The following is a 112488-nucleotide window of genomic DNA, read 5'->3' as shown; positions in this document are numbered from 1 at the left end:
GCCACATCCACTTCCACGGTGTTACCCGGGACGATGGAGTAGTGGATCACGGCCGGGGTGTTGTCCTTGGTGTTTTTACGCGCACCGGCCGGGTCGGCCAGGATGGAGGCGCGCAGGACGTTTTCCGGCAGGTTGTAGGCGCGACGCACGCCCTCGTTGATCATGTCGTCCAGGCCCATGGTGGCACCGTCCCAACGCACGTCCATGCCCACGCGCACGAACACGGTGACGATACCGGTGTCCTGGCAGATCGGGCGATGGCCGGTGGCGCACATGCGCGAGTTGATCAGGATCTGGGCGATGGAGTCACGGGCCGCCGGCGATTCTTCACGCAGGTAGGCTTCGTGCATGGCCTGGATGAAATCCACGGGATGGTAGTAGGAAATGAATTGCAGGGCGTCGGCAACGCTCTGAATCAGGTCGTCTTGCTTGATCACGGTCATGAGTCGCGCTCCTCTATAAGACGGGAACATTCAATAAAGGTGGCTTCAGTGGGGTGTATCGGTCGGCTGAGGCCACCTTTCCAAGGCACGCCAAGTGGTGCAGGCGCGACGCTAAAAAGGCGCGGCAGTATAACCCGGCGCGGTGGCCGATACACCCGACTATGGTCAAACTGTGCCGGGCGTGATTCCCTGTCTGCGCCTTTTGAGTCGAGATGTTCCATGCCTGAACTGCACGTCGGCGAACGCCACTGGTCGGTACCCACCGGCAGCAATTTGTTGGATGCCTTGAATCAGGCCGGTGTGACCGTGCCCTACAGCTGCAGGGCGGGCAGTTGCCATGCATGCCTGGTGCGTTGCCACGGCGAGGTTGACGATCAGCAGCCCGATGCCCTCAGCCCGGTGCAACGCCAGGATGGCTGGCGCCTGGCTTGCCAGTGCCGGTTGCGCGGGGACGTGCGGGTCGAGACGTTCGATCCGCTGCGCGATGGCTCGCCTGCCCAGGTGGTGGGAGCCGATTGGCTGACGTCGGCGGTGCTGCGTTTGCGCCTGCAACCCCAGCGCACTCTGCGTTATCGCGCCGGGCAGCACCTGGTGCTGTGGGCCGGGGAGGTGGCACGTCCGTATTCCCTGGCGAGCCTGCCGCAGGAGGACGCGTTCCTGGAGTTTCATCTCGATTGCCGCCAGCCCGGTCAATTCAGCGATATCGCCCGGCGGTTGCAGGTCGGGGATCGCCTGTGCCTCGGCGAATTGCGCGGTGGCGCGTTGCACTATGATCCTGACTGGCAAACCCGACCGCTGTGGCTGCTGGCCTCGGGCACCGGTCTAGGCCCCTTATGGGGCGTGATGCGCGAGGCGCTGCGTCAGGATCACCACGGCGCCATACGCCTGATTCATCTGGCCCATGACGCTGAAGGCCATTATCTGGCTGAACCGCTGGCGGTGCTGGCCGCCCATCACCCGCAGCTGACCGTGGAGCTGTGGACTGCGGCTGAGTTGACCCAGGCATTGGCGCAACTGCGGCTTGTTTCCCGGCAAACCCTGGCCTTACTCTGCGGGCATCCGGCCAGTGTCGAGGCATTCTCCAAGCGCCTGTTCCTGGCCGGACTGCCGCGCAATCAACTGCTGGCGGATGTGTTTGTGCCCCATGGTTGAGCGCTGAACACCACAGCCGCGAGAATCGCCATGACCGACGCCATCCTCCAGCACCGCGAAGCCGGGGTGCTGACCCTGCAACTCAATCGCCCGGACAAGAAGAACGCGTTGACGCGCGCCATGTACAGCCACTTGGCCCAGGCGTTGGAGCAGGCCGATGCGGACCCAAACATTCATGCGGTGCTGATCCAGGGCAGCAGCGAGTGTTTTACCGCCGGCAACGACATCGGCGACTTTCTCCAACAGCCACCCAGTGACCTCGACAGTCCGCCGTTTCACTTTATGAAAAGCCTGCTCAACTGCCGCAAACCGGTGATCGCCGCCGTGGCCGGCGTGGCAGTGGGCATCGGTACAACCCTGCTGTTGCACTGCGATCTGGTGTACGTCAGTCGTGATGCGCGACTGCGCATGCCATTTGTCAATCTTGGGTTGTGCCCGGAGTTCGGCTCCAGCCTGATCCTGCCACGTTTGCTGGGGCACGCCAAAGCCGCCGAATTACTGCTGTTGGGCGAAGGGTTTACCGGCGAACAGGCGGCTGCATGGGGCATCGCTACTGAAGCGTTGGGCAGTGGTGAGGCGACGTTGGCCAAAGCCAGGCAAGTCGCTGAGCGTTTTGACGCGTTGGCGCCGGGTGCGGTGCAGGTCACCAAGCAACTGATGAAGAGCGTGGATCGCGAGCAGTTGCGCCAGGTAATAGAGGAGGAGGGCGCGCTGTTTACCCAGCGGCTGAGGTCGCCGGAGGCAATCGCCGCATTGTCGGCGTTCATTGCTCGGCGCTGAAAGCGAGCAAGGCCCATTCCCCCACGGAAAGCAAAAAGCCCTGTCACTTGCATGACAGGGCTTTTGTTTCAGCAATCGATCACTCAGACCATTGGGTCGCCAACGTGCAGGATCTTCATGCCGTTGGTGCCACCGATGGTGTGGTAGCTGTCGCCCTTGGTCAGGATGACCCAGTCGCCTTTCTCCACGACGCCGCGCTTGAGCAGTTCGTCGATGGCCGCCTGGCTGACCTCATGGGGCGGCAACGACGCCGGGTCGAACGGTACGGTGTAGACGCCACGGAACATGGCGGCGCGAGCCTGGGTTTCGCGGTGCGGGGAGAACGCGTAGATCGGCACCGACGAACGGATACGCGACATGATCAACGGCGTGTAGCCACTTTCGGTCAGGGCGATGATCGCTTTCACGCCCGGGAAGTGGTTGGCGGTGTACATCGCGGCCAGGGCGATGCTCTGGTCGCAGCTTTCGAACACTTTGCCGATGCGGTGACTGGAGGTCTTGCTGGTCGGGTGCTTTTCGGCACCGACACAGATACGCGCCATGGCCTGTACGGCTTCCAGCGGGTAAGGGCCGGCGGCGCTTTCAGCCGACAGCATTACGGCGTCGGTGTAGTCCAATACGGCGTTGGCCACGTCGGACACTTCGGCGCGGGTCGGCATCGGGTTCTGAATCATCGACTCCATCATCTGGGTTGCGACGATCACGGCTTTGTTGTGGCGGCGCGCGTGCAGGATGATTTTCTTCTGGATGCCGATCAGTTCGGCATCGCCGATTTCAACGCCCAGGTCGCCACGGGCAACCATGACCGCATCGGAAGCCTTGATCAGGCCATCGAGGGTTTCGTCGTCGGCCACGGCCTCGGCGCGCTCGATCTTCGCCACCAGCCAGGCGGTGCCGCCGGCCTCGTCGCGCAGCTTACGGGCGTATTCCATATCGGCGGCGTCGCGCGGGAAGGACACCGCGAGGTAGTCCACTTCCATTTCGGCGGCGAGCTTGATGTCAGCCTTGTCTTTTTCAGTCAGGGCCGGTGCTGTCAGGCCACCGCCACGGCGGTTGATGCCTTTGTGGTCGGACAGCGGGCCGCCGATGGTCACGGTGCAGATCAGCTCGGTGTCGGTGGCGGTGTCGACGCGCATGACCACGCGGCCGTCGTCCAGTAGCAGTTCATCGCCGACGCCGCAGTCCTTGACCAGGTCCGGGTAGTCGATACCTACCACTTGCTGGTTGCCTTCAGTCAGCGGGTGGCTGGTGGAGAACGTAAACGTGTCGCCGATTTTCAGCTCGATCCGCTTGTTGGCGAATTTGGCGATGCGGATTTTCGGGCCTTGCAGGTCACCCAGCAATGCCACGAAGCGACCGTGCTTGGCAGCCAGGTCACGCACCAGCTTGGCGCGAGCCTTGTGCTCGTCGGGGGTGCCGTGGGAGAAGTTCAGACGGGCGACGTCCAAACCAGCCAGAATCAGCTGTTCGAGGACTTCCGGCGAATTGCTGGCCGGGCCAAGGGTGGCGACGATTTTGGTACGACGGACGGACATGCACAGACTCCTGAGTTCAAGCGCTGAGGAAGGCTACTATGCTCTTTCGTTGTAGTCATTGTTCGTTTGCACTACTTATCGACGATTCAGTTGTTTTGGCCGCAGCCGAAAAGACGAACAGCCTTGAAGATTTTCGACGAGGGGTCGATACACTGCACAAGACAGGAGAACCCTCATGCGAATTTTGCTCGTTGCCGCCCTGGCCGTCAGTGTTGTCGGCTGCACCCGCTGGTCGATGGACCACCATTTGAACAACGCCTACCGCGCCTACGGCGTGGGTGATTGCCAGCGCGTTACCCTGGAGTTGTCCCAAGTGGACCGCGAGAGCCGCAGCCGTCGCTATGTGCAACCCGAGGTCTCTATGCTGCGCGGGCAGTGCCTGGAACGGCAGAAACTGTTTGTCGACGCGGTGCAAACCTATCAGTTCATCATTACCCAATACCCGTCGAGCGAATACGCCTACCGTGCCCGCGCGCGCCTGGACACGCTGCAGCAACTGGGTCACTACCGCGACGCCGCTGCCCAGCCGCGTCCCGCGTCACTGTGAAAATATTTGCCATTTCATAACTGGCCCGTTGCCAGTCTTGGGCTATTCTTTGAATGTTCGTTTGTATAAGTTTCTATTCAATCGAATGCGAGGCCCGGGCTCGGCGGCGGTCTAGTGACATTCCAGGAGGTTGTCATTCCGAGGCCCAGGGAGAGCGAGCGCTATTGCTCGTTCCGAATCACTGGCACGGCCTGAGTCATGGCCACTGGATGGCGATTTCACCATGTTTACTGACCGGCGGATCGAGCGGCATCAATTACCAAGTTTCCTGCAAGTGTTTAACCGTCTGACCGATAAACCCATCGGGTTTTTGGGCAATGCTTCGGAAGACGGACTGATGTTAATCAGCCTGTTGCCAATGATGGTTGACGCGAATTTCGAGTTGCGCGTAAAGATCCCCAGCGCTGATGGGGATTTTCATGCCATTGACCTGACGGCGACTTGTCTGTGGAGTCATGAAGACATCAACCCGCAGCATTACGATTCCGGGTTCCGAGTGATTTCAGCGTCGGAGGAATATGCGCAGTTGATCAGCGTTTTGGTGCATTACTTCAGCTTTGATCCCCTGCAGGCATCGGTCTAAGCCTGCAGGTCACCCCACGGCAGGAGTATTGTCGCGCCTGCCGTGTTTGTTTCTGGCGCTTAAAAGACGCCGGCTTTTTTCCACCCCAGATAGCGTGTCACCAACGCCGCGCCCATTTGCGAAGGCAGGGTATCCAATACTGACAGACCATGAGCGTTCAGGCGGTCATGCAATTCGTCGCGGGTATTGAGGTAATCAACCGTGCCACTGTAGGCCAGGGCTTCCTGCAGGGTTTGCACGGGAGATTGGCGCAGTTGATCCAGTACCTCCTCGCGCAGGCTGGCCACCAGTACCCTGTGCTGGCGGTTGATACGCTTGACCGCAGCCAACAGCGCCTCGTCGTCTTCGTCACGCAGGTTGGTCACTACAATCACCAATGCCCGACGTTTTTGCCGCGCCAGCAATTGGCTGGCCGCGGCCTGGTAGTCGGCGGTTCGTCGAGTTGTGTCCAGGTCGTACACAGTGTTGAGCAACACATTCAACTGGCTGCTGCCCTTGACAGGCGCCAGGTAGCGCGGTTGCTCACCAGCGAAGGTGCACAACCCCACCGCATCACCCTGGCGCAATGCCACATAGCTGAGCAGCAGGCAGGCGTTGAGCGCGTGGTCGAAATGAGACAATTCATCATCCTGGCTGCGCATGCGTCGGCCGCAATCGAGCATGAACACGATCTGCTGGTCGCGCTCGTCCTGGTACTCCCGGGCGATAGGCGTGCGTTGCCGTGCAGTGGCTTTCCAGTCGATCTGCCGCAGGCTGTCGCCGTCGCGAAATTCACGCAACTGATGAAACTCCAGCCCCAAGCCTCGTCGCTGACGTTGGCGAACCCCCAGTTGGCTCAGCCAGTTATCCACACCCAGCAACTGAGCCCCGTACAGACGAGCGAAGTCCGGATAGACGCGGGTGGCATCTCGCGGTTCGACAAAACGCCTTGCCGACCACAGTCCCAACGGGCTGGGCAGGTGAATTTCGCAGCGGCTGAAATCGAAATGCCCGCGGCGCAATGGGCGCAGGCGATACCCCAGCTCACTGCGCGCCCCGGGGCGCAGCTCGACGGTCTGAGGCATATTGTCCGCGCTCAGGCCATCGGGAACGTGATCGAATACCTGCACCGTCAACGGTTGTGGAAAATCGTGCTCCAGGGTGAGGCGTACTTCGCCCCAGCGTCCCAGCGCCAGGCTGCCGGGCATCTGCCGCTGCACGCGGGGCGTAGGGCGGCGGCGCAGGCGCAGGGCGTCCAGCAGCGCCAGCAGCATCAGTGCCAGGAGCAGGCCCCAGGCCACTGACTGTACGGCGTCGGGCACCTTGAACCGCAACGCCGTGGCGGCGCCCAGCAGAATGCCGAGCCCCAGCAATACGCCCAGCCAAGTTAACAGCAGACGGGTCGGTTTCATGGGCGATTCATTGCCGCGGAGCCGAGATCTGGTCGAGCATCTGCTTGAGTACCTGGTCGACCTCCAGCCCATCGATGTCCAGCTCTGGGGCGATTCGTACACGGTGGCGAAGGACCGCCAGGGCACACCCCTTGATGTCATCCGGGGTGACGAACGCACCTGCGCGCAACAAGGCGCGGGCGCGGGCGCCCCGTACCAGTGCGATGGACGCGCGTGGGCCGGCACCGATGGCCAATCCTGGCCAGCTGCGAGTGGCACGCGCCAGGCGCACGGCGTAGTCGAGCACTTGCTCGTCCAGGGGCAGTTCGCTGGCGATCTGTTGCAGTTGCAGCACATCCTCGGCCTGCAGCACGGTGCGCAGTGGTTGCACATCCAGCATGTCGGCGCGTGACGAGCGAGTGACTTCGCGCACCATTTCCAGTTCCTGCCGGGCGTCGGGGTAGTCCATGCGCACCTTGAGCATGAAGCGGTCCAGTTCGGCTTCCGGCAGCGGGTAGGTGCCTTCCTGTTCGATAGGGTTCTGGGTGGCCAGTACCATGAACGGCTGGCCGATGGGCAGCGCTTCGCCTTCAAGTGTCACTTGTCGCTCCTGCATGGCTTCGAGCAGGGCCGCCTGGGTCTTGGCCGGGGCGCGGTTGATTTCGTCAGCCAGTAACAGATGGGTGAAGACCGGGCCCTTGCGCAGCTTGAACTGTTCGGTATGCAGGTCATACACGGCGTGACCGGTGACGTCGCTGGGCATCAGATCCGGGGTGAACTGGATGCGTGCGAAATCGCCGTCGAAGCAGCGCGCCAATGCCCGCACCAGCAAGGTCTTGCCCAGGCCGGGCACGCCTTCGAGCAAGACGTGGCCACCGGCGATCAGGGCGGTGAGGACATCATCAATGACCTGATCCTGCCCAATGACGGCCTTGCGCAGTTCAGCGCGCAAGGCTTGGGCCTGCTGGCTGGCGCGTTGCAGGGTTTCGCCGGTCAGGGCAGTGGCGCTTTGAAATTCGCTCATAGTGCATTCCTGAGGGTTTGCAGGCATGCCACCTGCCGGCTGAAGTCGGCGCTGGATAGCCGTTTCTGCGGGAGTGGGCCGAGGGCCTGGCTGATGACGTGAGAGGGTTGATGCGTCAGATGCTCGAGCACCTGCCATTGTTCTGCTGTGTCGAGGTGTTCGAAGCCGGGATGGCGACGCCTGGCGGCGCGCAGGATATCGCGCTGCAGCGCGTGCAGCAGCGTGCCCTGGCCGCTGTGGCGCAGCAGGAAGTCGGCGCTGGCTTTCAAGTGTTCCTGCAGTTGCCGTCGAGCCTTGGGCGCAGGTGCCTGGATCGGGCCCTGGCGCATGCCGGCGTGCCATAGTGCCAGCGCGATCAGGGCGATAAGCGCGACTATCGCCTGGGGAAAATAGCGCAACAGCAGGCTGAACAGATCATCCACGTCACTGCTGAACAACAGCGTCACGCCGGTACCCTGGGTCAGGTACCACAGCAGCCAGGCATTGTCGTGCTTGCCGATATCGCGGTTCTTCCACAGCTCGCTGTCGGTTATCACCGTCACTCGGCCTTGCCCGAGGTTGAGTTGCATCAGGTGACTTGACCTGGCGCTGTTGGCCGAGAATTGCGCCAGGTGCTGCGGGTCGGTGAGGTTGAAGTCGGTGTCGAAGCTGAAATAGGCCGGAGCGGTTTCATTGTCGACATACAGCCTGGTCAGGTCCGGTGTTTTCTTCTTGCGGGCGGGCGCGGGCTCTGCGGATTCGTCGCTCAACGCTTGGTGGATTGCCAGGCGGTCGAGTAACAGGTCGCCACTTTTACCGGCCTCTTCATCCCATAGCGCCTCCGCCACCACCAGCAGATGGCCGCCGGACTTGGCCCAGTCCAGCAGTTGCGCCACCTGGCGTGGCGACATGTTGCTACGTTCATTGAACAGCAGCAGGCTAGTGCCCTGGGGTGGCAACGTGGCCACGCGGTCGAGGCTGAAGGCGTGCTCCACCGCCAGGCCTTGCAGGCGCAGAAACTGCTCGGCCGCCAGATAAGGGTTGGCCTGGGCCTCGGGGGAGGGCCCATGGTCTACCACTTCTTCGTAAGGGATTGCTTTGCTCCAGACGAAGAATCCACACGCTGTGAGCAAAGACACCAGTAATAGCCCAGCCCATGCCAAGGGTCGGTTCATGGGGCGCTCCCTGAGCTGAACAGGGCACGCCAGTCGCCACATAATTTCTGCTGGGCCGAGGCTGGCGGAAGGGTGTGGCCGTAGGCAAGGTTTTGCCAATGCCGGGTCAGTTCATCACTGAAGGCCAGCAGTTGCGGTTGCGCCAGTTGATGAACGCGTTCAAGAACCTGACCTTCGGTATCGGCGCTTTTAAGCGGCAGATTGAAGTCATGCAGCAACCGGCTCAGCAGCCCTCGGTACAGCAGGCCAAGAGCTTCCCGGGGCTGGGTGGCCCAGAGCTGTTCGGCGGTGCTGGCAATATCTGCCGGCAAGGTCTGCGTGCCCAATTCCAGCCCGAACAATTGCGTGGGCGCCGGTTGGATGGCCTTGGGGCGAGCGGGGGGACGCCGGCTGACAAAGGTGCGCAGCCAGTCCCGATAGCGCCATGCAAGCAGGGCCAGCCCGCCGATCAAAAGCCCCCATAACAGGACTTCCAGGCCTTGGGCGATGTGCCTGAAGGTATTGCTGTTGAGGTTGTCCAACAGCGCCTGCAGCCACGCCGGCAGCTTGCTGTCGCCGCGAGCCTTGCTCTTTACAGCGGGTTTTTCCTCGCCGAATCGATAACGGGTAACGGTCTCCGGGTTTTTGAACGGAGGCTTGTCCAGCAGCGCTTTGATCGATTGGCTTGCGCCCTGCGTACTCAGCGGCTTGGGCTGATCGGCCATGGCGGGCCGATTGACGGGCAGCACAGTCAGCCCCACAACCAGTATCAACAGCGTCGCCACCGTACTCAGGCGTTGGCGCAGGCGGCGGAATACCAGTTCCAGGTCCCAGGCCTCCAGCACGGTACGACGATTGAGGTAAAGGCTGAAACCACAGGCCACGTAGATGGGCTCCCAGAACACCAGGATCAGGGCATAAAACGCATTGCTCAGGTGCTCCAGCCACAGCCCTTCGGACTGGCTCGCCAGTACCAGGCGCTGCCAGTCCCACCCTTGCTCGACGTTCTGCGGAATAAAGAGATAGAACAGCGCCATGCAACCGAACCACAGCCCGATTTCCAGGTGTACTCCGACGGTCGTCAACCAGCGTGCGGCGCCCGCGTCGCGTTGTTGCAGCACGCCCAGGCGCTTTTGCCGCGCCTGCCCATCCAGGCCTTCCAACTGGCTCACCGGCATGACGAAGCTGCGGCTGAGGCTGAGCCGGCGCCAGGTCAGGCTTGCCAGCAGTTGACCCTTGAGCAGGCGCGGCCACTGGCGTACGGCTTGCTTGAGGCTGGGCACCTCCCCGAACAGTGCCTTGGACAAGATATACAAAGGCAATCGATCAAAGGCAGGCTTTAACCACCAGAACACGCATACGGCAACGGACGGATACTTCCACAGCGCGGCACTGAGCAGGATGAACACCGGCAGCGTGACCAGTGCCCAACTGAGGGTCAGCAGTCGGCGGTGTTCCCTGGCCATGAGTACGCCAAGGTCCATGGCTTCCCAGGCCGTACGGGGGCGGATTGCCACGCTGGCATCACTCAGGCGCATGGGGTGTCCTTCCGGCAAACGTCAGGTATGCCGCCACCAGCAGCCAGAGTACTGCGCCCACCAGGTATTTGACCCATGCAGCGATGACCGTGGTGGAAGACCAGTAGGCTTCGATAAACGCTGCGATCAGCAGGAAAACCATCACACCGCACAAAAGTTGCACACTTTTATGCGCCGCACGCCTCAGGGACTCGCCACGCGTCAACTGCCCCGGGGAGATCAACGCCCAGCCCAGTTGCAAGCCGGCGGCACCGGCAAGGGCAATGGCTGTCAGCTCGAACGCTCCGTGGCCGATGACGAATGACCAGAAAGTTTGCCCGTAGCCGATTTCGGTCAGGTGCCCGGATACCGCACCGATGATCAACCCGTTGAAAATCAGGAAGAACACGCTGCCCAGGCCGAACAGCAAACCGGCGGCGAATGTCTGGAAGGCGATGCCGATGTTATGCATCACGTAATAGCCGAACATCATCCAGTCTTCACTCGATGCGCGTTCGGCGGCGCGTCCCAGGCGGCTGGCGTCGGGGTCGTACATGGCCTGCATCTCGGCCACCTGCTGGGGGCTTACGATGCTGTAGATCAGTTCGGGAAAAAGGTAGACCAGCAACGCAATGCCCAACAGGCTGCCGAAGAACAGCAGGCTGGCGACCGCTGCGAACCGCCATTGCTCCCGCACCAGGCGTGGAAAACCGGCCAGGATGAAACCCAATACGTTCGCCGCCAGTTGGCTGCGATGGCGATAAAGTTGCTGGTGGCCGCGCAGGGCCAGTTGTTGCAATGGGTCTACCAGGTAACTGCTGTAGCCGCGTTCCTGTGCCAGCGCCAGATGCTGGCAAAGACGCCGGTATTGATGGGGGAAGTCAGCAACATCATCGGCCTTGGCCGTGCCTTGTTCCAGCTGCCTGAGCTGTTCGGCGAAGGCTTGCCATTCGGGCTGGTGACGGCTTTCGAACTGGCTCTGCTTCATGTTGGCCCCAGCAGGCCGCGGGCCAGACCGTTGAGTTGTTGAGCCGCGCGGGCAGGGGAGACTTGCAAGGGAGCCGCCAGGATTGCCGCCAGTTCATGCACGCGCTCCGTGGACAATTCGCCCTGGCGTTCCGCGAAACCCAGGATGGCGCGCTGTTCGCTCAGGTCCAGTGCAAAAGGCAAGCGCAGGGCCGCCGCCTGAGGAACCTGGGGGCGTGCGAGGGGGCGTTCGCGGTAGACCACGAGCGTACCGGCGGCAAGGTCGCCCAGGCGTTTGAAATGGGGATGCTGCAGGCAACTGATGGCACCGAGAAAGTAGCCGAAAGGGAGCATATCGACAAAGCGCAGCAGGTTGCGGATCAGTGAGGACGACCAGCCGATCGGCGTGCCGTCGTCCTGCACCACGCGCAACCCCATGACCTGTTTGCCCGGTGAGCAGCCTTGGTTGAGTACTTCGAACAACACCATGTACCACCAACTGACCAGGAACAGCAGCAGCGCGCCAAGGCCTAGACCAACGTTGCCCAGCAGCGCCAGCGGTGCCATGAGCACGCCCATGATGATGGCGCGGGCCAACAGGTCGAACGCGAAGGCCAGTACCCGTGGCACCAGGCCAGCGGGACGCAGCGGCAGGTCAATGCCCTCAGGAGTTTCGATCTGATAGCGGGTATCCAATGGGGCTGATGGCATCGCGATCCTTGGCAGTGCGGAACGGCTGGAAGACACGGATGCTAGCAGTGTCGGCGCTGGAAGCAACCATTGAAGATTTTGCTGGATATTTGTACAGGTGATTTGGCGCTGGCCCCGGATGCCGTTCCGCGCCTAGACTTTGCCGATCTTCAGCACAGGAACAGCTCGTGACCTCCATTTTCTGGTACGACTATGAAACGACCGGCATCAACCCGCGCAGCGATCGCCCTCTTCAGGTAGCTGGCATTCGTACCGATCTCGAACTCAACGAAATCGGCACCCCGGTCAACCTCTACTGCCAGCCTGCCGACGATATCCTGCCTCACCCCGCCGCCTGTGCGATTACCGGCATCACCCCGGCGACCCTGGCCGAAAAAGGCCTGGCCGAAGCCGATTTCATGACGCGCGTGCATGCCGAGCTGGCGGCCCCTGGCACGTGCGGCGCCGGCTACAACACGCTGCGATTCGATGACGAAATGACGCGTTACAGTTTGTATCGCAATTTTTTTGACCCGTACGCCCGAGAGTGGCAAGGCGGCAACAGCCGTTGGGACCTGATTGATGTGGTACGCACCGCTTACGCGCTGCGCCCGCAGGGTATCCAGTGGCCGCAGCAGGACGGGCGCGTCACGCTCAAGCTGGAACGCCTGACAGCGGCCAATGGTATCGACCATGGCCAGGCCCACGATGCATTGTCCGATGTGCGCGCGACGATTGCCCTGGCCCGGTTGGTTCGCGAGAAACAGCCCAAGCTCTACGAGTGGCTGTTTCAACTGCGCAGCAAACAGCGGGTAATGGACCAGGTGCGCCTGCTGCAACCCATGGTGCATATCTCCGGGCGTTTTTCCGCCGAACGCCATTACCTGGGCGTTGTACTGCCGCTGGCCTGGCACCCGCGCAACCGCAATGCGCTGATTGTCTGCGACCTTGGGCTGGACCCGCAGGGCTTGCTTGACACAGATGCCGAGACCTTGCGCCGGCGCCTCTATACACGCCGCGATGACTTGGCTGACGGGGAGCTGGCGGTGCCGCTCAAGCTGGTGCATATCAACCGCTGCCCGGTGGTTGCGCCCTTGAACGTGCTGAGGCCCGAAGACCGTGAGCGCCTGCATTTGGACATGGCGCTGTTGCAGGCGCGGGCGCTGCGGCTAACTGACGCACAGCAAGTGTGGCGCGATAAGTTGGCCATCATTTATGCCGAGGAAGATTTTGCAGCGAGTGCGGACCCCGAACAGCAGCTCTATGACGGCTTTATCGGCGACCGTGATAGACGCTTGTGCGAACAAGTCCGCCTGGCGGAACCTGCGCAATTAGCACGTCAGCAATGGCCTTTTGATGATGAACGTTTACCTGAACTATTGTTTCGCTACCGTGCACGTAACTTCCCCGATACGTTGAACAGCGAGGAGCTACAACGCTGGAAACTTTTCTGTCAGCAACGTTTGTCGGACCCTGAATGGGGTGCACCGAATACCTTTGAATCATTTAAGCAGGCCCGGCAGGAATTAACGCTTAGTGCGACACCGTTTCAGCTGCAGGTACTGGCACACTGGCAGGACTATGTTGACGCTTTAGCGACGCGTATGACCCTGTAATCGAATATTCAGAATAGAGCGAGCAATAAAAAACGCCAGCAAGCTGGCGTTTTTAATGTGTCGCGTATCAGGCGCGGGCCTGGTCAAGCTCAGCCCAGCAAGGTCGACCAGCTTTCAACCACATCGCCGCCCCACTTGGCTTTCCACTCTTTCAGGGTTTTGTGATTGCCACCTTTGGTTTCAATCACTTCGCCGTTGTGCGGGTTCTTGTACTGCTTGACCTTGCGAGCACGCTTGGTGCCGGTAGTTTTCACAGCGCCGCGAGGTGCTTTAACTTTCGACTCTGGATCCAGCAGCGCGATGATGTCACGCAGGGACTTGGAGTACTCACCCATCAGGGTGCGCAATTTGCCTTCGAATTCCAGCTCGGTTTTCAGCTTGTCGTCTTGCGACAGATTCTTCAAACGGGCTTGCAGCTCTTTGATAGCTTCTTCGGTGGCACGGTATTCGTTGATCAGGGACATGTGGACTACCTTATGTAGAGCGCTGATTGACAGGGATAGTGGCCCAATAATAGTCAGGCGGTTTGCCCAAGTAAACATTTAAGAATGCAATTATGTGAATTACGTTGAATGTTTTTAGAAAAGCGCTGCAAACGAGTTAATTACAATGACGTAGCGCGAAACATCATCTGCGTGAATTTTATCGAGACGCCTGCGATAAAAACCGCTGATTGATATAAGCAGGTAAAACCTTAGGCTCCTAGGGGGCAAGGCCGGGGCCGGCGAGCGGAATAAGCGTTAACGAATACTGCAGTTTTGCTGCGCAATCGCTAGAATGGCGGCCTTTGCGAAGTTCTGGAGTTCCCCCCTAATGCGCACTTTTCGGCTGGTGATTGCTTGCCCGGACCGGGTCGGCATCGTTGCCAAAGTCAGTAACTTTCTGGCCTCCCACAATGGTTGGATCACCGAGGCGAGCCATCACTCGGACAACCTCAGCGGTTGGTTCTTCATGCGTCACGAAATCCGTGCCGATACGCTGCCCTTTGGTCTTGAGGCGTTCCGCGAGGCGTTTGCGCCGATCGCTGAAGAGTTCTCCATGACCTGGCAGATCACCGATACCGAGCAGAAAAAACGCGTGGTATTGATGGCCAGCCGCGAGTCCCACTGCCTGGCGGACCTGCTGCACCGCTGGCACAGCGATGAACTGGACTGCGAAATTGCCTGTGTGATTTCCAACCATGACGACCTGCGCAGCATGGTCGAGTGGCATGGCATTCCTTACTATCATGTGCCGGTCAATCCGCAGGACAAGGAGCCGGCATTCGCCGAGGTGTCGCGCCTGGTCAAGCACCATGAGGCCGACGTGGTCGTCCTGGCGCGCTACATGCAGATCCTGCCACCGGAGCTGTGCCGCGAGTACGCCGGCAAAGTCATTAATATTCACCACAGCTTCCTGCCGTCGTTCGTCGGTGCCAAGCCTTACCACCAGGCTTCCCTGCGTGGCGTGAAGCTGATCGGCGCGACGTGTCACTACGTCACCGAGGAATTGGACGCCGGTCCGATCATCGAGCAGGACGTGGTTCGCGTCAGCCATAGCGACAGCATTGAAGACATGGTGCGTTTCGGCCGTGATGTGGAAAAGATGGTGCTGGCGCGTGGCCTGCGTTACCACCTGGAAGACCGCGTCCTGGTGCACGGCAACAAAACGGTTGTGTTCTGATCCAAGCCCGAGGGCCCGTGGTGGTAATCGCCATGGGCCCTTTCTCACCTGTCTGCCATGGAGCATCGAGCATGAGCGACCCACTGGAAAAAGCCACGTCCAAGGCGCCCGCTACTGTGGGCGAGGGGTGTCTGAGTCGCTATGACCCGGATGCGCTGGACGCCGAGGATGGTACTGACTTTCCGGGCGCGGCCCGGTTGTGGGAACAGTTGCAGGCACCGGACGCGCCGCCGGCGCCTTCTGAAAAAGACGCTTGAGCAGCGGCTTGCCGACCATGAGCAAAAACACCGGCCCACCGGCCACCAGATAGAAGTAATAGGTCACCGCGCGCCAGATCAGAATCGCCGCTGCAGCGGTAGATTTGCCCACCATTGGCGCCAGCAATGCCGCTGACGTCAGTTCCGCGGCGCCCGCCCCGCCCGGCAACAGGCTGAATTGCCCCGCCGTGAGCGAGAGCATCTGGATCAAAAAACTCCAGGCCCAACGCACATCCCCACCCAACCCGCGCAATGCCAGGTAGAGCACGCTGTAGCGTAGGAGCCAATGCAGACTTGTCAGCGCAAACACGCCGATCAGAGTCAGCCAGGGCAATTTCAGCGTGTCGGAAAATGCCGCGATAAAATGCAGCAATCGGCGCGCCCAACGTCGGCGAGTGCTGGCACTGACGCGCAGGTACTTGAGCAATCGTCCCGTCAGGCGTATCACCCGGCGGTGCGAACGCACCAGCAACAGGCCGCTGCATAACCCGCCCAGCATCGTCGCCGCGCTCAACCCCAACAGCCATTCCAGGCGCGGATTGAGCGTGTGAAACACAGCCCACACGGCGATCCCCGTCAGGGCGCACAGAAAGAACAACAGGTCACTCAACTGATCCATGGCAAATACCGCACTGCCATGAGCCGGACGTATACCGTTGCGTGCCAGCAGGGCCATCAGGGTAAGCGGGCCGCCGCTGCCGGCAGGCGTGGCGCACAGCGCAAACTCGGTGGACATCACCACGCTGAGACTGCCCAGACGACTGAGCCGGCTCCTGTGCTCGCCCAGCAACAGGCGCAGACGCAGGCTGTTGATGATCCAGCATGCAATGATCATGGCAAGCATCAGCCACAAGAGCAGGGGTGGGAATTGCAGCAGGCGTGTGGCGGTCTCGCTGCCGCCGAGCCATACCGGAATCGCCAGGGCGACCAGCAATGCCAGCAGCATCCAGAGCAGGCGGCTCATGCCTGCGACGCCAGCCAGGCCATTTTAGTCATTGGCGTACGGCCGGCCTCCAACAGGCGCCGCAGGGTTTGCAGCCAATAGTGGCGGGAGAATTCATGGCGCATATCCACCGGGTGCAGCCCCAGGCGAATGACCGGGGCGGTTCGCCACTGCCGTTCGCGCCGATCGCTGAGGACTTTGGACACGCCGCGACGCCAGGGGCTGCGGGCGCTCCAGACCAGGCCCGGGGCATCCACAGCGGTGAAGTCGGGAAGCCGGTAAAGATGCTGCGGGTCGCTGGTGTAGGAGAGCGGCAGTTGGCGCAAGGCATCCCGGGTGCCTTGGCTCATCAGCCAGGCCGGGGCGACAAAACCGTGCAACGGCCAGTCATTGCGCCGGAATACCTCGACACCCTGGTGCAAGCGTTGCAGTGCCTGGTCCTGGGACAGTTGGTAGAACTCGCCCTCATGGGTGTAGAGGCGGCGCATAAACCAATCTTTGGGCGTGCGCGGCGCGGGTTGGTCATCGCTGTGGTAGTAGCCGTGCAGTACCAGTTCATCGCCACATGTCACGCGGATGTCGAGCAAACGACGAAACTCAGCGTGATCGCCGAGAGCGCCGCCATGATGGAAGTCCGGCACTACCAGCCATGTGATGGGGACGCCGCCCAAGGCGTCCACCGCTTCGACAAAAGGGCGGTAGTCGACCCAGGTTTGTGGGGCCACATCGTGCAATACCAGCACTACCGAGCGCTCAGCCATGGGCAAGCATCGGGCTGTGGGTGCCGAGCACCGCGTGGTAATGCCCGAGCAGGCTGTCGACCACTGTGTCCCAGGCGTAATGCTGTTCAACATGGCGCCGGGCCTGTGCGCCAAGGCGAACAGGGTTACGGTCGAACAACGTACGCACCGCTTCGGCCATCGCCCTCGGATCGTTGGGCGTGCACAGCTGGCCGCATTGCTCGTGCACTATTTCCGTGAAGGCACCGGCGGCCACGGCAACGACCGGTATGGCGCAGGCCATGGCTTCAAGGATGACCAGCCCGAAGGTCTCCTGGTCGCCGCCATGCAGCAGGGCATCGGCACTGGCCATCAGGCGCGCCACCTGCGCGGCGGGCTGGAAACCATCGACCACGGTGACGTTGTCCGGCACGTTGGCGGGCATGCCGGAGCCCACCAGCAGCAGGTGATAGCGCTCGCCGAGGCGCTTCATGCATTTAAGCAGCACCGGCAGGTTTTTTTCCTTGGAGCCGCGGCCGGCGAAGATCAGCAGCCGCGTGTCTTGGTCGATCCCCAGTTCAGCGCGAAGCCCCGGGTCGCGTGCATCCGGGTTGAACGTGTGCAAATCCACGCCCAGCGGCTGGACGAAGACGTTCTTTACCCCAAGCCCGGTAAGCTTATCGGCCATCACCTGGCTGGGTGCCAGGACCCGATCAAAATTCCCATAGAGTTTGCTGACATAGGCTTCAACGTTCGGCGTAAACCACGGGCCCATGCGGTTGCTCACCAACAGCGGTAGGTCGGAATGATAAAAGCCGATGACGGGCACATCCAGCGAGCGCCTGGCATCCAGCGCGGCCCAGGCGGTCAGGTAAGGGTCACCTACCTCGATCAGATCAGGCTGTAAATCGTGCAGGACATTTCGCCATGGTGCCAGCCGCAGTGGGAACCGATAACCCTTGCCAAAGGGCAGGGCGGGTGCAGGCACCTTGTACACCCCGTCCTGCTCGCTCAAGTGCGCGCCGGGAATCAACAGGCTGTGGCGAATGCCGGGCTTGAGCGCCAGGCGCCGGTGTTTCGCATCCAGGTAAGTGCGTACGCCGCCACTGGCCGGGGCGTAGAACATGGTTATGTCAGCGATATGCACGATGAACATTCCTCCTTCCAAGCTCTCCTTTACGTGGACCTTAGGCAAGGATAGATGTTCGGTCGGGATGCGAGTGCGCTGTGCGAGTGGAGGGGCGCGGGCCGGCCCGCCCCCCTACGCGCTGTGTTCTGTCAGATGCGGAAGCTGCCCACCAGTTGCTTCAGGCGTGCGGCCTGTTGCTCCAGGTCGGCGCAGGCGCGCAGTGTCGACTGCAGGTTCTCTACGCCTTCCTGGTTGAGGGTGTTGATCTCGGTGATGTCCATGTTGATCGACTCCACCACCGAGGTCTGTTCCTCGGTAGCGGTGGCGACCGATTGGTTCATGCCGTCGATCTCGCCGATACGCTGGGTCACGCTGTTGAGGCGCTCGCCGGCCAGGTTGGCGATTTCCACGCTGTCATGGCTGTGGCGCTGGCTCTCGCTCATGGTGCTTACCGAGTCGCGCGCGCCAACCTGCAGTTCTTCGATCATGGTCTGCACCTGCTGCGCCGACTCCTGGGTGCGGTGGGCCAGGTTGCGCACTTCGTCGGCCACCACTGCAAACCCGCGCCCGGCCTCGCCGGCACGGGCCGCTTCGATAGCCGCGTTGAGCGCCAGCAGGTTGGTCTGCTGGGAAATACTGGTGATCACTTCCAGAATCTGGCCAATATTCACGGTTTTGCTGTTAAGTGCTTCGATATTGCTGCTCGATGCGCTGATCATCTTGGAAAGATCGGTCATGGCCTTGATATTGCGTTCCACCACCTGCTGCCCGTCCTCGGCCAACTGTCGCGCGTCGCTGGCTTGATTGGATGCCTGCGCCGCGTTACGGGCGATTTCCTGTGCCGCGGCGCCCAGTTGATTGATCGCGGCGGCCACGCTGTTGGTGCGATTGGCTTGTTCGTCGGAATTGACCATCGACGAGTTGGAGGCGCTGACAACCCGCAGCGCCACTTCATTGACGTGTTCGGTCGCCGAGGACACTTCGCGAATGGATGTGTGAATCCGCTCCACGAAGCGGTTGAAGGCGTTACCGAGGGTGCCGAACTCATCGTGGTTTTGAATGGTCAGGCGGCGCGTCAGGTCGCCCTCGCCGTCGGCGATGTCCTGCATCGCACGGGTCATCAGGTGCAGCGGTTGCAGCAGCACGCGGATCAGCATGCCCAGCAGGGCGATAATGATGACCACCGCAATGATCGTGGCGATTACCGCAGAGGTGCGGAATTCGCTGAGCATGGCGAAAGATTTGTCTTTATCTACCGAAATACCCAAGTACCAATTCACCGACGGCAAGCCTTTGATAGGGGTGAAGGTGACGATATTGTCTTTGCCGTTGGCTTGAACTTCGCTGAAATCGCCGCTGATCTTCGGTGTGTTTTTCGGATACACATCGGCCAGGGTCTTCATTACCAGGGTTTTGTCCGGGTGCACCAACACCTTACCGTCGGCGCTGACCAGGAAGGCATAGCCCATGCCGCCGAAGTCCAGCGCGCCGATGGTATCCACCAGGGTTTGCAGGCTCAGGTCGCCGCCAACCACGCCGATGCTTTGGCTGCCCTTGCTGCTGGGGGTGGCGATGGAAATGATCAATTGCCCGGTGGCCGCGTCGATATAAGGCTCGGTCAGGGTTGAACCGTTGCTGCTTTGCGCGCCCTTGTACCAGGGGCGCACACGCGGGTCGAAGCCCTCCGGCATCTTGGTGTCGGGGCGGATGGTGAACGCGCCCTGGCTGTCGCCCACGTAGGTGGCCATGAAGGATGACGTCAGCGCTTTTTGTTCCAGCAGGCTGGCTACCACAGTCGGTTGCGGATTGATCGCGATGTTCTGGGCGGCGTTTTCTACCAGGGCAATCCGGCCGGACAGCCAGGTTTGAATATTGCCGGCGGTGACATCGCCCATTTCATGCAGGTAGTTATTCAGATCGTCGCGAATGGCGTTGCGCTGCAAATAGTCGTTATACAGCGTGAATAACGCAAAGGCGGCGATGACGATAAGGGAGGCTGCAAGCAGGATTTTGTGGCTGAAACGCAGATTTTTATTCATGGCTTGTAGGGTCCGCTAAGGTCTTAATATCCAAAGCGCGTCCTTGTAGGATGCGCGAAATGACAGTGCGAAAAAAGGTGTGCTATTTGTAGTCGCAGTTCCGTGGTCCCTGTGGGAACTATCTGACCTATTTTTCGACTTTATGGGTCTCACTCTGTCTGTATCGACCTTGGCGCATTAAAGATTAACCATGGGTGACGAAATGCCTGATTCCACGCAACTCCTTATCGGCGCAGACCTTGCCGGCGAGCCTATCGCCCAGGCCATGCGCCTGGCCAATCGTCACGGGCTGATTGCCGGCGCTACCGGCACGGGCAAGACCGTCACGCTGCAACGTCTGGCCGAGGCATTCAGTGATGCTGGCGTGGCGGTGTTCGCCGCGGACATCAAGGGCGACCTGTGCGGCCTGGGCGCGGCGGCCACCCCTCAAGGCAAAGTGGCCGAGCGTATCGCCGGCATGCCCTTCCTTAATTACACCGCCAAGGCTTATCCGGTAACGCTGTGGGATATTCACGGCCAGTCCGGTCATCCGTTGCGCACCACCATCAGCGAGATGGGCCCATTGTTGCTCGGCAGCCTGCTGGAACTGACCGACAGCCAGCAATCGGCGCTGTACGCCGCCTTCAAAGTGGCGGACCGCGAAGGCTTGCTGCTGCTGGATCTGAAGGACCTCAAGGCATTGCTCAACCACCTGCACTATCACCCGCAGTTGTTGGGCGAGGATGCCGCACTGCTGACCACCGGCTCCAGTCAGGCCTTGCTCAGGCGTCTGGCGGTGCTCGAACAGCAGGGCGCCGAAGCGTTATTCGGCGAACCGGCGTTACAGCTTGAGGATATCCTGCAGCCCAACGCGGACGGGCGCGGACGCATCCATCTGCTGGACGCCAGCCGCCTGGTGCATGAGGCGCCAAAGGTCTATGCAACGTTCCTGTTATGGCTGCTGGCCGAATTGTTCGAGCAACTGCCGGAGCGCGGCGATGCGGAAAAACCGCTGCTGGCGTTGTTTTTTGATGAGGCGCATTTGTTATTCGCCGATACGCCCAAGGCTTTGCAAGAGCGCCTGGAGCAGGTGGTGCGGTTGATTCGCTCCAAGGGTGTCGGGGTGTATTTCGTCACGCAATCTCCGGGCGATCTGCCCGACAACGTCCTGGCCCAGCTGGGCCTGCGCATTCAGCATGGCCTGCGGGCGTTCACCACCAAAGAGCAGAAGTCCCTGCGGGCCGTCGCGGAGGGGTTCCGGCCCAACCCGGCATTTGATGCCTTGTCGGTATTGACCGAACTGGGCACCGGTGAGGCGTTAGTAGGAACACTGCAGGAAAAAGGCACGCCGGAAGTCGTCCAACGCGTGTTGGTAGCACCGCCGCAATCGCGCATAGGGCCGCTCAGCCAGACGGAGCGCGCGGCATTGGTGGCGGCTTCGCCGCTGCAGGGGCGCTATGAAAAACCGATTGATCGGGAGTCGGCCTACGAAGTGCTGATGGCGCGCAAGGCCTTAGGCCCGACTGAAGAAACCGCGCCGACCGCCGAAGAGCCGAGCTTCACCGACCGGGCCGGGGCGTTTCTCGGGACGGCAGCGGGCAAGGCACTCAAATCAGCCATGCAGCAAGCGGCCAATCAGATGGGGCGGCAACTGGTGCGCGGGCTGCTTGGCTCATTGCTGGGGGGCAGCAAGCGCAAATAGGCGCTCAGGCTTTGGGCCGCGCGTGCGCGGCCAGCCGCTCGAGCGCCGTGCGCAACGCCGGATCGCGGATGCCGTCGGCCGTGGCTTGAATGGTTTCGGCGGCGTTCGTCGACAGGTCCAGCGTATGTCCGGCAGTGCCTGGGTGAACCGTTGGCGGCTGTACCTTGAACTGGATACGCGTGAGGTTGGCGAACTCATCGAACGCCATTAATTGGCGCAGCAGGCGTTTGTGCTGATAGCGCAGGCGGGTGGCCCAGTGGCCGTCGGTGACAATCAGCAGCAAGTTGCCTTCGCGCCACGAGGCTACATGGCAATGCTCGCGCGCCGCCGGTTGCAGCTGGCTTTCGAGCAGACGCTGCAAATGACCCAGGCGCTGCGCATGACCAAAGATCGCTCGCAACGGCTTGGCTTCGCGAAGCAACACGCCGGGCGCGCGGGCGGTAACAGGGCGAAATGCCATGATCGGACACCTTAAGTAACAGAGCCGCCATGTTAGCAGAAAGCGTCGGCCCGCCCTCAGGGCTTGCATCAACGGCAGTTTGCTTGTGAAATCAATTGTTAACTTCTGCCCTTCATGGGTTGAAGTTCGCGCAAAAGCCCTTATTTTAAACGAGCCCTCTCACCGCCCCATGCCTGCATCGGGGAACAACGCCACTTTCCTCACCCACGATTCCGGGTAGAATGCGCGTTCGCATGCGGCCGTGAGGGCTGCTCGGGCCACTGACGGTGCGCCCTCCATCCCTATGTGTGGAAGAACCTGCCGATATGTTTGCGCCTTTGTTAAAGAAACTTTTTGGAAGCAAGAATGAGCGCGAAGTCAAACGCATGCTCAAGACGGTGCAGCTGGTCAATGCCTTCGAAGAGCAGATGGTTGCCCTTTCGGACGAGCAATTGCGCGCCAAGACCCAAGAGTTCAAGGCCCGCATAGCCAAAGGTGAAACCCTCGACAAACTGCTGCCAGAAGCCTTTGCGGTAGCCCGTGAAGCCGGTAAGCGCGTCATGGGCATGCGCCACTTCGACGTGCAGTTGATCGGTGGCATGACCTTGCATGAAGGCATGATCGCTGAAATGCGTACCGGTGAAGGCAAGACCCTGGTAGCGACCCTGGGCGTTTATCTCAACGCGCTGTCCGGCAAGGGCGTGCACGTTGTGACGGTGAACGACTACCTGGCTCGCCGGGACGCCAACTGGATGCGCCCGCTGTATGAATTCCTCGGCCTGACCGTCGGCGTTGTGACCCCGTTCCAGCCGCCGGAAGAGAAACGCGCCGCCTACGCCGCCGACATCACCTACGGCACCAACAACGAATTCGGTTTCGACTACCTGCGCGACAACATGGCGTTCAGCATGGAAGAAAAATTCCAGCGTGAACTCAACTTTGCCGTGATCGACGAAGTCGACTCCATCCTCATCGACGAAGCCCGTACCCCGCTGATCATCTCCGGCCAGGCTGAAGACAGCTCGCGCCTGTACACCGAGATCAACAAGTTGATCCCGCGCCTGGAGCAGCACATCGAAGAAGTGGAAGGCGTGGTGACCAAAGAAGGTCACTTCACCATCGACGAGAAGACCCGCCAGGTCGAGCTCAACGAAGCCGGTCACCAGTTCGTCGAAGACATGCTGACCCAGATCGGCCTGCTGGCCGAAGGCGAGAGCCTGTACTCGGCGCATAACCTGGGCCTGCTGACCCACGTCTATGCCGGCCTGCGTGCCCACAAGCTGTTCCACCGCAACGTGGAGTACATCGTGCAGGACGGCCAGGTGGTACTGGTTGACGAACACACCGGCCGTACCATGCCGGGCCGTCGTCTGTCCGAAGGCCTGCACCAGGCGATCGAAGCCAAGGAAATGCTCGACATCCAGGCGGAAAGCCAGACGTTGGCGTCCACCACGTTCCAGAACTACTTCCGTCTGTACAACAAGCTGTCCGGCATGACCGGTACGGCGGACACCGAAGCGTTCGAATTCCACCAGATCTACGGTCTGTCGGTGGTGGTTATCCCGCCGAACAAACCACTGGCGCGTAAGGACTACAACGACCTGGTGTTCCTGACCGCCGAAGAGAAATACGCGGCGATCATCAACGACATCAAGGACGGCATGGCCAAGGGCCGCCCGATCCTGGTGGGTACCGCCACCATCGAGACTTCCGAGCATGTGTCCAACCTGCTCAACAAGGAAGGCATCGAGCACAAGGTACTCAACGCCAAGTTCCACGAAAAAGAAGCCGAGATCATCGCCCAGGCCGGTCGCCCAGGCGCGCTGACCATCGCCACCAACATGGCCGGTCGTGGTACCGACATCCTTCTGGGCGGCAACTGGGAAGTGGAAGTCGCGTCCCTGGACAACCCGACGCCTGAGCAGATCGCCCAGATCAAGGCTGACTGGCAGAAGCGTCACCAGGCGGTGCTGGAGTCCGGCGGCCTGCAGGTGATCGCGTCCGAACGTCATGAATCGCGCCGTATCGACAACCAGTTGCGTGGTCGCGCCGGTCGTCAGGGTGACGCCGGTTCCAGCCGCTTCTACCTGTCCCTGGAAGACAGCCTGATGCGCATCTTCGCCTCGGATCGGGTGAAGAACTTCATGAAAGCCTTGGGCATGCAGTCCGGTGAAGCGATCGAGCACCGCATGGTGACCAACGCCATCGAGAAGGCCCAGCGCAAGGTTGAAGGCCGCAACTTCGATATCCGTAAGCAACTGCTCGAGTTCGACGACGTCAACAACGAACAGCGTAAAGTGATCTATCACATGCGTAACACGTTGCTGGCCGCTGACAACATCGGTGAGACCATCGCCGACTTCCGTCAGGACGTGCTCAACGCCACCGTCAGCGCGCACATTCCGCCACAATCGCTGCCTGAGCAGTGGGATGTGGCCGGCCTGGAAGCCGCGCTGAAGAGCGATTTCGGCGTTGACCTGCCGGTCCAGCAGTGGCTCGACGAAGACGACCACCTGTACGAAGAAACCCTGCGCGAAAAACTGATGGCCGAACTGCTGGCCGCGTACAACGAGAAAGAAGAGCAGGCGAGTGCCGAAGCCCTGCGCACCTTCGAGAAGCAAATCGTACTGCGCGTGCTGGACGACCTGTGGAAAGACCACCTGTCGACCATGGACCACCTGCGTCACGGTATCCACCTGCGTGGCTACGCCCAGAAGAATCCGAAGCAGGAGTACAAGCGCGAGTCGTTCACGCTGTTCTCCGAGTTGCTGGATTCGATCAAGCGCGATTCGATCCGCGTGTTGTCCCACGTCCAGGTGCGTCGCGAAGACCCGATCGAGGAAGAAGCTCGCCTGCGCCAGGAGGCCGAAGCGCTGGCCGCACGCATGCAGTTCCAGCACGACGAAGCGCCGGGCCTGGATCAGCCGGAAGCACTGGGCGAAGAGGTCGATGTGGCCTTGGCGCAAACACCGGTTCGCAATGACCAGAAACTGGGCCGCAACGAGCTGTGCTATTGCGGTTCAGGCAAGAAATTCAAACACTGCCACGGCCAGATCGAATAAGATTTTCGCCTGACGCTGCAACACCCCGCGCCGCGACCGGCCTTTGCCGTCGCGGCGTTTTGCCATTAATTCCCACCGTCGATAGCGACGGCACAGACATCATCTCATTTTAAGGAGCGCATTCATGGCTGTTGGTCTTGGTCCTTTGCCCACATTGCACCCGGTTGCCGGTTTTGAACTCGGCATCGCTTCGGCCGGTATCAAGCGCCCAGGCCGCAAGGATGTGGTGGTGATGCGCTGTGCCGAAGGCTCGACCGTAGCGGGCGTATTCACCCTCAATGCCTTTTGCGCCGCGCCGGTGATCCTGGCCAAGCAACGCGTTGCCGGGCCGATTCGTTACCTGCTGACCAACACCGGCAATGCCAACGCCGGCACTGGCGAGCCGGGCCTGGTGGCTGCCGCGCGAACCTGCGCCAAACTGGCTCAGCTGGCCGGCGTGGACGCCAGCCAGGTGCTGCCGTACTCCACCGGTGTGATCGGCGAGCCACTGCCGGTGGACAAAATCGAAGGCGCCCTGCAGGCCGCGCTGGATGATCTGTCTGTGGATAACTGGGCCGCGGCCGCCACCGGCATCATGACCACCGATACCCTGCCCAAAGGCGCCAGCCGTCAGTTTGTGCACGACGGCGTGACCGTGACCGTGACCGGCATCAGCAAGGGCGCGGGCATGATCCGTCCGAACATGGCGACCATGCTGGGCTACATCGCCACCGACGCCAAGGTGTCGCGCAGCGTGCTGCAGAACCTGATGCTGGACGGCGCCAACAAGTCGTTCAACCGCATCACCATCGATGGCGACACTTCAACCAACGATTGCTGCATGCTGATCGCCACCGGTCAGGCTGACCTGCCGGAGATCACCGAGGCCAGCGGCGCTTATTTCGCCGCTCTCAAGCAAGCGGTGTTTGAGGTATGCATGGAGGTGGCCCAAGCCATCGTGCGTGACGGCGAAGGCGCTACCAAGTTCGTCACCGTGCAAGTCAACGGCGGCGCAAACCACCAGGAATGCCTGGATGTCGGCTACACCGTGGCCCATTCGCCGCTGATCAAGACCGCGCTGTTCGCCTCGGACCCGAACTGGGGCCGTATCCTGGCTGCTGTCGGGCGTGCCGGAGTACCGGACCTGGACGTGAGCAAGATCGATGTGTTCCTCGGTCAAGTGTGCATTGCCAGCCGTGGCGCCCGCGCCGAAAGCTACACCGAAGCCCAGGGCTCGGCGGTGATGCAGCAGGAAGAAATCACGATCCGCATCGAGCTGGGTCGCGGCGATTGCAGCGAAACCATCTGGACCACCGATTTGTCCCACGAGTACGTGAAGATCAATGCGGAATACCGCACCTGATAGCCGGAGGAAACGCACGGTGAAACGAGTGCATGTAGCAGCAGCGGTGATCCGCGGTGGCGATGGCAGGATCCTGCTGGCGCGCCGCGCCGACACCCAACACCAGGGCGGCCTCTGGGAGTTTCCCGGGGGCAAGGTGGAGGCCGATGAGTCGGTCGCTGCCGCGTTGTCCCGCGAGTTGCAGGAGGAGCTGGGCATCCAGGTCACCACGGCGCGACCGCTGATCAACGTGCGGCATGACTACCCGGATAAACAGGTGTTATTGGATGTCTGGGAGGTTTCGGCCTTCACCGGTGAGCCCCACGGCGCCGAAGGGCAACCGTTGCAATGGGTGGCGCCGCGGGATCTGTCCAACTATGAGTTCCCCGCGGCCAATGCGCCGATTGTGGCTGCCGCGCGCTTGCCGGCCGAGTACCTGATCACTCCAGGGGACCTGGACGCTGCGCCGCTGTTGCGCGGTCTTCAGAAAGCCATTGCGGGTGGGATCAAACTGGTGCAGTTGCGCGCGCCCAACGGTTACGACCCCAAATACCGCGACCTGGCGGTGGATGCGGTGGGGCTGTGCGCCGGCAAGGCACACTTGATGCTCAAAGGGCCGTTCGAGTGGCTCGGGGATTTTCCTTCCGCCGGTTGGCATATGACCTCGGCCCAACTGCGCAAGTACGCCAGCAAGGGCCGTCCGTTGCCGAAGGATCGCTGGTTGGCGGCTTCGTGCCACAGCGCCGAAGAACTGGCGTTGGCCGAATTGATGGACGTGGATTTTGTCACCCTGTCACCGGTGCAGCCCACGCAGACACATCCCGACGCGCAGCCGTTGGGTTGGGAGCAGGCGTCGGAGTTGATCCACGGGTTTAACAAGCCGGTATTTTTGCTGGGTGGGGTCGGGCCTGCGGAGCGGGAGCGAGCTTGGGAAACCGGTGCCCAGGGTGTGGCGGGTATCAGGGCGTTCTGGCCGCAGGTTTGAGGTTGCTCTGGCGGGCCTTATCGGGGGCAAGCCCCCTCCCACATTGGAATGTATTCACAGATCAAAGGTGGGAGGGGGCTTGCCCCCGATTGGGCCCTCCAAGTCACCGAGTCATGATCAGTGGGGCTTCGCCGCAGCCTGCCACAAAACCTCCGCGACACCCTGGCGCCTGGCGATCACCCGCGCCGCCACAAACAGCAAATCCGATAGACGATTGATATACGCCAACCCCACACCTTCCAGCGGCTCGACAGCATTCAGGTGCTGACAGCGTCGCTCGGCACTGCGCGCCAGGCTGCGGCACACATGGGCCTGGGCAATCAGCGCAGAGCCGCCCGGCAGGATGAAATTCTCCAGCGGCCCGACTTCCTCGTTCCAGCGATCGATGGCCGCTTCCAGGCGATCCACTTCCGCCGCATTCAGCGCCTTGTACACCGGCATCGCCAACTCGCCACCCAGGTCGAACAGTCGGTGCTGGCACGGCGCGAGCACTTCGATCACATCATTGAGCGCCGGGTGCTGCCCACTCTGTTCTTCAAGGCCAGCCAGCAGTAAGCCAAGTTGACTGTTCAGCGCGTCGACCTCGCCAATGGCTTCCACGCGAGGGTGGTCCTTGGGCACGCGGCGGCCGTCGCCCAGGCCGGTTTCGCCTGTGTCGCCGGTACGGGTGTAGATTTTCGACAGGCGAAAGCCCATGGTCAGTGCTCCAGTTGGGTCAGTTCGTGGGCCGGCAATTGGCTGCCGGCCAAGGGGAGGCGCAGGGTAAAGCAGGTGCCTTGGCCAAGGGTGGAATGCACTTCCATCTGGCCTTTGTGATTGTTGGTGATGATGAAGTACGACACCGACAAGCCGAGTCCGGTGCCCTGGCCGATTTCCTTGGTAGTGAAGAACGGCTCGAAGGTACGTTTGCGCACGCTTTCGCTCATGCCAATGCCGTTGTCCTCCACCTGGATTTCGGCCCAGGGCGGATTCAGGCGAGTGCGCAGGATAATGCGCCCAGGCTCGCGATCGTCTTCACGCAAGTGGATGGCTTGCGCCGCATTCTTCAGCAGGTTGAGCAGCACCTGTTCCAGTTCGTTCGCGGTGCCGGGCACCGGGCCCAGTTGCGGGTCGAACTGGCGGATGATTGCCTGGCCTTTGAAGTCAAAGCCGATGGCCAGGTCGAAGTCGTTGCCGGCGATTTCCACCGCTTGATCGATCAGTGCCGGTAAGTCGCAAGGCGCCATCTGCCGGTTGCTGCGCCGGCTGAAGCTGAGCATATGGGTAACGATCTTCGCCGCCCGCGCCCCGGCTTGCTGGATGCCATCGAGCAATTGCGGCACTTCGCGGCTTTGCAGGTAACGGTTGACCATGGCCAGTTCGATGCCTGCCTGTTCGGCGTGTTCCAGGTTCTTGGGCAAGTCGGGAGACAGACGGCGCCGGATGTTCTGCACGTTATGCAGGATCGCCCCCAGGGGGTTGTTGATCTCGTGGGCCATACCGGCGGCAAGCCCGCCGACGGAAAGCATTTTTTCCGACTGCACCATCATCTCTTCAAGGGACAGGCGCTGGGTGATGTCATCGATACGGATCACCACACCACGTCCGGCGCCGCCGCTCAGTGGATAGAACGTCAAGGCGTAATGCTTGGGCTCGTCGTCCTTGATCCAGGTCACCCGCTCGATGCGCTCCACGGTGTGTTGCTCCACGGTGGCCTTGATCTGCGGCAGGTATGGTTTGAGCGGTTGGAAGGCCAGGTAGATCGGCTGGTTCAAGGCTTCATCCAGGCGCGTACCGGAAAGCGCGCTGGCTTCCTGGTTCCACTGGGTGACGTAGAGCTGTTCGTCCAGGGCAATCAATGCCGAGGGCATCGAGTCGATGATGCTGTTGAGGTAGTTCTGGAACCCGGTGAGTTTTTTCTCGATCTTGCTGCGCACCTGGACTTCCAGTTCCAGTTTGCGGTTGGTATGGCGCGTCTCTTCGGCCAGGCCCTGGGCCTGGTCATAGGCGGCCTGGGAGTCGTCACGTGCGCGCTTGAGTTGCTGTTCGCGCGCTTCGATGCGCGAGAGCATGGTGTTGAACGCTTCGGCCAGGCTGCCGATTTCATCGCGATTGCCACGGCCGGCGCGCAGGGCGTAATTCTCTTCCCGAGTCACTTGTCGCGACAGTTCTTCCAGCTCGTGGATCGGTTTAGTGATCAGGCGTTTGATCTGCCTGGCGATCACCAGCCACAGCAGCACACTGAAAATCAGGATGCCCAGGCTGGCCGTCAGCGTGCCGGTATAAAACGCTACCGGCAGTTCGCTGCTGGCCACTAGCAGCAGATGCCCGGAGGGCTGCCCCGGACGGGGCAAGGTGATCACCTGGTTGCTGCGAAACTCGGTAACGCGCCAGGCTTCAATATGCCGGTAGTTGTCCGGCAGGTGCAGGCGATCACCGTGCTGCATCTGCGCCAGGCGGTTGCCTTCACTGTCGTACAGGGCGGCGGCGCGCAAAGGCGAATAACTGGTCAGTTCATTGAGCAAGGCATCGGCCTTGGCGGGAGAGTCCAGTGCCTCGGCGGCCAGCGCCGGGTTGGACACCAGTCGCCCGATGGCCTGCAGTGCCTGAGGCGCCATGCTTTCCTGGGAGATCCAGTAAGCGGCGCTGATAAAGGTCAGGTTGGCCACCAGCAGGACGGTGGTCAGCAGCACCAGCAGGGCCGCCAGCAGTTTCTGCCCGACCGGTAGGTTTTCTAGACGCTGGCGCAGCGGCATCAGGGTTTTCCCAGGAGAGAGACAGGCGGGCAGGGTAGCGCGTGGTTCAGTCGCGGGGCAATCCGCGCGCGAGCAGCTCGTCGACCAGGCGCACTTGCAACTGTTGCAAATGGGGCAGGTTCAATTGGTGACGAGTTGCCGCGTGGCAAGCATAGCCCAGCAGATAGCTGATTTCGGTGCGCCGGGCGTTGGCGACGTCCTGGTACATGGAGGAGTAATTGGCGGCGGTGGCGTGGATCACCCGTTCCACTTCGTCCTGTAGATCCAGCGCAGCGGCAGGCTGGCCGCAGCATTCCAGCAGCTCGCTCAGTTCCGCGCACAGCGTCGCGACTTCACAGTGATGGTCTTGCAGACCGCCATTGCGGCATTGATACAGCACGGTCAGCGGGTTGATTGCGCAATTGAGCGCCAGCTTGCGCCACAGGCGCGTCAGGATATCGGTGCTCCAGGCGTGGGGGATGCCGGCGGCGTGCAGGTCATCCAGCCACAAGGGCGGCGTTGGATGGGCCGCGTCCCCCAGCCAGGTATAGCCATGGCCGGCGAACACCACGCGCCAGTCGCCCTCGCGGAAGGCGCCCTCGGTGCTGGAAGCAAACAGGCAACGGGCCTGGGTTAGCTGCGCCGCCACGGCGTCCTGGCTGCCCAGGCCATTCTGCAACAGGATCAGCTCGACATTCGGTACCAGGCGCTGCTGCAACTGCGCGATTGCTGCTTCAGCGTCGTAGGCTTTGCACGCCACGAGCAGGCGATGAATCGGTTCCTGGCTGTCGGGTGTTTCGCCAATCACGGGGTAGGTCCGCGTTTCGCCGTGCTCCACCAAGGTCAGTCCACCCGCCGACTGATAGCTGGCCAGGCGTGTCTGGTTGCGCAGGATCAACCTGACCGGCAAGCCGGCGCGCGCCAGTCGTGCAGCCCACAATGTGCCCAGGCTGCCGGCGCCGAGAATATGCCAGGTGGTCGACATCAGTTTGTACTCCGCAGGGTCGCTCACAGTGAATGGGACGAAAGAACCGCTATAATGCCCCGGCATTTTAGCTCGGGCGCGCTCCATCTCTACTGAGCCCGCCCCTTATATTGGAGAAATCACATGCCTTCGTTCGACGTGGTATCTGAACTGGACAAACACGAAGTCACCAACGCCGTCGAGAACGCCGTCAAGGAACTGGACCGTCGCTATGACCTGAAAGGCAAGGGCAGCTTCGAATTCAAGGAAAAGGAACTGACCGTCAACCTGACCGCTGAAGCCGATTTCCAGCTGGAAGCGATGATCGAGATCCTCAAGCTGTCACTCGTCAAGCGCAAGATCGACGCGCAATGCCTGGAAATCAAGGACGCGTACGCCTCCGGCAAGCTGATGAAGCAGGAAGTCATCCTCAAAGAAGGGATCGACAAAGAGCTGGCGAAGAAAATCGTCGCGCATATCAAGGACGCCAAGCTCAAAGTCCAGGCCGCCATCCAGGGCGAGCAGGTACGTGTCACTGGTAAGAAGCGTGACGACCTGCAAGAGGCCATCGCGGCCCTGCGCGCTAAGTCTTTCGATATGCCGCTGCAGTTCAATAACTTCCGCGACTGATCGCCCCAGGGAACCCGAGGGCGTTTTTGACGTCCCACGCCCCAACAATTGCGCCTACTCTTGAGCCCTACGGGGCTCAATTGCTTTAAGCGCCGACCGTCCATACACAGGAGAAAAGAAATGGACTTGAACGCTGAAGTGGATCACTTGATCAAGACCTCCCAGTCCTGGATCCCGATGATCATGGAATACGGCAGCCGGGTTTTGCTCGCCGTCATCACCCTGGCCATCGGCTGGTGGCTGATCAACAAGTTGACCCATCGTGTGGGCCGTCTGCTGGCGATACGCAACGCAGACCTGGCGTTGCAGCATTTCATCACCAGCCTGGCGAACATCATCCTCAAGATCATGCTGGCGATCAGTGTGGCGTCGATGATCGGCGTCGAAACCACATCGTTCGTGGCGGCGATCGCGGGCGCAGGCCTGGCCATTGGCCTGGCGTTGCAAGGCAGCCTGGCGAACTTTGCCGGTGGGGTGCTGATTCTGCTGTTCCGCCCGTTCCGTATCGGCGACTGGATCGAAGCCCAGGGCACCTCGGGCACCGTCGACAGCATTCAGATTTTCCACACGGTGCTGCGTACGGGCGACAACAAGACCGTCATTGTGCCGAACGGCATCCTGTCCAACGGCATCATCACCAATACCAACCGTCAGCCAACCCGCAAGGTGGTGTTCGACGTCGGTGTGGACTATGAAGCCGACCTGCAGAAAGCCCGCGACGTGCTGCTGGAGCTGGCCAAGGACCCACGTGTACTGGAAGATCCCGCCGCCGTGGCCGTGGTTTCGACCTTGGGCGATAGCTCGATCACCGTTTCGCTGCGCTGCTGGACCAAGACGGCGGATTATTGGGACGTGATGTTTATGCTCAATGAATTCGCACGTGACCGTTTGAAAGCGGCGGGGATTGATATTCCATTTCCGCAGCGGGTTATTCGTGTGATGCAGGAAGCAGCGCCGAAGTAATAAAAGAGCCAACGTTTAACTTGGCCATTCGGTCAGGTTAAACGTGTCACCTTAATCTCGTTAGTTAGCTTGCTAGTTATTTTCTGAAGTAATAATTTTGCAATAAAAAAGCCGGCCCTCTGGAAACAGAAGGCCGGCTTTCTATTTTAAGGCCGAGGCCTTAAGTCATCGTTGTAATTAAACCGACAATTACAAGATGTTCAGCGGGTAGTTCGCGATCAGACGCAGCTCGTCGATCGAAGGCGAACCGTAGTAGACGCCATCGCCGGAGCGATAAGTTGCTTGACGCAGACGCAAGCTGAGGTTTTTAGCCGGGCCGCTCTGGACGACGTACTTGGCTTCGATGTCGCGTTCCCACTCTTTGCCGTTCGAGGTCGTGGCGGTGTTGGCGCCGCTGCCGGTCACGTAGCGAGTCATGAAGCTCAGGCCAGGAATGCCGAAGGTGGCCATGTTGATGTCGTAACGTGCCTGGTAGGACTTCTCGCCTTCGGCGTTGAAGTCGGAGCGGGCCACGGAGTTGGCCAGGAAGACCGAGCCGCCGCCGTCTACACCATAGCCGTAGTCGCCGTCGCCGGTGACCTTCTGGGCCGCCAGAGTGAAGGTGTGAGCGCCGATGGTGTACGCACCCTGCAAGCTGAATGCGCGGTTATCGAGCTTGGTTACACCATCTTTCTCGGCACGCTGAAGGCCTGCGCCGTCGCTCTTGGTGTCGTAGATGTTGAAGTCCAGCGCGAAGGACTGGTCATCGCTCAGGGCATGGGTCCAGTTCAGGTTGCTGTAGTACTTGCGGAAGTAGTCTTCAGTCTTCGCGTAGTACAGGCTGCCGGTGACCTCTGGAGTGAACGAGTAGACACCGCCGACAAAGTCGGTCTTGGTCAGGCCCAGGCTGTCATGGTAGGTCTGGTTCTGCGCGACGCTGGAAGTGAAGTGACCGCCTTCCAGTTTCAGGCCCTTGATCTCGTTGCTGGTGATCGAGATGCCCTGTGGCAGCTCAGGCAGCAGACGGCTGTCGTCGGAAGCGAACACCGGCGCGGTGGTGTATTGGTCACCGACTTTGAGGACGGTATTGGAGATACGGAATTTAACAGCGCCGCCGCCTTTCGAGTAGTCATCCTGCGAGCGGCCATCGGAGCCGGTCGGGAACAGGCCGGTACCCGCGCGACCTTTACCGCTGTCGAGCTTGAGGCCCATCAGGCCGATCACGTCAACACCTACGCCGATGGTGCCTTGGGTGAAGCCCGACTCGTACAGTGCGTTGAAGCCCAGGCCGGTTTCTTCGGCGCGGCTCTTGGAGCCAGGGCCCGACGGGTTATTACGGAAGTCGCGGCTGAAGTACAGGGCGCGAGTATTGATGCTGAAAGTGCTGTCTTCAACAAAGCCCTTGGAATCGTCCTGGGCGGACGCCATTGCGAACTGCGAGGTACCGGCTGAAACAGCCAGTGCGATCATGCTCCACTTCATCACGCGCATCGTGATTTGCTCCTTTGGTTTTCGGAAGAGTACTGCCGTCCCACCTGTATTTTTATCTGGGCGGCTCTTTCTTTTTTGTGTCGGCGCAAAGTTATATCACGCGGACTCTATTGACGATACTTACCCATCTTTCCTTTCAGCTTCTTTACGAGGCTGTCGTAAATTGCTAGCTCCATGTCGCAAATTCACAGTCCGGAATGTAACCGGACTGACAACTTCAATACTGTTTCAAAACCTCTTTGAAGGATTGAATGCTTCCCTGCCGTGCATTGAACCGCCGTTGTTTTTATCGCGAAACACCTGCTTCCGAACGGGTGCCGTTGCCGACGATGTGGGTGTGAATGCAACAAGCGTGCTCAAAGCGGTAACCGAATGTCATTTTTTCGTGAAAAAAGTTCCGTTCCTGTAAAAACCGCATAAGCACGGGCTTTTTACGCCCTTTTGTTTGGCCTTGACGGCCGCGTGCTCTGCCTGGTTGGGGTGAGCGCAAAACGCCTGGCCGGATAAAACGTTACCGGTTCACCCCGAAAGTGAGTAATTGGCGGATCCCTTTGAAGCATGAGTGGGTCATTTTGGTGCATCCCGGTGAGGCCCATTCCAGCGTAGCTCAAATATTGGTCTGCATCGAAAGGGTGCGGATTTTCGCTTCGATGCCTCACAGGCTGATCCGCAATGGTCGTGAAGCGACAGGCATTCAAAGGTATGCTGGGGCCCTGAATCTGACTTGCCCAATGGAGTGCCCGCGGTGTTCGCCTTAGATCAACGCCTGCAACAAGACACACTGGTCATCGGGGACTTCCCGCTGTGCCGCCTGCTGCTGTCCAACGACTCGAACTACCCGTGGTTTATCCTGGTCCCGCGCATCAACGGTATCAGCGAGGTGTTTTATCTGGATGTCGCAGATCAACAAAAGCTCTGGGAAGAGACGACCGGTCTGGCGCAGTTGCTAAACGACGGTCTGGGCGCGGATAAAATGAATATCGGCGCGCTGGGCAACGTCGTCAGCCAGTTGCACGTGCATGTGATCGTGCGCAAGCGTGATGACGTCGCGTGGCCTGCGCCGGTATGGGGCAAGCATCCTGCTCGCCCTTATACGCAAGAACAGGTGGCGGCATTGCGTGCGCGTCTGCGCGAGCTGCTACCCGCCGACTTCAATTTTGCCCAGGGCTGAATCATGGACTTGCAAGAGCGTGTTACCGACCTGGAAAGCCGCCTGGCCTTTCAGGATGACACCATCGAGACCCTCAACGACATCCTGGTCACGCAGCAACGCGCGGTCGAGCGCCTGCAGTTGCAGATAACCGCGTTGCTCAAGCGCCAGGAAGAGATGGGCGGCCAATTCGAAACGTCCGAAGAAGAAGCACCACCGCCTCACTATTAATGGCGCCATGAAAAAACCGCGACCCAGCCAGGCTGGATCGCGGTTTTTTTTTGCTGCGGGCAGCTGGACTCAGCGGCGCGGCAGTGCGGCAATCACGTCTTCGGCTTGCAAGCCTTTGTCGCGATTCATGACGGAGAACTCCACGCGCTGGCCTTCCACCAGGACGCGATGGCCTTCGCCGCGAATGGCCCGGAAGTGAACGAAAATATCATCGCCCGAATCGCGGGAAATAAAGCCGAAGCCTTTGGAGGTGTTGAACCACTTGACGGTACCGGTATCCCGATTGGTCATGTCGTAGGTTTGCGACGCGGCCGCCGGGGACGAGCGGTAGAAGCTGATGGCCAGGTGAAGAACAATGGCGACCACAGCAATGACCAGGCTGAGCAGGATGGCCGGGTGGCCGCCGACTTCAGGCATGGGTGCCAGGAGGGTGAGGGTTTGTACGACGACGGTCAGTACCAGCAGCGCGCTGACCAGGTTTTGCAGTTGATGACGAGTGCCCTTGTTCCAATAAGGAATCACGGGTGCCAGCGTCAGGTTGAGAAGGCCGAACAGAGCCAGATACAGCGCGTCGTGTTGTTGCAGGTACGGCAGGCTCTCTGGTTGCAGGCTCGGTATAAAGGACAGCAGCAACGCTGCAACGCCCGTTAGCAGGTGGACGATTTTCAACATTTTGATTAACTCACGTTAAGACGGATCACAAGGAAGAGCTGACTGGCACGGTTCGCTTCTGAACAATGGGAGGCGTTGGGCACGTACGCGGGTATCAGCCTATGCCGGCCACCGCAGACATTAACGATGGCGACACGCTGCCTATTTAACAGCAAAGGCCGTGCCTTCTCAAATCAAGCATTTCGCGGTGTTGCGAAGGGTTGGGCATTTCCGGAGCAAACGCTTGTCCTAGACAGGTGCGGGTGGTTTGGGTGGATTATTTGAGAATGTTCCTACCGTGATCAGCGAATCGTCCGCATGGGCGATTTGCCGCACCTTGCCCGCTGCGCATCACCGGCGCTCTTGCTAGAGTGGTGCTGCATCTGCTCAATGAATGTTTGTCAATTGAAGGGGATAACCATGGCAATCGATATCGGTATCAGTGAAGAAGATCGTAAATCCATCGTCGATGGGCTTTCGCGCCTGCTTTCCGATACCTATGTACTGTACCTGAAGACCCATAACTTCCATTGGAACGTCACGGGCCCGATGTTTCGTACGCTGCACTTGATGTTTGAAGAGCAGTACAACGAGCTGGCGCTGGCGGTGGACTCCATTGCCGAGCGTATCCGTGCCCTCGGTTTCCCGGCGCCGGGTGCCTATTCGGTCTACGCGCGCCTGTCTTCCATCAAGGAAGAGGAGGGTGTGCCCAGCGCTGAAGAGATGATCAAGCAATTGGTGGAAGGTCAGGAGGCGGTCACTCGTACCGCGCGTGGCATTTTTCCGCTGCTCGACAAGGTCAGCGACGAACCGACCGCGGACCTGCTGACCCAGCGGATGCAGGTGCACGAGAAAACCGCATGGATGCTGCGTTCCCTGCTTGAGTCCAAGTAAGGCTCGGCCCTGAGCGGCGCCGTCCTGGCGCCGCTTGCATGTTTCTGCGCACTTCCTGGCGTTGTCCTACAGCTTTCAACTCCCTGTCTTCTGGCTCACCCCGCGCTTCGTGCTGTTTGATAGGCCCACTGCCCAATGGGAGAAACCCGTGGGCTGCTGTTTGGCAATGGAGTGTCAGGTGTATGTCACGTGCAGTATGTAATGGAGTTATGGAAGCCTGTGGCGTTCATAAGATAAAGGTCGATCCCTTTTCCAAGGGGTTCGACATGGGGCTGGCAAGGCCGCTGTCTCGATCAGTCAGGCTCAACGGGTTCTCAACATGCCTGCGTCTTGAGCAGATCTATTGGAATATCCTGACGGAAATCGCCAGGCTCAACGCCTGTTCAGTCAGTGCGTTGCTGTCTTACGTCGACCGGGAAGTGCACTTGCGTTATGGGGGGGTGAAGAACTTCAGTGGTCTGGTCAGGGTGGTGTGTGTGGTTCACCTGCTAAAGGGGCGTGCGTCTTCGCCCAGCCCGGAGTAGCCCGGGTGCCCGGTGCCGGTCCGCCATCCTGGCGGGCAGGCTTTCGGGCAGAAAGCCGGCTGCGCTGCCTCGATTAACCAGATATAATCCCGCGCTTTGCTGCGCAGGCCGGGGCTTTACCCTTCGGGCAGGCGTGGCGCAGTAACGATCTGTTCGCGAGACATCGCCATGCCCATGTACGACTATCAATGTGCTTCCTGCGGTCACCAGTTGGAAGCCATCCAGAAGATCAGCGCAGCGCCGTTGGTCGATTGCCCGGCCTGCAAGGCCCCTGAGCTCAAGAAAATGTTGTCGATGCCGGGCTTCCGCCTGAGTGGCGGCGGCTGGTATGAGACCGATTTCAAGACCGGCGCCAAGAAGAACCTGGCGGGCGGCGACAAAGCAGACTGAGTTGAACTCTACGCGCAGGCTCCTGCATTATCCGTCCCCTGGCTTAAATGTCCGGTGACCGAGGCAGGCCTCCACCGAATTTCGAATTACGAGAAGTGAAACCACGACCATGATGCGCAGCCACTATTGCGGCCAACTGAACGAGACCCTGGAAGGTCAGGAAATCACCCTTTGCGGATGGGTTCACCGTCGCCGCGACCACGGCGGGGTGATCTTCCTCGACATCCGTGATCGTGACGGTCTGGCCCAGGTGGTGTTCGACCCGGACCGCGCCGAGAGCTTCGCCGCCGCCGACCGCGTGCGCAGCGAGTACGTCGTGAAGATCACCGGCAAGGTGCGTCTGCGTCCGGCCGGTGCCGTGAACAAGAACATGGCCTCCGGCGGTATCGAGGTGTTGGGCTACGAGCTGGAAGTGTTGAACGAGTCGGAAACCCCGCCGTTCCCGCTCAACGAATACTCCGATGTGGGCGAAGAGACCCGTCTGCGCTATCGCTTCCTGGACCTGCGCCGTCCTGAAATGGCCGAGAAGCTGCGTCTGCGTTCGCGCATGACCACCAGTATCCGTCGTTTCCTCGACGAAAACGGCTTCCTTGACGTTGAAACGCCGATCCTGACCCGGGCCACCCCGGAAGGCGCGCGTGACTACCTGGTGCCTAGCCGTACCCACGCCGGTTCGTTCTTCGCGTTGCCGCAATCACCGCAGCTGTTCAAGCAACTGCTGATGGTGGCCGGCTTCGACCGTTACTACCAGATCGCCAAATGCTTCCGCGACGAAGACCTGCGCGCCGACCGCCAGCCGGAATTCACCCAGATCGACATCGAGACCAGCTTCCTCGATGAAAAAGAGATCATGGGTATCACCGAACAAATGATCCGCAACCTGTTCAAGGAAGTGCTGGACCTGGAATTCGGTGACTTCCCGCACATGACGTTCGAAGAAGCCATGCGCCGCTACGGTTCCGACAAGCCCGACCTGCGTAACCCGCTGGAACTGGTGGACGTGGCCGACCAGCTTAAAGAAGTCGACTTCAAGGTGTTCAGCGGCCCGGCCAACGACCCTAAATGCCGCATCGCCGCTCTGCGCGTGCCTGGCGGCGCGAGCATGCCGCGCAAGCAGATCGACGACTACACCAAGTTTGTCGGCATCTACGGTGCCAAGGGCCTGGCGTACATCAAGGTCAACGAGCGCGCCAACGGCGTTGACGGCCTGCAGTCGCCGATTGTGAAGAACATCCCGGAAGCCAACCTGAATGTGATCCTTGATCGCGTCGGTGCGGTCGATGGCGATATCGTGTTCTTCGGCGCCGACAAGGCCAAGATCGTCAGCGAGGCCCTGGGCGCACTGCGTATCAAGCTCGGTCACGACCTGAACCTGCTGACCTGCGAGTGGGCGCCGATGTGGGTGGTTGACTTCCCGATGTTCGAAGAGAACGACGACGGCAGCTTCAGCGCCTTGCACCACCCGTTCACCGCGCCGAAATGCTCCCCTGCAGAGTTGGAAGCCAATCCGGCAGGCGCTTTGTCCCGAGCCTACGACATGGTGCTCAACGGCACCGAGTTGGGTGGCGGTTCGATCCGTATCCACCGCAAAGAGATGCAGCAAGCGGTTTTCCGTCTGCTGGGCATCAACGAAGCGGAACAGGAAGAGAAATTCGGCTTCCTGCTCGACGCCTTGAAATACGGTGCACCGCCACACGGTGGCCTGGCGTTCGGTCTGGACCGCCTGGTGATGCTGATGACCGGCGCCCAGTCGATCCGTGAAGTGATCGCCTTCCCGAAAACCCAGAGTGCTGCTGATGTGATGACGCAGGCTCCGGGCGTAGTCGATGCGAAGGCGTTGCGTGAACTGCACATCCGCCTGCGCGAGACGCCGAAGGCTGAGTAAGGCTGCTGCGTGAAAGCGCACTGAGGTTTACGCAGTCTAAAAAGGCGCATCTTCGGATGCGCCTTTGCGTTCCAAGGGCTGTGTTCAACAGATAGAAATCCGGCCTGGGGCAGGATTGACAAGGTTTCTAGAGAATTCGGAGTTGTGTTATGGCTGGCCATTCCAAGTGGGCGAACATCAAGCACCGCAAAGAGCGTCAGGATGCCAAGAAAGGCAAGATTTTTACCAAGTGGATCCGCGAACTGACCGTCGCTGCCCGTCAGGGTGGTGGTGATCCAGGTTCCAACCCGCGTCTGCGCCTGGCTCTGGACAAGGCGCTCGGCGCCAATATGAGCCGCGACATCATCGATCGCGCCGTGGCCCGTGGGGCCGGCGCGGCCGACACCGATGATATGGTCGAATTGACCTACGAAGGCTACGGCCCGGGCGGTGTGGCGGTAATGGTCGAATGCATGACCGACAACCGCAACCGCACCGCGGCTGCCGTGCGCCATGCGTTCAGCAAGTGCGGTGGCAACCTCGGTACTGACGGGTCGGTGGCCTACCTGTTCGAGCGCAAGGGGCAGATTACCTTCGCGCCGGGCACCGATGAAGACGCGCTGATGGAAGCGGCGATGGAGGCGGATGCCGATGATGTGGTGACCAACGAGGATGGCTCCATCGATGTGTTCACCTCGTTTGCCAGCTTTTATGCCGTGCGTAACGCGTTGGAGGCTGCCGGTTTCAAAGGCACCGACGCGGAAATCGTCATGCTGCCGACCACCAGCGCTGAATTGGACCTGGACGGCGCGCAGAAAGTGTTGAAATTGCTGGATATGCTTGAAGATCTGGACGATGTACAAAACGTCTATTCGAATGCCGACATTCCAGAGTCAGTGGCCGAACAGCTGGGCTGAAGTGCGATGTGGCTTCATTGTGGGAGGGGGCTTGCCCCCCGATAGCGGTGTATCAGTGGCTGTATGGGGTGACTGATACGCTGCAATCGGGGGCAAGCCCCCTCCCACATTGAATTTTCCCTGTATCAAAAAATGTGTTTAACCCAACCCGCAGGCGTTATGACTTTAATCCTAGGTATCGACCCCGGTTCGCGCATCACCGGTTTTGGCGTGGTGCAACACACCCCGCGCGGCTGTGTGTATGTTGCGTCGGGCTGTATCCGTACCGGTTCGGGTGAATTGGCCGAGCGCCTGCAGATCGTTTATCGGGGCGTGCGCGAAGTTATCCAGACCTACGGCCCGGTCACCATGGGTATTGAAAAAGTGTTCATGGCGAAAAACGCCGATTCCGCGTTGAAACTGGGCCAGGCCCGTGGCGCGGCCATCGTCGCCGGCGCGGAGGAGAGCATGGAGATCGCCGAGTACACCGCGACCCAGGTCAAGCAGGCCGTGGTCGGCACCGGCGCCGCCAACAAAGAGCAGGTGCAGATGATGGTCATGCACATGCTCAAGCTCACCGCAAAACCGCAGATTGACGCCTCTGACGCCCTGGCCATTGCCATTTGCCATGCCCATACCCGTTCCAGCCTGCTGCCTCACGGCCTCGGTACGGCACGCAGTCGTGGCGGGCGCCTGCGTCTCTGATAGCATCAGCGCAATCGTGATTTCCGGTCAGGCGTTGATCTGACCCTACGTGTTAAGGATCTGTACCGTGATTGGACGTTTGCGCGGCACCCTGGCTGAAAAACAGCCGCCGCACCTGATTCTGGACGTCAATGGGCTGGGGTATGAGCTGGAAGTCCCCATGACGACTCTGTATCGCCTGCCACCGGTCGGCGAGCCGATAACCCTGCATACCCATCTGGTGGTGCGCGAAGATGCGCAATTGCTCTATGGTTTCATTGGCAAGCGCGACCGCGATTTCTTCCGCGAACTGATCCGGTTGAATGGCGTAGGGCCCAAATTGGCACTCGCCTTGATGTCGAGCCTGGAGGTGGACGAGCTGGTGCGTGCCGTCTCGGCGCAGGACACCTCGGCGCTGACCAAGGTGCCAGGCGTGGGCAAGAAGACTGCCGAGCGCCTGCTGGTGGAACTCAAAGACCGCTTTAAAGCCTGGGAAGTGGTGCCGAGCATGTTCGCATTGGTACCGAACCAGCCGGATATGCCGGCGGGCCAGGTTGCGAGCGCTGAAAGCGACGCCGTCAGTGCGCTGATCTCCCTGGGCTACAAGCCGCAGGAAGCCAGCAAAGCCGTGTCGGCGATCAAGGACAAGAACCTGAGCAGTGAAGACATGATCCGCCGCGCCCTGAAGGGAATGATTTAAGTGATTGAAGCAGATCGTCTGATTGCGGCCACCGGCCCGCGCGACCGTGAAGAAGTCCAGGACCGGGCCATTCGCCCCCTGAGTCTGGCCGAGTATATCGGCCAGCCCACCGTGCGCGAGCAGATGGAGCTGTTCATCCAGGCGGCGCGCGGGCGCAGTGAGTCCTTGGACCACACATTGATCTTCGGCCCGCCGGGGCTGGGCAAGACCACTCTGGCCAACATCATTGCCCAGGAGATGGGCGTGTCGATCAAGTCCACGTCCGGCCCGGTGCTGGAGCGTCCGGGCGACCTGGCGGCCCTGCTGACCAACCTTGAACCGCACGACGTGCTGTTTATCGATGAGATCCACCGTCTTTCGCCGATCGTCGAGGAAGTGTTGTACCCGGCAATGGAAGACTTCCAGCTCGACATCATGATCGGCGAAGGCCCGGCGGCCCGTTCAATCAAGCTCGACCTGCCACCCTTCACGCTGGTGGGCGCAACGACGCGTGCCGGGATGCTGACCAATCCTCTGCGAGACCGATTCGGGATTGTTCAACGTCTGGAGTTCTACAGCACGGCGGACCTGGCAACCATCGTCAGTCGTTCGGCGAGCATCCTCGGCTTGCCTCTGGACCCGGAAGGTTCGTTTGAAATCGCTCGGCGCGCACGCGGTACGCCGCGTATTGCCAACCGCTTGCTGCGTCGGGTGCGGGACTTCGCCGAAGTGCGCGCCAAAGGGCACATCACCAAGGCGGTGGCAGACCTGGCGCTGAACCTGCTGGATGTGGACGAACATGGCTTCGATCACCAGGACCGGCGGCTACTCTTGACCATGATCGAGAAGTTCGACGGCGGGCCGGTGGGCGTGGACAGCCTGGCGGCGGCCATCAGCGAAGAGCGCCATACCATTGAAGATGTGCTTGAACCCTACCTGATCCAGCAGGGTTACATCATGCGTACGCCAAGGGGGCGGGTGGTGACGCGCCATGCTTACCTGCACTTCGGGTTAAATATCCCGTCACGATTGGGCGAGATGCCCGTGGTAGACGAATTCCTCGATGCAGTGGACGATTAAAAGCGTTCGGCTTGACGATTTATTCCAGCTTTGTGCTGTCCCAGTGACTGGCGTCGTCATTCAGTCAGTGAAAATGTTTCAGAGAATTAAAAAACAGTTGCCTGGCCGGATTGGCAACCTCAGGAGTAAGCACTAGAGTATGCGCGCGCAAAACGGGGATCAGTCGTTCGCACATCGCTGTCGCGTTTATTACGAGGACACCGATGCCGGCGGCATCGTTTACTACGTCAATTATCTCAAGTTCATGGAGCGGGCCCGAACCGAGCGGCTACGGGAGCTGGGCTTTGCCCAATCCCAGCTGGCAGGGGAGGACCTGTTATTCGTCGTGCATTCCAGCGAGGCGCGTTACCACGCACCGGCGCGACTGGACGATGAGCTGCTGGTCAGCGCTGAAGTAATTGAATTGAACCGTGCCAGCCTGCGTTTCAAACAGCAGGTCAGGCGGGCAACGGATGCAACGCTGCTCTGTGAGGGGCAGTTTTTGGTGGCGTGTGTGCGCACCATCAGTTTGAAACCTCGGGCCATTCCCGAAACTCTACGTGTGGCCTTTGCCGCCGTGAGCGGCGCGGGTAAACAATCAAAGCAGGAGATTTAGCGTGGAACCTACCGTCGTCGACCATTCCTCCATGTGGAGCCTGGTCAGCAATGCCAGTGTCGTGGTTCAACTGGTGATGCTGATCCTGGTAGCCGCATCGGTTACCTCTTGGGTCATGATTTTTCAGCGCAGCAACCTGTTGCGTGCCGGTCGACGTGCCCTGGAGAGCTTTGAAGAGCGCTTCTGGTCGGGTATCGACCTGTCCAAGCTCTATCGCCAGGCCGGCAGCAACCCGGACCCGGATTCGGGCGTCGAGCAGATTTTCCGCGCCGGCTTCAAGGAGTTCTCCCGCCTGCGCCAGCAGCCAGGCGTAGACCCGGAAGCGGTCATGGAAGGCGTGGCCCGTGCCATGCGCGTGGCCATTTCCCGCGAGGAAGAGAAGCTTGAGCAGAGCCTGCCTTTTCTTGCCACCGTTGGTTCCGTGAGCCCCTACATCGGCTTGTTCGGTACCGTGTGGGGCATCATGAACTCCTTCCGCGGCCTGGCCCAGGCTCAGCAAGCGACCCTGGCTACCGTGGCACCTGGTATCGCCGAAGCCCTGATCGCTACCGCGATCGGCCTGTTCGCCGCCATTCCCGCGGTTATCGCCTACAACCGTTTTGCCGCGCGCGGCGAGAACCTGATTGGCCGTTACTACACCTTCGCCGATGAATTCCAGGCGATCCTGCACCGTAAAGTGCACACCAGCGAAGAATAAGCAGGTACTCCCCGATGGCTTTAATCACTCGAGCTCGAACCAAGCGCAAGCCGGTCGCCGAGATGAACGTAGTGCCTTACATCGACGTGATGCTGGTGCTGCTGGTGATCTTCATGGTGACCGCGCCGATGCTCAACCAGGGTGTGAAGGTTGACCTGCCCAAGGTTTCCAGCGAAGCCTTGCCTCAGGACAACAACACCCAGGTGCTGACCATTTCGATCAAGTCCGACAAGACCTATTACTGGAATCTTGGCAGCGAAGTCGATACTCAGAAGCAGCAGGACAAGGCCCTGACCTTGCCGGCGATGACCGACGCGGTGACCAAGATCATTCGCGCCGGTAACGAAGGCGGCAAGCGCACCCAGGTGTTCATCCGCGGCGACAAGTCGGTCGACTACGGCTCCGTCATGGGTGCCATGGGCGGACTGCAGAAGGCCGGCGTCGGTAACGTTGGCTTGATTACCGAGGCGCCCTGATGCAGCAACAGCGAGAGCCGTCCGCCTCGGAAAGCTACTTCTGGCCTAGTGTCTGGGCGATTGCCCTGCATGTCCTGGTGTTCGGCATGCTGTTCGTCAGCTTTGCCATGACCCCGGACCTGCCGCCAGCCAAGCCGATCGTGCAGGCGACCCTGTATCAGCTGAAATCGAAAAGCCAGGCCACTACCCAGACCAATCAGAAGATTGCCGGGGAGGCCCAGAAGTCGGCTGCGCGCCAGACTGAAGTCGAGCAGATGGAACAGAAGAAGGTCGAGCAGGAAGCGGTGAAGGCTGCTGCGGAACAAAAGAAAGAAGAGGCGGCTCAAAAGGCCGAGGAATCGAAAAAGGCTGACGAAGCCAAGAAGGCCGACGAGGCGAAAAAGGCTGATGAAGCCAAGAAAGCCGAGAAAGCCGCCGAAGCTAAAAAAGCCGAAGAGAAACAATTGGCTGATATAGCCAAGAAGAAATCTGAAGAAGAAGCCAAGAAAGCTGCCGAGGAAGAGGCCAAGAAAAAGGCCGCTGAGGAAGCCAAGAAGAAGATAGTCGAAGACGCGAAGAAAAAAGCCGCCGAAGACGCCAAGAAAAAAGCTGAAGCAGACGAGGCGAAGAAGAAAGTCGCCGAAGACGCGAAGAAGAAAGCTGCCGCCGACGCCCAGAAGAAAAAGGCTCAGGAAGCAGCGCGCAAATCCGCCGAAGAGAAAAAGGCTCAGGCCTTGGCAGATTTGCTTTCGGATACGCCGCAGCGTCAGCAAGCCTTGGCCGATGAACGCGGTGATGAAGTCGCGGGCAGTTTCGACGACCTGATTCGGGCGCGGGCAGCGGAAGGTTGGACGCGTCCACCTTCGGCACGCAAAGGCATGACAGTAGTGCTGCAGATCGGCATGTTGCCGGACGGTACGGTGACTTCGGTCAGCGTGGCCAAGTCCAGTGGTGACGGTTCGTTCGACAGTTCGGCGGTTGCCGCAGTCAAGAATATTGGCCGGTTGACCGAGATGCAGGGAATGAAACCAAGCGACTTCGCTCCCTATCGTTCATTCAAGATGACATTCACACCTGAGGATCTAGCCTTGTGAGAAACCTTCTTCGAGGAATGCTTGTCGTTATTTGCTGTATGGCAGGGATAGCGGCGGCGGATGAAAAGAACATCCTGGTCACCAGCGGCAGCGATCGGGCTACCCCGATCGCCGTAGTGCCGTTCGGTTGGCAGGGCGGCAGCGTATTGCCGGACGACATGGCTCAGATCGTCAGTGACGACCTGCGCAACTCCGGTTACTACGCACCGATTCCGAAAGGCAACATGATCAGCCAGCCGAACCAGGCCAGCGAAGTCGTGTTCCGTGACTGGAAAGCCGTCGGCGCCCAGTACCTGATGGTCGGCAACATTGTGCCGGCCGGCGGTCGTCTGCAGATCACGTACACGTTGTTCAACGTGGCGACAGAGCAGCAGGTCCTGACCGGCAGCGTGTCGGGTACCACCGATCAACTGCGGGATATGGCCCACTACATTTCAGACCAATCGTTTGAGAAACTGACCGGTATCAAGGGTGCCTTCTCGACGCGTCTGCTGTATGTGACGGCTGAACGTTTCTCCGTGGACAACACCCGCTACACCTTGCAGCGTTCGGACTACGACGGCGCGCGCGCAGTGACGTTGCTGCAATCGCGTGAGCCGATCCTGTCGCCGCGCTTTGCGCCCGATGGCAAGCGTATCGCCTATGTGTCTTTCGAACAGAAACGTCCGCGTATCTTTGTCCAGCACATCGATACCGGTCGCCGTGAGCAGATCACCAACTTCGAAGGCCTCAACGGTGCACCTGCCTGGTCGCCGGATGGTTCGCGCCTGGCGTTCGTGCTGTCCAAGGATGGCAACCCGGATATCTACGTGATGAACATGGCTTCGCGCCAGATCACCCGTGTCACCAGCGGCCCGGGCATCAACACCGAACCGTTCTGGGGTAAGGATGGTTCGACTATCTACTTCACCTCCGACCGTGGCGGTAAGCCGCAAATCTACAAGTCCAGCATTGGCGGTGGCGGTGCGGAGCGTGTGACCTTTATTGGTAACTACAACGCCAACCCTAAGCTTTCGGCCGATGAAAAGACGTTGGTGATGATTCACCGTCAGGATGGTTTCACTAATTTCCGGGTTGCGGCCCAGGATTTGCAGCGCGGAACCGTAAAAATCCTTACAGATACCAACCTTGATGAGTCAGCCACTGTTGCGCCCAACGGCACCATGGTAATCTACGCCACCCGCCAGCAGGGCCGGGGAGTCTTGATGCTCGTGTCCATTAACGGACGCGTAAGGCTCCCGCTTCCTACCGCACAAGGCGAAGTCAGAGAACCATCCTGGTCCCCTTACCTGAACTGACGCGGCGCTACAAAAAGATTTGCTTAACACACTGGGGTTCATTAGGAGTTTCACGATGGAAATGCTGAAGTTTGGTAAGTTTGCTGCTCTGGCTCTGGCTCTGTCCGTAGCCGTTGGTTGCTCGTCCAAAGGCGGCGACAATGCCGGTGAAGGCGCAGCTGTTGATCCAAACGCTGGTTACGGCGCTAACACTGGTGCAGTTGACGGCTCCCTGAGCGAAGAAGCTGCTCTGCGCGCTATCACCACTTTCTACTTCGAATACGACAGTTCGGACCTGAAGCCAGAAGCCATGCGCGCTCTGGACGTTCACGCGAAGGACCTGAAAGGTAATGGCGCTCGCGTTGTTCTGGAAGGTAACACCGACGAACGTGGTACTCGTGAGTACAACATGGCACTGGGCGAGCGTCGTGCGAAAGCCGTTCAACGCTACCTGGTCCTGCAAGGCGTTTCGCCAGCTCAGCTGGAACTGGTTTCCTACGGTAAAGAGCGTCCAGTTGCTACTGGCCACGACGAGCAGTCCTGGGCTCAAAACCGTCGCGTCGAACTGCGTAAGTAATTCGTCATGCGAACGTGCCGTCGTGCTCTGACTGTATTGGCTCTCAGCCTCGCACCGCTTGCGGTGTGGGCTGCGGTTCCTGTGGAAGATAGCAACTCTGGCTATAACAATAGCGGGAGCAGTTATCCGCCGGCAGGTTATGGCACGAACGGCGCCTATGCTGGGGGGGCGGCTACGTCCGCCCCCTCGGCACAGGGCGAACTGTTCAATCAGCTGCAACGCATGCAGGATCAATTGGCGCAGCAGCAAGGCGCGATTGAAGTTCTGCAGAATCAAGTGAACCAGCTCAAGCAAGAAGGCCTGGAGCGATACCAGGATCTTGATCGACGCATAGGAGCCGGCGTTACACCTGCCGCTACTCCTGATAATTCTTCTGCCGGTGGCGCGCCAAGCGCTGCTGCCGGTGGTGCGGCAACGGGGGCCGCTGCTGCTGCTCAAGCTCCTGCCGCCAGCAGCGAACCGGGTGATCCGGCCAAGGAAAAACTGTATTACGATGCAGCCTTCGACCTGATCAAAGCCAAGGACTTCGATAAGGCCAGCCAGGCCTTTACCGCATTCCTGCGCAAATACCCCAACAGCCAGTACGCGGGTAATGCCCAATACTGGTTGGGCGAAGTCAACCTGGCAAAGGGTGATCTGCAGGGCGCGGGCCAGGCATTTGCCAAGGTCAGCCAACTGTACCCCAAACACGCCAAGGTGCCGGACTCGCTGTACAAACTCGCTGACGTAGAGCGCCGCCTGGGTCATACCGACAAGGTCAAAGGCATTCTGCAGCAGGTCGTAGCCCAATATCCGGGGACTTCCGCCGCTCAGTTGGCTCAACGGGATCTGCAGCGCCTGTAAGCGATGCTACCCGTTTAGAAGAAACCCGCGCCTGGCGCGGGTTTTTTCGTTAGAATCCACGCCCTTTTATGAAACACGCTTTCTGGGGCCTGCGCGTTGGCGGGGTTCCTTGAAGTGCCTGACGGAGGCGGACAGCCTGTTTAGCTGTTACGCCCGTGGCGACTATGCAAGACACATTACGTATTACCGAAGTTTTTTACTCGTTGCAGGGTGAAACGCGGACCGCTGGCCTGCCCACTGTGTTTGTACGGCTGACAGGTTGCCCGCTGCGTTGCCAATACTGTGACAGCGCTTACGCCTTCAGTGGCGGTACGGTGCGTACCCTCGACGACATCCTGGAACAGGTTGCCGGCTTTAAGCCTCGCTATGTCTGTGTGACCGGTGGTGAGCCGTTGGCCCAGCCCAATGCCATCCCATTGCTTAAGCAATTATGCGATGCCGGGTATGAAGTGTCCCTGGAAACCAGCGGAGCCTTGGACATTTCCGCAGTCGACCCACGTGTCAGTCGCGTGGTCGACCTCAAGACCCCAGGCTCCAAGGAAGCTCATCGCAACCGTTACGAGAACATCGAGCTGCTGACGCCCAACGATCAGGTCAAGTTCGTTATCTGCTCTCGTGAGGATTACGACTGGGCGAACTCCAAGCTGATCCAATACGGTCTCGATCGTCGAGCTGGTGAAGTGCTGTTTTCGCCAAGTCACCACGACCTCAATGCCCGCGACCTGGCGGACTGGGTGGTGGCTGACAACCTGCCGGTGCGCTTGCAGTTGCAGTTGCACAAGTACCTGTGGAACGACGAGCCGGGTCGCTGAGAGGGTGAAGAATCGCCGCAATTACAGCCTCAACGCGTTTTTTCTGATTTATTTGAAATAAGGTGTTGAATAATCCTTAGAAATCAGTATTATACGCGCCACCACACAGCGGGTCGTTAGCTCAGTTGGTAGAGCAGTTGGCTTTTAACCAATTGGTCGTAGGTTCGAATCCCACACGACCCACCATTTTTAGCGGTTTAGAAAATCCGGAAGGCCCACGTAAGTGAGGATTTCCGGGTTTTTTTTTGCCCTATGGAATCTTCCCGCAGCCAATATCACACGATGTGCATGCCCCGCGCCGCTTCGGCAGGCACCCGCGAATACTAGATTAGGCTTTTGAATCCATTCGATATTCTGTAGCCTTGCGCTGCTTCACCCGTGCTTGATGAACAATCACTTCGTCCGGCGGCGCCCGAAGGGCTCCAGAGCCGGTGGTACACTCGACTTTCGCGCTACTGCGCCTGCAGGTCTTGCGAACATGACGCAGATTTCCGAACGCCTACTGGTTCAAGCCCACCTCGATGCCAAGCAGCCCAAGGCCCTCAGCGCCGATGAAGAGGCGAGCCTGCGTAGCGCCATCGCCGCCGAGCTCAAGGCTCAGGATGCGGTGCTGGTGGCCCATTTTTACTGCGACCCGGTGATTCAGGCCCTGGCCGAAGAAACCGGTGGCTGTGTCTCCGATTCCCTGGAAATGGCCCGCTTCGGTGCCGCTCATCCGGCCAGGACCGTACTGGTCGCCGGCGTGCGTTTCATGGGGGAGACGGCCAAGATTCTCACCCCTGAAAAGCGCATTCTCATGCCCACACTGGAGGCGACCTGCTCGCTGGACCTGGGGTGCCCGGTGGATGAGTTTTCAGCGTTTTGCGATCAGCACCCCGAGCGTACCGTGGTGGTGTATGCCAATACGTCAGCTGCGGTCAAAGCCCGGGCCGACTGGGTGGTGACCTCCAGTTGTGCGCTGGAAATCGTCGAGAGCCTGATGGACAACGGCGAGACCATCATTTGGGGCCCGGACAAGCACTTGGGCACCTACATCCAGCGCCAGACCGGTGCGGACATGCTGTTGTGGGACGGTGCGTGCATCGTCCACGAAGAATTCAAGTCCAAGCAGTTGGAAGACATGAAGGCGCTGTATCCGGATGCAGCCATTCTGGTGCATCCCGAATCTCCGACGTCGGTGATCGAGCTGGCTGACGCGGTGGGCTCTACCAGCCAGTTGATCGCGGCGGCACAACGTTTACCGAACAAAACCTTTATCGTGGCGACCGACCGCGGCATCTTCTACAAGATGCAGCAGTTGTGCCCGGACAAAGTGTTTGTGGAGGCGCCTACGGCCGGTAACGGTGCTGCGTGTCGTAGTTGCGCACACTGCCCGTGGATGGCGATGAACACGCTGGAGCGCACCCTGCAGTGCCTGCGCGAGGGCAGCAACGAGATCTTCGTCGAGCCTTCCGTGATCCCCCACGCCGTGAGGCCGCTCAAGCGCATGCTGGATTTCACCCAGGCTGCACGCCTGAAGCTGGCCGGTAACGCATAGTCGAACGCGAAAAAAACAGGGAGGGAGGGGCTTGCTCCTCCCGCATTTTGAGCCCGTTCAGGCGGCGGGTTATCTTTTTTGCTTCGGAATCCGCACCAGCTGGGTGTCGGAATAGATGTCATGCCAGCTGCGTTTGTGCTTGTCGAACAGCGACCAGATAAACCCCAGCCCTACACACAACCACGACGCAATTGACACCACAAAGCGCAGCAGCGCCTGCCACAGGCTGATCCGCGAGCCGTCGGCATTCTGCACGCGCACGCCCCACACCTGCATGCCCAGGGTCTGCCCGGAATGGGTCCAGAATTTGGCGAAAAACCCGAACAGTACAAATAACAGAATCGTCGACAGTAATGGGTCTCCATCCAATGCGCCGGATTCGGTAAGCGTGCGCATCCTGGCTTCACCCACGAACGCGATCCAGATCAGTTTGTAGATGAACGCAGTGACGATCATCAGTGCGGTGCACAACAGGAAGTCATAGAACATCGCTGCCAGACGACGGCCCAGGCCCACGGCGGGGAATTCGCCTTGGGGGCTCAGCAAGGGTTTGGACATGGCAGGGCTCTCGGAAGAAAAAAGCCATTTTACGGAATTGCGCCCATAAAAAAGCCCCTGATGTCATATCAGGGGCTTTTTGTCGCAGAGGGAATCAGCCCTCTGCCTGAACTTCGTCAGCCTGCATGCCTTTCTGGCCTTGCACCGCAACGAAGGTCACTTTCTGGCCTTCTTTCAGGCTCTTGAAGCCGTTGCCCTGAATAGCGCGGAAATGCACGAACAGATCCGGACCGCTTTCTGGAGTGATAAAACCAAACCCTTTCTCGTCGTTAAACCACTTGACGGTACCGCTCTGACGATCAGCCATTTTCTTATTTCCTTGACGCTAAAAAATTAATGACAGCCCCTTTCCACACGAAAGAGTACTGGGCTGGGTTGCAGGAAAGTAAGAGACGTCGAACGGGTTGTAGCACAACTACTTCAGCTACTGCCCAGGTCCAGGTTCCAAGCGACCCATGCAAACACAGTGGGCAAACTCTACGCCAACTAATGCGGAAAAAACAAGCCCCGCTCATAGCCCCGTGTTTGCTTGGCTTCGTGCCACTTCGATGAATATAAGTCCACAGGCTTATTCGATAGAATCACTCACTTGTTATAGGTCGAACCAAGTAATAATTCCTATCGTGAATGCACTGTTATATGGCGGTCGCGTTACAGTTTAGTGCGCGTTTACGCGACCTCCGTTACTTATAGAAACAGTTACTCAGCCGCGATAGTAGCGCTGTGGCACAAATGGCAATTTACTTACACGAACCGGCACCTTTTTCCCACGCACCAAGGCAAAGACTTGCGTGTCCAGAGCGGTGAAGGCGCTGTTCAGGTAACCCATGGCCAGGGGGGCGCCCAAGCTCGGGCCGAAGCCGCCGCTGCAGACATGGCCGATCACGGCGCCGTCTTCGCCGACCAGCTCAGCGCCTTCACGTACAGGCGTGCGCTCCTGAGGCAGCAGGCCCACGCGCTTGCGATCCACGCCGACTTGTTGCTGGGTGAAGATCCGATCAGCGCCCGGAAAACCGCCGGCACGCGCGCCGTCGGCGCGGCGTGCCTTGGAGATTGCCCATAGCAGGCTGGCTTCGATCGGCGTGGTCTCAGTATTCATGTCATGGCCGTAGAGGCACAGCCCGGCTTCCAGGCGCAGGGAATCGCGGGCGCCCAGGCCGATGGGTTGCACTTCGGTCTCGGCCAACAGGCTGCGCGCCAGGCTTTCGGCGCTCGCGGCCGGCACGGAAATTTCAAAACCGTCTTCGCCGGTGTAGCCGGAGCGGCTGACATAGCAATCCACACCCAGCAGGCGCACGGCGGCGAACTGCATAAACGTCATCCTGGTCACTTCCGGCGCCAGGCGCGCCAGCACCTTCACCGCCGCCGGGCCTTGCAGAGCCAGCAGGGCACGCTCTGCAAACAACGGCTCGATGGTGCATTGGTCGCCGATGTGCTTGCGCAGGTGAGCCAGGTCCTGATCCTTGCAGGCCGCGTTGACCACCAGGAACAGTTCGTCGTTACCCAGGTTCGCCACCATCAGGTCATCGAGGATGCCACCCTGATCGTTGGTAAACATCGCGTAGCGCTGCATGCCCACCGGCAGGTCAATGATGTCGACCGGTACGAGGGTTTCCAGGGCCTTGGCGGCATTGGCGCCGGTCAGACGGATCTGACCCATGTGGGACACATCGAACAACCCGGCCTGATCACGGGTGTGCTGGTGTTCCTTCATCACACCCAGCGGGTATTGCACCGGCATGTCGTAGCCGGCAAAGGGCACCATGCGGGCGCCAAGCTCGATGTGCAGGGCATGCAATGGGGTTTTCAACAGGGTTTCGGTGGACATGTTCAGCTCCTGAAAAACATATTGCCGCGCCTTCGGGCGTCAGCACTCGATAATGTTGACTGCCAAACCGCCACGGGCGGTTTCTTTGTATTTGCTCTTCATATCGGCGCCGGTCTGGCGCATGGTGCGGATGACCTTGTCGAGGGATACGAAATGTTGCCCGTCACCGCGCAAAGCCATGCGCACCGCGTTGATCGCCTTCACCGAGCCCATCGCGTTGCGCTCAATGCAGGGCACTTGCACCAGGCCGCCAATCGGGTCGCAGGTCAGGCCAAGGTTGTGCTCCATGCCGATCTCGGCGGCGTTTTCCACTTGCGAAACACTGCCGCCCAGCACTTCGCACAATGCGCCGGCGGCCATGGAGCAGGCCACGCCGACTTCGCCCTGACAGCCGACTTCGGCGCCGGAGATCGACGCATTTTCCTTGTACAGGATGCCGATGGCGGCAGCGGTGAGCAGAAAACGCACCACGCCGTCTTCGTTCGCTCCTGGGATAAAGCGCATGTAGTAATGCAGCACCGCCGGAATGATTCCGGCCGCACCGTTGGTGGGCGCTGTGACCACGCGCCCGCCGTTGGCGTTTTCTTCGTTGACCGCCAGGGCATACAGGTTGACCCAATCAAGCACCGACAACGGATCGCGCAACGCCGATTCCGGGTTTTTGCACAGTTGACGATGCAGGGCTGCCGCGCGGCGCTTGACCTTCAACCCCCCGGGCAAAATGCCTTCGTTGCGACAGCCAGCGTCAACACAGTCCTGCATGACCTGCCAGATCTTCAGCAGGCCGGCCCGGGTTTCCGCCTCCGGACGCCATGCGCTTTCGTTGGTCAGCATCACCTGGCTGATGGACAACCCGTACGTCGCGCAATGCCCCAGCAGATCCTTGGCACTCTTGAATGGAAAGGTCAGCGGTGTGGCGTCTTCAACAATCCGGTCAGCGCCGGCGGCCCCTTCATCCACCACAAAGCCCCCGCCGACCGAGTAATACTCGCGGCTGCGGATTTGTAGACCGGCGGCATCGAAAGCGCGAAAGATCATGCCGTTGGGATGATAGGCGAGGGGTTTGCGGATCATCGCCAGGTGTTCTTTCTCGTTGAACGCGATGCGGTGTTCGCCGAGCAGATTCAAACGGCCATCGCTGCGCATCTGTGTCAGGCGCGTGGCGACGGTTTCAGTATTCACGGTGTCCGGGTGTTCGCCTTCCAGGCCCAGCAGCACGGCTTTGTCGCTGCCGTGGCCTTTGCCGGTGGCGCCCAGCGAGCCATAGAGTTCCACCTTGACGCTGGTGGTGGCGCTCAACAGGCCGTCGCGCTTGAGCCCCTCGACGAATCGAGCGGCGGCGCGCATCGGGCCGACGGTGTGGGAACTGGAGGGGCCGATGCCAATCTTGAACAGGTCGAACACGCTTAAAGACATGAGTGGTTCTCCGGTTTCTTGTTATAGGAGCAGCGGCAAGCTCCAAGCCACAAGCTGCAAGAAAGAGCCATTCGGCTTTTAACTTGCAGCTGGTAGCTTGCCGCTTACAACTGCTTTAGGCATAAAGCTCGATCGACGGGCACGCACACACCAGGTTGCGATCGCCAAACACGTTGTCGACCCGGCCAACCGGTGGCCAGTACTTGCCGTCGATCAACGAGGCCACCGGGTACACCGCCTGTTCACGGCTGTACGGGTGGCTCCATTCGCCCACCAGTTCGGCCGCAGTGTGTGGCGCGTTCTTGAGCGGGTTGTCGTCTTTATCCAGGGTGCCGTTTTCCACCGCGCGAATTTCTTCGCGGATGGCGATCATCGCGTCGCAGAAACGGTCCAGCTCTTCCTTGGATTCGCTCTCGGTCGGTTCGATCATCAGGGTGCCCGCCACCGGGAACGACATGGTCGGGGCATGGAAACCAAAGTCGATCAGACGCTTGGCCACGTCATCCACGCTGATGCCGCTGCTGTCCTTGAGCGGGCGCAGGTCCAGGATGCACTCGTGCGCCACCAGGCCGTTGCTGCCGGTGTACAGCACGGGGTAGTGCTCTTCGAGGCGACGGGAAATGTAGTTGGCGTTCAGGATCGCCAACTGCGAAGCGCGCTTGAGGCCCGCGCCGCCCATCATGCTGATATACATCCATGTGATCGGCAGGATGCTCGCGCTGCCGAATGGCGCCGCGCACACCGCGCCTTCCTTGCGTTCCATGGCCGCATGGCCCGGCAGGAATGGCGTGAGGTGCGATTTGACGCCAATCGGGCCGACGCCCGGGCCGCCACCGCCGTGGGGAATGCAGAACGTTTTGTGCAGGTTCAGATGGGACACATCGCCGCCGAACTTGCCCGGTGCGCACAGGCCGACCATGGCGTTCATGTTGGCGCCGTCGATGTACACCTGGCCGCCGTTGTCGTGGATGATCGCGCAGATTTCGCGGATGCCTTCTTCGAACACGCCGTGGGTGGACGGGTAGGTGATCATCAGTGCGGCCAGGTGCTCGCGATGCTCGATGGCTTTAGCGCGCAGGTCTTCGATGTCGACGTTGCCACGGGCGTCGCAGGCGGTGACGACCACGCGCATACCGGCCATGTTGGCGGTGGCCGGGTTGGTACCGTGGGCCGACGAGGGGATCAGGCAGATATCGCGACGGGCTTCGCCACGGCTCTGATGGTAGGCACGGATCGCCAGCAGACCGGCGTATTCACCCTGGGAACCGGCGTTCGGTTGCAGGGAGATAGCATCGTAGCCGGTGGCTGCGCAGAGCATGGCTTCCAGGTCCGCGGTCAGTTGCTGGTAGCCGGCGCTTTGCTCGGCCGGAGCGAATGGGTGCAGGGCACCGAACTCGGCCCAGGTCACCGGGATCATCTCGCTGGCGGCATTGAGCTTCATGGTGCACGAACCCAGCGGGATCATGGTGCGGTCCAGCGCCAGGTCTTTGTCGGCCAGTTTGCGCAGGTAGCGCATCAATTCGGTTTCGGAGTGATAACGGTTGAACACCGGGTGGCTAAGGATCGCCGACTGACGCAGCAGCGTCGCCGGCAGGCAGCTGTCGACCTGGGCATCGAAGGCGGGCAGGGCCTTGCCGTCGGCGAAGATCGCCCACAGCGCCTGGATGTCGGCTTGGGTGGTGGTTTCATCGACCGACAGGCCGACCCGCTCGGCGTCGACCACCCGCAGGTTGATGCGCTGGGCACGGGCCTTGTCGTGAAGGGCGGCGGTGGCGGCACCGGTGTTGAGGGTCAGGGTGTCGAAGAAGTGCGCTTGCTCGACCTTAACGCCCAGAGCGGTCAGGCCCTTGGCGAGGATGGCGGTCAATTGGTGAATGCGCTGGGCGATCTGCGTCAGGCCTTTAGGGCCGTGGTACACCGCATACATGCTGGCGATGTTGGCCAGCAGCACTTGAGCGGTGCAGATGTTGGACGTGGCTTTCTCGCGGCGGATATGTTGCTCGCGGGTCTGCATGGCCAGGCGCAGGGCCGGCTTGCCGAAACGGTCCACGGACACGCCGACCAGACGGCCCGGCATGTCGCGCTTGAACGCATCCTTGGTGGAGAAGTAGGCGGCGTGCGGCCCACCAAAGCCCAGCGGTACACCGAAGCGTTGTGCGCTGCCGATGGCCACGTCGGCGCCGAGTTCGCCCGGTGGGGTCAACAGGGTCAGTGCCAGCAGGTCGGCAGCCACGGCCACCAGGGCGTTGGCGGCATGGAAGCGCTCGGTCAGCTCGCGGTAGTCGAACACATCGCCATTGCTGGCCGGGTATTGCAGCAGGGCGCCGAAGAATGGGCTGGCGTCGCTCAGTTCGCGTTCGTCGCCCACCACCACGTCGATGCCCAATGGCTCGGCACGGGTGCGCAGCACGTCAAGGGTCTGCGGGTGGCTGTGGATCGAGGCGAAGAAGGCATTGCTGCCTTTGTTCTTGCTCAAGCGCTTGCAGAAGGTCATGGCTTCGGCGGCGGCGGTGGCTTCGTCGAGCAGCGATGCGTTGGCGATCGGCAGGCCGGTGAGGTCGCTGATCAGGGTCTGGAAATTCAGCAGCGCTTCCAGGCGGCCCTGGGAAATCTCCGGCTGGTAGGGGGTGTAGGCGGTGTACCAGGCCGGGTTTTCCAGGAGGTTGCGCAGGATCGGCGACGGCGTGTGGCAGTTGTAGTAACCCTGGCCGATGTAGGTCTTGAACAGTTGGTTCTGGCCGGCGATGGCTTTGATCCGCGCCAGCGCCTCGGCTTCGCTCAGGCCGTCTTCCAGGCCGAGCACGCTGGTGCCCTTGATGCTTTCCGGGATGACGCTGGCGCTCAGGGCTTCCAGGGAGTCAAAGCCCAGGCTGGCGAGCATGTGCTGCTCGTCTGCCTGGCGCGGGCCGATGTGGCGGGCGATGAATTCGTTGGCGGTGCTCAATTCAATGGTCATGGCGCGCTCCTCAGGCTTCAGCGTTGGCTTTGATCAGGCGGTCGTACGCATCCTGATCCAACAGCTTAGCCACTGCATTGGCATCGGCCGGTTTAAAGCGGAAGAACCAACCTTCGCCCAGTGGGTCTTCATTGACCAGTTCCGGGCTGTCACTGAGTTTGTCGTTCACTTCGAGCACGTCACCGTCCAACGGCATGTACACGCCGCTGGCGGCTTTGACCGATTCGACGGTGGATGCTTCGGCGCCCTTATCGTAAGTCTGCAACTCCGGCAGTTGTACGAAAACCACATCACCCAGCGCGTTCTGAGCGAAAGCGGTGATGCCCACGGTGACGCTGCCATCGGCTTCGGCGCGCAGCCATTCGTGATCTTCGGTAAAACGCAACTCGCTCATGCAAACTCCTCAGGGCCAGAATTCGTCTGGTGGACGGGATTGGAATAATTAGGAGTTGCTTAGCAAAATCGCGGCCAATGTAATTTAATCTATAAAAATCAAAGGCTTAATAGAATTTGGCGGAAAGGGAGACGCTTTAGCTGTAGCGATTTCGCTACAGCTGGGCTGCTGAAAAAAAGCCTATGTGGATCAAAGCCTTGCATGGCGCGCAAAAAACAGGGTTGTAGCGATATCGTTACGCTGTAGCGCTTTCAGTACAGTGAATGTCGTTCTCAGACCAAACCCTGGCAATGCACACAATGTGGGAGGGGGCTTGCCGGTGTTCCATAGTCAACTCCCCTGCACCCGATGTCAGGGCTTGTTGGGAATACCGTACTTGCGCAGTCGATGGGCAATGGCCGTGTGCGAAGTTTGCAGGCGGCTGGCCAGTTGGCGCGTCGAGGGGTAGCTGGTGTAGAGCTTTTCGAGTAGGTCGCGCTCGAAGTCTTCCACGGCCTGTTCCAGGCTGTCGACCTCACCATCGCTCTGACGCGCGACGGAGGTGCCGGCGATATCCAGGTCGCCGATGTCCACCAGGCTGCTTTCGCAGATCGCCGCCGCGCGAAAGATCACGTTCTGCAACTGGCGCACGTTGCCCGGCCAGCGGTTGCCCAGCAGCGCCGGGTAGGTGCCGGGCGCCAGGCGGCACACCGGACGCTGGATCTGCGCGCAGGCCTGCTGCATGAAATAGCGCGCCAGCAGCAGAATGTCCTGACCACGTTGGCGCAGGGGCGGCACTTCCACGTTGAGCACATTGAGGCGATAGAACAGGTCTTCGCGGAAGGTGCCCTCGCTGACCATTTTTTCCAGGTCGCGGTGCGTGGCGCTGAGGATGCGCACGTTGACCTTCACCTCACGGTCGCCACCGACGCGCCGGAAGCTGCCGTCGTTAAGAAAACGCAGCAATTTGGCTTGCAGGTACGGTGACATTTCGCCGATTTCATCGAGAAATACCGTGCCCTGGTTGGCCAGCTCCATGAGCCCCGGTTTGCCGCCGCGCTGCGCGCCGGTAAAGGCGCCGGGGGCGTAGCCGAACAATTCGCTCTCGGCCAGGTTTTCCGGCAGCGCCGCGCAGTTCAACGCCAGGAACGGCGCACTGGCGCGTGCGCTGATGGCGTGGCAGGCGCGGGCCACCAGTTCCTTGCCGGTACCGGTTTCGCCCTGGATCAACAACGGCGCGTCCAGCGCCGCCACCCGTTGTGCGCGGGCCTTGAGCGTGCGGATGACCGGGGACTCGCCCAGCAGCGCATCGAAGCCTTCGGCATGGTCGTGGTGCAGGGCCGACAGTTGTTCGCCGATGCGGTTGGGCTGGTAGAGGGTGAGCAGGGCGCCGGCGTCGGTGATGGGTGTGGCGTCAAGCAACCAGGTTTGGCCATTCACGCTGATTTCGCGCAGCGGCAGGCGAAAGCCCACCTCCAGCAAGGTCTCCAGCAGGGCCGCGTCATTGAGCAGCGCGCTGATGCTTTCGCCGGCCGGTTCGCGCCCGTACAGCGCGATCAACGCCGGGTTGGCCAGCAGGATCTTGCCGGCGCTGTCCACGGCCAGCACCGGGTCGGTCATGGCGGCCAGCAGGGCGTCGAGTTGCAGGTGGCGGCGTTGGCCGGGGAGGATGTCCACCACGGTCACTGCCTGCACGCCCTGCACGCTGAACAGCGCGTCACGCAGTTCTTCAAGTACTTCGGCACTCAACGTCGGTGCATCGATATAGACGTTGGGCGGCACCATTTCCACCGCATCCAGGTTGAGGTTACGCCCACCGAGCAAGGCCAGGACTTCCTGGGTAATGCCGACGCGGTCGATGAAGCTGACGTGGATACGCATGAGGTGGCGTTGGATTCTGGGATGCGGAGGGTGCCCAGTATGCCTTGCAGGCGATAGAGATCAAACTGGGAGGGAGCTTGCCCCTCCCACAGATCGAACGGTAGTGGGTCAGCGCGACCGGATTATCCCAGGTGTTCGGGTTTGACCGGATCGCCCGATTTCACGTCCAACTGATGCCGCACGTCCTCGAACATCAGGTCGTACTGCTTGTGCATTGAGCCATTGAGTACGGCCATCTTCGGCATCCCATATTTCTGCGCAATGTTCATCGCATGCCGGGCAAAGTCGAAGGCCTGGTCTTTGGGCAAAAAGAACTCTTCCTTGAGGTCCTGGCCCTGGACCGAACCGTGCAGTTTGAACAGCATGCCCTTACCTTCCTTTGGGTCCTGGCTGACTTCGTAATCGATGCACAGGTTGTAGCTGTAGTCATCCTTGTTCAACGCGTGGCGTTCGACGTGCAAGTGTCCCGGTTCAAAGGTAGCCATAGGCGAATCTCCTCTACTTCACAGATAGGTGATGCCAGGTGTCGCCGTGCTGATGCGCGTACCGGCGGTGCCCTGGACGATGGCTTCGATGTCCGAGAGTGAACCGATCACGGCGGTTTTGCCAGTGCGGCGGGCGAACTCGCAGGCGGCCTGTACCTTGGGCCCCATGGAGCCGGCGGCGAAGCCGAGTTTTTCCATGTCGTCGGGGTGGGCCTGGCCGATGGCCTTCTGGGTCGGCTTGCCATAATCGATAAAGGCTGCGTTGACGTCGGTGGCGATCACCAGCAAGTCCGCGTCCAGTTGTGTGGCCAGCAGCGACGAGCACAGGTCTTTGTCGATCACGGCCTCGATGCCCTGCAGTTTGCCGTCTTCGCCATACATCGTCGGGATGCCGCCGCCGCCGGCGCAGATCACGATGGCGCTTTTTTCCAGCAGCCACTTGATCGGGCGAATTTCAAAGATGCGTTTGGGGCGTGGGCTGGCGACCACGCGGCGGTATTTATCGCCGTCCGGGGCAATCGCCCAGCCTTTTTCAGCGGCGAGTTTTTCCGCTTCGTCCTTGGAATACACGGGGCCGATGGGCTTGGTGGGGTGCTTGAACGCCGGGTCGTTGGCGTCGACTTCCACCTGGGTGAGCAGGGTGGCGAACGGCACTTCAAAGTCCAGCAGGTTGCCCAGCTCCTGTTCGATGATGTAGCCGATCATGCCTTCGGTCTCGGCGCCCAGCACGTCCAGCGGGTAGGGCGAGACGCTGGTGTAGGCCGCCGCCTGCAACGACAGCAGGCCGACCTGCGGGCCATTGCCGTGGGCGATCACCAGCTCGTTGCCGGGGTGGATCTTGGCGATCTGTTCGGTGGCGATGCGGATATTGGCGCGTTGGTTGTCCGCGGTCATGGGTTCACCACGGCGGAGCAGGGCGTTACCGCCCAGGGCTACGACGATGCGCATAAAGAATGTCCTTCCAAAGTTCGATGTTGCGAACACAGGACCAATGTGGGCGGGGGCAGGCCCCTCCCACACTTCACCCGTGTAGCCTTTAGATATCCGCCAGCGCCGATACCAGAATCGCCTTGATGGTGTGCATGCGGTTTTCCGCCTGCTCAAAGGCGATGTTGGCCGGCGACTCGAACACCTCTTCGGTCACCTCCACACCATTGGCCAGGTTCGGGTAGCGCGCGGCGATGTCTTTGCCGACCTTGGTTTCGCTGTTGTGGAACGCCGGCAGGCAGTGCATGAATTTCACCCGAGGGTTGCCCGAGGCTTTCATCATCTGGGCGTTGACCTGGTACGGCAGCAGTTGCTCGATGCGCTCGTCCCACGCTTCCACCGGTTCGCCCATGGACACCCAGATATCGGTGTGGATGAAGTCCACGCCTTTCACGGCTTCTTTGGGGTCTTCGGTGATGGTGATGCGTGCGCCACTTTCTTCAGCGAAAGCCTGGCACTGCTTGATGAAATCTTCGTGCGGCCACAGGGCCTTCGGCGCGCCGATGCGCACGTCCATGCCGAGCTTGGCGCCGATCATCAGCAGCGAGTTGCCCATGTTGTAGCGCGCGTCGCCCAGGTAGGCGTAGCTGATGTCATGCAGCGGTTTGTCGCTATGTTCGCGCATGGTCAGTGTGTCGGCGATCATTTGGGTGGGGTGGAACTCGGCGGTGAGGCCGTTGAACACCGGCACGCCGGCAAACTTGGCCAGTTCTTCGACGATTTCCTGTTCGAAGCCACGGTACTCGATGGCATCGAACATCCGGCCAAGCACGCGCGCGGTGTCTTTCATGCTTTCTTTGTGGCCGATCTGCGACGACACGGGGTCGATGTAGGTGACGTGCGCGCCCTGGTCATGGGCCGCCACTTCGAACGCGCAGCGGGTGCGGGTGGAGGTTTTTTCGAAAATCAGCGCGATGTTCTTGCCTTGCAGGTGCGGACGCTCAGTGCCGGTGTACTTGGCGCGCTTGAGGTCGCGGGACAGGTCCAGCAGGTAATGCAGCTCACGGGTGGTGTGGTGCATCAGCGACAGCAGGCTGCGGTTGCGCATATTGAAAGCCATGATGGATCTCCTTCTGTTTAGGTTATCCCCATGGCCGGCGCCTTATGAGCGGCGGCCATGGCTTGAAATTAGTAGTCGATTGGGTCGCGGATGATCGGGCAGGTCATGCAGTGGCCGCCGCCACGGCCACGGCCGAGTTCACCGGCGCTGATGGTGATGACTTCCACGCCGGCCTTGCGCAGCAGGGTATTGGTGTAGGTGTTGCGGTCGTAGCCGATTACCACGCCCGGCTCCACGGCCACCACGTTGTTGCCGTCGTCCCACTGCTCGCGCTCGGCGGCAAAGCTGTTGCCGCCGGTCTCGACCACGCGCAGGGCCTTGAGGTTGAGCGCCGCGGCCACGGTCTCGACGAAGTTGGTTTTTTCCCGCTGGATATCGATACCGTGCGGCTTGCTCTCGTCAGGACGCAGGGTAAACGGCACGATCTGATTGACCACTTCGGGGAAGACGGTGACCAGGTCGCGGTCGCAGAAGCTGAACACGGTGTCCAGGTGCATCGCTGCGCGGGACTTCGGCAGGCCGGCGACGATCACGCGCTCCACGGCGTTGTTCTTGAACAGGTTGCGCGCCAGCTGGCCGATGGCCTGGTGGGACGAGCGCTCGCCCATGCCGATCAATACCACGCCATTGCCGATCGGCATCACGTCACCGCCTTCAAGCGTGGCGGCGCCATGCTCCTGGTCAGGGTCGCCGTACCAGATCTGGAAGTCGGCGTTGGTGAACTCGGGGTGGAATTTGTAGATGGCGCTGGTCAGCAGGGTTTCCTGACGTCGCGCCGGCCAGTACATCGGGTTGAGGGTCACGCCGCCGTAGATCCAGCAGGTGGTGTCGCGGGTGAACTGAGTGTTGGGCAGCGGCGGCAGGATGAAGCTGGAGTGGCCGAGGAATTCGCGGAACATCTCGATGGTGCGGCCACCGAAGCTGCTCGGCAGGTCATCGGCCGACACGCCGCCGATCAGGAACTCGGCGATTTTGCGCGGCTCCAGGCTGCGCAGCCAGGAGCCGACTTCATCGACCAGGCCCAGGCCTACCGTGTTGGCGGTGATCTTGCGCGCCAGGATCCAGTCCAGCGCCTCGGGGAGGGCGACGATATCGGTCAGCAGGTTGTGCATTTCCAGCACATCAATGTCCCGCTCGCGCATCTTGGTGACGAAATCGAAATGGTCGCGCTTGGCCTGCGCCACCCACAGCACGTCATCGAACAGCAGTTCATCGCAGTTGTTGGGGGTCAGCCGCTGGTGGGCCAAACCGGGGGAGCACACCATGACTTTGCGCAGTTTGCCGGCTTCGGAGTGGACGCCGTACTTCACTTTTTCCGTGGTCATTTCAGATCCTCCAATGAACAACAATTACAAGGTCAGGAAGCCGTCGTAGAGCCCGTAGGCAGCCACCAGGGCGCCTATGACTACCGCGGCGAAAATCAGCTTCTCGACGTTGGTGAAAATCGGTTTGCCCAGTTCATGCTTGGCCTTGGCGAACAGAATCGCGCCGGGCGCATAGAGCAGGGCGGACAGCAGCAGGTACTTGATGCCGCCGGCGTAGAGCAGCCAGATCGCGTAGATCAGCGCGACGGCGCCGATGAACAGGTCTTTTTTGCGCTCGGCCAGGGCGTTTTCGTAGGTCTCGCCACGCACCGCCAGCAGCAGCGCGTAGGCCGCCGACCACAGGTAAGGCACCAGGATCATCGAGGTGGCGAGGTAGATCAGCGAGAGGTACGTACTGGCGGAAAACAGTGTGATTACCAGGAACAGCTGGACCATGGCGTTGGTCAGCCACAGTGCGTTGGTCGGCACGTGGTTGGCGTTTTCCTTGCGCAGGAACGCCGGCATGGTGTGGTCCTTGGCGGCGGCGAACATGATCTCCGCGCACAGCAGCACCCATGACAGCAACGCGCCCAGCAGCGAGATAATCAGGCCGACGCTGATCAACACCGCGCCCCAGTGGCCGACCACGTGCTCCAGCACAGCGGCCATCGATGGGTTCTGCAGCTTGGCCAGTTCCGGTTGGGTCATGATGCCCAGGGACAGCACGTTCACCAGCATCAGGAACAACAGCACCGTGATGAACCCGATCACGGTGGCCTTGCCCACGTCACTGCGTTTTTCAGCGCGTGCCGAGAAGATGCTCGCGCCCTCGATGCCGATGAACACCCATACGGTGACCAGCATCATGTTGCGCACCTGGTTCATCACACTGCCCAGGTCCGGGTTTTTCACGCCCCAGATGTCAGCGGTGAAGATGTCCAGCTTGAACGCGAACAGGGCGATCAACACGAACAGCACCAGCGGCACCACCTTGGCGACGGTGGTCACCAGGTTGATGAACGCCGCTTCCTTGATGCCGCGCAGCACCAGGAAATGCACGGCCCACAGCAACACCGAGGCGCCGATCACCGCCGCTGGCGTATTGCCTTCGCCGAAGATCGGAAAGAAATAGCCCAGGGTGCTGAATAACAGCACGAAGTAGCCGACGTTACCCAGCCAGGCGCTGATCCAATAACCCCAGGCCGATGAGAAGCCCATGTAGTCGCCAAACCCGGCCTTGGCGTAGGCGTACACGCCGCCGTCGAGGTCGGGCTTGCGATTGGCCAGGGTCTGGAACACGAATGCCAGGGTCAGCATGCCGATCGCGGTAATGACCCAGCCGATCAATACCGCGCCCACATCGGCGCTCGCGGCCATGTTTTGCGGCAGTGAAAAGATGCCGCCGCCGATCATCGAACCGACGACAAGTGCAACCAGGGCGCCTAATCGAAGTTTTCCGGGAGATTCAGACATTGCATGACTCCAATGCAGGAGAAGAGAGGCCACAGAATAAATCCGTAAGCTGATCAAACAGCTGACTCAGATCACTTCATTGGCACATTCCATTGCGAATTAATGACTTAACGGCGACCCTGTACGCACGGATTTTCCCGCAGAGGCTTGTTCCAGAGCGCTTTGTGCGTTGGAATTAATCATTTAGTGCAAGGCATGGGGTTTGAAGCTAGACGGGATTGCCAAATGTGCAAACTTTTTCGACGCTGACCGCGAACAAGCGCGCAATGATTTAAAGTGTGCGCCGTATTTAAATTCTAAATAAGCCTAAACTCGAACATCTGTCATGCGCTTGCGTTATGAGCATGGCGAAATAGTGGCGCCGTAAACAAGCGCTACACTCGCTTAGTTAAATTAAGTTGGGTGCACAGTTGTCGACTCAAGTGGTTATTCAGTCAGGAGTACTCATGTCTCAAACAAGCGAGAAACTTCGCCTCAGCGGCCTGATCGCGCTGGTGGTGGGGTCCATGATCGGTGGGGGAATTTTCTCGTTGCCGCAGAACATGGCGGCACGTGCCGAAGTGGGCGCGGTGTTGATCGGCTGGGCGATCACTGCCGTGGGCATGCTGACCCTGGCCTTCGTGTTCCAGACCCTGGCCAACCGCAAACCGGAGCTGGACTCCGGGGTGTATGCCTACGCCAAGGCCGGCTTTGGCGACTACATGGGCTTCTCATCGGCCTGGGGTTACTGGATCAGCGCCTGGATGGGTAACGTCGGCTACTTCGTCTTGCTGTTCAGCACCCTCGGCTATTTCTTCCCGGCCTTCGGTCAGGGCAACACCCCGGTGGCCATCGGCTGCGCTTCGTTGTTGCTGTGGGCTGTGCATTTCCTAGTGCTGCGCGGCATCAAGGAAGCGGCGTTCATCAACCAGATCACCACCATCGCGAAAATCGTCCCGCTGCTGATGTTTATCGTGATCGCCGCCGTGGCGTTCAAGGCTGACGTGTTCACCCGGGATATCTGGGGCCTGGGCAACCCGCAGATCGGCGGGGTGGTGGAGCAGGTGCGCAACATGATGCTGGTCACCGTGTTTGTGTTTATCGGCATTGAAGGCGCCAGCGTGTATTCGGCGCGGGCCGAGAAACGTGCCGACGTAGGGCGAGCCACGGTGATCGGTTTTCTCGGCGTGCTGGCGCTGTTAGTGCTGGTGAATGTGCTGTCCCTGGGTATCATGAGCCAGCCGGAGTTGGCGGGGCTGCAGAACCCGTCGCTGGCCGGGGTGCTTGAGCGCATCGTCGGGCCGTGGGGCGCGCTGTTGATCAGCGTCGGGCTGGCAGTGTCGCTGCTCGGTGCGTTGCTGTCCTGGGCACTGTTGTGCGCGGAAATTCTGTACGCCACGGCCCATGACAAGACCATGCCGGCGTTCCTCAAAAAGGAAAACGCCAACCAGGTGCCGGTCAACGCGCTGTGGCTGACCAACCTGATGATCCAGGCATTCCTGGTGATCACGCTGTTTTCCCACAGCACCTACACCAAGCTGATCTACCTGGCTTCTTCGATGATTCTGGTGCCGTACCTGTGGTCGGCGGCGTACGCAGTGTTGCTGAGCGGGCGCGGCGAGACCTATCAAGACGCGCCCCGCGAGCGCCTCAAAGACTTGCTTATCGGCCTGATTGCCCTCGGTTATGCGATCTGGCTGCTGTATGCCGGAGGTCTGAAGTACCTGCTGTTGTCGGCGTTGCTCTATGCGCCCGGTGTGATCCTGTTCGCCCTGGCCAAGCGCGAACAGGCTCTACCGTTGTTTACCCATGTGGAAAAAGGCATTTTCAGCTGCGTGATCGCCGGCGCGGGCCTGGCGGCATACGGGTTATACAGCGGGGTATTGTCATTGTGACGGGCAGCCGTACGCCTGGACGGTCGATCACCACTGTGGCCGATGTGAACCCAATTCTACGGCCGGCCGATCCCATTGTAGCGGTGTGCCGTTGATGCTCACGGGGGGCAGCAGCCGGTGCGCCGGGCCCCAATGGGTGTGTTCGACCAGCAGCCCCAGGTCGCCTGGCTCCTCGGGCCTCAGCGCCGGTTCCTGCGGCACTTGCCCTGCTTCCATCAGCAGCTTTGCCGTACGCGCCAGGGACAAGCGCACCGATCCACCACGTCCGGACTGCAAGCGTTCGCGCAATGCCTGCAGCGCGCTGGCGGCCATGAGGTAGCCGGTGCCGTGGTCCAGCGCCTGCACTGGCAACGGCAGCGGTTTGTCCGCCTGTTGCCAGGCCATGCCCGCCTCGGCGATGCCGCAGCTCATCTGCACCAGGCTGTCGAAGCCGCGGCGGTTGCGCCATGGGCCGCTCCAGCCATAGGCGTTAAGGCTCACGTCGATCAGGCCGGGGGCCAGGCGTTGCAGGCTGTCGGCGCTGTAGCCCAAGCGTTCGAGGGCGTCGGCGCGATAACCGTGGAACAAAAGGTCGGCGTCCTTGAGTAAGGCTTCGAACAGCTGCCGACCATCCTGGGTTTTCAAATCCAGCCGCGCGCAGCGTCTGCCCAGGGTCATTTCCGGCACCACACCCGGTTCGTCCCAGGTCGGCGAGTCGATGCGCAGCACATCCGCCCCCAGCCCGGCCAGGAAGCGACTGGCCACCGGGCCGGCCAGGACGCGGGTCAGGTCCAGCACCTTGAGCCCTGCCAGCGGGCGGGCCACCGAGCCGCGCCAGGGTTTGGCCGTGGTGGCCGCAAACGTCTGACGCTGCACCAGCGCCTCGGCATTCACCGCCTGCCCTTGGGGATGTTGCTGCCAGGCCGACCCGGTACGCATCTGCGCGGCACAACCGCCGGCCTCGACCATTGCCTGCTCCAGTTCCGCGGCCTTCCAGGCGGCGACCTTGCCGTCCATCTCGGTGCGATCACGGACCTGGCCCAGCACCTGCTCGGCGGCGGCACGGTGATGGGGCGCGTTGGTGTGCAGACGAATCCAGCCGTCGGCGCTGGCGTAATCGCCGGCCACCGGGTCCCACAGCGGCGGCACATGCCAGCCCAGCGGGCGCAGTGAGGACGAGAACCACCAGGACGCCAGACGTCGGTCCACGCTGACGTCGGGCAGGCGGCCGGTCTGTTGCCGGATCAGCTCGGCCACGGCCTGGCCGGCGGCGCCGAGGCTGGCGCAGGCCAGGTCGGTCACGGCGAAGGCCGAGGGCAGGGCGCCGGCGCCGGTCAGAGGCAGCGGCGTTTGCGGTAGATCGAGCGCGGCTTGGATGGAAGTCAGCAGGTCAGTCATCAAAGGCCCTCCGGGAGAAGGACCACTATAGAAGATCAGCCGGCGGGTGTGACAACCCCGGGTTGCAGCGGCAGGTCGAGGCTGGCGATAAAGCCGCCGGTCGGGTGATTGGCCAGCTCCAGGCTGCCGCCGTGGCGTTCCGCCGCTCGCCGTGCGATCGCCAGGCCCAGCCCGTGGCCCTGGGCGGTCTGGCCTGGGGCGCGGTAGAACGGCTCGCCCAGTTGGCTCAGGTGTTCGGCATCAACCCCGGGGCCGTGGTCGCGCACGCTGATCACAATGCGCTCACCCTGACGCTGGGCCTGTAATTCGATGGGCTGGCCCGCAGGGTTGAAGCGCTGGGCATTGCGCAGCAGGTTATCCACCGCCCGCTCGATCATGGTCGGCCAGCCCTTGAGGTGCAGGTCGGCGTCGGTGGTCAGGCGTACCACTTGGTCGGGTGCGCTGAGCTGGGCATCTTTTTGCAAGGTTTTGAGCAACGTGTTGAGGTCCACCTCTTCGGCGCTGGCGTTGTCGGCGTCAACGCGGGCCAATACCAGAATCTCGCTGATCAGCGCCTCCAGGCGGTCGCATTCGCGCGTCAGGCGCGGCCAGAGTCGCTCGCGTTCTTCGGGGCTGGCGCGTTCGGCCAGGGCCAGGGCGATACGCAGACGCGCCAGGGGCGAGCGCAGTTCGTGGGACACGTCGCGCAACAACTGGCGCTGGCTGCCGATCAGGCTTTGCAGGCGGGCGCCCATACGGTTGAAGTCGGTGGCTAATACGCCGAATTCATCGCGCCGATTGGCCAGGCGCGCCAGGCTGTTCTGTTGGTAGGTGGCCTGGCCCAGGTCGTGTACCGCGCCGCGCAGGCGGCTGAGCGGACGGGTAATGGACAAGGTGACGAACAGGCTGAACAGCGTCAGCACCACCAGGGCGATGGCCAGGGCGCTCAAGGGCCAGGCCAGGCTGCTGCGATGCCATTCGTCGAGTTCCGGATGAGGAATGCGGTAGATCAGCAAATAGGTGTCGCCGGTTTTGTCGCTGGTGTACTCGGCGGTCAGGCGGCGCCAGGGCAGGTGGCCGTCCTTGCTGTCGTTTTGCCGGGCTTCGAACGCCGCGGCGCGACGCGGAAAGGTGCCGCGCACCACCGGGTCGCCGCTTTCGTTCAGCACTTGCACATCAATGTGATACTGGCGCTTGCGTTGCTGCAGCAACTCCTGGGCCGCGTCCTCGCCCTGGGCCTCGTAGAGTTGAGTCCACTCCTGGGCCAGGTTGTTGAGGCCAGGGTGGCGGCTGAGAATCCATGCATCCTGATTGAGCATGTGCCCCAGCAGGATCGACAAACCGGCAACCAGGGCGATGGCCAGCCAGAAACTCGCCAGGATCCGCCAGAACAATGAACGCACAGGACACCCTCAAACAGGAAAAGCCCAGTGGCGTGGGCCACTGGGCTGGGAGATTAACGCCAGAGCATTATTGCGCTTTTTGCGGCTGTTGCGCTTTCCAGGCCTGGAATTGCTGCCACTCGGCCCGACGCTCGGCTTGTTTCTTGACGATCTCGTCGTACTTCTTCTGCTGGTCGGGCTTGAGCAGGTTACGGATATCGGCCTGGGTTTTCTGACGCCCGGCATCGATTTCATCCTGCATGGCTTTCTGGTCGGCGGCCGGGAGTTTGGCCAGGTACTTTTTGACCAGATCCTTGCGAGCGTGCCATTGATCGCCCATCAGCTTGCCGATCTGCTCACGCTGTTCTTTGCTCAGGTCCAGTTGGCTGAACGGACCGCCTTTGCCGCGCGGACCGTGTTCGCCGTGACCCGGGCCACCCATCATGTGGCCTTCAGGGCCGCCCATCGGGCCTGGTGTCGGGCCTTCCGGCATGGCCATGGCGACAGTGGGCAGGGCTGCGGCGAACATCAAAGCGATAAGGGTCTTGCGCATGGTGATTCTCCTGTCTCTATTCCGGTGAATCCGGATGTGAGTAGGTTACGCAGACCAAGGTCAGCGGCGGTCAGGTGTGGGTAAAGCTTCGGTAAAGAGCCATACGATGGGCGCTGACATAACTTAAGCGTGCTCTTTTGTAACAGCGCTGCCACGTTCGTCATGAATACGGGCATACTTCGGCGCCTTAGCTGTATGTATATACAGTTAAACTAAATATTGCAGGAACGAATGCTTGTACTTGTGTCAACTACAATTTGACGAGGGCTTGGCCCTATGCAACATTTGCCCTCAATTCAACCCACCAAAATGTTGAGTTCTAAACTTATAAGGGAGGCGTATGGAGTACAGAACTGCAGACGACGTCCTGCGCGCTCACTGGGATGGTCGCTTGCCGGTAAGTCCAAAGAACATTGCCGAGGCGATGGGAATAGAAGTTGAGGCGCTTACCCCGGATGAGCCCGAAAAGTGGCGTGCCACTGAAAGCGGGCATTATTCTTTTCGCGGTGGCAACCCGCTGATTACCTATAACTTCATGGACGCTCCGGTCAGGCAACGTTTCACTATTGCGCATGAGATCGGCCACCACGTATATGGCGACCTGGACGCGCCGCGAGACACCTCGGAGCAGTTCAGCGCCAAGTCGCGGGACCCCAGGGAAGTGGCGGCCAACCGCTTTGCCGCAGCGCTCCTGATGCCGGCGGCATTGGTCAAACATATGGTCATTGAGCAGCGAATCACCGATATCGCAAAGTTGGCCAGTGCGTTCGGGGTCTCTACGGCTGCGATGGAGTTCCGGCTCAAGGCGATTGGGCTTTTATGATTGATAGCAGCGACGATCTGTCTGGCGGCGAGGCTGATAATCCTGGCCTGATCAGTGACTATTTGAGAAGAGAAGCCTGGCGGTTCAGGTGGGAAAAGCGCCTGACCAATGTGACTGTCGCGTTAATCCTATTGTTTTACCTGGCGCTGCTGGGCTTCGTCTTTCTTGGGAATATTCGAATCTCAGCCGGTGTCTGGTATTTCTTCGCCGCCGTTCGCCCGCACAGCGCGGGAGATATTCCGATCATCGTGTCCCTCTCTACAGTGCCTACGCTGCTGCTTATTGCACTGTTGCGCTATTTCCATCATCGGCCCAAAGCTGACCAGGATGATTTACAGGCACCGTTGCCCATCAGCGTCGAGGCTGCCAAGGCAATAATAAAAGCTACTACGGACGCGATGAAAAACAATTGAGATGAACAGTGAGTAAATGCCCGGCCAACATGCCGGGCTTTTTAATCTACAGGCTGTAGTAATAGCCACGGCTGCGCAATGCCACGATGCGTGGCCGGCCATCAGGGTGCGGGCCGATCTTTTTGCGCAGGTTGCTCACGTGCATATCCAGGCTGCGGTCGTACAGGGTGAGCTTGCGGCCCAGGGCGATCTGCGCCAGTTCCTGTTTGTCCAACGGCTCGCCGGGCTGGCGAAGCAGGGCTTCGAGCAGGCGGCTCTCGGAAACGGTGAGGGTGAATTCCTGTTCATCGATGCTGACCACGCCGCGCACCGGGCTGAAACACAGGTCGCCCAGTTCGAGCTGGGTCGACACGGCGGCCGGGTGACTGCGGCGCAGCACAGCGCGCAGGCGTGCAGTCAGTTCCCGAGGGTCGCAGGGTTTGGCCAGATAATCATCGGCGCCCAGCTCCAGGCCGAGGATGCGGTCCAGCGGTTCGCCACGTGCCGAAAGCATCAGCACCGGCAACTCCGGGTGGTCGGTGCGTAACTGCTTGAGCAACTCCAGGCCGCTGCCGTCGGGCAGCATCACGTCCAGCACCACGGCAGCCGGGGCGCTGTCGGCCAAGGCCTTGCGCGCACTCAGGCCATCGTGACACGCACGCACCTGGAAGCCTTCCTGGCTCAACCAACTGGTCAGCAGCTCGCAGAGCTCCTGGTCATCATCTATCAGTAACAGCTCGCTCATGACTCACTCAATTTAGCCATTGTCGACGACGCCGGTGCCCGCCGCTGGCGAAGATCCCGCACAACAGGGCAATCAGAGCGACGGCGCCGCCGGTGACAAACCACTGTTGTTGCTCGGTCAGCCATCGGGTCAAGCCGCCGCCCTGTGCGTCTTTGAGTTGCTGGGCCAGGCGTTGGTTCTCTTGGCGAAGGCGGCTCAGTTGGGCGCTTTCGCGGGTCGCATCCGCGCTTTGCAGTTGCTTGCTCAGTTCTTCACGCTGCCGTTCGCTGTCTTTCAAGCGTTGCTGCAACTCGGTGATCTGGGCGCCGGCACTCAAGGACAAAGGCGTGGAGCCGCCGGTGTTTGAGGGGTCTTCCGCGTGGGCCTTGGCCCCGATCATTAACACTGCCAACAGACACAACTGACGTAAGCGCATCGGAACTCCTGATTCCACACGAATATTCAGAAAGTTGTCGGCAGGTTACCGGGAATAATGAGCAATTAGGAGTGTGCCGAACGCAATAGGTTCGGCACGCCTGCAGGTTAAGGCAGGACTTGCTTGAAAGGCTTGATCACCACGCTGTCATAGACGCCCGCCGCGACGTATGGGTCGGCGTCGGCCCAGGCCCTGGCTTCAGCCAGGGTTGGGAACTCGGCGACGATCAGGCTGCCGGTAAAACCGGCCTCGCCTGGGTCATTGCTCTCGATGGCCGGGTGCGGGCCGGCCAGCACCATACGCCCTTCGGCCTGCAGTTGCTTGAGGCGTTCGACATGGGCCGGGCGCACGGACATGCGTTTTTCCAGGGAGCGGGCAACATCGGTGGCAATGATGGCGTAGAGCATGTCAGTCCTCGGTTTTCGGCGTGGTGGGGTCGGTGTCATGCAGATGGCGCGACAGGTAGATGCCCTGGCCGATCAGGAACAGCACGGTCATGCCCAGGCTGCCGAACACTTTGAAGTCGACCCAGTAATCCTGGAATGTGAAGGCCACAAACAGGTTGGCGGCCCCACAGAAGATGAAAAACGCAATCCACGCCACGTTCAAGCGGGTCCAGACCGGCTCCGGCAGGGTCAGCGCATGGCCCATGATCCGCTTGATCAGCAGCCGATCGCCGATGAAGTGGCTGCCGATGAACGCCAGGGCGAACAGCCAATTCACCACCGGGGCTTTCCATTTCAAGAAGGTTTCGCTGTGGAACGCCAGGGTCAGGCTGCCGAAGACCAGGCACGCGACCAGGGTCAGCCATTGGCTTTTTTCCAGTTTGCGCTGGGAGATGAAGAGGGCGCCGTAGACCACAATGGAGCTGATGATCAGTACTGCGGTGGCGCTGTAGATGCCTCCGACGGTCAGCTCATGGCCGGCGATATCGATGACCCTGGGGTCGAGTTTGTAAACGATGAAAAACAGCAACAGCGGGATGAAGTCGATGAATTGTTTCACAGTAAGAGCCAGAAGCTGGATGTGTCGGCATAATAACAAACATCCTTGGCAGCGAAAGCGCCACCTGACTTGAGGTTACACACCCCCGTGAATGTTGATTTGCACTGCCACAGCACGGCCTCCGACGGCGCCCTGGCGCCCGCGGTACTGGTTGCGCGGGCATATGAGCACGGGGTGCGAGTCCTGGCGTTGACCGACCACGACACCCTTGAAGGCCTCGACGAAGCCCGCGCGGCGGCCCAGGCCCTGGGCATGCAACTGGTCAACGGCGTGGAATTGTCCTGCACCTGGGGTGGCGCCACTATTCATGTACTGGGCTACGGTTTCGATCAGCAGGCCGCGCCGCTGGTCAAGGCCATCGCCGATTTGCACGATGGGCGCTGGCTGCGGTCCGAAGAAATAAGCCGCAAGCTCAGCCTTAAAGGCATGCCTAACGCCCTCGACGGTGCGCGAGCCATCCAGCAGGAACTGGGCGACAGCGGCAACGCACCGGCCCGTCCGCATTTTGCGGACTGGATGGTGCGCGAAGGGTTTGTGCGAGACCGGGCCGAAGCTTTTCGTAAATGGCTGGGCGCCGGTAAGCTGGGTGACGTCAAGCAACACTGGCCAACCCTGGAGGACACCGTCGACACACTGCGGGCCTCCGGTGCCTGGGTCAGCCTGGCGCATCCCTGGCATTATGATTTCACCCGCAGCAAACGTCGCAAACTGATTGGCGACTATATTGGAGCGGGAGGCCACGCCATCGAAGTGGTCAACGGGCATCAACCCGCCGAACAGGTCGGCAGCCTGGCGATTCTTGCCCGCGAATTTGGTCTGCTGGTCAGTGCCGGCAGTGATTTTCATGGCCCAGGCGGCTGGTCCGAGATTGGCGAATATCGGCCCGTCCCGGAAGATTTGCCGCTCTTGTGGGGGCGATTCAAGCATGACCCCATTATTGCCACCGTCTGAACAGGTAGAGCACGTGAGTCAATTCTTCCAGATTCATCCGGAAAACCCCCAGCCACGCCTGATTAAACAGGCCGTGGAGATCATTCGCGCCGGCGGCGTAGTGATCTATCCAACGGATTCGTCCTACGCGATCGGTTGCCAGATCGGCGACAAAAGCGCAGTCGAGCGTGTCAGACGCCTGCGTCAGCTGGACGACAAGCACAACTTTGCGCTGATCTGCAGCGACCTGTCCCAACTGGGCCTGTTCGCCAAGGTCGATACCGGCACGTTTCGACTGCTCAAGGCGCACACGCCGGGGCCTTACACCTTTATTCTCAACGCTACCCGCGAAGTGCCGCGCCTGCTGCTGCACCCCAAGAAGCGCACCATCGGCCTTCGCGTGCCGGAACATCCGATTGCCCTGGCGCTGCTGGCCGAGCTGGGGGAGCCACTGATGAGCGTATCGCTGATCATGCCCGGTGAGACCGAGCCGCTGGAAGATCCGTACGAGATGCGTCAGCTCCTGGAAAAACAGGTGGACCTGATCATCGACGGCGGTTTCGGCGGCGCCAAGGCGTCCACCGTGATCAATCTGGCAGACGGCGAGCCGGAAGTGATCCGGATCGGCTGCGGCGACCCCGCGCCCTTCATGGCCGAGGCCTGAATGTCGGCCGTGGAAACCGTCGATCCCCAGGCAGGCGCCCAGCAGGAACTGCCGTTCGCCATGGTCTACGGCCAGGCGGTCATGGAAATGCCGCTGGACCTGTACATCCCGCCGGATGCGCTGGAAGTGTTCCTGGAAGCGTTCGAAGGCCCGCTGGACTTGCTGCTGTACCTGATTCGCAAGCAGAACATTAATATTCTCGATATCCCCGTGGCGGAAATCACCCGCCAGTACATGGGCTATGTCGAGCTGATGCAGTCGGTGCGCCTGGAACTGGCGGCCGAGTACCTGGTGATGGCCGCCATGCTCGCCGAGATCAAATCGCGCATGTTGCTGCCGCGTTCGGAGACAGTGGAGGCCGAAGAGGATGACCCGCGCGCCGAACTGATCCGACGTCTGCAGGAGTACGAACGCTTCAAGGCCGCCGCCGAGGGCATCGACGGTTTGAGCCGCGTCGGCCGCGACGTGGTGGTGCCCAAGCTCGACGCACCCGAGGCCCGCGCGCGCAAGCTGTTGCCGGACGTGAGCCTGGAGGAATTGCTGATGTCCATGGCCGAGGTGCTGCGCCGTGGCGACATGTTTGAAAGCCACCAGGTCAGCCGCGAAGCGCTGTCTACCCGCGAACGCATGAGCGATGTGCTGGAACGCCTTAAAGGCGGCGGTTTCGTGCCGTTTGTCGAGCTGTTCACCGCTGAAGAAGGGCGCCTGGGGGTGGTGGTGACCTTTATGGCGATCCTTGAACTGGTCAAGGAATCCTTGGTCGAGCTGGTCCAGAATGAGCCTTTTGCGGCTATCCACGTGCGGGCGCGAGCCGAATAAAGAGCTGAAACGATGAATCTGACTGAACCCCGCGAACTGGCGCCGCTGCTGGAGGCCTTTCTCCTGGCCTCGGGTAAGCCGCAGTCCCTGGAGCGCCTGTTCGAACTGTTTGAAGAGGCCGAACGCCCCGAGCCGCCGGTGTTCAAGAAGGCCCTGGAAATTCTGCGCAAATCCTGCGACGGCCGTGCCTTTGAACTGCGCGAAGTGGCGTCGGGTTATCGCTTGCAGATCCGTGAGAAATTTTCCCCCTGGGTTGGCCGATTGTGGGAAGAGCGCCCGCAGCGCTACTCGAGGGCGATGCTGGAAACCATGGCGTTGATCGCCTATCGGCAGCCGATTACCCGTGGCGAGATCGAGGATGTGCGCGGCGTGGCAGTCAACAGCCATATCGTCAAGACATTGCTGGAGCGTGAGTGGATTCGCATCGTCGGCTACCGCGACGTACCGGGAAAACCGGCGATGTTCGCCACCACCAAGGTGTTCCTGGACCATTTCAACCTGAAGAATCTCGACGACCTTCCGCCGCTTGCCGAATTGCGCGAAATGGAGGCCGAACCGGTTCTGGATTTCGACGACGCACCGGTGCCCGCGAGTTTGCAGGAACTGGCCGATGCCACGGCCGAGCCGGAAGAGCCGAAGGACGAGACCAGTTTCCATACCTTGCTGCTGGAACTGGACGACATGGAGCAGGGCATCAAGACCGACTTTGATGATTTGCTGCGTGATGGGGCGGCCGAGCCGGAAACCCGGATGAGCGTGGAGGTCGAGCCTGAACCTGAGGAAGATATCCTTGGCGTGGCACAAGCCCGTGAAAAACTCCTGGCCGCCGTCGCCGCCCTCGAACAGCCGCCCCTGAGCGACGAAGAAGACGAAGCCCGAGCCCTGGCCGAAGCCATCGAGAACGAACGCCGCCAGCTCGAAGACTGACACGGTCCAATGTGGGTGCAACCCCCTCCCGCATCGGTTCTCTGGTGCTTTGGGCATCACCGGTCGGCGGAAAAGCAAATGACCTGGCGCTAATCGACTAGTCTCTGATGCGCAATGCGCGCCATGCGCGTATGATTCGCGACCCTTTGCCGAGCTATTCGGCCAAAGCCCCGCTTTCAATACCCTTCAGGCCACGCCTGAATCGACCCACCGGGAGGTGCTTAAGATGAACGACAAAGACCAGAACGACAGTCAGGAAATCGGCCCAGCAGGCGAAAAACTGCAGAAGGTGCTGGCGCGTATCGGCGTGGGCTCGCGCCGTGACGTCGAAGCCTGGATCACCCAGAAGCGCATCAAGGTCAACGGCGTCGAGGCCACCCTTGGCCAGCGCGTCGACCTGCACGACGCAATCACCATTGATGGCAAGGTCATCAAGCGTGAAGAGGCCGCCGAATCGGTGCGCCGCGTGATCATGTACAACAAGCCCGATGGCGAGATCTGCACCCGTGACGACCCGGAAGGCCGTCCGACCGTGTTCGACAAGATGCCCAAGCCCAAAGAAGGCCGCTGGATCAACATCGGTCGTCTCGACATCAACACCACCGGCCTGCTGATGTTCACCACCGACGGTGAGCTGGCCAACCGCCTGATGCACCCGTCCTACGAGATGGACCGTGAGTACGCCGTGCGTGTGCGTGGCGAAGTCGACGACGAAATGATCGAACGCCTCAAGGCCGGCGTGGTGCTGGAAGATGGCCCGGCCAAGTTCACCGACATCAAGCAGGCTCCGGGCGGCGAAGGTTTCAACCACTGGTACCACTGCGTGGTAATGGAAGGCCGTAACCGTGAAGTACGTCGCCTGTGGGAGTCCCAGGGCCTGGTGGTCAGCCGCCTCAAGCGCGTGCGTTTCGGCCCGGTGTTCCTGAACTCCGACCTGCCGATGGGCCGCTGGCGCGAAATGAGCCAGTACGAAGTCGATATTCTCAGCGCCGAAGTCGGCCTGACCCCGGTGGCGATGCCGCAGATGAACGCCAAGAGCAAAGACAAGCTTGAGCGTATGCAGCGTAAATCGTCGCGTCCGGTGGCGCGTACCGAACGTGTGGCGCGCACCCTGCGCCCGGCGCTCAATGCACCGGCGACCGGTGGGCGTATCTCCCGCGAGCCGCAGATCGAAGGCGAGCGTCGCCCGACCGCACCGTCGCGCCAGGAAGGCGAGCGTGCACCACGCACTCCGCGGCCAGCCCCGGCCGGCGGTCGCAGCAACCGTGGTGAAGCCGATCGCCCGGCCGACAGCGCCAGCACCAAGCGCCCAGCCAAGCCGGCAGCGAACAAGCGCCCCGGCCCTAAACTGGTGGCGGACGAGCCGTCGGGCAAGCGTCGCGGCGCCCCGGCCGGTTCCGGCCAGCGTCCAGGGTTTGGTCGTAAGAAGCCTTAAGGGCAGCGGTAAGTTTTTAGCTGCAAGCTGTAAGAAGAAGCGCTAGCCCTTACGGGTTGGCGCTTTTTTTTGCTTGTGGCTTGCGACTTGCAGCTGGCGCTAGAACGCAAACCTGCCATCGAACACGGGTTTGTCATCCAGCGCCAACACCCCGCTGGCAAAGATCAAATCCAGGTGATGGCTGCCTTTCTGCCCACCCCCCAGGCCCAGATGCAGACCGCAATGGCGCTCCTCGAAACCGGCATTGCGCGCGTAGAGGTCCTTGACGCCTTCATTGGTGCCGATCCCCAGTTCCTCCACACGGCGGTTGGACGGGTTGGCGTTGAGGTATTTGTTGAAGTCATCCGCCAGCCCCGGCACGTCGCTGGCCACGCTGCAGATGGTCGAGTTCTCGATCCACAGCTCCAGGGGCGATTGCAGCACGCCGTATTTGCGCGCAAAAGGGATGGTGCTGAGAAAGGTGCCGATGAATCGCACCTGGCCATTGATCGCCTCACTGTGGGTGGCAATCTCGCCGGGCGCCAGGTCGTGGTTGCCGACGCCGTTAATATTCGTCCACTTCTTGATGCTGCTCAGCGGCGCTTCAAGGCGTGAGCCGTGCTTGTCGGTAAAGCTCAGCACGTTGGCCTGGCCCATACGCCGGATCAGCGTGGCATTGAGATCGGCGATGCGCTGGGGCTCGACACTGAAGGTATCGTAGAAATAGTCGCCGTAATCCTTGAACAGCAGGGACTTCTTCCAATGCTCAGCCATCACGTCTTGCAAGGCGCGAATAAAATCCGGGCCTTCTGCGCGTGGGTTGGGCAGCGTGGAAGAGTCGTACAGAAACAGGTACAGGTCACAGGCGTCGATGGCCTGGGCCAGGGCATCGCTGGCGGTCAAGTCCAGGCGCTGCACTTGGAAATTGAAGCGGCCGGCGCTGCCTTGGGTGATGGCCTGTGCGATGGCGTCGTAGCGTTCGGTGTGGCCCAGCAGCACGGTCGGGCAGTTCACGCCGTTAAGGGCCGGGTGATGGGCGAGGTAGTAGAGAAAATGTTCGACGGCGCGGGCCTTGTCCATGACGGGTGTCCTTGTATGCCTTGGGTAAGGAAGCAGGTGCCGTGCACAGCACCTGCCGGATGCCTGTCGAGGCTTAGAAAGGCCACATCGCGGTGCCAAACGGCACAACGGCGTCGGCTTGCATCATTTCAACGGCGGCCTCATGGGTCGGCGCTTCAAACCAATCGTCGAGTTGCAGTTCGGTTTCCAGGTCGTTTTCCAGTACTTGCATGGTGTATCTCCTAGAGGACGTTGTTTGAGAACGGCTTGCCAGCGGCATCGCTGGGCAAGTGGGAAACCTAGGTGAGGGTGTTTCAGAATGCAAAAAATTTATTGACACGGTTTCATTTGGATTTTTTGTTCTGATTTTTTGCGTGATTGTTTTTTTGAGAAAATTCAAAAGGCTGCGATTACCAATTCTGAGGAAATTTCCTACCGTCAATTTCTATTAAATTTACAGCTGTAACGCAGAATTTCCGTGCTGTAACGATTAATTTACGTATTGATCGAGACAATATTGAACATTCTTACCCTGTAAGGAATGCCTGACAGATCGTCGCACGTGTCAGGCGATGGCCGCCGCAGGCTGTCGAGCCGTGTACAATGCGCGCGTTTTACTGTGACGCCCATTGCGTGCCTACGCAAAAGGCCAAGACCTCAGGGTTCACCCACCCTGATCACTCCGCCTGGCCACGAGCCGGACGGGTTCGATTTCGTCACAGATAAAAACAAACAGGTGACGCATGACCATTAGAAAAACGCTGTACTCCTGGTGCCTGCGCTGGGGTTTGAGCGGCGCTGCTTGAGCAGAGATTCAACGCAGCAACGTGCATTCAACATCATCAAACCTTGCGTGAGACCTTTTCCATGAGTGGACCCCATTCCTCTTCAGGCGAACTGAAACGTGGCCTGAAAAACCGTCATATCCAGTTGATCGCCCTGGGCGGCGCCATCGGCACCGGCCTGTTTTTGGGCTCGGCCGGCGTGCTTAAATCCGCCGGGCCGTCGATGATCCTGGGTTATGCCATCTGCGGCTTCATTGCGTTCATGATCATGCGCCAGCTCGGCGAAATGATCGTGGAAGAGCCGGTCGCCGGTTCCTTCAGCCATTTTGCCCACAAGTACTGGGGCGGTTTCGCCGGCTTTCTGTCGGGCTGGAACTGCTGGATTCTGTACATTCTGGTGGGCATGTCCGAGCTGACGGCTGTCGGCAAATACGTGCATTACTGGTGGCCGGAGATTCCAACCTGGGTCTCGGCGGCGGCGTTTTTCGTGCTGATCAACCTAATCAACCTGGCCAATGTCAAAGTGTTCGGCGAAGCCGAGTTCTGGTTTGCCATTATCAAGGTCGTGGCAATTGTCGGCATGATTGCTTTGGGCAGCTATCTGCTCGTGAGCGGCAGCGGCGGCCCGCAGGCATCGGTCAGTAACCTGTGGGACCACGGTGGGTTCTTCCCCCATGGCGTCGGCGGGTTGGTGATGGCCATGGCGATCATCATGTTCTCCTTCGGCGGACTGGAAATGCTCGGTTTCACCGCTGCCGAAGCCGATCAGCCACGCACCGTGATCCCCAAGGCGATCAATCAGGTGATCTATCGCATCCTGATTTTCTACATCGGCGCCCTGGTGGTGCTGTTGTCGCTGACGCCGTGGGACAGCCTGCTGGCCACGCTGAATGCGTCCGGCGACGCCTACAGCGGCAGCCCCTTCGTGCAGGTGTTCTCGATGCTGGGCAGCAACACCGCGGCACACATCCTCAACTTCGTGGTGTTGACGGCGGCGTTGTCGGTGTACAACAGCGGCACCTACTGCAACAGCCGCATGCTGCTGGGCATGGCCGAGCAAGGCGATGCGCCCAAGGCCCTGGCCAGGATCGACAAGCGCGGCGTGCCGGTGCGTTCGATCCTCGCCTCGGCGGCGGTGACCCTGGTGGCGGTGCTGATGAACTACTTCATCCCGCAACACGCGTTGGAGCTGCTGATGTCGCTGGTGGTAGCCACGCTGGTGATCAACTGGGCGATGATCAGCTTTTCCCACCTCAAGTTCCGCCAGCACATGAACCGCACTGGCCAGATGCCGCTGTTCAAGGCGCTGTGGTACCCGTACGGCAACTATGTGTGCCTGGCGTTCGTGGTGTTTATCCTGGTGATCATGCTGATGATCCCGGGGATTCAGGTGTCGGTGTACGCGATCCCGGTGTGGGTGGCGTTTATGGCGGTGTGTTATTGGATCAAGAATAAGCGCAGTGCTGAAGCGGTGTTGGCGACGGCGGGAGCGGCGTTAAAGTAAGCAAAATATGCGGGCTGTGTGAAAACGCTGCCTACACCAGCTGAAAGCAAACGCCCTGACTTGTCGGGGCATTTGCTTTTCAGGGTTTTAGACACAAAGGAGAAGTGTTCTTCGTTGAAAGGGCTCTTAGTCTGTATCACTCGTGTGCATGTTCGTAATCAAACGCAATGAAGTAGTCGTTTTCTGAAAAAGTAATCTCATGAAAGAAGTACGCTTGGATCAGTGATAACCACTCCTGCCGCAGTTTAAACATGCCGTTATTGACGTCCTCGTTTACTGACAACCCGAGCTCGGAAATCACGGAGTAATCGTCTCCTAAATCCGCCGAGTGCTCCGTTCCGCGTAGCCACTCTGTGGTTCTGTCGAACCATTCCAATCTCACTTTGAGTCCCATGTGGCTCCTTCGCGGAACCGGCCACTCGCTACCAGTACATACTCAGTATGGCCAAGGCCCCTGGTGGTGGAATGATATCTGATAGTCATAGTTGTCTTGTTTTACCTCATGTTTGAAGTGAGGTTGTAGGACCGCTATCCAATTTTTCTTAAGATCGTAAGCACCATCGAAAATTTGATAGTCTTTCTCTAGCTCAAGCGAAGCAAGTATCGAATGAGCATCTTCAAATATAGTTGACAGTTCTTCTCCCACTCCGAAACCGGTAGGTTTTTCAAACCATTCGAGCATGACTCTGAGGCTCATAGGTGTTTTTCCTCACAGGTGTTTTTTGACGTTTCTCTTTGGGTTTGGCTGTTTTGTTCTTTCGCCAGTTATATGATTGAACGCACCAATATGGCTCCCGTCACCTATCAAGTAAACTTCCAGCTCCCCTTCTGCCGAGTCCCATTCAAAGATTTTTCTGTTTTTGGCATCCGTCCATCGTTTCCGTACACCCGCACCTCCCTGCTTTGGGGTCATTCCTTTTATGTTCCTCAAACCAGGGAAACCGGTGATTTGTTCCGCAGTCGGCGCCGTGTGATAACCATGACCGAGTGCCGGAAGTGTTTTTCTTCGAACACTCACCACCACATACAGCGGCCGAACCCCCGACTCCACCGGGAACACCAGAATAAAATCCCGATATTGCGGCGGATATACCGGGTTCACCAGAATCTGTGCCGCCTTCTCCGTCGGTGGGTAAATCCAGATCACCGGCGCTTGCGGTGCAGCCTCCAGAGCCGGAATACCCAGCGTGTCACTTGGATAAACGGCGGGAGTCCAGATCAGTTCAACACCCTCACCCAAATCCGCAACAAACTGCTCGTCACGGCTTTGGAACTGCACCACATCGATCATCTGCCAGGCGGCATGGTTGCCTGTGTAAAACCCATAACCCCTGAGCGTGCCGTCCTCACGCTGCTCAATTTGCAGTCGCATCTGCGACCGCGCTCGCTGCATCGAGCGCAACTGCTCTTCGCTATATAACGCGCTATCGCCCAACTTTCCCGGCCAAGCCAACCCCACTACACCGGCCAACAAGCCGGCGGCCATAGACCCGGCTGCGGCAATGGCCGATTCCACCACCGCCGTACGCAACGCCAACTGCCCCAAACCGACCGGCAAGGCGCTGCCACCGATCTTGCGCAAGGCCACCGCGCCTCGGGCGTCCACTTCCCGCCCACCCAACAGGCTGAAATGACCGTACTCGCTGATCAACTCCAGCGGTACGTAACCGGCGGGGTCCGTGTAGTGAGTGAGGCCATCTGGCAGTTGGCAGGGTTTGAGGAAGGTGCAGCCGGGAGGCTTGGCCGGCTTGGGTGTTGGGGCTGGGGATGGGATGAATAAATCGATAGGCGGCGAATAGGGCGCACGCGATGGCTGCGGGGTGAGGATTCGCCGTTTGAGTTGTTCTTCTTCGGTGATCGGGTAGGCACGTTCAGACATGACGGGCTCACTTCCTTGTATGGGGGAGTGAGCCTACGAGGGAGGATCAAGGAGCTGGAATCAGCATATTCGATGATAAGCGTGGGAAAAGTAGACGCAAAATTCAGCTTGTTTCGAATATATTTTTTTATTGCTGAGTTTGTACACACCCTGCCCCAAGGGGCTGACAGCGTTTCCCGATGCGGTACTCAGTCCGCTCAGTTAAAGGCGGGGGGCAAAAGCGTAAGCGCTGGAAAGATCGCAAGGGACGCATTTATGAGTGGGACTATGAGAATGGCCGGGTTGAACTTTACGACAAGCAAGGCAAACATCTTGGAGATTTCCCCCCCTGATACGGGAGAGCGCACAAAGGACGCCGAGCCAAGCCGAACCACGCCAAAATAATCTTGATAGGAGCCTCAACATGCAGCATGAAATTCTTGCATTCGATAAAAAAACCGAGGGGGTGGCTTTCAGTATTGAAATTCCTGCCGACCAGTACGACAAATTATCGGACCTAATGTCCTGGAGTGAGCCTGAAGATGCGATCTATGAGTACGACCTATCACCAGAGCAAGTCGGCCTTCTTGAACGCATGACCGGCAAGACTTTCAATAGCCCGGACTACATTTTTCAGTTGTCTTGTAGTGAATGAGGCGATATGGCCGTGCTGTGTAGACGTGAAATGTATGGCAGCAGATGAAATAAGTGGGAACGCGTGCAACTGCGCGGCTCATGGCGTCCTGCCGTGGTTGAGAAAGTAGTCGCTTAAACCCGATGGTCATGTCACACATAAACACCACCCACGGCGGAATCTCATACACCGAGAGACATTCACCGGCTTTTTAAAATGACACCACTCATGTATTGATTCAAATCGAGAAAGTCTTGAAGGCTCCACGCGCGCGGCGGTAGCTTTACACCATTTTGCTGCAATGTTTTGGAGTCAAGTTTTCATTGGGACGAAGGATGACCGAAGAGACAATTACGCCCGGATAATCAGTCAGGCGTTTTTTGAACGCGGAGGTTGTAAGGTCAGGTGTAGGCGGGCTGCTTTTCCCGGCCAGTGGTCCCGTTGCCTTGAGATCCGCTCCGTGGCACATGGCACATAGAGATTCTTGCCATTGGCAAGATCCGCGAAAGACTGCGAAGTTTGAATGAGTGATAAAGTGCTTAGCAAAGCGATCAAGGGTATTTTCATTTTACAGGTGGCTTTGTTGTCGATGTTGTTATCCACGTTTGGCTTATCCGTTGCCTAAGGTTTTTGAGTGATGCTGGTCATTTCCAACAACGTCCACCTGCCCGATGCCGAAATCGAGCTGACCGCCATCCGCGCCCAGGGCGCCGGTGGGCAGAACGTGAATAAGGTGTCGAGCGCGGTGCACCTGCGCTTTGATATTCCGGCATCGTCGTTGCCCGAGCTCTATAAGGAACGGCTGCTGGCACTGCGCGACAGTCGCATCACCAGCGACGGCGTGCTGGTGCTAAAGGCCCAGTCCTACCGGACCCAGGAGCAGAACCGCGCCGATGCGCTGGAGCGTCTGGTGGAGTTGATCCAGAGCGCCACCAAGGTGGAAAAGAAACGCCGCCCGACCAAACCCACCCTGGGTTCGAAAAAGCGTCGCCTGGAATCCAAGACCAAGCGCGGCAGCATCAAGGCCGGGCGCGGCAAGGTCGACTTCTAGGCGTCACGCGCTTCGCGGGCCTTGGGTGCCTGGCGGTACAGGTACAGGCTCAGCAGCAAGCCACCCAGGGCGGCGAGGGCGGCGAACAGGAAGATCGAGGCAAAACCGAAGCCCGCCGCGACTGCGCCGGCCAGCGGGCCGGTGATGCCCAGCGACAAATCGATGAACAACGAATACGCGCCCACCGCCGAGCCGCGACTGGACGCCGGCACCAGGTTGACCGCCTCCACTCCCAGCGCCGGGAACACCAGGGAAAAGCCGAAGCCGCTCAACGCCGCGCCCGCCAGGGCCAGGTGGGCGTCCGGGGCCAGCCACAGCAACAGCAGACCGAGGATCTCCACCGACAGGCAGGCAATCGCTACTCGAAACCCGCCGATGCGATTGATCAGGTTGCCGAACAACAGGCGCGCACCGATGAAACTGGCGCCGAACAGGCTCAATGCCCACACCGCGTTGTCCCAGTGCTGGGTGGTGTAATACAGCGTGATAAACGTCGCGATGGTGCCGAAGCCGATCGACCCCAGGGCCAGCGCGCAGCCGTGGGGCAGCACGCGACCCAGGACGTTCATGAAGGGCAGGCGCACACCGCTGACAATCGGCGCCGCGACTTTATTCCACGCCAGCAGCAAGCCCACGGCAGCCAGCAGGATAATGCTCACGCCCATGCTCCACAGCCCCAGGTGACTGACCAGCAGCACCCCCAGCGGTGCGCCGACCGCCAGCGCGCCATAGCTGGCGATGCCATTCCACGAGATGACCTTGGCGGTGTTGGCCGCGCCCACCCGGCCGATACCCCAGCCGATGGCGCCCGAGCCCACCAGGCTCTCCGCGCTGCCCAGCACCAGGCGGCCGATCAGCAGGCTGCCCAGGCTCAGCGCCGGCAGGCTGGAGAACCATGCGGCCAGCAGCATGAACACACCGCTCAGGCCGCAGCCCGCCAGGCCGATCAGCACGGCGCGCTTGCTGCCCAGGTTATCGATAATGCGCCCGGCGTAGGGGCGGCTGAGCAACGTGGCCAGGTATTGCACGCTGATAACCAGCCCGGCGATCACCGCGCCAAAGCCCAGTTCGCTGTGCACATAGCCCGGTAATACCGCCAGGGGAATGCCGATATTCAGGTAGCCGATAAAGGTGAATAAAACAATGGAAACAACTTGCAGCGTGACCGCCATGGGGCGCTGGGTATCGGGCATGGGAAAACGTCCACATTTGCAGCAGGTAAAGATAGGCTGCTAATGATACCGGTGCTTATGCCCGCGCAGGGCATCAAACCGCAAAAAACTCAGGATTGGGCGGGGCTCAGCAATTGCGTAGTCACCAGAGCGGCCAGGGCGTTTTCCTGAGTACCGAAGCGTTTGAGCAGCATGGCTTGTTTATCGGCGCTCAGGCGGTTCCACACCTCGACCATCTGCAAGGCAGCGTCGAGCAAGGCGGCATCCGGGGTGTCGGGGAGGGTATCGGTCATGGCGGGTATCTCGTGGCTTCAGGCAGTGTGGAAAGCGCTCAACGGTGCGCTTTCCACACGGTCTGGTACGGCGTCAGTCCTGGCGTTCGCTGTCGACTGGTTTGGCTTCTTTGGCCTCAGGCTGCTGGGCGCTGGCCTGCTGCGGTGTTGGCTGCTCAGTTTCGTGCAGGCTTGGGAAGGGGAGATTAGGGATCTCGTGCATCGTCGTCGCTCCTTGCAAAGTCTGTTTTTTCAATCGCAGGTGATTCCGCGCGTTCTACAAGCCTTCGCAGGATACAGCAGTGTAAATGACAAAAAGACTTTTATATCCACGCCACCTAGAACGGCACCTTGCCCAGAATCATGTCGCGGTACATCACAAAATCCCCCAACAGGCTGTAGAACGGGTGCTGGAAGGTTGCCGGACGATTCTTTTCATAGAAAAAATGCCCCACCCAGGCAAAGCCGTAGCCGGCAATCGGCACCGCCAGCAACAAGCCAAGCGAGCCCCGGCCAATGGCGTAGGCCAGGATGCCGATGACCAGAGTGGTGCCGATAAAATGCAGGCGGCGGCAGGTACTGTTGCCGTGCTCCTGCAGGTAGTACGGGTAGAATTCGGCGAAACTGTTGAATCGCTTGATGTTTTCCACGTTGGCCGGCCCTTTATTGTTATCCCGTCCGACGGGTGTTCGGCGGGGAGCTTATTTGAGTCTAGAGTGACCAGTGGTAACAGCCAGTGACAATAGATGCCACTTTAGTATCCTTGCCTTCCTGGCTGCCGTTTTGAGCCTGCTTTCATTAAGAAGACGCCATGAGCGAACGAACAACTTCTGCAAGCTGGGCGATGGGGATAGTCAAGGCGTTGGAAATGGACGGCCTGGATTGCCGAGCCCTGTTCAGGCAACTGGGCCTGGACTACGCCGCCCTGAGCGACCCCGATGCACGGTTCCCGCAGGATTCCATGACCCGCCTGTGGCAGCGTGCGGTCGAGCTGTCGGGCAACCCGGCGATTGGCCTGAACATGGGCAAGGTGGTGCGTCCGGCATCGTTTCATGTGGCCGGTTATGCGTTAATGTCCAGCAACACCCTGGCTGAAGGCTTTATGCGCTTGGTGCGCTATCAGCGGATCATCGCCGAAAGCGCCGACTTGAGTTTCCGCCTGTTACCCGAGGGCTATGCGCTGATTCTGACGGTGCATGGTGATCATCTCCCACCGACTCGACAGAGCGCCGAAGCGTCCCTGGCCAGCGCGCTGGCGCTCTGTGGCTGGCTGAGCGGGCGCTCCCTGCAGCCGCGCAAAGTTTTGCTGCAGGGTGAGCAACCGCTCGATCTGGCGCCTTACAAACAGGCATTCCACGCACCGCTGGAATTCAATGCGCCGTATGACGCGCTGATCTTTGAACGCGCCGATATGGACGCGCCGCTGCCCACCGCCAACGAAGCCATGGCGCTGCTGCATGATCGGTTTGCCGGCGAATACCTGGCGCGGTTCTCGGAAAGTCGCGTGACCCACAAGGCACGCCAGGTACTGTGTCGCTTATTGCCTCAGGGCGAGCCTAAACGCGAGGTGGTAGCCCAGACCCTGCACCTGTCGCAGCGCACCTTGCAACGGCGTTTGCAGGAAGAAGGCACCAGTTTCCAGGCCCTGCTCGACGACACCCGGCGGGAACTGGCCGAGCAATACCTGGCGCAGCCAAGCATGACCCTGCTGGAGATCGCCTACCTGCTGGGCTTTGCCGATCCGAGCAATTTCTTCCGCGCATTTCGCCGCTGGTTCGATGCCACGCCCGGCGAGTACCGGGCGCGGTTGCAGGACGCGTCGACCCTCAGTGGCGCCAGAACGCCGGGATACACAGAACAAAGACTGTGATGATTTCCAGGCGACCCAACAGCATGCCCAGCGACAGGATCCACTTGGCCGCATCCGGCAGGCTGGCGAAGTTGCCGGCCGGACCGATGGTTTCCCCCAGGCCCGGGCCGACCCCGGACACGGTGCTGGCGGCGCCGGTCAGTGCGGTCATCCAGTCCAGCCCCAGCAGCGAAAGGGCCAGGGCGATGGCGCAGATGGTGATGGCGAAGAAAAACGAAAAGGTCAGGATCGAGCGCACGATCTCTTCGTCCAGGCGGTGGCCGTTGTACTTTTGCTTGATCACCGCGCGCGGATGAATCAACTGGTTCAAGTTGGCCTTGAGCAGGATATAGGCGACCTGGAAACGGAAGATCTTGATCCCGCCCGCCGTGGAGCCTGAGCAGCCGCCGATAAAACCCAGATAGAAAAACAGCATCAGTGAGAAGTTGCCCCACAGGCTGTAGTCTCCCAGCGCGAAACCGGTGGTGGTCACCACCGATGTGACGTTTAACGCTACGTGGCGCAAGGCCTCCAGCCAGTGCAGGTTGGTGGTCCACCAGTACCAGGTGCCGAGTACCAGCCAGGTGACAAGCAGCAAGCCAAGCAAGCCCTGCACCTGCTGATCCTTGATCAACGCCCGACGGTTGCCGCGCAACGTGGCGACATACAGGGTGAACGGCAGGCTGCCGAGGATCATCACCACCACCGCCACCCAGTGCACCGCCGGTTGTTGCCAGTGGGCCAGGGACTGATCGGAGGTGGAAAAGCCGCCGGTGGAAATCGCCGACATCGCATGGTTGATCGCATCGAACAGGCCCATGCCGGCCCACCAGAATGCCAGGCTGCCGAGAATGGTGATGCCCACGTAAGCCGCCACGATCAGCCGCGCCACCATGTGCGAGCGCGGCATGACCTTTTCCGAGCGGTCCGAGGACTCGGTCTGGAACAGGCGCATGCCCCCAATCCGCAGCAGCGGCAGGATCGCCACCGCCATGCCGATAAAGCCGATGCCCCCAAGCCAGTGCAGCAACGAGCGCCACATCAGGATGCCCGGCGACATGCTGTCCAGGCCGCTTAACACCGTGGAACCGGTGGCGGTGATGCCGGACATGCTTTCAAAAAACGAATCGGTGTAGCTGATGTGCTGGGTCAGCAGGAACGGCAGCGCGGCGAACACGCACACCACCAGCCAACTGCTGACGGTGAGCAGGTACATGTCGCGCGGGCGCAGGTGCACCTGCTCGGGTCGGCCGGGGATCACCAGCGCCAGGCCGGCGACAAAGGTGATCAGGCTGGCCCACAGGAAGGATGGGAGGTCACTGGTGCGTTCGAAGATCACCAGGGTGGCCATGGGCACGACCATGGCGATCGCGAGGGTGATCAGGAAGATGCCGATGATGAAACCGATGATGCGCAGGGTCGGCAACGCCATGAAGTGAGCTCGGATGAGGGAACAGAGGCGCCATTCTACCTGGGGGGCAGGGCATGTAAACCGGTGCGGCGGATGGGCGAGCGACACATATGCAAAGCACGGACCACTGTCGGGTTCGTCAGCATGGGGTTCCTTATTCTGTTTAAGAGACCCACCATGCTGTTTGAGTCTTTAACCACCCCGTCGTTGATACGACGACTGAACGCCAATGACAACCCGTCACAAATGGCGTTGGTAGAGAAACTGTCGACCCTCAATCTCCAGCTCCTGGAAGAGCTGGCCCAGCAGCCCAGGTTCGAGACGTTTGTGCAGGACGAGTTTGACCGCCATTTCAGCGACCTGATGCCGCGCCTGGACGTGCGCAAGGACTATGTTCAGGGCGGCGAGGAACAAGCATTCGGGCAAACGACGTTACAGGATACGCTGGCCCCCTCGCCCTTGGCGCCGACAGTGCTGGACGTCGTGGTGCAACGTATCGTGACCGGCCAGGCGTCTACCCATGCCAGTCGCGATACCCGGTTCTATCGGACACCGGCCGACGAAGGCGATCCGCCGCTCATACCTGAACTGAACGGCCTGGCGTTCGATGGCTTCGTCGATAGTCTGGGCGGCGCTTTGACCTCTCGTTATTTGACCTTTACGCAAACTTACTGGGCCATGCCGCGAGGTTCGACCGATGTGCGAAGCCGTCGACAATGGCTGGTGGATAAACGTCTCGAACACCTGCGCACTGAAGTGGCCTTGCTCAAAGGCGATGGCCTGGTTACGGCGGCGGGCGAGGCGCTGTTCGACAAGTTGTTGCGCTATCCCGACGCGTTGGCCCGCCGCGCGCTCAAGGGCTATAAACCGTGTGCCTATGGCCTGGCGCTCAAGGGCGCGGCGTCCGCGGATGCGTTGCTCCACGGCGCGTTTGTCTTGACCGCCCGCGACCCACAGGACGCACAGAACACCTGGGAATCGGACACGCCCGCCGAGCTGCAAGTGCGGCCCGTTAATGCGGGCAGCAACCTGGGTATTGTGCTGCTGTTCAGTCCGAACAACGGCCTTGAAGAGTTTGATTCACTGGCCAGTCTCGACCGCGAACTGCACCGTCGCCTCAACCATCCTAGCGAATTCTCCAGTCTTCTGGCGCTGATGGCTGACAACGATCAGCCACAGGGTTTGGCTCTGCACCGTGAGGACAAGACCAGTGATCAATTCACATACCTCGAATGGTTAGACTCGCCTTTCATCCACGCCATCGAAGATCAATGCCAAAAGCTGCGAGCCGATTTCATCTCGACCCTCATGCGCTACCAGGCCTTTCCCGCTACGCAAGACCGTTCCCGGCTGGCGGAGAGCCTGGACCTGGCGACCGATTTGACGCGGGCTTTCGATGGCAGCCCGGTATTGTTGGCGCGGCTTAAAAAACGTGGCCAGGCCCAGCTCAAAATCTTTCTTGAAGGTGCGAGTGCCGCCGACAAACTTGCCTGGCACGAGGCGATCCAGGGCTACTGCGATGAACTGTCGAATCTGTCGGACACCGAGGGTCTGCCGACCTTGGCCCAATTCAGTGATAAAACCGCCTTGCTGGCCTATGGCAATGCCCAATTACGCGGGCTCCTCAAGGCGCAATTCGGACTGCAGGCAAATCCAGACGAAATTCTGGTCCATACACGCGAGCCCCATACCCCGCCCATCGTTTACGTACCAGGCGCTGCATCGTCTGTGCCCAGGGAACCCGGTACGCCGCTCTATACCGAGCGCAAACGCAGCTTGACCGAGCTGGCTCTGGAAAATGTCGGTGGGCTGGACTTCAACTTTGCCAACTTCTCCCGCCTGACCGACAAGAGTGGCGCAGTCTACTCGGACCTGACCGTCGGGCAGGTGAAGGACCTGGTTCGCAGCGCCAACATCGGCGACAGCTACGACGCCCTGCTGAAGGATCGCTTGATCACCTCGCCCGCAGCCCTGGCGCAAAAAAGCCACTTTGCCCGCGTCATTGAACGACAGGTAAGGCTGGATGCAATCGAAGCGAAGATCGCCGGTGATTTCTTGCCGGACCGCTTGGAACGGGGCTTCAACTGGGTGCGGGTGGTGCTGGATCAACCGGTGGACAGTGATCGGCGGGAGACCGTCGAGGGGCATCGGGTGGTGGTGCAATCCCTGAAATTGCGCGGCCAGCGGGTACGCGGTGTGTGGTTGTTTCGCAGTGCCTCCTCGAGCGTCGGCTCGACCGTGGTCTACGCGCCGCAAGCGCCTGGTGGGCGTGTGTTCTATGAGTTCGCCGATGACCAGTTGTCTAGTGGCTTCACCCATAACAGCTCCTGGCGCGAGTATCTGGTGGGCCGGGTGGAAAAAGCGCAGCAGCGCCATGTCCGTAGCATTTTGCGTGGGCGAGGCGACATGACCATGATGCATATGCCCAGGATCGCCGGTAACATTTTCGAGGAAGCCTATGAGGTAGAAGCTAACTTCGCGATCAACGACGCCGGGTCTCAGTCGAGAACCACCACTGAAACGGACGTTGACACAGCCATTACGGTTGCAACCACGGCTTTTGACATCGCCGCCATGGTATTGCCGATCAAGGTCATGTTGCCGATTGGGCTGGCCAGGAGCCTGTTTTCAATATTCAACGCTATGGACGCCGCCAGCCTTGGTGACCGCGGGGAAGCGGCGCATCACCTTGTCCGCGCCTTGGGCGAGTTCATCGGGGCGCTGGTGGATGGTGCTGTCGGTGCCCGCACCGGCGCGGCAACCGCCGCTTCGCGGGGGTTGAATCCGCACATGGCCTTGAGAAGCAAACCCGCTGATCTGCTGGTTCTAAAGGGGTGGGAGGGCAAAGGTATCTACTACAAAGTGTCGACCGTGGAGGGCACTCGGCAGTATTTTCTCCGTGCGCAAAATCGCTGGTTTTCGATCCTCGATGAAGGTGGCGAGCAGGCTTGGCGCGTCAGGGATGTACGCAAGCCTTATCAGTATCACCATGCACCTATTCGCGTTGACTCGCAGGGCCGTTGGGAAGTGGGATCACACCCCGGCAAAGGCTTGAAAGGTGGCTTATCGCCTGAAGAAGAGTTGAGGCAGCTCTATCCGTTTCTCAGCCAGGACAATGCTCGGCTGGTGTTTGAGTCATTCAACTTCCCACCCGGGCGTGAACTTGAATTTCAATTGGATGTCGTTCACACCTTGAGAGCGGGCACCGCGCTCGATGCCTTCAACCAATACTTGATGGTGACGCCCAGGCGTTTGTCCCTACGCCTGCGAGGGGGCGATTCTTCCGGCACGCCGCTCACACCGCTGGAACCGCTTCCCGGCCTCAGCCAGGCCAGGCCCGTCAGGCAGCCGCTTGAGCGGTTCGTCGACTGGGGGCAAACCATCGATGCCGCCGAACTCCAGTTACATAACGCCGACCTGGGAATTTACCGGCGCATTGGCGGAACCGCCGCGCTGATCGGTACCGACTACGTCAAGATTGATCAGCGCTACTTTCCTATTCTGCCCTCCGGTGCATCGGCCACTGTGGGTGAAGTGCCTCGCCATTTTGTTTTTATGCGAGATCCCAATCAGCCGTTTCGGACGTATGGGCAATTTGAAACGATGCTCAGGAGGGACCTCTTTGACCAGCCCCGTATAGCGAGCTTCGCGCCCCAGGATCGCCGTTGGGTCAATGCCACGACGATGTCCTTCCAGAAGCCTCTCACCGCCTCGGTCGCGCAGGCGTTCCCGATGCTGACGATCGACAGCCAGGTCAATGTCGCCCGTACGTTGTTCAACCGGGCCAACCCGAACGGGCTCACTGCGTGGGGGATTACCGCCATGCAACGTACCTTGCAGGACTGGCGTCTGGCCTCGCCTTCGAGCCACGTGCGGCTGGGAGATCCGTTGACGCTGCTTCCCACGACGGTGAGAACGGCACAGGGCCATTGGCGGCTGGTGACCCAGCCACACTTATACACGCGGCTCACCTTTCGTACCGATCACACGCCCATTCTTTTGTACAACGCTCTAGTCAGCCGTACCGATGGAACGCTCAAGGCCCTGATGAACCAGGTACTCATTCGCGATGGCTACATCGTCATGTCGGCCTACAGCCCACCTGGCGAAGTGCTATTCAAACGCCCGGCTCGTGACACGCTTTACTGGCTACGGTTAAGGCGTGTGTTTGGGGAGGTAGTGGAGAGCGGTCCCAATGTGACGCTCAGGGAAACGTTACTGGATGCTGCGTCTCGCAGGCAAGTGAATGCCGCGCGGGCGGCGGGCAAATTGGTGTCGCTGGTGGGTGGCATCCATGTGCCGTTCGAGGGGAGCGCGGCGGCCATATTTGTCTTGCGGGTTTGACCTGACTCGACCTGTCGGCAAAAAATGCCCCGAACGGGTCGGGGCATTTTCAGTATCACTTAACGTTAAGCCTGCACTGATCAGAACTCGTGATCGGCGCTGTCCGGGTTCAGGTCGCTGATGCCCAGCTTGCCCGCTGCGGCTTCGATCGAACCGGTCTGCTTGACCAGCGCGGCGATGGCGTCGCGCACGATCTGGTTGCCGGCGTCGTTGCCGGCGGCGATCAGCTGGTCGTAGTGCTCACCCTTGTTGGCGTGATCAACCATGACCTGGATCTTCGCTTCGGTGGCCGCCAGGTCCGCTTTCAACGCGGTGTCGGCAGCCGGATCGGCCTTGGCCACCAGGGACGACAGGCTGGCGCCGGTCATTTTGGTGCCGTCGACACGGGTGTATTCGCCCAGGTAAACGTTACGGATACCCTTGGCGTCGTAGAAGTGCGAATTGTGGGTGTTGTCGCTGAAGCAGTCCTGCTCGTCTTCCGGCGAGTTGGCTTCCAGGGACACCTTCATACGCTCGCCGGCCAGTTCGCCCAGGGACAGGCTGCCCATGCCGAACAACATTTTGCGCAAGCCGTCGGTGGCCGGTTCCGCCTCAAGGGTTGCGCGATAGTTGTCGGCGACGTTGGGTTTCCAGTTGCCGACCATTTCTTCCAGATCGCTGACCAGCAATTGGGTCACGGCGCTCAGGTAGGCCCGGCGACGCTCGTTGTGGCCGCCGGTGGCACCGGCGCCGGTCAGGTAGTCCGAGGCCGGGCGGTTGCCGGCGCCGGGACCGGTGCCGTTGAGGTCCTGGCCCCACAGCAGGAATTCGATGGCGTGGTAGCCGGTGGCGACGTTGGCCTCGGAACCGCCCAGCTCATTGAGGCTGGCGAGTTTTTCCGGGGTGATGGTCTTTACGTCAACCTTGTCTTCGCCCAACTGGATCTGGGTGTTGGCGATGATGTTGGCGGTGGCGCCAGGGTTGCCCAGGGCATGCTCATAGGATTTGTCGACATAGTCGATCAGGCCTTCGTCCAGCGGCCATGCGTTCACCTGGCCTTCCCAGTCGTCGATGATGGTATTGCCGAAGCGAAACACTTCGCTCTGCAGGTACGGCACGCGTGCGGCGATCCAGGCGGTGCGCGCGGCTTTCAGGGTTTCATCGTTCGGCTTGGCGAGGAACGCGTCGATGGAGGTCTGCAGGGTTTTCGCGGTGGATTCGGCATCGCTGTAGACCGCGAACACCATGTCGGCATAGTGCGCGACCACTGCCTTGGCGGCGGCTTCGTCGACTTTTCCGGCAGGGGCGGCCGCCGCTGGAGCGGCAGTGCTGGCCGCCGGGGTCGGCGCCTGGGGCGCGGCGGCTTTGTCTTTACCTTCGCCGCAGCCGGCGAGAGAAATGGCAATGGCCAGCAGACTGGCGGTGGCCAGGGGCATACGAATCATGGCGAACATCCTGCTTCGGTTGTTGAGAGGACGCGCGGAGGCCGCGCAAAACTGCGACATAATGCGAAAGATTTGCATTTTGTGTAAAGGGTTATGCGCGGGAAATATTCAGTATCGTTTTGCCCGATTAGAGAATCGCTGCGTTATTGCGCTCCACATGCTTCAAAAAAACCGCCAACTCCCGCGCCGGCAGGGGTTTGCTGTAGTAATAGCCCTGACCCTCGTGGCAGCCCTCGGCGATGATATAGGCCTCTTGCTCGGCGGTTTCCACGCCCTCGGCGATCACCTGCATGCCCAGGCTCTTGCCCAGCTGGATGATGGCTCGCACGATGGTGGCGTCGTCGTCATCATCGAGCAGGTCCTGGACGAAGCTCTTGTCGATCTTGATCTTGTCCAGCGGCAGACTTTTGAGATAACTCAGGGATGAATACCCGGTGCCGAAATCATCAATGGCGATCAACGCCCCCGAGCGCCGCAGGCTCAACAGGTGTTGAGCGGCGGTGCTGATATCTTCCATCAGGCCGGTCTCGGTGACTTCCAGTTCCAGGCTGCGCGGCGGCAGGCGATAGATCTGCATCAGGTTGTTGACCACCCGCGGCAGCTCGGTGTGATGTAACTGCACAGTCGACAGGTTGACGGCCATGCGCAGGGTGGTGAAACCCTGATCGTGCCATTCGCGCAGTTGGCGGCAGGCATGGTCCAGCACCCACTCGCCGATCGCGATAATAGTGCCGTTCTGCTCGGCCAGCGGAATAAACAGGTCCGGCGGTACCAGGCCATGTTCCGGGTGTTGCCAACGCAGCAAGGCTTCCACGCCGACGACGCGCTGCTCGCGGTAGCTGACCTGTGGCTGGTACACCAGGTGGAACTGGTCGCGGCTGAGGGCCTCGCGCAGGTCTTTTTCCAGCTCGCGGCGTCGGCGCATTTCGCTGTCGACGCTGGCGATATAGAACTGGTAGCGGTTGCGTGAGCGGCTCTTGGCCAGGGTCATGGTCTGTTCGGCTTTCTGGAGCAACTTCTCGGTACTGTCGCCATCTTCGGGGAACAGCGTAATACCGATGGTGGCGCGCAGGCGGATCTGTTCGTGGTCGAGGGCGAATTCCGCCTCGAGGTCGTCCAGGATGCTTTGCGCCAGTTCGGCAGCCTCATAGGGCTGGTCGATATCGGCCTGCACCAGTGCGAATTGGTCGCCGCCCAGGCGGGCGAGGGCGCCGAGCCGGCCGCTGTGGGCGCGCAGGCGGTCGGCCAGGGCCAGCAGTAATTTGTCGCCGGCCTGGTAGGTGAACTGTTCGTTGACGCTTTTGAAATCGTCCAAGCCCACACACAGCACCGCCACGCGGCGCTGACGACGGCCGGCGTCGGTCAGAATCTTGTCCAGTTGTTCCTGCAGTTTCTGGCGGTTCGGCAGGCCGGTGAGAAAGTCATACTGGGCCATGCGCAGCAGGCTGGACTCCGCCTCATGGCGCAGGTGCGTGTTACGTTCGATGGATTCAAGCAGTTGGTTGGCGGTATTGATCCACAACCCCAGTTCGTTACGCTCGTGGCCCTTGAGCTGCGGGATCTTGTGCTCGCTCGGCCGGTCCGGGTTGATCGAGGTCAGGTGTTCGATAATCCGCGACAGCGGTTTGGTCAGCAGCCAGTGATAGACCAGATACAGCACCAGGCCCATGGCAAGGGCCCGCAACACCCCGGAAATGAAAATAATCACCGAGTTGACGATAAACCCCTGGCCATAAGTGGCGGTATCGAGGGTGATGCTCAGGTCGCCGTAGTACTCGCTGTAGGGGCCTTTGCCTACCAGGGGGGTGGTGAAGGTGCGTTCCTGGCCAAGAATCAGATCGGTCAGCCAGCGGCTGGGAGCATGCTGCAGGGCGCGGCTTTTTTCCGCGAGCATGGTTTCGTTGGGATGGCCAATGGAGGCCATGCGCACCGCATCGTCCTGGAACAACCCCTCGATGACCTGCATGCCCATCTCGCGGTCCAGGCTATACACCGCCTGGGTCGAAGGGTCGCGGAACATATCGAGGATGCGCTGGGCATCGCCGGCCACGGCCTGGCGCGTCTTGTAGGCATCAAACACGATCTGCGCCACGCTCAGCGCCACGCCCACGACCAACGCCGACAGCAGCACAACCCGTAGCAACTTCACCGACAAGCTGTTCTTGAGTTCCAGCTTCAAAGGGGCATTCCTTGTCTCATGCGGGTGGCCTTCAATATGCCATGAGTATTGGCAATCTGGTGATGGCAGTCAAAGGAACATTGGGGCAAGGGCCGCTTTGGCGGTTTCGGCGGGAAGGTGCAGCGGCAACAGGCAAGGCGGACGGGTATCCGCCTGCTGTGTTCAGCGTGGGATGGGCGATCAGTTGGAGAAGATCACCTGGCGCTTGGCAGTCTCCTGGGCGCTCGAGAAATCCACGGTTTTGTTTTGCGGTTCCAAAGCGTTGCCCAGGGCCTTTGCCAGTACATCGGCGAATGGCTGGGCGAGCGGTGCGAGCGATTTGGTGATGTCGCCAGCGGCTTTGGCCAAGTCGCCGACGATCGGCAGTGCTGCGAGTGCTCCAATGGTCATGGTTATTTCTCCGACAGGGGCAAGAGGCGAATTCCTCTCGCTCCTACGTGGTCGTAACCAAGCGCCTGGTTCCGCCGCCCATAAAAAAGCCCGGCAATCGCCGGGCTCCTGTACTGCAAGCGTTGCTTAGGCAGTGAAGGTCTTGCCTTCGAACTGCTCAGCCACGAACTTCCAGTTGACCAGGTTCCAGAACGCTTCCACATACTTTGGACGCACGTTGCGGTAGTCGATGTAGTAGGCGTGTTCCCACACATCGCAGGTCAGCAGCGGGGTGTCGCCGCTGGTCAGCGGGTTGCCGGCGCCGATGGTGCTGGCCAGGGCCAGGGAGCCGTCAGCCTTTTTCACCAGCCAGCCCCAACCGGAACCGAAGGTGCCGACGGACGTCTTGGTGAATTCTTCTTTGAACTTGTCGAACGAACCGAACGCCGCGTTGATGGCTTCAGCCAGCGCGCCGGTAGGTTGGCCACCGGCGTTCGGTGCCAGGCAGTTCCAGTAGAACGTGTGGTTCCAGACCTGAGCGGCGTTGTTGAAGATGCCGCCCGAAGAGGACTTGACGATCTCTTCCAGGGTCTTGCCTTCGAACTCGGTGCCAGGCACCAGGTTGTTCAGGTTCACGACATAGGTGTTGTGGTGCTTGTCGTGGTGGTATTCCAAGGTTTCCTTGGAGATATGCGGCTGCAGGGCATCGTGTGCGTAGGGCAGCGGCGGCAATTCGAAAGCCATGATGATTCTCCTAATCAGGTCAGTTGCGGTGAGCGCAAGGCCGATCACGGGCGGCCAAACATGCGCCGGGGAGTTTGTACTCTTTGCGGCGCAGGGTCCGGATCATAGCACCGGGGGTGTGGCAAAACCACGCAACAACTGTGTGGGATAGAGGTTCCAGAGCGTTTTGGAATATCTGTCAGGCGTTGATCAATTGGTAGGCCACGCTGAACATCATGCCAGCCACCAACAGGTCCAGCAGGCGCCAGGTCGAAGGCCGTGCCAGCCATGGGGACAGCCATGCCGCGCCGAGTGCGAGCGTGGCGAACCACAGGAACGAAGCGCTCGCGGCACCGGCGACATATGCGCCGGGTTCGGTTTGCTGGGCGCCCAGGGAGCCGATCAGCAACACGGTGTCCAGATAGACATGGGGATTGAGCAGCGTCACCGCCAGGGCGCTGAGCAGCACCGCGCGCAATGAACGTACCTTGAGGCTGCCGCCCTGTTCCAGGCTCTGCTTGGAAAATGCCCGGCGCAGCGCCAGGGTGCCGTACCACAGCAGGAACGCGGCGCCGCCCCAGCGGGCGATCGCCAGCAGCACAGGGCTGTGCGCCAGCACTGTCGCGAGGCCGAATACGCCGGCGGCCACCAGTATCGCGTCGCACACCACACACAATGCCGCCACGGGCAAATGGTGTTCGCGGCGCAGGCTCTGGGCCAGTACAAAAGCGTTCTGCGAGCCGATCGCCATGATCAACCCAAGGGCCACCAACAGACCGTTAAGATAGCTTTGCCACATAAGGTTTACTCCGCAGTGGTCGCCAGTTGGCGCAGTACGGCCATGGCGCGTTGGGCATCGGCGCGGCCGACAAACAGATGATCGTGGTAAAAACCGGCAATCACGTTGCAACTGATGCCGGCCGTGCCCAGGGCGCCGGCAAAAGCGGCGGTCAGGCCCACGGCTTCCAGGGCCGAATGCACATTTAAAGTGATCCAGGCGGCGATGTATTCGAACGCCAGTCCAGCCTGTTCTGCCTGTTGGCGTTCCACGATCAGGGTCAGGCCTTCCTGTTCGCGGAAGCTGCCAATCACTTCGCAGCCTGGCGGGATACGGGCGTCGGGCAGGGTACAAAACACGTAGTCACCGTCATTGAGGTGTGGGCTCATGCTGCGCAGCAGGGTTGCCAGGGCGGTTTCGCCGGCCATGGGGTGGTTCCTTATTAAAGAGAGGCACTGCTGGCTATTGTCCCGGCGTAGGTTGTATAAGAAAAACCAATATTACTGATCGCTCATTAGAGAAACTGATGTTCGACTACAAATTACTGTCCGCCCTGGCGGCCGTGGTGGAGCAGGCCGGCTTTGAGCGCGGCGCCCAGGTGCTGGGGCTGTCGCAGTCAGCGATTTCCCAGCGCATAAAACTGCTGGAGGCGCGTGTCGGTCAGCCTGTGCTGGTGCGAGCTACGCCACCGACACCCACCGAAATCGGCCGTCGCCTGCTCAACCATGTGCAACAGGTGCGTCTGCTGGAACGTGACCTGCAGAGCCAGGTGCCGGCGCTGGACGACGAGGGCATGCCCGAGCGCTTGCGCATCGCCTTGAATGCCGACAGCCTGGCCACGTGGTGGGCCGAGGCCGTCAGCGCTTTTTGCGCCGAACAGCAGTTGCTGCTGGACCTGGTGGTGGACGATCAGACGGTCAGCCTCAAGCGTATGCGTGCCGGCGAAGTGGCGGCGTGCATCTGCGCCAGCGAACGCCCGGTGGCCGGTGCCCGCAGTCTGTTGCTCGGCGCCATGCGTTATCGCGCGCTGGCCAGCCCGGCTTTTATTGCGCGGCACTTTCCAAGCGGAGTGCGCGCCGACCAACTGGCCCGCACCCCGGCGCTGGTGTTTGGCCCGGATGATTTCCTGCAACACCGCTACCTGGCATCGCTCGGTGTGGACGGTGGTTTCGAACACCATTTATGCCCCTCCTCCGAAGGCTTTATCCGTCTCACGGAGGCTGGGCTGGGCTGGGGCCTTGTCCCCGAATTGCAGGTGCGCGACCAGCTGCAAAAAGGCGTACTCGTGGAGTTATTGCCAGATAAGCCGATCGATGTGCCGTTGTACTGGCATCATTGGCGCAATGGCGGGCAACTGCTGAACCTGTTGACCGGCCATCTGGCTCAGGTGTGTGGTCAATGGTTGGTGCCGTTGGAGTGACGGCACGCGTCAAGGCAATAGCGATGAAAAATGAAAGGACACGGGGTAATACATGAAAATTCTGGTCACCGGCGCAAGCGGCTTCATCGGCGGGCGCTTTGCGCGTTTCGCCCTGGAGCAGGGCTTGGACGTGCGGGTCAACGGGCGGCGCGCCGAAGGCGTCGAGCACTTGGTCCGGCGCGGTGCCGAGTTTATCCAGGGTGACCTGAGCGACGCCGACCTGGTGCGCGAACTGTGCCGCGATGTCGAGGCCGTGGTGCACTGCGCCGGTGCCGTGGGGCTGTGGGGCAAGTATCAGGATTTCCACCAAGGCAACGTGCTGGTCACCGAGAATGTGGTCGAGGCCTGCCTCAAGGAGCGGGTCGGGCGTCTGGTGCATTTGTCCTCGCCGTCGATCTATTTTGACGGCCGCGATCACTTGGGCCTGACCGAAGAACAAGTGCCCAAACGCTTCAAGCATCCCTATGCCGCGACCAAATACCTGGCGGAACAGAAAGTGTTCGGTGCCCAGGAATTCGGTCTTGAGGTGCTGGCGTTGCGCCCGCGCTTTGTGACCGGGGCGGGCGATATGAGCATTTTCCCGCGCCTGCTCAGAATGCAACGCAAGAACCGTCTGGCCATCGTCGGCGACGGCTTGAACAAGGTCGACTTCACCAGCGTGCACAACCTTAACGAAGCGTTGCTCAGCGGGCTGCTCGCCACGGGCTCGGCGCTCGGCAAGGCCTACAACATCAGCAACGGCGCGCCGGTGCCGGTGTGGGATGTGGTGAATTATGTGATGCGCCAAATGCAACTGCCTCAGGTCACCCGGTATCGTTCCTACGGGTTGTCCTACAGCATGGCAGCGTTGAACGAAGCATTCTGTGCAATGTGGCCCGGTCGACCGGAGCCTTCGCTTTCGCGTCTGGGCATGCAAGTAATGAACAAAGATTTCACCCTCGACATCAGTCGGGCCAGGCATTATCTGGACTATGAGCCCAAGGTCAGCCTGTGGGCCGCCCTCGACGAGTTCTGCGGTTGGTGGAAGGCCCAGGACCCGAGCGGCGGCTGAGGTCACAACCGGCAACACACCGGGAACCGAATGTGCGGTGCCCGGTCGATCAATGCGGCGCGAGTGCGGTTTATACTCCCGTCGCTCGGCGTTCCAGCCAGCCACTTCGATGATTCAGGGTTGATCCATGCGTAACGATGCCAACGACGATTTCGACAACGTTCCCAGCCTGCGGGCCGACCACGGGGACGACGAGGATTTCGAACCGACCCCCGCCACGTCGGTGCGCTCGCGCACCACGCCCGTGGTCAAGGTCAAGAGCGCCAGCACCGGCCCGCTGTGGGCCTTGGTCGGCGCGTTGCTGATCGCCTTCGCCGGCCTGGCGTGGTGGAGCTTCCAGCAGATTTCCCTGATGGGTCAGCAATTGGTTGCGACCCAGGAAAGCTTTGCGCGCATCAGTGAAGAAGCGGCCGGGCGCCTGCAGGATATTTCCGGCAAGGTGGTAGCCAGCGAGGCCAACGTGAACAACGGCAGCGAGGCGCTCAAGCAACAGATTAAACAGCTGGAAGCTCAATTGATGGAGCAGGGTAAGCAGCAGGTAGGCGTGGCCGGCCAGGCCACCGAGCTGGACAAACGTCTGGCCCAGATGACCGCCAGCACGACCGACCTGTCCAACGCCAACGCCAAGCTGCAAGGCCAGGTGCAGGCCCTGACCGATGCCGTGGCAACCCTCAAGGCCGCCCAGGGCGATGCCGGCAAGCGCGATGCGGAACTCAAGGAGCTGGTCGCCGATGTGGCCGCCTTGAAAAAACAGGGCAATCCGAGCGCCGCGATTGCCCGTATCGAGCAGGAGCTGGTCGTGCTCAAGAGCGCGCAGGAGACGCAACCGCTCAACAGCGATGCGCCTACCAATAAGGAATTCGATGTGTTCCGCATCCAGACCACGCGCAATATCACCACCTTGCAAAGCCAGGTGCAGAACCTGCAGCGCCAGATCGGCACGCCTGCCCAGTGATCGCACAAGTAAATGTCACCGTCTGGTGACATTTTCCGTCTCCTTCGTTACTTGCCCTCCGGTTGCCCTTGTTTAGACTCCGGTCATCCTACAAAAAACAATAAGGGCCACCCATGACCACCCAACCACTGCCTGCCAGCAGTTGGCTGAATGCACCTGCCCATCACGCCTGGCTCGCTGCTGAAGGCCAACGTCTGCTGGGGTTCGCCAAGGCGTCCCGAGTGCCCGAAGGCTTCGGCAACCTCGACGCCACCGGCCAGTTGCCCGCCGACGCCCGCGCCGAAACCATGAATACCGCCCGCATGACCCACAGCTTCGCCATGGCCCATGCCATGGGCTTGCCCGGTTATGCCGATCTGGTGGCCCATGGTGTCGCCGCCCTCGGCGGCCCGTTGCGCGACCCTGAACACGGCGGTTGGTTTGCCGCGCCCCGTGCGGTGGATGGCAATCGAGGCAAGGCCGCCTACCTGCACGCATTCGTGGCCCTGGCGGCCAGTTCGGCGGTGGTAGCCGGCACACCGGGGGCTCAACAGTTGCTCAACGATGCGATGCATATCATCGAGCAGTTTTTCTGGAGCGAAGAGGAGGGCGCGATGCTTGAGTCCTTTGCCCAGGACTGGAGCGGCCTGGAAGCCTATCGCGGCGCCAACAGCAACATGCACGCCACCGAAGCCTTTCTCGCGCTGGCCGATGTCACCGGCGACACGCGCTGGCTGGACCGCGCGCTGCGCATCGTCGAGCGCGTGATTCACCAACACGCCGCCGGCAACCAGTTCATGGTGATCGAACATTTCGACGTGCACTGGCAACCTTTGCTGGCCTACAACGAAGACAACCCCGCCGACGGTTTTCGCCCCTATGGCATCACGCCTGGCCATGGCTTCGAGTGGGCACGGCTGTTGCTGCACCTGGAGGCCGCGCGCCTGGAAGCTGGCCTGCCCACCCCGGCGTGGCTGCTGACTGACGCCAAAGGCCTGTTCGCCAGTGCCTGCGAATATGCCTGGGCCGTGGACGGTGCTCCCGGCATTGTCTACACCCTGGACTGGAACCACCGCCCGGTGGTGCGCGAACGCCTGCACTGGACCCACGCCGAGGCCAGCGCCGCCGCCCAGGCTCTGCTCAAGCGCACCGGTCAATTGCACTACGAAACCTGGTACCGGCGTATCTGGGAATTCTGTGACAACCACTTCATTGACCGCGGCGACGGCAGCTGGCACCACGAACTCAACCCGCACAACCAGCCCAGCAGCAGGATCTGGGGCGGCAAGCCTGACCTGTACCATGCCTGGCAAGCGGTGGTGCTGCCGGCACTGCCGTTGGCGCCCAGCATGACCAGCGCATTGAGCGCCGGTACTTATGTCACCAAGTGGTGACGTTTGTGCATCCCTTTGTTACCTGCGCCCTGAAAATCCATGTTTAAACTCCGTGCAGCGCAAGCCTAAGACTTGCATGCATAACAACAAAAAAAGGTACTCAGATGAACGCGATTAATCGCCTCGCCGTTGCTATTTCCGTTGCCTCGTTGTTCCCCCTCAGTGCATTTGCCGCCGACTCCAAAGGTACGGTGGAAGTGGTGCATTGGTGGACCTCGGGTGGCGAAAAAGCGGCTGTGGATGTCCTGAAGGCCCAAGTTGAGAAAGACGGCTTCACCTGGAGAGACGGTGCCGTCGCCGGCGGCGGTGGCGCCACTGCCATGACCGTGCTCAAGAGCCGTGCCGTGGCCGGCAACCCACCGGGTGTAGCCCAGATCAAAGGCCCCGACATCCAGGAATGGGCGTCCACCGGCCTGCTCGACACCGACGTGCTCAAAGACGTCGCCAAAGAAGAGAAGTGGGATTCCCTGCTCGACAAGAAAGTCTCCGATACCGTGAAATACGACGGTGACTACGTTGCCGTGCCGGTCAACATCCACCGTGTGAACTGGCTGTGGATCAACCCGCAAGTCTTCAAGAAAGCCGGTATCACCAAGAACCCCACCACCCTCGAAGAATTCTACGCAGCCGGCGACAAGCTCAAGGCCGCGGGCTTTATCCCGCTCGCCCACGGTGGCCAGCCTTGGCAGGACAGCACCGTGTTCGAAGCGGTAGTCCTGTCGGTGATGGGCGCCGATGGCTACAAGAAAGCCCTGGTCGACCTGGATAACGCCGCGCTGACTGGCCCGGAAATGGTCAAGGCCCTGACTGAGCTGAAGAAAGTTGCGACCTACATGGACGTCGACGGCAAAGGCCAGGACTGGAACCTGGAAGCCGGCAAAGTCATCAACGGCAAGGCCGGTATGCAGATCATGGGTGACTGGGCCAAGTCCGAGTGGACCGCCGCCAAGAAAGTCGCCGGCAAGGACTACGAGTGCGTAGCCTTCCCAGGCACCGACAAAGCCTTCACTTACAACATCGACTCCCTGGCGGTGTTCAAGCAGAAAGACAAAGGCACTGCGGCCGGTCAGCAGGACATCGCCAAAGTCGTGCTGGGTGAAAACTTCCAGAAAGTCTTCAGCATCAACAAGGGCTCGATCCCTGTTCGAACCGACATGCTCAATGAAATGGACAAGCTCGGCTTCGACTCTTGCGCCCAGACCGCGGCCAAAGACTTCCTGGCCGATGCCAAGACCGGTGGCCTGCAACCAAGCATGGCGCACAACATGGCCACCACCCTGGCCGTGCAAGGCGCGTTCTTTGATGTCGTGACCAACTACATCAACGACCCGAAAGCCGACCCGGCCGACACCGCCAAGAAACTTGGCGCTGCGATCAAGTCTGCCAAGTAGGAACTCGCTACAAGCTGCAAGTTACGAGCTGCAAGCGGGCGCGGTATGTCTTGACGCTTGTAGCTTGCCGCTTGTAGCTGCCTTCAGTCTTACTATTGGATTTCCCCATGAGTTCTGTTGCTGTGTTCAGCAAAGCCTCGCCGTTCGATGCACTGCAGCGCTGGCTACCTAAACTGGTGCTGGCGCCCAGCATGTTCATCGTGCTGGTGGGCTTCTACGGCTACATCCTGTGGACGTTTGTACTGTCGTTCACCACGTCTACATTCCTACCCAGTTACAAATGGGCCGGTCTTGCGCAATACGAGCGGTTGTTCGACAACGATCGCTGGTGGGTAGCGAGTAAGAACCTGGCGCTGTTTGGCGGCATGTTCATCGGCATCACCCTGGTGATCGGCGTGACACTGGCGATTTTCCTCGACCAGAAAATCCGCCGCGAAGGCTTTATCCGCACCATTTACCTGTACCCGATGGCGCTCTCTATGATCGTCACCGGTACCGCCTGGAAATGGCTGCTCAACCCGGGCATGGGCCTGGACAAACTCCTGCGTGACTGGGGCTGGGAAGGTTTCCGCCTGGACTGGCTGATCGACCCGGACCGCGTCGTTTACTGCCTGGTGATCGCGGCTGTATGGCAAGCCTCGGGCTTCATCATGGCGATGTTTCTCGCTGGCCTGCGTGGTGTTGATCAATCGATCATCCGTGCGGCCCAGATCGATGGCGCCAGCCTGCCGCGCATCTATTGGAGCGTGGTGCTGCCCAGCCTCCGTCCGGTGTTCTTCAGTGCGGTCATGATCCTGGCGCACATTGCGATCAAGAGCTTCGACCTGGTGGCGGCCATGACCGCCGGCGGCCCGGGCTACTCGTCCGACCTGCCCGCGATGTTCATGTATTCGTTCACCTTCAGCCGTGGCCAGATGGGCATGGGCTCGGCCAGTGCAATCCTGATGCTCGGTGCGATCCTCGCGATCATCGTGCCTTACCTCTACTCCGAGCTGAGGACCAAACGTAATGACTAGTTTCGCTTCCAAACCTGCCATCAGCCTGAGTCGCATCGCGATCTACGCAGTGCTGATCCTTGCGGTGCTGTTGTACCTGGTGCCGCTGGTGGTGATGCTGCTCACCAGCTTCAAGACCCCGGAAGACATCAGCACCGGCAACCTGCTGAGCTGGCCGACCGTGGTTTCCGGCATCGGCTGGGTCAAGGCCTGGGATACCGTGGATGGTTACTTCTGGAACTCGATCAAGATCACCGTTCCGGCCGTGCTGATCTCCACCGCCATCGGCGCGTTGAATGGCTATGTGCTGTCGTTCTGGCGCTTCCGGGGTTCGCAGCTGTTCTTCGGTTTGCTGTTGTTCGGCTGCTTCCTGCCGTTCCAGACCGTGCTGCTGCCGGCATCGTTCACCCTCGGCAAGATGGGCCTGGCCAGCACCACCACGGGCCTGGTGTTTGTGCACGTGGTCTACGGCCTGGCGTTCACCACGCTGTTCTTCCGTAACTACTACGTGAGCATCCCGGATGCGCTGATAAAGGCCGCACGCCTGGACGGTGCGGGTTTCTTCACCATTTTCCGTCAGATCATTCTGCCGATGTCGACGCCGATCATCATGGTCTGCCTGATCTGGCAGTTCACCCAAATCTGGAACGACTTCCTGTTCGGCGTGGTGTTCTCCAGCGGCGACTCGCAGCCCATCACGGTGGCGCTGAACAACCTGGTCAACACCAGCACCGGGGCCAAGGAATATAACGTGGATATGGCGGCGGCGATGATCGCCGGGCTGCCGACCCTGTTGGTCTATGTGATCGCAGGCAAGTATTTCGTGCGCGGCCTCACGGCCGGCGCGGTCAAGGGGTAATCATGGCTACGCTTGAACTTCGCAATGTAAACAAGACCTATGGCGCCGGCCTGCCCGACACCTTGAAGAACATCGAACTGTCGATCAAGGAAGGCGAATTCCTGATTCTGGTCGGCCCTTCGGGTTGCGGTAAATCCACGCTGATGAACTGCATCGCCGGCCTGGAGACCATCACCGGCGGCGCGATCATGATCGGCGATCAGGATGTCAGCGGCATGAGCCCCAAGGATCGCGACATCGCCATGGTGTTCCAGTCCTACGCCCTGTACCCGACCATGAGCGTGCGCGAGAACATCGAATTCGGCCTCAAAATCCGCAAGATGCCCCAGGCCGATATCGACGCCGAAGTGGCTCGCGTGGCCAAGCTGCTGCAGATCGAACACCTGCTCAACCGTAAGCCGGGCCAACTCTCCGGCGGCCAGCAACAGCGCGTGGCCATGGGCCGGGCCCTGGCGCGTCGGCCGAAGATCTACCTGTTCGACGAACCGCTGTCCAACCTCGACGCCAAGCTGCGTGTCGAGATGCGCACCGAAATGAAGTTGATGCACCAACGCCTCAAAACCACCACGGTTTACGTGACTCACGACCAGATCGAAGCGATGACCCTGGGCGACAAAGTGGCGGTCATGAAGGACGGCATCATCCAGCAATTCGGTACGCCGAAAGAAATTTACAACGACCCTGCTAACCTATTTGTGGCAAGCTTTATCGGTTCACCACCGATGAACTTCGTTCCTATGCGTCTAAAACGCAAAGACGGAAGGCTGGTGGCGCTGCTCGACAGCGGCCAGGCTCGTTGCGAGTTGCCACTGGGGATGAACGACGCCGGGCTGGAAGACCGCGATGTGATCCTGGGCCTGCGCCCGGAGCAGATCGTGCTGGCGGCGGGCGAGGGTAACGGCTCGTCGAGCATTCGTGCCGAAGTCCAGGTCACCGAGCCCACGGGCCCGGACACCCTGGTATTCGTGCAGCTCAACGACACCAAGGTCTGCTGCCGCCTGGCGCCCGATGTGGCGCCGCAGGTGGGCGAGACCCTGACGCTGCAGTTCGACCCGGCCAAGGTCCTGCTGTTTGACGCCAATACCGGCGAGCGCCTGGGCACAGTCGCCGCATTGCCGGTACCGGGGCACGCCGACAACGTGACCCAGTTCAAGGGCCGCTGAGTAAGATAAGTTGTTGTTTTAGTTAAAAAATGTAACCCGCGTTAGATAAAAACAGTTTAATAACAATAAAGACGAGGATGTAGGGATGAAAAAGCAGCACAACAACACTCGGCTGATCTGCCAACTGTCAGCAGCAGCAGCCCTGGTATTGTCCGCCAATGCGATGGCGGCCGATGCCTTCAGTGCCGACTCCAAGTGGATGACCGGCGATTGGGGCGGCGAGCGTACCAAGCTGATCGAGCAAGGTATCGACATCAAGGCCGACTATGTCGGGGAGATGGGCTACAACGCCCACGGCGGTTACAACAACGACAAGACCGGTCGCTACTCCGACCAGTTCGGCCTTGGCGTGGCACTGGACCTGCAAAAACTGTGGGGCTGGGATAACACCCAGGCCAAGATCCAGCTGACCAATCGTAATGGCCAGAACATTTCCAACGACCGTATCGGCGACCCACGTGCCGGCACCTTGAGCTCGTCGCAGGAAGTGTACGGCCGTGGCCACATGGTGCGTCTGACCCAGTTCTGGATCCAGCACCAGATGTTCGACAACAAGTTGGACGTAAAACTGGGCTACTTCGGTGAAGGCGAAGACTTCAACACCTTCCCGTGCGACTTCCAGAACCTGTCGTTCTGCGGCTCCCAGGTCGGTAACTACGTCAACACCTGGTACAACTGGCCAGTCAGCCAGGCGGCTATCCGCGTGAAGTACAACATTACGCCTGAGCTGTACGCCCAGATCGGCGCCTACAACCAGAACCCATCGCAGCTGGAGCATGGCAATGGCTTCAAGCTCAGCGGCAGCGGCACCAAGGGTACTGTGATCCCGGTTGAATTGGTCTGGTCGCCGAAGGTGAATAACCTGCCGGGCGAATACCGTGTGGGTTACTACAAGAGCGCAGCCGATGCTCCGGACGTGCGTAAGGACGTCAACGGTGGCGATGCGGTCCTCAGTGGCGCTGACTTCCGTACCCGCAGCAGCAAGAAAGGCTACTGGTTCGTTGCGCAGCAGCAACTCACCACCCATAACGGCGACGCGTCGCGCGGCCTGAACATCGCAGCCAACGCCACCTTCCACGACAAGGAAACCAACCTGGTCGACAACTATCAGTCGCTCATGCTGGTGTACAAAGGCCCATTCGATGCGCGTCCAAAAGACGACGTCGGCATTGGTGCCGCGCGTCTGCATGTCAACAACGACGTGAAGCGTAACTCTGAGCTGCTCAACGCCGCGAACGGTGTCAGCGATTACGACAACCCGTTGTACACGCCGATCCGCGAAACCGAATACAACTTCGAACTCAACTACGGCTTCCACGTCACCAACTGGCTGACCGTACGCCCCAACCTGCAATACGTCGTGCAACCTGGCGGCGTGGACAAAGTCGACAACGCGCTGGTGGCTGGCCTGAAAATTCAGTCTCAGTTCTAACGCTGGTGCGATAAGCTCCTTCTCTCTGTGCGCATTTTGCGGATAGCCATGGCTATCCGCTTTTTTTTGCGCAGCACTGTGATACAGGACCGTGGCACATGCCTGAGCATCCGCTGCAACGCTTTTTCAAATCCCTGCGCCCGCGCCCCGTGTTTGCCTGGGAGCGCTTTCAGATGCGCGATGTATTGGTGATCGACCATCCGCTGTGCCAGGCGGTGTTCAGTCGCCAGGGCGCGCAACTGCTGCATTTTCAGCCCCGTGGCCAGAAACCCTGGCTATGGTGCGCGGCCAAGTGGCCGCAGGTCGGCGCCATTCGTGGCGGCGTGCCGGTGTGCTGGCCCTGGTATGGCCGCCACCCCAGCGAAAACGCCTGGCCGTCCCATGGCTGGGCCCGGCTGATCGACTGGAAGCTGCTCGACAGCAGCAACGACGACGAAGGCGTGCGCCTGCACTGGCAGTTGCAACTGTGTGACTGGCAGGTGGACCTGCACGCGCACCTTGGCGAGACCCTGGAATTGCGCCTGAGCACCGAGCATCAGGACGAACTGCCATGCCAGTTGAGCCATGCATTGCACGCTTACTGGCGTATTGGTCACGTCGACGAGATAGCGCTGTCTGGGCTCGACGGTGCGCAAGGTTACGATCAGCTCAATCGCCAGGTGTGTCAGCAGGAGGGCGAGTTGCGCGTGGAGGGCGGATGTCAACGGGTGTTTCAGCACGAGGGCGAACTGCACCTCAAGGATCACGCCTGGCAGCGCGAACTGTGCATCGATACTGGCGAGAGTGCCGACACCGTGGTGTGGCATCCGGGCAGTCGACCATTGTTGGGCGTGAGCTTTAACGAGGCGTCAGGGTTTGTGTGCGTGGAGTCGGCGATGGCCGGGGCGAGCCTGGCGCCGGGGGAGAGGGCGCACCTGAGTTTGCAGGCTCGGGCTGGAGTTTAGCGTTGTTGCTTATGGCCTTATCGCGGGCAAGCCCGCTCCCACATTTGGAACGCATTCCCCTGTGGGAGCAGCGGGCTTGCCCGCGATGGCGGCGGTATTGCTGGTAGCGATTGGAGCTTAGTTAAACTCATCCCCCACCGGATACCGGCTGTCATTCAAGCTCTCTTTGATCTTGCGCAAATGCGGCTGGAAATCCACGCCGCGGCGTAACGTCATGCCGGTGGCCAGCACGTCCAACACCGTCAGCTGAATGATCCGCGACGTCATCGGCATATAGATGTCGGTGTCTTCCGGCAATGGAATATTCAGGCTCACGGTACTGGCCTTGGCCAGTGGCGAGTTCTCGGCGGTTACACCCAGTACCGATGCACCGTTTTCCCGCGCGATGCGCGCCACTTCCACCAACTCGCGGGTACGCCCGGTGTAGGAAATGATCACGAACAACTCACCGGTATGCGCCACCGAGGCGATCATGCGCTGCATCAGCACATCGGCATGGGCGGTGACCGCCAGGTTGAAACGAAAGAACTTGTGCAAGGCATCCATCGCCACCGGGGCCGAAGCACCGAGGCCGAAGAAGTGGATCTGCCGGGCCTGAATCAGCAAATC

Annotated in this window: 110 protein-coding genes, 1 tRNA gene and 2 pseudogenes (2 of these 113 running past the window's edge); 56 read left to right on the top strand and 57 right to left on the bottom strand. The window is 60.3% G+C overall.

The features are described 5' to 3' along the window. Positions 1-443 carry the 5' end (the start) of a fumarate hydratase gene (locus tag QRN10_RS16405; RefSeq protein WP_266246562.1) on the bottom strand. The gene continues 1081 nt to the left of window position 1, outside the view, so the window shows 443 of its 1524 coding nt (coding positions 1-443); its start codon is at positions 441-443; its stop codon lies beyond the left edge, outside the window. A gap of 219 nt (positions 444-662) precedes the next feature. On the opposite strand from QRN10_RS16405, the gene QRN10_RS16400 reads away from it, so the two are divergent. Continuing rightward, positions 663-1595: an iron-sulfur-binding ferredoxin reductase gene (locus QRN10_RS16400; RefSeq protein WP_266246560.1), complete on the top strand. Its 933-nt coding sequence runs from the start codon at positions 663-665 to the stop codon at positions 1593-1595. 30 nt (positions 1596-1625) lie between these two features. Beyond that, on the top strand, positions 1626-2375 hold the full coding sequence (locus QRN10_RS16395) for an enoyl-CoA hydratase-related protein (RefSeq protein WP_285428715.1): 750 nt from the start codon (positions 1626-1628) through the stop codon (positions 2373-2375). A gap of 83 nt (positions 2376-2458) precedes the next feature. Here the strand turns inward: QRN10_RS16395 and pyk are convergent, their stop codons facing one another. Beyond that, complete coding sequence (gene pyk / locus QRN10_RS16390; RefSeq protein ID WP_285428714.1) at positions 2459-3910, bottom strand: pyruvate kinase; 1452 nt, start codon at positions 3908-3910, stop codon at positions 2459-2461. Between the two features lie 175 nt (positions 3911-4085). On the opposite strand from pyk, the gene QRN10_RS16385 reads away from it, so the two are divergent. Together QRN10_RS16385 and QRN10_RS16380 are read left to right on the top strand one after the other, a co-directional pair. Next, positions 4086-4457, top strand: a complete 372-nt coding sequence (locus QRN10_RS16385) for a tetratricopeptide repeat protein (protein ID WP_181079011.1) — start codon at positions 4086-4088, stop codon at positions 4455-4457. A gap of 223 nt (positions 4458-4680) precedes the next feature. Continuing rightward, entirely contained in the window at positions 4681-5040 is a 360-nt protein-coding gene (locus tag QRN10_RS16380) for a PilZ domain-containing protein (RefSeq protein ID WP_181079013.1), read from the top strand. Positions 5041-5099: 59 nt separating this feature from the next. Here QRN10_RS16380 and QRN10_RS16375 read toward each other — a convergent pair whose 3' ends face one another. From QRN10_RS16375 to QRN10_RS16350, 6 genes are read right to left on the bottom strand one after another with little or no spacing between them, the layout of a single operon-like run. Beyond that, positions 5100-6431: a DUF58 domain-containing protein gene (locus QRN10_RS16375; RefSeq protein ID WP_181079015.1), complete on the bottom strand. Its 1332-nt coding sequence runs from the start codon at positions 6429-6431 to the stop codon at positions 5100-5102. 7 nt (positions 6432-6438) lie between these two features. Next, positions 6439-7434, bottom strand: a complete 996-nt coding sequence (locus tag QRN10_RS16370) for an AAA family ATPase (RefSeq protein ID WP_181079017.1) — start codon at positions 7432-7434, stop codon at positions 6439-6441. Continuing rightward, positions 7431-8588: a DUF4350 domain-containing protein gene (locus QRN10_RS16365; protein ID WP_253509173.1), complete on the bottom strand. Its 1158-nt coding sequence runs from the start codon at positions 8586-8588 to the stop codon at positions 7431-7433. The genes QRN10_RS16370 and QRN10_RS16365 overlap by 4 nt, the downstream gene beginning before the upstream one ends. Then, positions 8585-10105: a DUF4129 domain-containing protein gene (locus QRN10_RS16360; RefSeq protein ID WP_253509171.1), complete on the bottom strand. Its 1521-nt coding sequence runs from the start codon at positions 10103-10105 to the stop codon at positions 8585-8587. The genes QRN10_RS16365 and QRN10_RS16360 overlap by 4 nt, the downstream gene beginning before the upstream one ends. Beyond that, a complete protein-coding gene (locus QRN10_RS16355) occupies positions 10092-11072 on the bottom strand; it encodes a stage II sporulation protein M (protein WP_181079023.1) in 981 nt (326 codons plus the stop codon). The genes QRN10_RS16360 and QRN10_RS16355 overlap by 14 nt, the downstream gene beginning before the upstream one ends. Beyond that, positions 11069-11761 (bottom strand): RDD family protein, encoded by a 693-nt coding sequence (locus tag QRN10_RS16350; RefSeq protein ID WP_181079025.1) that lies wholly within the window; start codon positions 11759-11761, stop codon positions 11069-11071. Before QRN10_RS16350 ends, QRN10_RS16355 begins: the two co-directional genes overlap by 4 nt. 167 nt (positions 11762-11928) lie before the next feature. Between QRN10_RS16350 and sbcB the strand changes: the two genes are divergently transcribed. After that, complete coding sequence (sbcB, locus tag QRN10_RS16345; RefSeq protein WP_285428713.1) at positions 11929-13356, top strand: exodeoxyribonuclease I; 1428 nt, start codon at positions 11929-11931, stop codon at positions 13354-13356. A gap of 89 nt (positions 13357-13445) precedes the next feature. Here the strand turns inward: sbcB and mvaT are convergent, their stop codons facing one another. Further along, positions 13446-13820, bottom strand: a complete 375-nt coding sequence (gene mvaT / locus QRN10_RS16340; RefSeq protein WP_181079029.1) for a histone-like nucleoid-structuring protein MvaT — start codon at positions 13818-13820, stop codon at positions 13446-13448. A gap of 349 nt (positions 13821-14169) precedes the next feature. On the opposite strand from mvaT, the gene purU reads away from it, so the two are divergent. Continuing rightward, positions 14170-15018 carry a formyltetrahydrofolate deformylase gene (gene purU, locus QRN10_RS16335; RefSeq protein ID WP_181079031.1) on the top strand — a complete coding sequence of 283 codons (849 nt, stop codon included), beginning with the start codon at positions 14170-14172 and terminating at the stop codon, positions 15016-15018. A gap of 111 nt (positions 15019-15129) precedes the next feature. Here the strand turns inward: purU and gpgF are convergent, their stop codons facing one another. From gpgF to QRN10_RS25350, 5 genes and pseudogenes are all read right to left on the bottom strand, one after another. Further along, the gene (gpgF, locus tag QRN10_RS16330; protein WP_285428712.1) at positions 15130-16239 is read right to left on the bottom strand and encodes a glucosaminyl phosphatidylglycerol flippase; all 1110 of its coding nucleotides are present in this window, start codon (positions 16237-16239) and stop codon (positions 15130-15132) included. Next, positions 16236-16979, bottom strand: a complete 744-nt coding sequence (gene gpgD, locus QRN10_RS16325; RefSeq protein WP_266246553.1) for an N-acetylglucosaminyl phosphatidylglycerol deacetylase — start codon at positions 16977-16979, stop codon at positions 16236-16238. Before gpgD ends, gpgF begins: the two co-directional genes overlap by 4 nt. After that, a complete protein-coding gene (gpgS, locus tag QRN10_RS16320) occupies positions 16972-18093 on the bottom strand; it encodes an N-acetylglucosaminyl phosphatidylglycerol synthase (protein WP_285428711.1) in 1122 nt (373 codons plus the stop codon). The genes gpgD and gpgS overlap by 8 nt, the downstream gene beginning before the upstream one ends. 122 nt (positions 18094-18215) lie before the next feature. Continuing rightward, positions 18216-18980, bottom strand: coding sequence for a methyl-accepting chemotaxis protein (locus tag QRN10_RS25355; protein ID WP_370694783.1), 765 nt, complete (start codon positions 18978-18980; stop codon positions 18216-18218). Positions 18981-19073: 93 nt separating this feature from the next. Continuing rightward, a pseudogene (locus tag QRN10_RS25350) lies at positions 19074-20105 on the bottom strand (HAMP domain-containing protein); the annotation flags it as partial. Between the two features lie 202 nt (positions 20106-20307). Here QRN10_RS25350 and QRN10_RS16310 point away from each other — a divergent pair. Next, a complete protein-coding gene (locus tag QRN10_RS16310; protein WP_181079041.1) occupies positions 20308-21786 on the top strand; it encodes a helicase HerA-like domain-containing protein in 1479 nt (492 codons plus the stop codon). 4 nt (positions 21787-21790) lie between these two features. Here QRN10_RS16310 and QRN10_RS16305 read toward each other — a convergent pair whose 3' ends face one another. Further along, positions 21791-22246 carry a DUF721 domain-containing protein gene (locus QRN10_RS16305; protein WP_181079042.1) on the bottom strand — a complete coding sequence of 152 codons (456 nt, stop codon included), beginning with the start codon at positions 22244-22246 and terminating at the stop codon, positions 21791-21793. A 305-nt stretch (positions 22247-22551) separates the two neighbouring features. On the opposite strand from QRN10_RS16305, the gene secA reads away from it, so the two are divergent. The 3 genes from secA (at position 22552) to QRN10_RS16290 (ending at position 27593) form a co-directional block, all read left to right on the top strand. Next, positions 22552-25287, top strand: a complete 2736-nt coding sequence (secA, locus tag QRN10_RS16300; protein ID WP_285428710.1) for a preprotein translocase subunit SecA — start codon at positions 22552-22554, stop codon at positions 25285-25287. A gap of 124 nt (positions 25288-25411) precedes the next feature. Then, the gene (gene argJ / locus QRN10_RS16295) at positions 25412-26629 is read left to right on the top strand and encodes a bifunctional glutamate N-acetyltransferase/amino-acid acetyltransferase ArgJ (protein ID WP_181079046.1); all 1218 of its coding nucleotides are present in this window, start codon (positions 25412-25414) and stop codon (positions 26627-26629) included. 19 nt (positions 26630-26648) lie between these two features. Continuing rightward, the gene (locus tag QRN10_RS16290; RefSeq protein WP_181079048.1) at positions 26649-27593 is read left to right on the top strand and encodes a Nudix family hydrolase; all 945 of its coding nucleotides are present in this window, start codon (positions 26649-26651) and stop codon (positions 27591-27593) included. Positions 27594-27710: 117 nt separating this feature from the next. Here the strand turns inward: QRN10_RS16290 and QRN10_RS16285 are convergent, their stop codons facing one another. The 3 genes from QRN10_RS16285 to QRN10_RS16275 are packed head-to-tail and all read right to left on the bottom strand — an operon-like array spanning position 27711 to position 31292. Next, positions 27711-28289: a cob(I)yrinic acid a,c-diamide adenosyltransferase gene (locus QRN10_RS16285; RefSeq protein ID WP_253509155.1), complete on the bottom strand. Its 579-nt coding sequence runs from the start codon at positions 28287-28289 to the stop codon at positions 27711-27713. Between the two features lie 2 nt (positions 28290-28291). Then, positions 28292-30328 (bottom strand): sensor histidine kinase, encoded by a 2037-nt coding sequence (locus tag QRN10_RS16280; protein WP_181079052.1) that lies wholly within the window; start codon positions 30326-30328, stop codon positions 28292-28294. A 46-nt stretch (positions 30329-30374) separates the two neighbouring features. After that, entirely contained in the window at positions 30375-31292 is a 918-nt protein-coding gene (locus QRN10_RS16275; RefSeq protein ID WP_285428709.1) for a putative 2-dehydropantoate 2-reductase, read from the bottom strand. Between the two features lie 123 nt (positions 31293-31415). On the opposite strand from QRN10_RS16275, the gene QRN10_RS16270 reads away from it, so the two are divergent. Further along, a complete protein-coding gene (locus tag QRN10_RS16270) occupies positions 31416-31901 on the top strand; it encodes a YajQ family cyclic di-GMP-binding protein (RefSeq protein ID WP_034100192.1) in 486 nt (161 codons plus the stop codon). Positions 31902-32021: 120 nt separating this feature from the next. Then, positions 32022-32864 (top strand): mechanosensitive ion channel family protein, encoded by an 843-nt coding sequence (locus tag QRN10_RS16265; RefSeq protein ID WP_181079058.1) that lies wholly within the window; start codon positions 32022-32024, stop codon positions 32862-32864. A gap of 189 nt (positions 32865-33053) precedes the next feature. Here QRN10_RS16265 and QRN10_RS16260 read toward each other — a convergent pair whose 3' ends face one another. Beyond that, a complete protein-coding gene (locus tag QRN10_RS16260) occupies positions 33054-34334 on the bottom strand; it encodes an OprD family porin (RefSeq protein ID WP_266246549.1) in 1281 nt (426 codons plus the stop codon). A 745-nt stretch (positions 34335-35079) separates the two neighbouring features. On the opposite strand from QRN10_RS16260, the gene QRN10_RS16255 reads away from it, so the two are divergent. Beyond that, positions 35080-35505 carry an HIT domain-containing protein gene (locus QRN10_RS16255; RefSeq protein WP_285428708.1) on the top strand — a complete coding sequence of 142 codons (426 nt, stop codon included), beginning with the start codon at positions 35080-35082 and terminating at the stop codon, positions 35503-35505. A gap of 3 nt (positions 35506-35508) precedes the next feature. After that, the gene (locus QRN10_RS16250) at positions 35509-35715 is read left to right on the top strand and encodes a SlyX family protein (RefSeq protein WP_181079064.1); all 207 of its coding nucleotides are present in this window, start codon (positions 35509-35511) and stop codon (positions 35713-35715) included. Positions 35716-35784: 69 nt separating this feature from the next. Here the strand turns inward: QRN10_RS16250 and QRN10_RS16245 are convergent, their stop codons facing one another. After that, positions 35785-36387, bottom strand: a complete 603-nt coding sequence (locus QRN10_RS16245; RefSeq protein WP_078734478.1) for a cold-shock protein — start codon at positions 36385-36387, stop codon at positions 35785-35787. A gap of 399 nt (positions 36388-36786) precedes the next feature. On the opposite strand from QRN10_RS16245, the gene QRN10_RS16240 reads away from it, so the two are divergent. From QRN10_RS16240 to nadA, 18 genes are all read left to right on the top strand, one after another. Beyond that, positions 36787-37260: a Dps family protein gene (locus tag QRN10_RS16240; protein WP_181079066.1), complete on the top strand. Its 474-nt coding sequence runs from the start codon at positions 36787-36789 to the stop codon at positions 37258-37260. Between the two features lie 182 nt (positions 37261-37442). Further along, positions 37443-37784 (top strand): ribbon-helix-helix domain-containing protein, encoded by a 342-nt coding sequence (locus tag QRN10_RS16235; RefSeq protein WP_181079068.1) that lies wholly within the window; start codon positions 37443-37445, stop codon positions 37782-37784. 168 nt (positions 37785-37952) lie between these two features. Further along, a complete protein-coding gene (locus tag QRN10_RS16230) occupies positions 37953-38174 on the top strand; it encodes an FmdB family zinc ribbon protein (RefSeq protein ID WP_181079070.1) in 222 nt (73 codons plus the stop codon). A 109-nt stretch (positions 38175-38283) separates the two neighbouring features. Continuing rightward, positions 38284-40059, top strand: coding sequence for an aspartate--tRNA ligase (gene aspS, locus QRN10_RS16225; RefSeq protein WP_181079072.1), 1776 nt, complete (start codon positions 38284-38286; stop codon positions 40057-40059). A gap of 149 nt (positions 40060-40208) precedes the next feature. Further along, positions 40209-40955 carry a YebC/PmpR family DNA-binding transcriptional regulator gene (locus QRN10_RS16220; RefSeq protein ID WP_124387983.1) on the top strand — a complete coding sequence of 249 codons (747 nt, stop codon included), beginning with the start codon at positions 40209-40211 and terminating at the stop codon, positions 40953-40955. Between the two features lie 159 nt (positions 40956-41114). Continuing rightward, on the top strand, positions 41115-41639 hold the full coding sequence (gene ruvC / locus QRN10_RS16215) for a crossover junction endodeoxyribonuclease RuvC (protein WP_181079076.1): 525 nt from the start codon (positions 41115-41117) through the stop codon (positions 41637-41639). A gap of 67 nt (positions 41640-41706) precedes the next feature. Then, complete coding sequence (gene ruvA / locus QRN10_RS16210; RefSeq protein WP_285428707.1) at positions 41707-42318, top strand: Holliday junction branch migration protein RuvA; 612 nt, start codon at positions 41707-41709, stop codon at positions 42316-42318. After that, positions 42319-43377, top strand: a complete 1059-nt coding sequence (gene ruvB, locus QRN10_RS16205) for a Holliday junction branch migration DNA helicase RuvB (protein ID WP_181079080.1) — start codon at positions 42319-42321, stop codon at positions 43375-43377. A 139-nt stretch (positions 43378-43516) separates the two neighbouring features. After that, the gene (ybgC, locus tag QRN10_RS16200; RefSeq protein WP_181079082.1) at positions 43517-43972 is read left to right on the top strand and encodes a tol-pal system-associated acyl-CoA thioesterase; all 456 of its coding nucleotides are present in this window, start codon (positions 43517-43519) and stop codon (positions 43970-43972) included. Between the two features lies 1 nt (position 43973). Continuing rightward, the gene (gene tolQ, locus QRN10_RS16195) at positions 43974-44669 is read left to right on the top strand and encodes a protein TolQ (RefSeq protein ID WP_032890916.1); all 696 of its coding nucleotides are present in this window, start codon (positions 43974-43976) and stop codon (positions 44667-44669) included. Positions 44670-44692: 23 nt separating this feature from the next. After that, a complete protein-coding gene (gene tolR / locus QRN10_RS16190) occupies positions 44693-45145 on the top strand; it encodes a protein TolR (protein ID WP_181079099.1) in 453 nt (150 codons plus the stop codon). Next, positions 45145-46218 carry a cell envelope integrity protein TolA gene (tolA, locus tag QRN10_RS16185; RefSeq protein ID WP_181079084.1) on the top strand — a complete coding sequence of 358 codons (1074 nt, stop codon included), beginning with the start codon at positions 45145-45147 and terminating at the stop codon, positions 46216-46218. The genes tolR and tolA overlap by 1 nt, the downstream gene beginning before the upstream one ends. Positions 46219-46235: 17 nt before the next feature. Continuing rightward, entirely contained in the window at positions 46236-47516 is a 1281-nt protein-coding gene (gene tolB / locus QRN10_RS16180) for a Tol-Pal system beta propeller repeat protein TolB (protein WP_181079086.1), read from the top strand. Positions 47517-47571: 55 nt separating this feature from the next. Beyond that, the gene (pal, locus tag QRN10_RS16175) at positions 47572-48072 is read left to right on the top strand and encodes a peptidoglycan-associated lipoprotein Pal (protein WP_181079088.1); all 501 of its coding nucleotides are present in this window, start codon (positions 47572-47574) and stop codon (positions 48070-48072) included. A 6-nt stretch (positions 48073-48078) separates the two neighbouring features. After that, positions 48079-48915: a tol-pal system protein YbgF gene (ybgF, locus tag QRN10_RS16170; RefSeq protein WP_253509150.1), complete on the top strand. Its 837-nt coding sequence runs from the start codon at positions 48079-48081 to the stop codon at positions 48913-48915. 164 nt (positions 48916-49079) lie between these two features. Further along, positions 49080-49727, top strand: coding sequence for a 7-carboxy-7-deazaguanine synthase QueE (gene queE, locus QRN10_RS16165; protein ID WP_253509147.1), 648 nt, complete (start codon positions 49080-49082; stop codon positions 49725-49727). A 110-nt stretch (positions 49728-49837) separates the two neighbouring features. Further along, a tRNA-Lys gene (locus tag QRN10_RS16160) sits at positions 49838-49913 on the top strand. Positions 49914-50205: 292 nt separating this feature from the next. Continuing rightward, entirely contained in the window at positions 50206-51264 is a 1059-nt protein-coding gene (gene nadA, locus QRN10_RS16155; protein WP_181080065.1) for a quinolinate synthase NadA, read from the top strand. A 69-nt stretch (positions 51265-51333) separates the two neighbouring features. Here nadA and QRN10_RS16150 read toward each other — a convergent pair whose 3' ends face one another. The 12 genes from QRN10_RS16150 to arcD (QRN10_RS16095) form a co-directional block, all read right to left on the bottom strand. After that, positions 51334-51822 (bottom strand): RDD family protein, encoded by a 489-nt coding sequence (locus QRN10_RS16150; protein ID WP_181080066.1) that lies wholly within the window; start codon positions 51820-51822, stop codon positions 51334-51336. Between the two features lie 94 nt (positions 51823-51916). Continuing rightward, on the bottom strand, positions 51917-52129 hold the full coding sequence (locus tag QRN10_RS16145) for a cold-shock protein (protein WP_014339904.1): 213 nt from the start codon (positions 52127-52129) through the stop codon (positions 51917-51919). A gap of 396 nt (positions 52130-52525) precedes the next feature. Beyond that, complete coding sequence (gene gcvT / locus QRN10_RS16140; protein ID WP_181080067.1) at positions 52526-53650, bottom strand: glycine cleavage system aminomethyltransferase GcvT; 1125 nt, start codon at positions 53648-53650, stop codon at positions 52526-52528. 39 nt (positions 53651-53689) lie between these two features. Beyond that, positions 53690-55066 carry an L-serine ammonia-lyase gene (locus tag QRN10_RS16135; protein WP_285428705.1) on the bottom strand — a complete coding sequence of 459 codons (1377 nt, stop codon included), beginning with the start codon at positions 55064-55066 and terminating at the stop codon, positions 53690-53692. Between the two features lie 115 nt (positions 55067-55181). Next, positions 55182-58022, bottom strand: a complete 2841-nt coding sequence (gene gcvP, locus QRN10_RS16130; RefSeq protein ID WP_285428704.1) for an aminomethyl-transferring glycine dehydrogenase — start codon at positions 58020-58022, stop codon at positions 55182-55184. Between the two features lie 10 nt (positions 58023-58032). Next, positions 58033-58416: a glycine cleavage system protein GcvH gene (gene gcvH, locus QRN10_RS16125; protein ID WP_181080070.1), complete on the bottom strand. Its 384-nt coding sequence runs from the start codon at positions 58414-58416 to the stop codon at positions 58033-58035. Positions 58417-58767: 351 nt separating this feature from the next. Beyond that, the gene (gcsR, locus tag QRN10_RS16120) at positions 58768-60276 is read right to left on the bottom strand and encodes a transcriptional regulator GcsR (protein ID WP_285428703.1); all 1509 of its coding nucleotides are present in this window, start codon (positions 60274-60276) and stop codon (positions 58768-58770) included. A 122-nt stretch (positions 60277-60398) separates the two neighbouring features. Next, positions 60399-60761 carry a DUF5064 family protein gene (locus QRN10_RS16115; protein WP_181080072.1) on the bottom strand — a complete coding sequence of 121 codons (363 nt, stop codon included), beginning with the start codon at positions 60759-60761 and terminating at the stop codon, positions 60399-60401. An 18-nt stretch (positions 60762-60779) separates the two neighbouring features. Next, entirely contained in the window at positions 60780-61709 is a 930-nt protein-coding gene (gene arcC, locus QRN10_RS16110; RefSeq protein ID WP_181080073.1) for a carbamate kinase, read from the bottom strand. 88 nt (positions 61710-61797) lie between these two features. After that, positions 61798-62808 (bottom strand): ornithine carbamoyltransferase, encoded by a 1011-nt coding sequence (locus tag QRN10_RS16105; protein ID WP_034100131.1) that lies wholly within the window; start codon positions 62806-62808, stop codon positions 61798-61800. A gap of 68 nt (positions 62809-62876) precedes the next feature. Further along, positions 62877-64133, bottom strand: coding sequence for an arginine deiminase (gene arcA / locus QRN10_RS16100; RefSeq protein WP_253509139.1), 1257 nt, complete (start codon positions 64131-64133; stop codon positions 62877-62879). Positions 64134-64157: 24 nt separating this feature from the next. Further along, on the bottom strand, positions 64158-65585 hold the full coding sequence (arcD, locus tag QRN10_RS16095; protein WP_181080075.1) for an arginine-ornithine antiporter: 1428 nt from the start codon (positions 65583-65585) through the stop codon (positions 64158-64160). 446 nt (positions 65586-66031) lie between these two features. On the opposite strand from arcD (QRN10_RS16095), the gene arcD (QRN10_RS16090) reads away from it, so the two are divergent. Further along, the gene (gene arcD, locus QRN10_RS16090) at positions 66032-67459 is read left to right on the top strand and encodes an arginine-ornithine antiporter (protein ID WP_253509137.1); all 1428 of its coding nucleotides are present in this window, start codon (positions 66032-66034) and stop codon (positions 67457-67459) included. Positions 67460-67486: 27 nt separating this feature from the next. On the opposite strand, the gene QRN10_RS16085 is transcribed toward arcD (QRN10_RS16090), so the two are convergent. The 3 genes from QRN10_RS16085 to QRN10_RS16075 all read right to left on the bottom strand — a co-directional run bounded on the left by QRN10_RS16085 (position 67487) and on the right by QRN10_RS16075 (position 70750). Then, entirely contained in the window at positions 67487-68836 is a 1350-nt protein-coding gene (locus QRN10_RS16085) for a CoA transferase (protein WP_285428702.1), read from the bottom strand. 35 nt (positions 68837-68871) lie between these two features. Continuing rightward, entirely contained in the window at positions 68872-70218 is a 1347-nt protein-coding gene (locus QRN10_RS16080) for a sensor histidine kinase (RefSeq protein ID WP_285428701.1), read from the bottom strand. A 67-nt stretch (positions 70219-70285) separates the two neighbouring features. Then, positions 70286-70750: an LTXXQ domain protein gene (locus QRN10_RS16075; protein ID WP_181080079.1), complete on the bottom strand. Its 465-nt coding sequence runs from the start codon at positions 70748-70750 to the stop codon at positions 70286-70288. 340 nt (positions 70751-71090) lie between these two features. Here QRN10_RS16075 and QRN10_RS16070 point away from each other — a divergent pair, with 340 nt between their 5' ends. Together QRN10_RS16070 and QRN10_RS16065 are read left to right on the top strand one after the other, a co-directional pair. Continuing rightward, on the top strand, positions 71091-71573 hold the full coding sequence (locus tag QRN10_RS16070) for an ImmA/IrrE family metallo-endopeptidase (protein WP_181080080.1): 483 nt from the start codon (positions 71091-71093) through the stop codon (positions 71571-71573). Continuing rightward, positions 71570-71986, top strand: a complete 417-nt coding sequence (locus QRN10_RS16065) for a hypothetical protein (RefSeq protein WP_181080081.1) — start codon at positions 71570-71572, stop codon at positions 71984-71986. The genes QRN10_RS16070 and QRN10_RS16065 overlap by 4 nt, the downstream gene beginning before the upstream one ends. Before the next feature lie 46 nt (positions 71987-72032). Here QRN10_RS16065 and QRN10_RS16060 read toward each other — a convergent pair whose 3' ends face one another. From QRN10_RS16060 to QRN10_RS16045, 4 genes are all read right to left on the bottom strand, one after another. After that, on the bottom strand, positions 72033-72710 hold the full coding sequence (locus QRN10_RS16060; protein WP_181080082.1) for a response regulator transcription factor: 678 nt from the start codon (positions 72708-72710) through the stop codon (positions 72033-72035). A gap of 7 nt (positions 72711-72717) precedes the next feature. Further along, positions 72718-73125 carry an SH3 domain-containing protein gene (locus tag QRN10_RS16055; protein WP_181080083.1) on the bottom strand — a complete coding sequence of 136 codons (408 nt, stop codon included), beginning with the start codon at positions 73123-73125 and terminating at the stop codon, positions 72718-72720. A gap of 107 nt (positions 73126-73232) precedes the next feature. After that, positions 73233-73532 carry a YciI family protein gene (locus QRN10_RS16050; RefSeq protein ID WP_285428699.1) on the bottom strand — a complete coding sequence of 100 codons (300 nt, stop codon included), beginning with the start codon at positions 73530-73532 and terminating at the stop codon, positions 73233-73235. A 1-nt stretch (position 73533) separates the two neighbouring features. Next, complete coding sequence (locus tag QRN10_RS16045) at positions 73534-74130, bottom strand: septation protein A (RefSeq protein WP_040269290.1); 597 nt, start codon at positions 74128-74130, stop codon at positions 73534-73536. An 87-nt stretch (positions 74131-74217) separates the two neighbouring features. Here QRN10_RS16045 and QRN10_RS16040 point away from each other — a divergent pair, with 87 nt between their 5' ends. The 5 genes from QRN10_RS16040 (at position 74218) to rluB (ending at position 78905) form a co-directional block, all read left to right on the top strand. Then, positions 74218-75081, top strand: coding sequence for a PHP domain-containing protein (locus tag QRN10_RS16040; RefSeq protein WP_181080086.1), 864 nt, complete (start codon positions 74218-74220; stop codon positions 75079-75081). 13 nt (positions 75082-75094) lie between these two features. Beyond that, positions 75095-75724, top strand: a complete 630-nt coding sequence (locus QRN10_RS16035; protein WP_181080087.1) for an L-threonylcarbamoyladenylate synthase — start codon at positions 75095-75097, stop codon at positions 75722-75724. Further along, positions 75725-76543, top strand: a complete 819-nt coding sequence (locus tag QRN10_RS16030; RefSeq protein ID WP_010208145.1) for a segregation and condensation protein A — start codon at positions 75725-75727, stop codon at positions 76541-76543. It abuts the gene before it with no gap. A 12-nt stretch (positions 76544-76555) separates the two neighbouring features. Continuing rightward, positions 76556-77470 carry an SMC-Scp complex subunit ScpB gene (gene scpB, locus QRN10_RS16025; protein WP_181080088.1) on the top strand — a complete coding sequence of 305 codons (915 nt, stop codon included), beginning with the start codon at positions 76556-76558 and terminating at the stop codon, positions 77468-77470. 226 nt (positions 77471-77696) lie between these two features. Then, entirely contained in the window at positions 77697-78905 is a 1209-nt protein-coding gene (gene rluB, locus QRN10_RS16020; RefSeq protein ID WP_181080089.1) for a 23S rRNA pseudouridine(2605) synthase RluB, read from the top strand. A 99-nt stretch (positions 78906-79004) separates the two neighbouring features. On the opposite strand, the gene QRN10_RS16015 is transcribed toward rluB, so the two are convergent. Next, a complete protein-coding gene (locus QRN10_RS16015; protein ID WP_181080090.1) occupies positions 79005-79964 on the bottom strand; it encodes a CgnE/CgnB domain-containing protein in 960 nt (319 codons plus the stop codon). Positions 79965-80037: 73 nt separating this feature from the next. Then, positions 80038-80175, bottom strand: coding sequence for a hypothetical protein (locus QRN10_RS16010; protein ID WP_034100099.1), 138 nt, complete (start codon positions 80173-80175; stop codon positions 80038-80040). 635 nt (positions 80176-80810) lie between these two features. Here QRN10_RS16010 and QRN10_RS16005 point away from each other — a divergent pair. Then, the gene (locus QRN10_RS16005; RefSeq protein WP_285428698.1) at positions 80811-82232 is read left to right on the top strand and encodes an amino acid permease; all 1422 of its coding nucleotides are present in this window, start codon (positions 80811-80813) and stop codon (positions 82230-82232) included. Positions 82233-82368: 136 nt separating this feature from the next. Here the strand turns inward: QRN10_RS16005 and QRN10_RS16000 are convergent, their stop codons facing one another. Genes QRN10_RS16000 through QRN10_RS15990 form a run of 3 tightly spaced genes read right to left on the bottom strand, consistent with a single transcriptional unit; the run spans position 82369 to position 84111 of the window. Beyond that, positions 82369-82626 (bottom strand): colicin E3-like toxin immunity protein, encoded by a 258-nt coding sequence (locus QRN10_RS16000; RefSeq protein ID WP_285428697.1) that lies wholly within the window; start codon positions 82624-82626, stop codon positions 82369-82371. A 42-nt stretch (positions 82627-82668) separates the two neighbouring features. Further along, positions 82669-82929, bottom strand: coding sequence for a colicin E3-like toxin immunity protein (locus QRN10_RS15995; protein WP_285428696.1), 261 nt, complete (start codon positions 82927-82929; stop codon positions 82669-82671). A 12-nt stretch (positions 82930-82941) separates the two neighbouring features. Then, complete coding sequence (locus QRN10_RS15990) at positions 82942-84111, bottom strand: S-type pyocin domain-containing protein (RefSeq protein ID WP_285428695.1); 1170 nt, start codon at positions 84109-84111, stop codon at positions 82942-82944. Positions 84112-84290: 179 nt separating this feature from the next. Between QRN10_RS15990 and QRN10_RS15985 the strand changes: the two genes are divergently transcribed. Both QRN10_RS15985 and QRN10_RS15980 read left to right on the top strand, forming a co-directional pair. Then, a complete protein-coding gene (locus QRN10_RS15985; RefSeq protein WP_253509121.1) occupies positions 84291-84443 on the top strand; it encodes a colicin E3/pyocin S6 family cytotoxin in 153 nt (50 codons plus the stop codon). 71 nt (positions 84444-84514) lie between these two features. Beyond that, positions 84515-84745: a DUF7683 domain-containing protein gene (locus QRN10_RS15980; RefSeq protein WP_181080096.1), complete on the top strand. Its 231-nt coding sequence runs from the start codon at positions 84515-84517 to the stop codon at positions 84743-84745. A gap of 179 nt (positions 84746-84924) precedes the next feature. On the opposite strand, the pseudogene QRN10_RS15975 reads toward QRN10_RS15980, so the two are convergent. Further along, positions 84925-85291 (bottom strand): annotated as a pseudogene (locus QRN10_RS15975) (cytochrome c). Between the two features lie 70 nt (positions 85292-85361). On the opposite strand from QRN10_RS15975, the gene arfB reads away from it, so the two are divergent. After that, positions 85362-85775 (top strand): alternative ribosome rescue aminoacyl-tRNA hydrolase ArfB, encoded by a 414-nt coding sequence (gene arfB, locus QRN10_RS15970; RefSeq protein WP_285428694.1) that lies wholly within the window; start codon positions 85362-85364, stop codon positions 85773-85775. Here the strand turns inward: arfB and QRN10_RS15965 are convergent. The 4 genes from QRN10_RS15965 to QRN10_RS15950 form a co-directional block, all read right to left on the bottom strand. Then, entirely contained in the window at positions 85772-86968 is a 1197-nt protein-coding gene (locus QRN10_RS15965) for an MFS transporter (protein WP_253509118.1), read from the bottom strand. The genes arfB and QRN10_RS15965 overlap by 4 nt on opposite strands. 89 nt (positions 86969-87057) lie before the next feature. Beyond that, complete coding sequence (locus QRN10_RS15960) at positions 87058-87240, bottom strand: hypothetical protein (RefSeq protein ID WP_181080099.1); 183 nt, start codon at positions 87238-87240, stop codon at positions 87058-87060. A 73-nt stretch (positions 87241-87313) separates the two neighbouring features. Further along, positions 87314-87442: a hypothetical protein gene (locus QRN10_RS15955; protein WP_266246522.1), complete on the bottom strand. Its 129-nt coding sequence runs from the start codon at positions 87440-87442 to the stop codon at positions 87314-87316. Positions 87443-87557: 115 nt separating this feature from the next. Then, positions 87558-87869, bottom strand: coding sequence for an Mpo1-like protein (locus tag QRN10_RS15950; RefSeq protein WP_181080100.1), 312 nt, complete (start codon positions 87867-87869; stop codon positions 87558-87560). Positions 87870-88030: 161 nt separating this feature from the next. Between QRN10_RS15950 and QRN10_RS15945 the strand changes: the two genes are divergently transcribed. After that, complete coding sequence (locus QRN10_RS15945) at positions 88031-89089, top strand: AraC family transcriptional regulator (RefSeq protein WP_253509117.1); 1059 nt, start codon at positions 88031-88033, stop codon at positions 89087-89089. On the opposite strand, the gene QRN10_RS15940 is transcribed toward QRN10_RS15945, so the two are convergent. Then, on the bottom strand, positions 89046-90500 hold the full coding sequence (locus tag QRN10_RS15940; RefSeq protein ID WP_181080102.1) for a TrkH family potassium uptake protein: 1455 nt from the start codon (positions 90498-90500) through the stop codon (positions 89046-89048). The genes QRN10_RS15945 and QRN10_RS15940 overlap by 44 nt on opposite strands. A 123-nt stretch (positions 90501-90623) precedes the next feature. Between QRN10_RS15940 and QRN10_RS15935 the strand changes: the two genes are divergently transcribed. Beyond that, positions 90624-94823, top strand: a complete 4200-nt coding sequence (locus tag QRN10_RS15935) for a dermonecrotic toxin domain-containing protein (protein WP_285428693.1) — start codon at positions 90624-90626, stop codon at positions 94821-94823. An 80-nt stretch (positions 94824-94903) separates the two neighbouring features. Here the strand turns inward: QRN10_RS15935 and QRN10_RS15930 are convergent, their stop codons facing one another. The 6 genes from QRN10_RS15930 to QRN10_RS15905 form a co-directional block, all read right to left on the bottom strand. Continuing rightward, positions 94904-96247, bottom strand: coding sequence for an imelysin family protein (locus QRN10_RS15930; protein ID WP_285428692.1), 1344 nt, complete (start codon positions 96245-96247; stop codon positions 94904-94906). Between the two features lie 127 nt (positions 96248-96374). Then, complete coding sequence (locus tag QRN10_RS15925) at positions 96375-98426, bottom strand: putative bifunctional diguanylate cyclase/phosphodiesterase (RefSeq protein WP_285428691.1); 2052 nt, start codon at positions 98424-98426, stop codon at positions 96375-96377. Between the two features lie 180 nt (positions 98427-98606). Next, the gene (locus QRN10_RS15920; RefSeq protein ID WP_181080105.1) at positions 98607-98816 is read right to left on the bottom strand and encodes a hypothetical protein; all 210 of its coding nucleotides are present in this window, start codon (positions 98814-98816) and stop codon (positions 98607-98609) included. A gap of 126 nt (positions 98817-98942) precedes the next feature. Then, positions 98943-99539, bottom strand: a complete 597-nt coding sequence (locus QRN10_RS15915; protein WP_003212997.1) for a superoxide dismutase — start codon at positions 99537-99539, stop codon at positions 98943-98945. A 178-nt stretch (positions 99540-99717) separates the two neighbouring features. Beyond that, entirely contained in the window at positions 99718-100317 is a 600-nt protein-coding gene (locus tag QRN10_RS15910; protein WP_181080106.1) for a LysE/ArgO family amino acid transporter, read from the bottom strand. Between the two features lie 5 nt (positions 100318-100322). Beyond that, on the bottom strand, positions 100323-100724 hold the full coding sequence (locus QRN10_RS15905; RefSeq protein ID WP_181080107.1) for an ACT domain-containing protein: 402 nt from the start codon (positions 100722-100724) through the stop codon (positions 100323-100325). A 98-nt stretch (positions 100725-100822) separates the two neighbouring features. On the opposite strand from QRN10_RS15905, the gene QRN10_RS15900 reads away from it, so the two are divergent. From QRN10_RS15900 to QRN10_RS15855, 10 genes are all read left to right on the top strand, one after another. Next, positions 100823-101716, top strand: a complete 894-nt coding sequence (locus tag QRN10_RS15900) for a LysR family transcriptional regulator ArgP (RefSeq protein WP_181080108.1) — start codon at positions 100823-100825, stop codon at positions 101714-101716. Positions 101717-101768: 52 nt separating this feature from the next. Next, complete coding sequence (locus tag QRN10_RS15895) at positions 101769-102767, top strand: NAD-dependent epimerase/dehydratase family protein (protein ID WP_181080109.1); 999 nt, start codon at positions 101769-101771, stop codon at positions 102765-102767. Positions 102768-102894: 127 nt separating this feature from the next. Continuing rightward, on the top strand, positions 102895-103722 hold the full coding sequence (locus tag QRN10_RS15890) for an ATPase (protein WP_285428690.1): 828 nt from the start codon (positions 102895-102897) through the stop codon (positions 103720-103722). 113 nt (positions 103723-103835) lie between these two features. Continuing rightward, positions 103836-105095 (top strand): D-mannose isomerase, encoded by a 1260-nt coding sequence (locus tag QRN10_RS15885; RefSeq protein ID WP_285428689.1) that lies wholly within the window; start codon positions 103836-103838, stop codon positions 105093-105095. Between the two features lie 104 nt (positions 105096-105199). Further along, positions 105200-106486, top strand: coding sequence for an ABC transporter substrate-binding protein (locus QRN10_RS15880; protein WP_285428688.1), 1287 nt, complete (start codon positions 105200-105202; stop codon positions 106484-106486). Positions 106487-106593: 107 nt separating this feature from the next. Beyond that, positions 106594-107502 (top strand): carbohydrate ABC transporter permease, encoded by a 909-nt coding sequence (locus QRN10_RS15875; RefSeq protein ID WP_003175732.1) that lies wholly within the window; start codon positions 106594-106596, stop codon positions 107500-107502. Beyond that, positions 107495-108340: a carbohydrate ABC transporter permease gene (locus tag QRN10_RS15870; protein ID WP_181080113.1), complete on the top strand. Its 846-nt coding sequence runs from the start codon at positions 107495-107497 to the stop codon at positions 108338-108340. Before QRN10_RS15875 ends, QRN10_RS15870 begins: the two co-directional genes overlap by 8 nt. 2 nt (positions 108341-108342) lie before the next feature. Continuing rightward, a complete protein-coding gene (locus QRN10_RS15865; RefSeq protein ID WP_181080114.1) occupies positions 108343-109503 on the top strand; it encodes an ABC transporter ATP-binding protein in 1161 nt (386 codons plus the stop codon). Between the two features lie 85 nt (positions 109504-109588). Continuing rightward, positions 109589-110935, top strand: a complete 1347-nt coding sequence (locus tag QRN10_RS15860; RefSeq protein ID WP_181080115.1) for a carbohydrate porin — start codon at positions 109589-109591, stop codon at positions 110933-110935. A 98-nt stretch (positions 110936-111033) separates the two neighbouring features. Beyond that, entirely contained in the window at positions 111034-111879 is an 846-nt protein-coding gene (locus tag QRN10_RS15855) for a D-hexose-6-phosphate mutarotase (protein ID WP_266246506.1), read from the top strand. 117 nt (positions 111880-111996) lie between these two features. Here the strand turns inward: QRN10_RS15855 and QRN10_RS15850 are convergent, their stop codons facing one another. Continuing rightward, positions 111997-112488 carry the 3' portion of a MurR/RpiR family transcriptional regulator gene (locus QRN10_RS15850; protein ID WP_181080168.1) on the bottom strand. The gene runs 369 nt beyond the window's last position, so only the last 492 of its 861 coding nucleotides appear in the window; its start codon lies beyond the right edge, outside the window; its stop codon occupies positions 111997-111999.

It is taken from the genome of Pseudomonas sp. lyk4-R2A-8, assembly GCF_030209095.1.
GTDB lineage: Bacteria > Pseudomonadota > Gammaproteobacteria > Pseudomonadales > Pseudomonadaceae > Aquipseudomonas > Aquipseudomonas quebecensis.
This window is presented reverse-complemented; position numbering and strand designations above follow the sequence as displayed.

What these genes read in the sequence shown, in the direction of transcription:
- QRN10_RS16385 (WP_181079011.1), top strand. Translation starts at nt 4,086, where the DNA reads ATGCGAATTTTGCTCGTTGCCGCCCTGGCCGTCAGTGTTGTCGGCTGC.
- QRN10_RS15880 (WP_285428688.1), top strand. Translation starts at nt 105,200, where the DNA reads ATGAACGCGATTAATCGCCTCGCCGTTGCTATTTCCGTTGCCTCGTTG.
- ybgF (WP_253509150.1), top strand. Translation starts at nt 48,079, where the DNA reads ATGCGAACGTGCCGTCGTGCTCTGACTGTATTGGCTCTCAGCCTCGCA.
- QRN10_RS16380 (WP_181079013.1), top strand. Translation starts at nt 4,681, where the DNA reads ATGTTTACTGACCGGCGGATCGAGCGGCATCAATTACCAAGTTTCCTG.
- QRN10_RS16065 (WP_181080081.1), top strand. Translation starts at nt 71,570, where the DNA reads ATGATTGATAGCAGCGACGATCTGTCTGGCGGCGAGGCTGATAATCCT.
- QRN10_RS15955 (WP_266246522.1), bottom strand. Translation starts at nt 87,442, where the DNA reads ATGCACGAGATCCCTAATCTCCCCTTCCCAAGCCTGCACGAAACTGAG.
- QRN10_RS16400 (WP_266246560.1), top strand. Translation starts at nt 663, where the DNA reads ATGCCTGAACTGCACGTCGGCGAACGCCACTGGTCGGTACCCACCGGC.
- pal (WP_181079088.1), top strand. Translation starts at nt 47,572, where the DNA reads ATGGAAATGCTGAAGTTTGGTAAGTTTGCTGCTCTGGCTCTGGCTCTG.
- QRN10_RS16395 (WP_285428715.1), top strand. Translation starts at nt 1,626, where the DNA reads ATGACCGACGCCATCCTCCAGCACCGCGAAGCCGGGGTGCTGACCCTG.
- secA (WP_285428710.1), top strand. Translation starts at nt 22,552, where the DNA reads ATGTTTGCGCCTTTGTTAAAGAAACTTTTTGGAAGCAAGAATGAGCGC.
- QRN10_RS15935 (WP_285428693.1), top strand. Translation starts at nt 90,624, where the DNA reads ATGGGGTTCCTTATTCTGTTTAAGAGACCCACCATGCTGTTTGAGTCT.
- purU (WP_181079031.1), top strand. Translation starts at nt 14,170, where the DNA reads ATGCGCACTTTTCGGCTGGTGATTGCTTGCCCGGACCGGGTCGGCATC.
- QRN10_RS16105 (WP_034100131.1), bottom strand. Translation starts at nt 62,808, where the DNA reads ATGGCTTTCAATATGCGCAACCGCAGCCTGCTGTCGCTGATGCACCAC.
- gcvH (WP_181080070.1), bottom strand. Translation starts at nt 58,416, where the DNA reads ATGAGCGAGTTGCGTTTTACCGAAGATCACGAATGGCTGCGCGCCGAA.
- QRN10_RS15920 (WP_181080105.1), bottom strand. Translation starts at nt 98,816, where the DNA reads ATGACCATTGGAGCACTCGCAGCACTGCCGATCGTCGGCGACTTGGCC.
- QRN10_RS16150 (WP_181080066.1), bottom strand. Translation starts at nt 51,822, where the DNA reads ATGTCCAAACCCTTGCTGAGCCCCCAAGGCGAATTCCCCGCCGTGGGC.
- QRN10_RS15895 (WP_181080109.1), top strand. Translation starts at nt 101,769, where the DNA reads ATGAAAATTCTGGTCACCGGCGCAAGCGGCTTCATCGGCGGGCGCTTT.
- queE (WP_253509147.1), top strand. Translation starts at nt 49,080, where the DNA reads ATGCAAGACACATTACGTATTACCGAAGTTTTTTACTCGTTGCAGGGT.
- QRN10_RS15915 (WP_003212997.1), bottom strand. Translation starts at nt 99,539, where the DNA reads ATGGCTTTCGAATTGCCGCCGCTGCCCTACGCACACGATGCCCTGCAG.
- QRN10_RS15865 (WP_181080114.1), top strand. Translation starts at nt 108,343, where the DNA reads ATGGCTACGCTTGAACTTCGCAATGTAAACAAGACCTATGGCGCCGGC.
- gpgD (WP_266246553.1), bottom strand. Translation starts at nt 16,979, where the DNA reads ATGGCTGAGCGCTCGGTAGTGCTGGTATTGCACGATGTGGCCCCACAA.
- QRN10_RS15890 (WP_285428690.1), top strand. Translation starts at nt 102,895, where the DNA reads ATGCGTAACGATGCCAACGACGATTTCGACAACGTTCCCAGCCTGCGG.
- QRN10_RS16310 (WP_181079041.1), top strand. Translation starts at nt 20,308, where the DNA reads ATGCCTGATTCCACGCAACTCCTTATCGGCGCAGACCTTGCCGGCGAG.
- QRN10_RS16275 (WP_285428709.1), bottom strand. Translation starts at nt 31,292, where the DNA reads ATGTCGACCACCTGGCATATTCTCGGCGCCGGCAGCCTGGGCACATTG.
- QRN10_RS16235 (WP_181079068.1), top strand. Translation starts at nt 37,443, where the DNA reads ATGTCACGTGCAGTATGTAATGGAGTTATGGAAGCCTGTGGCGTTCAT.
- QRN10_RS16220 (WP_124387983.1), top strand. Translation starts at nt 40,209, where the DNA reads ATGGCTGGCCATTCCAAGTGGGCGAACATCAAGCACCGCAAAGAGCGT.
- QRN10_RS16350 (WP_181079025.1), bottom strand. Translation starts at nt 11,761, where the DNA reads ATGCCATCAGCCCCATTGGATACCCGCTATCAGATCGAAACTCCTGAG.
- QRN10_RS15910 (WP_181080106.1), bottom strand. Translation starts at nt 100,317, where the DNA reads ATGTGGCAAAGCTATCTTAACGGTCTGTTGGTGGCCCTTGGGTTGATC.
- aspS (WP_181079072.1), top strand. Translation starts at nt 38,284, where the DNA reads ATGATGCGCAGCCACTATTGCGGCCAACTGAACGAGACCCTGGAAGGT.
- tolA (WP_181079084.1), top strand. Translation starts at nt 45,145, where the DNA reads ATGCAGCAACAGCGAGAGCCGTCCGCCTCGGAAAGCTACTTCTGGCCT.
- QRN10_RS16050 (WP_285428699.1), bottom strand. Translation starts at nt 73,532, where the DNA reads ATGCTCTACGCCATCATTGCCACCGATGTTGCCCGCTCCCTGGAAAAA.
- QRN10_RS16075 (WP_181080079.1), bottom strand. Translation starts at nt 70,750, where the DNA reads ATGCGCAAGACCCTTATCGCTTTGATGTTCGCCGCAGCCCTGCCCACT.
- QRN10_RS16005 (WP_285428698.1), top strand. Translation starts at nt 80,811, where the DNA reads ATGAGTGGACCCCATTCCTCTTCAGGCGAACTGAAACGTGGCCTGAAA.
- QRN10_RS16070 (WP_181080080.1), top strand. Translation starts at nt 71,091, where the DNA reads ATGGAGTACAGAACTGCAGACGACGTCCTGCGCGCTCACTGGGATGGT.
- QRN10_RS16370 (WP_181079017.1), bottom strand. Translation starts at nt 7,434, where the DNA reads ATGAGCGAATTTCAAAGCGCCACTGCCCTGACCGGCGAAACCCTGCAA.
- QRN10_RS16260 (WP_266246549.1), bottom strand. Translation starts at nt 34,334, where the DNA reads ATGCGCGTGATGAAGTGGAGCATGATCGCACTGGCTGTTTCAGCCGGT.
- QRN10_RS16115 (WP_181080072.1), bottom strand. Translation starts at nt 60,761, where the DNA reads ATGGCTACCTTTGAACCGGGACACTTGCACGTCGAACGCCACGCGTTG.
- QRN10_RS15875 (WP_003175732.1), top strand. Translation starts at nt 106,594, where the DNA reads ATGAGTTCTGTTGCTGTGTTCAGCAAAGCCTCGCCGTTCGATGCACTG.
- QRN10_RS16245 (WP_078734478.1), bottom strand. Translation starts at nt 36,387, where the DNA reads ATGTTGAAAATCGTCCACCTGCTAACGGGCGTTGCAGCGTTGCTGCTG.
- QRN10_RS15945 (WP_253509117.1), top strand. Translation starts at nt 88,031, where the DNA reads ATGAGCGAACGAACAACTTCTGCAAGCTGGGCGATGGGGATAGTCAAG.
- rluB (WP_181080089.1), top strand. Translation starts at nt 77,697, where the DNA reads ATGAACGACAAAGACCAGAACGACAGTCAGGAAATCGGCCCAGCAGGC.
- arcD (WP_181080075.1), bottom strand. Translation starts at nt 65,585, where the DNA reads ATGTCTGAATCTCCCGGAAAACTTCGATTAGGCGCCCTGGTTGCACTT.
- QRN10_RS16145 (WP_014339904.1), bottom strand. Translation starts at nt 52,129, where the DNA reads ATGGCTGATCGTCAGAGCGGTACCGTCAAGTGGTTTAACGACGAGAAA.
- gpgF (WP_285428712.1), bottom strand. Translation starts at nt 16,239, where the DNA reads ATGAGCCGCCTGCTCTGGATGCTGCTGGCATTGCTGGTCGCCCTGGCG.
- QRN10_RS16030 (WP_010208145.1), top strand. Translation starts at nt 75,725, where the DNA reads ATGTCGGCCGTGGAAACCGTCGATCCCCAGGCAGGCGCCCAGCAGGAA.
- ruvC (WP_181079076.1), top strand. Translation starts at nt 41,115, where the DNA reads ATGACTTTAATCCTAGGTATCGACCCCGGTTCGCGCATCACCGGTTTT.
- QRN10_RS15995 (WP_285428696.1), bottom strand. Translation starts at nt 82,929, where the DNA reads ATGAGCCTCAGAGTCATGCTCGAATGGTTTGAAAAACCTACCGGTTTC.
- arfB (WP_285428694.1), top strand. Translation starts at nt 85,362, where the DNA reads ATGCTGGTCATTTCCAACAACGTCCACCTGCCCGATGCCGAAATCGAG.
- QRN10_RS16055 (WP_181080083.1), bottom strand. Translation starts at nt 73,125, where the DNA reads ATGCGCTTACGTCAGTTGTGTCTGTTGGCAGTGTTAATGATCGGGGCC.
- QRN10_RS16365 (WP_253509173.1), bottom strand. Translation starts at nt 8,588, where the DNA reads ATGAACCGACCCTTGGCATGGGCTGGGCTATTACTGGTGTCTTTGCTC.
- QRN10_RS15965 (WP_253509118.1), bottom strand. Translation starts at nt 86,968, where the DNA reads ATGCCCGATACCCAGCGCCCCATGGCGGTCACGCTGCAAGTTGTTTCC.
- QRN10_RS15905 (WP_181080107.1), bottom strand. Translation starts at nt 100,724, where the DNA reads ATGGCCGGCGAAACCGCCCTGGCAACCCTGCTGCGCAGCATGAGCCCA.
- gpgS (WP_285428711.1), bottom strand. Translation starts at nt 18,093, where the DNA reads ATGTTCATCGTGCATATCGCTGACATAACCATGTTCTACGCCCCGGCC.
- QRN10_RS16280 (WP_181079052.1), bottom strand. Translation starts at nt 30,328, where the DNA reads ATGCCGCTGCGCCAGCGTCTAGAAAACCTACCGGTCGGGCAGAAACTG.
- QRN10_RS16375 (WP_181079015.1), bottom strand. Translation starts at nt 6,431, where the DNA reads ATGAAACCGACCCGTCTGCTGTTAACTTGGCTGGGCGTATTGCTGGGG.
- nadA (WP_181080065.1), top strand. Translation starts at nt 50,206, where the DNA reads ATGACGCAGATTTCCGAACGCCTACTGGTTCAAGCCCACCTCGATGCC.
- mvaT (WP_181079029.1), bottom strand. Translation starts at nt 13,820, where the DNA reads ATGTCCCTGATCAACGAATACCGTGCCACCGAAGAAGCTATCAAAGAG.
- QRN10_RS25355 (WP_370694783.1), bottom strand. Translation starts at nt 18,980, where the DNA reads ATGGTCAATTCCGACGAACAAGCCAATCGCACCAACAGCGTGGCCGCC.
- QRN10_RS16085 (WP_285428702.1), bottom strand. Translation starts at nt 68,836, where the DNA reads ATGACTGACCTGCTGACTTCCATCCAAGCCGCGCTCGATCTACCGCAA.
- gcvP (WP_285428704.1), bottom strand. Translation starts at nt 58,022, where the DNA reads ATGACCATTGAATTGAGCACCGCCAACGAATTCATCGCCCGCCACATC.
- QRN10_RS16000 (WP_285428697.1), bottom strand. Translation starts at nt 82,626, where the DNA reads ATGGGACTCAAAGTGAGATTGGAATGGTTCGACAGAACCACAGAGTGG.
- QRN10_RS15985 (WP_253509121.1), top strand. Translation starts at nt 84,291, where the DNA reads ATGCGGTACTCAGTCCGCTCAGTTAAAGGCGGGGGGCAAAAGCGTAAG.
- QRN10_RS16240 (WP_181079066.1), top strand. Translation starts at nt 36,787, where the DNA reads ATGGCAATCGATATCGGTATCAGTGAAGAAGATCGTAAATCCATCGTC.
- QRN10_RS15930 (WP_285428692.1), bottom strand. Translation starts at nt 96,247, where the DNA reads ATGATTCGTATGCCCCTGGCCACCGCCAGTCTGCTGGCCATTGCCATT.
- arcC (WP_181080073.1), bottom strand. Translation starts at nt 61,709, where the DNA reads ATGCGCATCGTCGTAGCCCTGGGCGGTAACGCCCTGCTCCGCCGTGGT.
- QRN10_RS16230 (WP_181079070.1), top strand. Translation starts at nt 37,953, where the DNA reads ATGCCCATGTACGACTATCAATGTGCTTCCTGCGGTCACCAGTTGGAA.
- QRN10_RS16250 (WP_181079064.1), top strand. Translation starts at nt 35,509, where the DNA reads ATGGACTTGCAAGAGCGTGTTACCGACCTGGAAAGCCGCCTGGCCTTT.
- QRN10_RS15855 (WP_266246506.1), top strand. Translation starts at nt 111,034, where the DNA reads ATGCCTGAGCATCCGCTGCAACGCTTTTTCAAATCCCTGCGCCCGCGC.
- gcsR (WP_285428703.1), bottom strand. Translation starts at nt 60,276, where the DNA reads ATGCGTATCCACGTCAGCTTCATCGACCGCGTCGGCATTACCCAGGAA.
- tolB (WP_181079086.1), top strand. Translation starts at nt 46,236, where the DNA reads ATGCTTGTCGTTATTTGCTGTATGGCAGGGATAGCGGCGGCGGATGAA.
- arcD (WP_253509137.1), top strand. Translation starts at nt 66,032, where the DNA reads ATGTCTCAAACAAGCGAGAAACTTCGCCTCAGCGGCCTGATCGCGCTG.
- pyk (WP_285428714.1), bottom strand. Translation starts at nt 3,910, where the DNA reads ATGTCCGTCCGTCGTACCAAAATCGTCGCCACCCTTGGCCCGGCCAGC.
- QRN10_RS16305 (WP_181079042.1), bottom strand. Translation starts at nt 22,246, where the DNA reads ATGGCATTTCGCCCTGTTACCGCCCGCGCGCCCGGCGTGTTGCTTCGC.
- scpB (WP_181080088.1), top strand. Translation starts at nt 76,556, where the DNA reads ATGAATCTGACTGAACCCCGCGAACTGGCGCCGCTGCTGGAGGCCTTT.
- QRN10_RS15980 (WP_181080096.1), top strand. Translation starts at nt 84,515, where the DNA reads ATGCAGCATGAAATTCTTGCATTCGATAAAAAAACCGAGGGGGTGGCT.
- ybgC (WP_181079082.1), top strand. Translation starts at nt 43,517, where the DNA reads ATGCGCGCGCAAAACGGGGATCAGTCGTTCGCACATCGCTGTCGCGTT.
- QRN10_RS16015 (WP_181080090.1), bottom strand. Translation starts at nt 79,964, where the DNA reads ATGGACAAGGCCCGCGCCGTCGAACATTTTCTCTACTACCTCGCCCAT.
- QRN10_RS16360 (WP_253509171.1), bottom strand. Translation starts at nt 10,105, where the DNA reads ATGCGCCTGAGTGATGCCAGCGTGGCAATCCGCCCCCGTACGGCCTGG.
- QRN10_RS15870 (WP_181080113.1), top strand. Translation starts at nt 107,495, where the DNA reads ATGACTAGTTTCGCTTCCAAACCTGCCATCAGCCTGAGTCGCATCGCG.
- QRN10_RS16265 (WP_181079058.1), top strand. Translation starts at nt 32,022, where the DNA reads ATGGACTTGAACGCTGAAGTGGATCACTTGATCAAGACCTCCCAGTCC.
- argJ (WP_181079046.1), top strand. Translation starts at nt 25,412, where the DNA reads ATGGCTGTTGGTCTTGGTCCTTTGCCCACATTGCACCCGGTTGCCGGT.
- QRN10_RS15960 (WP_181080099.1), bottom strand. Translation starts at nt 87,240, where the DNA reads ATGACCGATACCCTCCCCGACACCCCGGATGCCGCCTTGCTCGACGCT.
- QRN10_RS15900 (WP_181080108.1), top strand. Translation starts at nt 100,823, where the DNA reads ATGTTCGACTACAAATTACTGTCCGCCCTGGCGGCCGTGGTGGAGCAG.
- arcA (WP_253509139.1), bottom strand. Translation starts at nt 64,133, where the DNA reads ATGACCACGGAAAAAGTGAAGTACGGCGTCCACTCCGAAGCCGGCAAA.
- QRN10_RS16135 (WP_285428705.1), bottom strand. Translation starts at nt 55,066, where the DNA reads ATGTCTTTAAGCGTGTTCGACCTGTTCAAGATTGGCATCGGCCCCTCC.
- QRN10_RS16355 (WP_181079023.1), bottom strand. Translation starts at nt 11,072, where the DNA reads ATGAAGCAGAGCCAGTTCGAAAGCCGTCACCAGCCCGAATGGCAAGCC.
- QRN10_RS15885 (WP_285428689.1), top strand. Translation starts at nt 103,836, where the DNA reads ATGACCACCCAACCACTGCCTGCCAGCAGTTGGCTGAATGCACCTGCC.
- QRN10_RS16010 (WP_034100099.1), bottom strand. Translation starts at nt 80,175, where the DNA reads ATGCAAGTACTGGAAAACGACCTGGAAACCGAACTGCAACTCGACGAT.
- QRN10_RS16270 (WP_034100192.1), top strand. Translation starts at nt 31,416, where the DNA reads ATGCCTTCGTTCGACGTGGTATCTGAACTGGACAAACACGAAGTCACC.
- QRN10_RS16285 (WP_253509155.1), bottom strand. Translation starts at nt 28,289, where the DNA reads ATGGGCTTTCGCCTGTCGAAAATCTACACCCGTACCGGCGACACAGGC.
- QRN10_RS15940 (WP_181080102.1), bottom strand. Translation starts at nt 90,500, where the DNA reads ATGGCGTTGCCGACCCTGCGCATCATCGGTTTCATCATCGGCATCTTC.
- gcvT (WP_181080067.1), bottom strand. Translation starts at nt 53,650, where the DNA reads ATGTCCACCGAAACCCTGTTGAAAACCCCATTGCATGCCCTGCACATC.
- QRN10_RS15860 (WP_181080115.1), top strand. Translation starts at nt 109,589, where the DNA reads ATGAAAAAGCAGCACAACAACACTCGGCTGATCTGCCAACTGTCAGCA.
- QRN10_RS16060 (WP_181080082.1), bottom strand. Translation starts at nt 72,710, where the DNA reads ATGAGCGAGCTGTTACTGATAGATGATGACCAGGAGCTCTGCGAGCTG.
- QRN10_RS15990 (WP_285428695.1), bottom strand. Translation starts at nt 84,111, where the DNA reads ATGTCTGAACGTGCCTACCCGATCACCGAAGAAGAACAACTCAAACGG.